The organism is Porphyromonas crevioricanis, from assembly GCF_900167225.1.
Lineage (GTDB): Bacteria > Bacteroidota > Bacteroidia > Bacteroidales > Porphyromonadaceae > Porphyromonas > Porphyromonas crevioricanis.
The window spans coordinates 1-115,343 of the sequence record NZ_FUXH01000005.1 but is presented as its reverse complement, the minus strand read 5'-3'; the positions used below and the strand labels follow the sequence as shown (position 1 = coordinate 115,343).

Genomic DNA, 115,343 nt, shown 5'->3' with positions numbered 1-115,343 from the left:
GCTTGCCTCTCATAACATCCTTAACCCGGCCAATGGTGCCCCTATCACAGTGCCTTCTCAGGATATGGTATTGGGGCTCTATTATATCACCAAGCTCAGACCCGGAGCCAAAGGGGCCGGCCTCACTTTCTACGGACCTGAAGAGGCCACGATAGCCTACAATGAGGGCAAAGTTGATTTACATGCTCCGGTGAAAGTCCTCGTGGAAGATCGAGTAGACGGTGCTCTTGTGACTCGTATGGTCGAGACTTCTGTTGGCCGTTTGATGGTGAATGAGCTTGTTCCCGAGGAAGTTGGGTACATCAATGAACTGCTGGGTAAGAAAGCTTTGCGAGATATCATTGGTTTAGTAATCAAGATCTGTGGTGTGGCCCGAACAGCTCAGTTCCTGGATGATATCAAGAACCTTGGTTATTACATGGCATTCAAGGGAGGATTGTCTTTCAATCTTGGAGACGTGATTATTCCACAGGAGAAGCAAAAGTTGATCGATGAAGGCTATGAAAAAGTGGCCGAAACGATGAACAACTACTCTATGGGGTTCATCACAAACAATGAGCGCTACAACCAGATTATCGATACTTGGACACATATCAATGCTAAGTTGTCTAATGTGCTGATCGATCATCTGGCCAAGGATAACGAAGGCTTCAACTCGGTGTTCATGATGATGGACTCCGGGGCGCGTGGTTCTAAGGAACAGATTCGTCAGCTATCCGGTATGCGCGGCCTGATGGCTAAGCCTCAAAAGAGTGGTGTAGAAGGTGGGCAGATTATCGAGAACCCGATTCTTTCGAACTTCAAGGAGGGACTATCGGTATTGGAATACTTTATCTCTACTCACGGAGCGCGTAAAGGTTTGGCGGATACAGCTCTTAAGACAGCTGACGCCGGTTATCTGACACGTCGTTTGGTCGATGTCTCTCATGATGTGATTATATCTGAGGAGGATTGCGGTACTCTTCGTGGATTAGTCACTGGAGAGCTGCGTAAGAACGAAGAGGTTGTTGCTTCTCTCTACGATCGTATACTCGGTCGTGTATCGGTGCATGATGTTGTACATCCGAATACCGGGGAAATCCTTGTTCATTCTGGAGAGGAAATTCGTGAGCAGCAGGCTCAGCTGATTCAGGATTCGCCCATTGAGACCGTTGAGATTCGCTCTGTACTTACTTGTGAATCTAAACAAGGAGTTTGTGCCAAGTGCTATGGTCGTAATTTGGCTACAAACAAGATGGTGCAGCGAGGAGAAGTTGTCGGCGTGATTGCTGCTCAGTCTATTGGAGAGCCAGGTACACAGCTTACTCTTCGTACTTTCCACGTTGGGGGTATCGCTTCTAATATCGCTACGGAAAACAGCATGATTTCTAAGTTTGATGCTGTACTTGATTTTGAGGAACTACGAATCGTGGATGTTGAAGACTCTGATAAGCCTTATTCAGTGGTTGTGAGTCGAATGACAGAGATGCGTCAGGTGGATCCCAATACTGGTATTGTGTTGGCGACACACAATGTTCCCTATGGAGCTAAGCTCTACAAACAGAAGGGCGATAGTGTGAAGAAGGGCGATGTGATATTTGAATGGGACCCCTTCAATGCTGTTATTGTCTCTGAGTCTGATGGTAAACTGGAGTTTGAGAACTTCGAGGAGAATGTTACCTACAAAGTGGAATCTGACGATACAACAGGACTTCGAGAGAAGATCGTTATCGAATCGAAGGATAAAACAAAAGCTCCGTCAGTAACGGTTATCGATGCTAATGGCAATCCTCAGCGCACTTATAACCTTCCGCTTGGTGCACACGTAGTCAAAGATCCTGGCACCATGGTTAAAGTAGGGGAGACATTGGTGAAAATCCCACGAGCCATAGGCAAGTCAGGGGACATCACCGGAGGTTTGCCTCGTGTGACAGAGTTATTTGAAGCACGTAATCCAAGCAACCCGGCTGTCGTCTCTGAGATCGATGGTGAGGTTACTTTTGGTCGTATTAAGCGAGGTAATCGTGAGATCACGGTGACTAGCAAACTCGGAGAGGTGAAGAAATACCTTGTGCCTCTATCCAAGCAGATTTTGGTGCAGAGTAACGACTTCGTGCGTTCCGGTACCCCTCTTTCTGATGGTGCCATCACTCCGGCTGATATTTTGGCCATCAAAGGTCCGACGGCTGTACAAGAGTACATCGTTAATGAAGTGCAGGATGTTTACCGTTTGCAGGGTGTAAAGATCAATGACAAGCACTTCGAGGTGATCGTTCGCCAGATGATGCGTAAGGTAGAGATCATGGATCCGGGAGATACTCGTTTCTTGGAGCGCCAGATCGTGGATAAGCAGGAGGTTATGGAAGAAAATGACCGCATTTGGGATAAGAAGATTGTTGAAGATGCCGGAGACTCCCAGAACTTCAAACCGGGGCAGATCGTAACTTTGCGCAAATTGAGAGATGAAAATTCAATGCTCAAACGCAAGGATTTGCGTCCGGTGGTAACCAGAGATGCTAAGCCAGCTACTTCTAACCAAATCCTGCAAGGTATTACTCGGGCTGCGTTGCAGACAACCAGCTTTATGAGTGCTGCTTCTTTCCAGGAGACAACCAAGGTGCTTAATGAGGCTGCGATCAACGGAAAGTCCGATACGCTTGAAGGTCTTAAAGAGAATGTGATCTGCGGTCATCTCATACCTGCCGGAACTAGTCTGCGCGCTTACGACAAGCTGATCGTGATGCATAAGGATGATTACGAGAAGGTGCAAGCCGAGAGCAAGTTGCTTACTACTCTTCCTGAGAAAACCGAGCGAGAAGCAGAGGCTGTAGAGGCTTGATACATTTAGAGAGCTAAGTTCTCTTTCTCTTTCTGATTCATAAGAAGTTGGCCAATGGAATAAACATCCATTGGCCAACTTCTTTTTTTTGAGAATGAAAATGCATTAAAACAAGCCATTGTATGGACCACAACGATCTTTTGATTGTTCTCTCTTTCTTGAGACCATTGGAGACCATTGCGCAATAGAAAGTCGGTAGCCTTGTTCTTTCAGACCGTGTTTTGCTATTTGAGGTCGTGTTTTTCAGCTGTGATATTCTCCTCCTTTACCCCGATCTTGTGGAAAATCGCCACAAGGTCGGGGATTTTGTGCTTATTTGGCACTTTGAAGCACAATAAGCCTTGGCATACGCTTGAGATTGTACGCCATGGCTTCAAGGATACTCTGTGTATGTGTCTTGTCTAACCCTCGGTAGCGGCATCTTCCCCGAGAACCACCGGAGACCATTGCATAGCACTCTGTGCCTTTGTTCGTGAGTTGTAGTAAAAACAGATGAGACAGTTGAATATGAAAACAGGTAGCAAGAAGCACTCTTCTTACTGCCTGTTTCTTATGGCGGATTATTGTACCACCGAAAACCTGTTGTATACTCCGCCTTTGTTGTGCGATGACAGTTCCAAGTTTACACTAAGGAGGGGCTGTCAGTCTTGTGCCAACGCTGTCCAAAATTGATCTTCTTCGTCAATTCTCTCAGAAAAAAGCCACACCTCCTTTATCAAGTCATTATCAAAGCGAAAGAGATCTACTCCTTTCATTTCTATCGAATGTCCACTTGCAGATACCATAAAACCAATAGACGCTACAACTAAGTCTCCATTTTCCGTTATGTAATCCACGTGGTTGATGGCGAAAGTACCATTGCTCAATTGAGCCATTCTTCCCAAATGAGCGAAAACACTCTGTTTCCCGTTGTAAATGCCTGACAGTGTACCTTCTCCCGGCTGATGCCATATCAAATTATCGGAAAGTAATGCTCCTACTGTTTCAAAATCACCCTGTGCTAAAGCAGTGTAAAATTGGCTCACTTTTTCAGTTTTCTTTTCCATAGATCTGTGTTTTACTTATTGAAATCACTGTAAAGTAATGCCGATGCTTTATAATATACAAGTACATACAATATTGTATGATACATACTATATTGATAGATTTGCTGATTATCAGTAGTAAAAGACTTTATTATGGAAAGAAAAATTTCGGACAACGAATGTCCTGTGCGGAAGTCAATGCAGATTTTCGCTGGAAAGTGGACTCTGCTCATCATTTTCCAAATCAATCGAAGGATAATCCGTTACGGAGAGCTCAAACGAGCGATTCCCGGCATAAGTGAGAAGATGCTTATTGATGAACTGAAATTTCTTTGCAGCAAAGGATTGGTCAAAAAGAAACACTATCCGGAGGTTCCTCCCAAAGTGGAGTACTCTCTCACACCATTAGGCGAAAAAGTATTGCCTATTATTGATGAGATCGCCAGATTTGGAATGGAGAATTTGTGAGCCATAAGTTCCTCTACAAATAGACCTTGTTTGGGAGAGTGTAGCGTTCCCGTGAGTGCTATATAACATTTTGCTTGCTAGCGCATATTGCTTGGAGACAAACCAAAGACAATTGAATTGTCATACTGTTAAACAGGAAAATGAGACTGCATCAAGATTCAATTTTGGCTCGGTCTCTTTCCCTGACTCGGGTATAATGAATCTTTCCATCCCTTGCAATCTATATCTATAATTCCTAATCAAGAACGGGAGAGAATAAAGAGAGGCTAGGGACTCGATGTCGTATAAAGTTTATAGGTACATAGATAATAAAGACAGAAAATGAACTGGGATGATGCAGGCAATGCGAGTAAGACTACAAGAGAGAGTGGATAAAAAGAAAATGACTCAAGCTCGTATATTGATCGGATATAATCGTTCCAAATTCGAGTGTAACTCTGCACACAATAGGATTGTTCTTTCTGCGTGTAGTCAGCTCATTGCTTCTGTATACAATTGGGTTGTTCCCTCCGTGTGTAATCAGCTTATTGCCTCTGTATACAACAGGGTTGTTCCTTCTGTATGTAATCAGATCATTCCCTTTCCACGGAGATAAAAACAACAATGAGTGCACAAAGCCTTGAGAGAGTAATCAACTGATATTGCGGTAATCTTCGTCTGTGTGCCTATTGAGATACTGCAGATGCTCTCGAATGAGGGAGTTTTTTTGTAAAGACAGTTTGGGGTCTTCTGAGATAACTTCTTCGGCTACATGACGAGCCAACGCAACTAACTGTGCATCTGTAGCCGGGTTGGCTATTTTCAGTGTCAGTTCACGCCCACTTTGTCGAGTCCCCTCTATTTCACCGAAACCTCTTTGGCGCATATCCTCCTCAGCAACTACAAAACCATCGTTCGTTTCACACATTACCTCAATTCGTTTCTTTGCGTCGGATCCCGATTTTGTGTCAGTGATCAGGATGCAATAGCTCTGCTCTGCCCCACGCCCCACACGTCCTCTTAATTGGTGCAGCTGAGAGAGACCAAAACGCCCGGCGTCCTCGATAATCATTACCGTGGCATTGGGAACATTCACTCCTACCTCTATGACGGTTGTAGCCAAGAGTATTCGCTTTTTTCCCGAGACAAAAGCAGCCATGGCAGCTGCCTTATCACGTGCATTCATTTTTCCATGTACCCAGCCGACTTTTTCTGAGCCGAAGACAGCTGAGTAGAGTTCGTAGCCCTCTTCCAAATTTTTGTAGTCATCTTTCTCGCTCCCCTCTATCATGGGAAAAACGACATAGGCTTGTCTGCCCGCCTGAAGCTGACGATGCAGAAAATCGAAAACGGTATGTATATCGTTGCTGTAGCGGTGGAGGGTGAGTATCGGTTTGCGGCCGGGAGGCAACTCATCGATTACGGAGACATCCAAATCGCCATAGAGAGTCATTGCCAGAGTACGAGGAATAGGGGTAGCAGACATGATGAGGACATGAGGAAGTCGCTCTAAGTTCTTGATCCAGAGCTTGGCTCTTTGTTCAACTCCAAAGCGATGTTGCTCATCAATCACAGCCAATCCCAATCGCTTAAATCGGACAGTTGGCTCAAGCAAGGCGTGGGTGCCGACAACGATGGGAGCCTCTCCGGATAGCAATCGAGGAAGTAATTTCTGTCGTTGAGTCTTGGTTGTAGAGCCGGTGAGCAGGGCAACTTCTATCCCCAGAGGGCTGAGTAATTCGCTGAGTCCTTCGTAGTGTTGTTGTGCGAGAATTTCAGTAGGAGCCATCATGGCTGTCTGACAACCATTGTCCAATGCCAGTAACATGGAAAGCAGGGCAACCATCGTTTTCCCACTGCCCACATCTCCCTGTACCAATCGATTCATTTGGTGCCCACTAAGGGTATCTCGACGTATTTCCCTGAGCACGCGTTTTTGTGCATTCGTCAGTTCAAAAGGAAGATGTTCGTGATAGAAGGTGTTGAATAGATTTCCCACTTGCTCGAATACTTCCCCTTGAAACACTGTCTTGCGTTTGTGTTTCCTGCCTACGAGTTTGAGTTGCAGGTAAAAGAGCTCCTCGAATTTGAGCCGAGCGCGGGCATATTCCAGATCACGGCTATTGCGAGGAAAATGCGCCAGAGTGATAGCCTCGGTATAGGGCATTAGCCCATACCGTTTTATAAGGTCTTCCGGTAAAGTCTCTTCTAAATGCCCTTTCACCGATTTGAGTAGAAGAAAAACCAGCTCCTGTATCTTTCGAGAGTGCAGTCCGGCTCTTTTCATGGCATCGGTGGTGTTATACATAGGCATCAAACCTCCGGTAATACGCTCTGCCGAACTTTCTCTGTCTATTTCTGGATGGGCAATGTTGAATCCATGCCGATAGAGAACCGGCTTCCCGAAAATGATGTATTGTGCACCGGCCGGGTAGAGCTGTTCTATATAGCGATAGCCCTTGAACCAAACCAGCTCTATGGAACCGTATTCGTCTGAAAAAATGGCTGTGAGTCGTCGTTGTCGGCCATTGCCAACTTCTTCGTAACGACGGATATAGCCTCGCAGCTGCACATAAGGCATCTCTGCGTGAATCTCTCTTGTGGTATAGAAGCGTGAGCGGTCTACATAGCGGTAAGGGAAATACTGCAGCAGATCGAGTTTGTTCTCCACTTCGATCTCTTTTTTCAGCACTTCGGCACGTTTGGGGCCGACCCCTGGCAGATAAGCTATGTCTTGCTTCAGCAGGTCATTCATTACTACGGAGGAACTACTCACACTAAGTCCCGAAACAAAGGTAGAGACTATTGTGAGACCTTGGCCCTTTTCATTGTCCATAAGTACGTTCCCTCCATTAGAAAGGGAGAAGTACAACACAAGCCACACAGCCGGAACACCGTCCGCTGTGAGGCAGTCAGAAAAGGCTTAAGTAAAAAAGAGCAGCTTCAGCGAATGACGATAAGCTCTATTTCCCCATGGGCATCCAGGGCTTTGTCTTGTGCCAAGCCGATACTTGTAGATGGTATGCCGGAAGACTCCAAGGCTTGCTTGATTTTATCCATCCGTATTGGGATGAGAAGATCTGCAGGCTTGTAGCTTGCCCGAATGACGATATAACCATATTGCCCGCGTTTAAATCCATCAGATAGGCAGGCTATTTCCGTCAGTACTTCGGGAGACAGATTTCTGTTTTTGTCCTGAAAAGGGACATCCATAGACCATTGATGGTATTTTGCAGATTCGGTCAGATCAAGAGGTTGTACCGGCAAATCACGTTTGAGTCGATTGATGACAGATTGCAGCTTTTCCGGTTGAGCCAAGGTGGTTGCTACGGAAGCTGTATCGTTTTTCAACTCAACAAGAGATAAGACTTTGGATACGAAAGGAGAGAGCTTTTGTGCCTCTATCAGGTAGATATTCTCAGCAGCGATAGGGTAGGTGTTTTCTCCCTGCCGAAGTTGGGCGAAGCTGGCTGTACAAGCCAAGCATAGAGCCAACAGTGTAAGTATTATTCTTCTATTCATCTCTGCGACAAAGGTATAAATCATTTCGAGATAGATGCTACATGGGTTTATTCCACCATCTCTCTATGTCCGTTCGAGGATTGAGTACGGGACTGACAAAATGATAGTTGTACTCAACCTGATAGGATAGTGGCTTGTTATAGCATCACAGTCCCCAAAAGTAAATATCCGAATGCGGGCAACCTTTTTCGGATATGTGCTGTGTCTCTTTCTCCTTCTTGGAATAGAGAAGATGGTGGAAATCAGGATTTAGCACATCTGAGTCAGTTACAGCAGAATAAATATAGAAGTCGTATTAGCGACCCTTGAGGTATGAAAACATCTTGTCCATTCTCCAGTAGTATTCACCCGGCAGAGGGCTTATTGCCTATTTTGTGGGTGGCATGGGGATTGTTGTATATCCAGCCGGGCTTGGTGTTGCTTATTGGTTTTGCTCTGTGCTTTGCTTTGGGCTTACGTTATGCCTTCATGCGCAAACCACTCTGTATGCATACGGCTCTTTTGGGGCCTGCCTTGGCTGTGTTGTTGTCTCTGGCAGTATCCATATTGTGGGAGATAGAGCATAAATCCCACTTACAGCTCGTGTGGCTATCGACTTTTGTTGCTTATTCTCTGATCGAACGATTGTCCGTTTTTCTATACAGGAGAGTCTCGGCAAAAAGTCGTCGGAAGGAGAAGCATAAGGACCAGTCGCAACGCTTGTACATCGCATCCGAGCAGCTCTTGTGCCATTGCTTGCTCTGTCTGTCTTATTTGCCGGCTATCTTGTTGAACTCAATATGGAATGGAGAAGAAACATCGTCGGATCCGGTACTGTATGTAGCCCCGATTGCTACCCTCCTTATCATAGGCTATGAGCTGACTCGCCATTGGCTGTTGCGTAGCCGTTTACATCAGGAAGAATGGCTGCCTTTGCTCAATAGTATGGGTATTCGGGTGGGTCTTACAGCTCGTTCCTCCCTTCATCGGTTCGAAAATCCTCAGCTCTACTACTTGCCCACTGTGAGGGTATTGACGGTTTGTAATGATATGATTTATCTGGAGAGCCGTAAACCGACTGATATTTGTCCGGTGGGAGGATACGACACGCCTTTTCAGAACTTTCTGTCCGATGGGGTAGAGCCGAGTGATTTGGCCGCCTCGATGGTGTACAATCGTTTTTGTGGAATACATCGTCCCCAACCTAAGTGTTTGTTGCACTATAGTTTGGATGGGCAAGAGTGTGGGCGATACATATACCTTTTCATACAACAGATAGAGGCTCCCGATCTTTTACTTTGTCACCAAAGCCCCTGCGAAGGCAAATGGTGGCCTATAGATCAGATAGAGCAACATCTGAATACCCGGACGATTGCTCCCTGTCTCAAAAGTGAATTGCCCTATATATGCCATACTGTGCGTTTGGCCGAACAACTTCGTCAAGCACATGTCGAGAAGCAGTCTCAGCCGGCTTCTTCTTCCAGTCCTAAAATTCTCTTATGATGAATAATCATACGACAAACACCTCCACAGATAGTCGTCCCGGTACTGTCTATCTTATTCCCGTCCCTCTTTCGGAAGGTCCCCTTGATCACGTCTTACCGGCCTATAATGTAGAGTTGCTGGCGCATATACGTCACTTCGTTGTGGAGAATGTGCGTTCGGCCAGACGTTTTCTCAAACTTGCAGACCGCAGTATAGATATTGATAGCCTTCATTTCTATGAATTGAATAAGCACAGTTCTCCCGAAGACGTCGGGAGCTATTTGCATCCATTGGAAGAAGGCGAAGATGTAGGTATGATCAGTGAGGCCGGTTGTCCGGCTGTAGCAGACCCGGGAGCCTTGCTGGTAGCTGCTGCACATAGGGCCGGTTATAGGGTTTGTCCTCTGATTGGGCCATCAAGTATTCTTTTGGCTTTGATGAGCTCCGGATTCAATGGGCAGAGCTTTTCTTTCCATGGCTACTTGCCTATAGATGAGCGAGAGCGACGACAGGCTCTGCAACAGTTGGAGCAAGCTGTAGATCGCCATGGATCCGCACAGATATTTATCGAGACTCCGTACCGCAATGAAAAACTCGTAGACGACCTTTGCCGTTGCTGCAAACCTTCGACCTTACTGTGCATAGCTTCCGATATAACCGGCAGCCGGCAAATGATTAAGACTCAAAGCTTGGGTAAGTGGAAAAAGCATAAACCCGAGTTACACAAAATACCCACCATATTTATATTAGGTAAATGATACATCTTCCTCCGTTACCCAAAGGCTTTGCAGCCGATATGCAGGAGTTGCTCGGTGAAGAAGAATCCCAGCAATTGCTGCATGCCATAGAACAACCGCCTACGATAGCCATACGTATGCACCCATACAAAGCCACAACAGGCTTGATACAGTGTGCTCTTCCTTTTTCTGAGGTCTACAATAGCCCTTACAAAAGAATCCCTTGGTATTCTCCTTGGGGTGTGTATTTGCCGGAGCGACCTTCTTTTACGGCCGATCCTCTCTTTCACGGAGCTGCTTATTATGTTCAGGAGCCCTCTTCCATGGCTTTATCACTTATTCGCCCTCTGCTGGGAACGGCTCCGATTACTGCTCTCGACCTATGTGCTGCTCCGGGTGGTAAGGCGACTCTTCTGGCGGATATTTTACCGACAGGCTCCACACTGGTAGCTAATGAAGTGGTATGGAGCCGTGCTGGTATTTTGGCAGAGAATATGCGTAAGTGGGGTTATTCGCATACTATTTGTTCCGCTGCGGAACCTTCTGTTCTGAGCCGATCGGGCGTTTCTTTCGATCTTATTCTTGTCGATGCTCCCTGTTCGGGTGAGGGTATGTTTCGCAAAGATCCTGATTCTCGTCTCGAATGGTCTCGAGAGCGGGTAGCTCAATCGGCCAAGAGAGCCCGAGAAATTTTGGATGAAGCTTGGAAGATGCTCAAGCCCGGTGGCTTGTTGGTTTATTCGACTTGTACCTACAATAGACAGGAAAACGAAGAGAATGTTGCATATCTGCTCAATGAGCTGGGGGCTAAGCCGGTAGAGCTGGATACCTCGCACATTGCCGAGATGGAGGCTGCAAGGAGAGGGATATCGGGCTATTCGTCTGCTACGACAACTTTCCGCTTTATGCCACATCGTACTGAGGGAGAAGGAATTTTTATGGCTCTTGTGCGCAAAGAAGATCAAGATGTTTCTATGGCTCACCGGAAGAGCAAAAGAAACGACAAGCAGCACAAAGGCTTGGAGGATATCCCTCTGCATATACGACAATGGCTTACTCATCACGAAGATTTTGTATTCCGGAACATGGCGGATGGCTTTATCCATGCTATTCCAAAACCGATAATCCCTATATTAGAGCAATTGGAGTCTGCCAACATTAGGCTTATTATGGCTGGGATAGATTTTGCCGAACTCAAGGGGCGCAATTATGCCCCGGCTCCGGCATTGGCTTTCTCTATAGATCTTGATTTTGAAGCCTTCGATCGTGTAGATCTTTGCCGAGAAGAAGCGCAGCACTATCTGCAGAGACAGGCTATTTCCTTGCATCCGGAAGCTAATAAGGGCTATCTGTTGATTACCTATGCCGGTCTGCCATTGGGGTTTGTCAAGAATGTGGGCAATAGAGCCAATAACCTTTATCCGCATGAATGGCGCATCCGTATGGATCTGAGCAATGCATCCGACTGAAGACTGTACAATGCTCTCTCTTGATGAGCTGGTGAGGAAAGTGTCGATTGGAGAGACCCGTCTCTCTCCGGCCATAAGCTAAGGCGGTAGTCCTTCGGTCAGGGTATTGCGGGGAAAAAATACTTACACTACCTTTGCGGTGCATTTCGGGGTTCCTGTCAAGCAGACCCGAGAAGCTTTGGGCTTGTCTCATGGTGTAATGGTAGCACAACAGGTTTTGGTTCTGTTTGTCAAGGTTCGAATCCTTGTGAGACAACTTTAGAAGGGGCGGTGACGCCCCTTTTTTTTGTATTCTCACCTTTGGACTTATCATACGATATAGTGGTTGCTGCATTCTTTAGTATCATATCGTTGCACAAAACTACATGGGATCAGTATTTATTATTATATAGTGCAAAATATATATGTGTATACATTAAAAAGAGTTTATCTCAAAATAGCCAAGATCGACTGCCATACTACGCAAAAAGAAATCTCTGGGGAGAGAGCGAAATTTCTCTCCTCAGAGAATTTTCGTTCTCTCCTGTGTTAGCAAAATTTCTCTCAGGAGAGAATTTGACCCTCTCAGAATGCCCTGTTCATCGGTGTTTTAGGAGGGGATAAAAAGGTCTCCCAAACGCCTTTTTTCTATTGGTTTTCTCAATATGATGTTTTACTTCTGTTTACAGTATTCCCTGCTACGATATAGGATTGAAACTGTTGCATAGCACAACACTCACTGCGTTATTTTCGATATTCAAGCTTGGTCATATACCATTAAGTATTTCTCTATGTCTCAGTCTTGATACCTTGCTATTACTGCATTCTGCGAAGTAGACAAGAAGACGAGTCTTAATTGCTGTTTTGGAGCCCTTGCGAAAGACTCAAATTTGAGGTATATCTCGGTTGGCAGTAATGGACAGCTATTTTCTTTCCCTATATTTAAGGAGAGATGCAAGCAGCTCCGGGTTTGAACTCTTTTTCCGGAGAAAAAGCTCTGGTTACAAGGCTTGCGATTTGCTATCTTTGTCCCCGATGAAAAATATTAGAAACTTCTGCATCATAGCTCACATCGACCATGGCAAAAGTACCTTGGCCGACCGTCTGCTCGAAATAACGCAAACCGTGAGTGGCAAAGACCTGCAAGATCAGGTCTTGGACAATATGGATCTGGAACGCGAACGTGGTATCACGATCAAGAGCCATGCCATACAGATGAACTATAGCTACAAAGGCGAGCAATTTGTGCTGAACCTGATCGATACTCCGGGACACGTGGATTTCTCCTACGAAGTTTCTCGTTCCATCGCTGCCTGCGAAGGAGCTCTCCTTATCGTTGATGCTGCGCAAGGTATTCAAGCCCAAACAATCTCCAATCTCTATATGGCTCTGGAGCACGATTTGGAGATTATCCCTATCGTCAATAAGTGCGACTTGCCCAGCGCAATGCCCGATGAAGTGGAGGATCAAATCATAGATCTTTTGGGCTGTGACAGGGCAGACATTATTCGGGCCAGTGGAAAGACCGGATTGGGGGTGGATGAGATTTTGTCCGCCATAGTCGAGAGGATACCTGCTCCGGTAGGTGATCCCAATGGGCCCTTGCAGTGTCTGATTTTCGACTCTGTATTCAATTCTTTTCGTGGGATTATTGCCTATTTTAAGGTCGTGAACGGAAGTATAAGCAAGGGTGATCGTGTGAAATTTATGGCGACTGAGTGTGAGTATGATGCCGACGAAGTGGGCGTTCTCAAGCTCGGTATGTCCCCTCGCAATACGGTAAACTGTGGAGATGTGGGATACATCATATCTGGGATCAAGACAAGCAAAGAGGTGAAGGTGGGCGATACGATTACACATATCAATCGGCCTGCTCCCGAAGCGATTGCCGGCTTTGAAGAAGTTAAGCCAATGGTTTTTGCCGGGGTCTATCCTATCGAAACAGAAGACTTTGAGAACTTGCGAGCTTCGCTTGAGAAGCTCCAACTCAACGATGCTTCTCTCACTTTTCAGCCCGAGAGCTCAGCAGCTTTGGGCTTTGGCTTCCGCTGTGGCTTCCTCGGCCTGCTACATATGGAGATTATTCAGGAGCGTTTGGATCGCGAATTTGGCATGAATGTGATCACCACTGTGCCCAACGTATCCTACAAAGTCTACGACAAGAAAGGAAGCTGTACCGAGGTGCATAACCCCAGTGGATTGCCGGATCCAACGCTTATCGACCATATAGAAGAGCCGTATATACGAGCTTCGGTCATTACCAATACCGCTTTCATCGGGCCGATCATGACTCTTTGTCTTGGCAAGCGGGGGATTCTTATCAAGCAGGAGTATATACACGGAGATCGTGTGGAGCTGATCTATGACTTGCCCCTCGGGGAAATAGTGATCGACTTCTACGATAAACTCAAAAGTATTTCCAAGGGTTACGCTTCTTTTGATTATCACATATCGGATTTCCGCCCCTCTAAGTTGGTCAAACTGGACATTCTGCTCAACGGAGAAACCGTGGATGCTCTCTCTACACTCACTCACTTCGACAATGCTCAAAGTTTCGGGAGGCGGATGTGCGAGAAACTGAAAGAGCTGATCCCCCGGCAACAGTTCGACATTGCTATTCAGGCAGCTATCGGAGCTAAGATTATAGCCCGAGAGACCGTGAAAGCTGTTCGCAAGGATGTGACGGCCAAGTGTTATGGAGGAGATATCTCTCGTAAACGTAAGCTCTTGGAGAAGCAGAAAGAAGGGAAAAAGCGGATGAAGCAAATCGGCTCCGTAGAAGTTCCGCAGAAAGCATTCTTGGCTGTTTTGAAATTAGACTGAAAGCGCAAAAATTACCATCACTCCATACCGATATGCCGGCAACTAAGGGGAAGAAATCCAAACTACAAGATCCGGTGGTTATAGCTAACCCCATAGAGGGGCGCATACCACCGCAGGCAATAGAGCTGGAAGAAGCTGTTTTGGGAGCTATATTGCTGGAGAAGGATGCTTACTCATCGGTAAGTGACCTGCTCAAACCTTCTACTTTCTACCTGAAGATACATCAGTTGATCTACGAGGCGATCGTGAGTTTGGCATCCAAACAGAAGCCTATAGACCTGCTTACTGTGACCGAAGAGCTACGGCGTACGGAGAAGCTCGACGAGGTAGGAGGTCCCAGCTATATTGCTTCCCTTACTCTGCGTGTGGCCGGTTCGGCCAATCTGGAGTATCATGCTGCTATCTTGGCTCAGAAGTCCATGAGCCGGCAGTTGATCAGCTTTTCCAGCAAGGTGCTGAAGAATGCTTTTGATGATATTGAGGACATAGAAGATCAAATGCAATCGGCCGAAGCCGAGCTGTTTGAGATCTCACAGCGTAACCTCAAGGAAGAGGTGCGCCAAATAAATCCGATCATCAAGCAGGCCTTGGACGAAATAAGTATTGCAGCCAACCAGACAAGTGGTATCAGTGGTATCACATCGGGCTTCCCGGCTATCGACAAGATGACCTCCGGATGGCAACGCTCGGATCTTGTCATCATTGCTGCACGCCCTGCCATGGGGAAAACGGCTTTTGTCCTCTCAATGGCCAGAAACATAGCTGTGGACTACAATATCCCGGTTGCGGTGTTCAACCTCGAAATGAGTTCGGTGCAGTTGGTAAAGCGTCTGATCAGCAATGTCTGTGAAATACCGGGCGACAAAATCAAAAGTGGTCGTCTGGAAAAATACGAATGGGCACAGTTGGACAAGAAACTACAAGTCCTTACCGATAAACCGCTTTTCATAGATGAGACCCCTTCTCTGTCTATCTTTGAGTTGCGCACAAAAGCCCGACGTCTGGTGCGAGAGCACGGTGTGCAGATTATCATTATCGACTACCTGCAGTTGATGAATGCATCAGGGATGAATGTGGGTAACCGAGAGCAGGAAGTGAGTATGATCTCTCGCTCTCTCAAGGTATTGGCCAAGGAACTCAAGATACCGATCATAGCTCTTTCGCAGCTTAATCGTGGTGTAGAGACCCGGCAAGGGGATTTCAATAGTAAACGCCCTCAACTTTCGGACTTGCGTGAATCAGGGGCGATTGAACAAGATGCCGATATCGTTTGCTTTATCCACAGACCCGAGTACTATAAGATATTTCAGGATCCGGATGGCAACTCTCTGATCGGCTTGGCGGAATTTATCATTGCCAAGCATCGAAATGGTCCCATAGGGGATGTGCGTATTCGTTTCCGGGCTGAGTTTGCCAAATTCCTCCCCCTGGAAGCCGAGCTTTCTACCATACGAGAGTCTGCGGCTGGCCGAACAGACGAAGAAGCGCAAGATCCACTTGCCGTTATGGGTACAACTCCCCTGCAATCTCAAGATGACTTTCTGAGTGGAACTCCACTCACGGACTTGCCGTACTAAGCCGATAGGGCGGTTTTCCCTTCTCTTTCCGAAGTAGAGAACTTCTCTCTCCTTAAAACATTTTGGCAGGGTAGAGTATTTAGCTATTGAGAACTTATGAATTAAACCTAATCAACATAGAAATTATGAGAGCACACAGACCACTCAATTTTAGTTTCGCCGAAAAGCCGGTGAATTGCCCTGCTTGTGGCAAAAATTCCGTTGTAGATGTTGTATATGCTCCAATGGATGAAGCCACGGCCGAGGCTGTACGCCAAGGAAAACTTATTCAGGGGAACGAGGATCCCTCTGCCCCTCACCCTTGTTGGGGGTGTACTTCTTGCGGTACTGTTTTTTTCTGTGAAGAGTGATTTTATATCGGTTTTTGGGGAACTGAAATAGAGAACCCTTTGCATGGATCCAAAAAGGCAATTAAAACTTGTCTTTTTGTCGCCCTTGCAGAATGAGGTAATCCTGAGGGCATCGAGACCAGAGTGCAGAGAACTACTTGTGGTATATGATCAAGCCTGAATATCGATAATAATGTAACGAATGTCGTGTTATACAACAGAGTCAGAGATTTCGGACCATACAAAAAAGGGCTGCCCATAGACCGGGCAGCCCTTTTTGCTTTATTGTGCGTTCCTTGTCTCTGATCAGAAAGAGTAGAGAGAACTAATTGATTCGTGACTGCAAACGCGCTTGATACTCTCAGCGATCATAGCCGCACAAGAGAGGACTTTGACTTTCTCGCATTTCTGAGAGTAGGGGATAGAGTCCGTAAATATCATTTCCATGATTCTGGACTGATCCAGACGCATAGAGGCCGGGTCGCTCATCACTGCATGACTTGCTATGGCACGAACCGAATTGGCTCCATGCTCCATCATCAAATCCGCTGCTTTGGTAATAGTGCCGGCTGTGTCTACAATATCATCCACAAGCAATACATCCTTTCCCTTTACATCCCCAATAATACGCATTTCTGCAACCTCGTTGGCTTTGATGCGACTCTTGTGGCAAATCACCATCGGTACACCCAAATGGCGAGCGTAGCTGTTGGCGCGCTTGGTGCCACCTACGTCCGGAGTAGCAATGACAAGGTTTTGCAGAGGCAGATTGTTGTGTATATAGTCGAGGAAAAGAGCCGATGCGTACAAATGATCCACTGGTACGTTAAAGAATCCTTGGATCTGATCGGCATGCAAATCCATAGTTATCAGGCGGGTTATGCCGGCCGCACTGAGCATGTCGGCAATCAGCTTGGCTCCGATAGATACACGAGGTTTGTCTTTTCTGTCCTGACGTGCCCAACCGAAGTAGGGAATTACGGCTGTGATATAGTGTGCGGAGGCACGCTTGGCGGCATCTACCATCAGCAATAACTCCATCAGATTGTCAGCCGAAGGGTAGGTACTCTGTACCAGAAAAACATCCTTACCACGGATACTTTCTTCGTACCACACTGCGAACTCTCCGTCGGCGAAGTGTTCGATTGTCATCTTGCCCAAAGGGCAGCCCAGACTTGTACAAATCTTCTCGGCCAGGTACCTGGACTTGGAGCCGGAAAAGACAGCGTAATTGTTTTGTTCCATTGTTGTATTATCGGATCTATTTGGATGCAAGATTGGTCTGACAAAGGTAGCAAATTATAAGGATGCTCGGGAAATGCTTCGGGGCAAAAAATGATATTTGTAATTGTGGCAAAATAGCCTGTGGATGGTGTCCTTTATATATCTTTGGAGGATATTTGGTGAAAATAAATATGTGATACAATGAGAAAATATATAATGATTCGCTTGTTGCTATTGTTTGTCCCCGGTTTGATGATCGGCTGCACAACTCGATCTGCGACAACGATAATTGGATCAGCTGCTACAGTAAACGACAATGCTGTCGTTAAGGAGCAAAAAGGAAATGAGCGCAAAGTAGTGATCCTTTCGCTCGATGGCTTTCGTGCCGATTATCTCGACAAGGCACGAACCCCTAATCTCGATTCGATTGCTTCAGTCGGAGTTTCGGGAAGGCTCAGACCTAGCTTCCCCACACTCACATTCCCTAATCATTATAGTATGGTGACCGGGCTTTATCCCAATCATCATGGTTTAGTGGCAAATAGTTTTTTTGACAAAAAGTTGGGTCGCTACAGTATTGGAGATCGTCAGTCCGTAGAACGTGGCGATTTCTATCATGGAGAGCCGATATGGGCAACCGCGGGACGACAAGGGATACGCTCGGCCTCATTCTTTTGGGTAGGCAGCGAAGCGGCTATTGGAGGAAAACGGCCAGACTACTGGATGCAATACAATAGCAAAATCAGCCCACTGACGCGCATAGACTCTGTAATACATTGGCTCAGTATGCCACAAGAGACAGCCCCCGGCATTATTTTGTGGTATATAGAGGAGCCGGACTATACCGGTCACACCTATTCTCCCGATAGCAGGCAGGCAATCGAGAAAGTAGAGCAGATGGACAAGGTTGTCGGAGAGATGTTGGCTCGCTTACGCAAGCTGCCCAATCGAGATCAGATCGATTTCCTCATTGTCTCGGATCATGGTATGGCTACCTATACCCCTGAGCAGTCCATAAATCTAGCTCAATGGCTCGATGAAAAAGACTTTGAATACATAGTAGATGGCGTACCGGCAATCCTGTACCCTCTGCCGGGTAAGGTCGATAAGGTGATGAAGCAGCTTGAACAGGTGCCTCATGTCAAAGTTTATCGCAAAGCAGACATTCCCGATCGGCTGCACTACGGTTCCAATCCTCGCATTGGGGAGATTGTGTTGATACCGGATATCGGTACCTATATTTATTTCAGTACTAACCCAACCTTCGTTACAGGAGGGGCGCACGGGTATGACAATGCTCATCCCGAGATGTTAGCCCTGTTCGCAGCATTCGGTCCGGACTTCCCCAATGCCCATCGCATAGAGCAACCCATACCTAATATCACGATTTACCCTCTGCTATGCCGATTGCTGGGCATAACCCCGGCACCACATGATGCAAAGGAGCAAGATGTAGAGCGTATATTGCAGCCCTAAACAACGACCGACGATGATCACAGCTGACAAACTTAGAGCTGACCATATTGTCAATTACTTGCTATATATGTGGCAGGTAGAGGACTTGATAAGAGCTTGTGACTTGGATATGGATAAGCTGGAGTGCTCTCTTCTGAGTCGCTATAGCATCGAGGGAGAGGAAGCTAAGGAGGTCAAACGTCGCTATGCCGAACTGCTCGATATGATGCTAGGTGAAGGCCTTCGCCAAGAAGGACACCTTAATATTCTGCGTATTGTATTGATGCAGCTGGAGGATTTGCACCGAAATCTATTGGCTGATCCTAAGGAGCAGTTGTACACAAGTCTGTACTATCAGGTTCTCCCCTACATTGTAGGATTGAGGGAGAAGTCCGATGGGAAAGAATGTGGTGAAATCGAAACTCTGTTGGAGGGAATTTACGGCTATTATCTGCTAAAGCTCCAAGGTAAGCCCGTTACCAAAGAAACAACAGAGGCCTTAAGTAGGGTTGGAAACTTTCTGACCCTGCTCTCAGAGCGATACAAGACAAAAGACGAAAACGACTAATGATCGGACAAACCGATCTCTTGAAAGAATGCTTCATGTAATAGCTACCGGAGGGAAAGGACAGTTGGGCCTTGCGCTTGCGGCAGAGGCGGCCGGGCGTGAGAACTTATGCTTTGTAAACCCCGGCCGAGATGTGCTGGATATCAATCAGGATTCGGAGAGTCTGCAAAGGGGGATAGAGAGCCTGCTGTCCAACTCCTCTTTTGACCAACGAAACGACAAATTGATATTCATCAATTGTGCAGCCTACACAGCTGTAGATAAAGCCGAAGAGGATAGAGAAGAGGCTTTTGCTCTCAATGCTTTTGCTCCCCTCAAGCTGGCTTCTTTCATTGCTGATTTAGATTATGCCGGAATGATACAGATCAGTAGTGACTACGTGTTTGATGGAGAGAAGAATCGCCCCTATACCGAACAGGATCTCCCGGCTCCCCGATCTGTATATGGAGCCAGCAAACTTGAGGGCGAGAAGGGTGTGGCGGCCCTTGCTTCTGTCGGGCGTGCTCTTGTTGTGCGAACCTCATGGCTCTACTCTCCCTATCGCTCCAATTTTGTTCTCAATATGCTGCGTCTTGCCAGCGAGCGAGACGAATTGGGAGTAGTAGTCGATCAGATAGGTTCGCCTACCTATGCTCCGCACTTGGCCAAGAGCTTATTGGATATAGCCATGGTGTTCAACCGAGATGTTAAATTCCGAGTTCCCCTTTTGCATCACAGTGATTTGGGAGTAGCTTCTTGGTATGACTTGGCCGCTTATGCACTGTCTTTCCGTCCATCCCCTCAGCACCCCTGTATTCTTCGACCTATCAGTACAGAGGAGTATCCTACGGCTGCCATCCGACCTGCATACAGCGTCTTGTCGAACAGCCTGCTGTATGATGCATACGGGATCAGACCTTCTCATTGGACTTTGGGCGTGCGAGAGCTTCTTTGTGAACGGTCATAAATCAATCCCTCCAGACAATAGAAATCACCCGAGATGAAAATAGCGATCATAGGAATAGGATATGTAGGCCTGGTGAGCGGAGCTTGCTTTGCCGAGCTTGGTGCGGAAGTCTACTGTGTGGATGTAGACGGAGAAAAGATAGAGAAACTGAGGCAAGGTGTTGTGCCCATCTACGAGGCTCGGCTCGAGGCTATTGTCAAACGTAATCTCGAGGCCGGACGCCTTCATTTCGATACGGAGCTTGATCGCGTACTCCCTTATGTGGAGATTGTATTTATAGCTGTGGGGACTCCTCCGGATGAAGACGGGGCAGCCGATTTGAGATATGTGCTGCAAGTTGCGCGCAACATTGGGCGAGCTATGGATAGCTACAAACTTATCGTTTGCAAAAGTACGGTGCCGGTGGGTACCTCCTATTTGGTCAGAGATGCTGTTTCTCATGAATTAGCTGAACGCCAGATGGATATAGCATTCGATGTGGCCTCTAATCCCGAATTTCTGAAAGAAGGAAATGCTGTGGAGGACTTTATGCGTCCGGATCGTGTGGTTGTGGGTGTCGATAGCGAAAGAGCGAAAGAACTGCTTACCTACCTCTACAAACCGATGTTGCTAAATAATTTCCGTGTACTCTTCATGGATATTTCCTCAGCAGAAATGACCAAGTATGCGGCCAATGCCATGCTGGCTACCCGTATCAGCTTCATGAATGATATTGCCAACCTGTGTGAGAGAGTAGGTGCGGATGTCAATATGGTGCGTATGGGGATCGGTAGCGATTCTCGTATTGGTAGTAAATTCCTCTATCCCGGCTGTGGCTACGGAGGTTCTTGTTTCCCGAAAGATGTCAAGGCTCTCATCGAGACAGCCAGAAAGAATGGCTACAGGATGCAGGTGTTGGAGGCGGTAGAGGCTGTAAACAAGGAGCAAAAGAGTGTCCTCTTCGATAAGTTCTTGGCTTATTTTGATGGAGATATTACTGGGCGCAAGGTTGCCGTATGGGGATTGAGCTTCAAGCCCGGAACGGACGACATGAGAGAAGCAACCTCATTAGTCCTGATAGAGGCCCTTTTGGCTGCCGGGTGCATTGTGTCTGTATATGACCCGATTGCAATGGATGAAGCAAGACGCAGATTGGGCGACAAAGTCCGCTATGCTATGGACAAATATGATGCGCTTATAGGAGCCGATGCGCTTTTTCATGTCACTGAATGGAAGGAGTTCCGAATGCCTTCGTGGGAGGTTGTGCGCCGGAGTATGCATACGCCCTTAGTGATTGATGGGCGAAATGTGTACGATATCCCTCGCATATACGATATTATTTACAGAGGGATTGGGGTCAAGTAGGACAGAGACGATGAAGAGGAGGGCTGTTGCACTATTATAATATGTATGCTGTTCCATTCTTTTTTTTCTCCAGAGGGGGTTGCTCCTTTTCAGAGTTTCTCTTTTTGTGAGCTCGAATACTTGAATTTCTGAGATATGAACAGCATGATTTTGCGATACTAAAACTTATTGTACCTTTGTACCCGATATTAAGAATATTACTTATCTCATTTAATTAGAAACAACATGAAGAAAATTGTAGCGGTTGCAGCTATAGCTGCAGCTATGACTCTCGCTTCTTGTGGCGGTAAGACCAATACTACTACATCTGAAGACTCTGCTCGCATTGCAGACTCTATTGCTCAAGTTGAAGCTCAGAAGCAGGCTGAAGAAAATATGATGGTTGCAGCTGACTCTGCTGCTGAAGCAATGGAAGGTGCTGCTGAGCAAGTAAAGGAAGTAGCTCAGGAAGCTTCTAAGGAAGTTGCAGACGCTGCTAAAAAGCTCTAAACTTAGCAAACTTCTAAGCATACCGGACCTCCGAAAGAAGTCTGGCGGAGGGGGTGGGCCTAATGTCTGTCCCCCCACTTTTTTTGTCGCTTGTATCAGGGGACAAAGCTGAAGAAAGCTGATAATCCAGGCAGATAATAGCTCTCAAAGAGCTTCTCTCAGATGGAACCCGGTAGGGAGGTCTCAGTCTATTCGGATTATCTATATTCGGAGGAAGGGTAAGAAAAATCGGAGACTACCCACTGCAAAGTGGGCAGTCTCTGTTTTGCATTATCCGGTTGCAAAAGAAGTTTATCGAAATATAAGAAAACAAGTGTATCAGGGTTGAGGTTTGCATTTTGCGAATCCTTGGTCCGGAAACAAAGAAAAAACAATGGCATACACCTATATGACACAAGACGGCTACGACAAGTTGGTGGCCGAAATCAACGAACTGGAGAGTGTGCAACGTCCGGAGATCTCTCGACAGATAGCCGAAGCAAGAGACAAGGGGGACTTGTCTGAAAATGCCGAATATGATGCGGCCAAGGAAGCACAAGGTATATTAGAAAGCAAAATAAGCCAGCTCAAAGGTCTGTTGGCTAACGCCCGTATTATAGACGAAAGTCTCGTAGGGACGGATACTGTGCAGATACTCAATCGGGTCACGATCAAGAATCTCAAGAATGGGGCTACTATGACTTATACGCTGGTGTCTGACTCGGAAGCCAATATCAAAGAGGGAAAGATGTCTGTAAACACCCCCATCGCTCGAGGTCTTATGGGAAAGAAAGTGGGAGATAAGGCTGAAATCACTGTACCAGGAGGTATACAGACCTTTGAAATCGTGGAGATCGCAATCTAAACAAATCTCTTTCCTTATATTTGTTTTCATTAGAAGTCCAATGGATCTAAAGAAATACAATGGCAACAATCTTCAGTAAGATCATCAATGGTGAGATTCCATCGCATAAAATAGCCGAAACCGACGATTATTACGCTTTTTTGGATATCAATCCTTTGGCTATGGGGCACACTTTGGTTGTCCCCAAGCGAGAAGTGGATTATATATTCGATCTTGATGATGAGTATTTGGCTGCAATGACAGTTTTTGCCAAACGTGTAGCAAAGGCTGTCAAGGAGGCAATTTCTTGCAAAAAGATCGGAGTAGCTGTGATTGGACTGGAAGTACCGCATGCACATATTCATTTGGTACCGATGCAGCAAGAGTCCGATATCCATTTCGGAAAAGAAAAGCTCAATCCTACGCAGGAAGAGCTGGCTAAAGTAGCCGAATTGATTCGTCAAGCCTATCGGTAAGACCAGTGTCTCGCTTCTTCTCTTCGGTACGTTGCTGTGAACAGCTATGGGTATCGTTGCTGTTTTTGGCGGTGACGTGGGGTCTTTCAGCCTGTGCCAGTAAAGCATCTCCCGAAGGAGGACCTTTTGATCAGGATCCTCCCAAGCTCCTTCTGGCTACACCACTACCTAACAGTGTACAGGTAGAGGGTAAGCGAATTAGGCTACAGTTCGACGAAATAGTGCAGGTGAAAAGTCCCCTCACCAAGGTGACACTTTCGCCCCCTCAAGCCGAACCGCCAAAAATCAAAGTATCGGGACGAAATGTTACTATTGAACTTCAGGAAGATCTCCTCCCTAATACAACCTATGCGATCGACTTCTCCGATGCCGTTGCCGATATACACGAGAATACTCCGATAGAGGGATTTGTGTACTCATTCTCTACCGGAGATCACTTGGATAACGGTCGGTTGAGTGGAGTAGTCGTGGATGCTCGCACATTAGAGCCTATGGAGGGCTTGAAGGTTGGGGTGCATGTCGATCGTGGGGACTCGGCCATTATTACCAAGCCCTTCTACCGAGTGTCAACGACTCGTAGTGATGGCCATTTCTCTCTACTTCATTTGCCGGATTCTTGCTATCGTATTTATGCCCTTCAGGATATAGACCGAAACTATATGCTTTCTCCCAATGGAGAGGGTTTAGCCTTTGATAAGCAAATTCACTGCGCAGTTCAGGATTTGCCCAGAGAGGAGGTGGTTGACAGCGTGTTGTCGGATACTATCCATAAGGAAATGTCCGATTCCTTGCCTGCTAATCCTGCCTCTCTTGTATCGAAGGAGAGGCAAGTTTCACAAGCTGAGGTTGTGGCTACTGCCGCACTCGATTCTGTTTCCCTGATAAGCTCTACTCAGGGGCAGTCTCTTTCTTCCGAATCATTGCAGGATAGTATTCTTTTGAATGGAGCAGACACAGCTCTTCTGGCTGTACCTGGCAATCTTTCACAAGGAAGTTTACCGCCCTCTTCTTCTCGGGAGATCATATTGCGATTTTTTCGCCCTGTGCAAGATGCTCAGAAGCTACTCAAGTCCGAACGTCCGGATTCGGCGGTTTTTGTACTGAATTTTGCTATCCCGGTTGATCAAATGCCGGAGATTAAATTCCCGGACTCTCTTTCTGTTTCGTCACTTGTGTTGCCGGTCAGTCGGAGGGTTACAGTGGATTCTTTGCCCGACAGTTTATTCAGGGAGCTAAGTCGCCCCACTGTGGAGAGTCGCCCCAGTAGGCCCTATCCATTCTTGGCTGCTATTAGGGAGAATGCTACGACTCTGCGGTACGAGATCCTTTCTCCTGATTTGTCCGCTCGAGATAGCATTCCGCTTGAAGTCTCTTATTCAAGTCTAGATTCCCTTCGTCAGCCTATCGTGCTTACCGATACGTTATTTTTACACAAACAAAAATCGAAAAAAACTCCTATAGCTCAGGACGATAAGAAAGTCAAAGAGGCTACCCCTATTGCCACAAATGAGAAAGAAAGCAAAGCCAAAGAGAAAGAAGATCGGCCTTCTGTAGTACAACAGCCGGCAGACAGTACAGGTCAGATACAAGACAAACGCCCTCGTTTTGAGTTGCAAGTCTTCGGTAGCAAGGGTATTTATTCCAAAACACCGCTGGACACGGTTTCTATTACTTCGCCCCATCCTATTGTAGAGCAGCTTGACAGTCTTATTTGTGTGGAGGTCAAATCAGACAGTATTTGGAGGCCTTTCTTGAACTATCAGATAGAAACATTGCCCGCAAATGAATGTGTATATCGTTTGTCTTCTGATTGGCAGTGGGGGAGTCTGTATCGCTTCTCTATTGATGAGGCTGTATTGCAGGATTACTATGGACAGGTGAATAAAGCCTTCAGCTTTACTCTGGAGCTGGCGAAAGAGCAGGAATACGGCAGTGTAGAGTTGGAGATCTCTCCGGTAGCCGATAATTGCGTGGTAGAGCTCCTCGACAATACTGAGAATGTATTAGCAATGACCAACACCGTCAATGGCAAGGCTGTGTTTCCTTATATCAATGCCGGAGAGTATTACGCGCGCCTCTTTATCGATGCTAATGCGAATGGGCGTTGGGATACCGGCCAATATCCGGATCGATTGCCGGAAGAGGTCTATTACCTTCCCAAGAAACTGCTTGTCAAAGCTCAATGGATCACAAATGAGATTTGGCAGATAAACGAATTACCTCTGGATGAACAAAAGCCGGAGGAGCTTCGCAAGACTAAACCACAGGAAGAAAAGAAAGATCTTAACGAGGAGTATTGGAAACGTATGGAGAAGCGGAATTTCAAGCGTCCTGACGACAAGTCGATTCGTGGATTTTGATAAGTGATTTCTCCGATCACAGCACTTTCTGCTTTTCCCTGTCTATCGGAGGCCCCCCCCCTCCATTTTTTTGCTACCGATTATTATGGACTATCAGTTGAGGAAACTTCGTACTAAATAGGTTGTTCTTCTAATTCCCTTATCTCGCCTGTCATATGTATGAGAAAGCCTGTTGATATACCTACATATGTCTTGTGAAATGGGTTTTAGTAGCTATTTATAGCTTCTTTTTAGGCCTTTTGTTTGCTTTTGTGATTTTGTTTCCTACCTTTGTGTCGATGGGGTTATAGTACGATACTATACAAATAAACCTGATCGTATTAACGAAAAACAATGAGATATGAAAAGAACAATTACTTCTCTTTTTTTAGCTGTGGCCTCCTTGGGGGTGGCCTCTGCCCAGGTACCAGAATCTGCTTCGTTACCAGCAAATGAAGGAAAGGAGATGTTTCTCTCGGGAATTTATAGCTCAGATCAACTCAAGGATTTCTCTTATCGTTTTGTCTATGACAAAGAAAACCGATTCGTTGCCAGAGATCTATTCAAGTACGAAGACCTTAGAATGCATACTGATTCGCTCTATTACGATGATCATGGCAACATTGTACGTTTAGACATCTACAAGGTATTGGTAGAGAAGCCGACCGAAGATCCTGCAACGTGGTACCAAGAACCGACTGTAGTGGATACTCGTTTCGTGTATACCTACAATGAGAAGAACCAGATGACTCATCGCACAGTCTATATGCTCGATCTTACCAAACCTTTCAACGTAATGGACTTCTTCTATAGAGAAGATGGATTGCTTGATCGCTGGGAAGAAACAACTACGGCTAACCAAATGATAAGGTATGAATACAATGATAAAAAGCTCCTAATCAAGGAAACGCTTTATGGATTGTCCGGAAGTGGAGCAGATAGAGTAGAGACAGCTAGAGCCTCAATTGACTATACTTATGATGCAAATGACAACTTGCTTAAGGCTGAGTATAGGTCTGTTATGGACAATTGGGCTACTGTCTTTAAAGAAGATATATATAAATACGAAGATGATAATTTGATCTCATTTGTGGGGGTCAATCAAGGAGGGAGACGAGTTTTTGATAGAGTCTTCGAGTATGACAAGAGTATAGATGGAACAAAGGTTTTCTATCCGCAGCTACCTTTTACCGAGATATCTCGTGTTGTGTTGCGTGGGCTAAAAAATTGTCGAACCAAGGAGACTTACTATTCTCTCTCAGGAGGATCGGCTGAGAAGGAATTAGACTATACCTATACTTACTCATTCCCTGCTTCTACCAAAGAGGTAAGTCGCGAAGTTAAAGTAAAGGTGTATCCCAATCCTGCAACAGATCTAATTGGGATTGAAGCTTCTGATATACAAAAGATTAAACTTTTTACTCTGAACGGAGAGCAAGTACGTAGCTTGGCTGTGGATGCCGATGTAGTTCGGATGGGAGTATCTTCCCTCCCCAGAGGTGTTTATCTCTTGCAGGTACAGACAGGAGTTGCGACTACTGTGCAAAAGGTGGTACTTCGCTAAACAAAAACACTCTTATGCTTATTAAATAGAGATGGAGGGAGAGGGTGTGTCGTAGTTCAGTTTACGGCATGCCCTCTTTGGGGTTTGTCGAAGAAGTCTAGGACAGCAGAGCTACAAAGCTGTTGATAAAATATGCATAACTTGGCCTGGTAGGTCGGATATACAAGCCGGTTTACTTGCTCAGATAGACCTCCATCCATTATTTGACTAAATCAGTATTACAAAGATGAACACTAATTCTTTTACTAGTACTAGTCGAATTAGACTTTTAGGGGCCGTACTACTTATGAGCCTCTTTGCTTTTGCTTCTATGAAAGCAGAAGCTTCTATGAAGCCTTCTCAACTTGGCTCAAAAGTAGAGCTCCGGGATGGCAATACGCAAACTCCGGCCATTTCATTTCGCACTACTACTCGTGTCGGATATCCCATCACGCTGATGTTTGAAGCAGAGGGCGAGGTGAAAGCTGATGGATTGAAAGAAGCGATAGTAGCCGATGGTAAGGAACAGATTTACACGTTGCTAAGTCCGGAAGTAAAGATCTATGGCAATATCCGGTCTTTCTCTTGTGTCGAGGACAAGGTTGTATCCCTTGATGTGAGCAACTGCCCTTCTCTTGAGGTGCTCTACTGCTCGGATAACCGAATTGAAAAGCTGGATCTGAAGAACAATAAGAAACTGACCAATCTGGGCTGTGGATACAATTCCTTGAATGTCCTCAATCTGAGTAATAATGTAGACTTGAAGGAGCTGAAGTGTCAGGGGAACTACATTGCCAACTTGGATGTGACTAAAAATAAGGAGTTGAGAGTACTCGACTGTAGTAGCAACTACTATCTGTATATGCTCGACCTGAAGAATAACCCTGAACTTACCAGTCTGAACATCAAAGACAATAAGTTCAATGCTATAGATCTGAAGGCAAATACAAAGCTTTTGGAGTTCAATTGTGAGAGCAACCTCCTGAAGGAGATAGACCTCAAGGCCAATGTCGCTCTAAAATCTTTTTCGTGTGCTCGCAATGAAGATCTTAAGAAAATAGATGTCAAGGCAAATAAGGATCTGGAGATTCTCGATTGTTTCAATACCAGGATAAGTTCTCTTGATCTTTCGGAGAATAAGAATTTGCGTTATCTCTCCTGCTCAGCTACATCTATCGAAACTATTGATCTGAAACAAAATACCGAACTGACAGACTTGAGTTGCTCCATCAAGAACCTCAAGAATCTAGATTTGTCGAAGAACACTCTGCTGAAAAGACTCAATTGCAAGAATGGACAATTGGAGTCTCTCCTCCTGTCTCAAAACCCTAAATTGGAGCATCTGGAGTGCACTAATAACAGGCTTGCAAGCTTGGATGTGTCTATGCTCAAAGAGCTTACTTATCTCGATTTTAGTGGTAATAATTTGAGTGAAATAGATTTGACTCAGAATGCAAAGCTCGATACTCTTAAGTGCAGTGAGAATCAGCTGACGAAGCTCAGTCTGGCTGAAAATCCGGATGTGCGATTACTTATTTGCTACAGCAATAAGATTAAAGGGAATGAAATGACTTCCCTTATCGAATCTCTCCCCATAGCCAAAGTGGGTGAATGGAATCGCATAGAGGTCATTGATACAAAAGATGAGAAAGAAGAGAACTACTGTTCCATGAGTGATGTGGCAAAAGCAACTACTTCCGGATGGAAAGTATTTGATTATGAACGTTTTGCAAATGGGGGAAAAGGAATTCCTTTCCGTGGTAATGATGCTCCGGCGATAGGTGAGGGCATGATCAAGATCACAACTGCAAAAGAAGTTGGGCAGAAGATTAATCTCACTATACAAGGAATAGGCACTATTGCGATAGAGGGTGTTAAAGAGGAAGCTCAATACGACAAGTGGGAGCATGAATATACGCTGGAGAAACAAGAGATCACGATCAAAGGGATTGTTACTCGACTTGTTTGCGACGACAATGCCATAAAGATGATAGACCTGTCCGAGGCTCCCGATATAGAAGAGTTGTCTTGCTCAAAAAATCGAATCTCCAAATTGGATTTGTCAAACAATAGAAATCTGGTCAGTCTGAAATTCACAAATAATGCTGCCACTGATCTGATTTTGGCCTACAACGAAGCTCTTGAGTACATAGATTGTAGTGACAATAACCTTGTTTCTCTCAATTTGACCCAAGCAGCAAAGCTCAAAGTCCTCAAAGCCAAGAATAATTTGTTGGCGGGCTTGAATGTGAGCTTCTGTCCCGATTTGGAAGTGTTGGATTGCTCCAGCTATGATAGCCATACTATGAGTCCTCTGGATTTGAGCCATAATCCCAACCTGCGTTGGCTCGACTGCAGTGAGACCGGGCTTACCGAACTAAATGTGTCGAAAAACTCTTTGCTCGAATATTTGGCTTGTCATACGAATAAGCTTGATGAGCTGGACTTGTCCAATAAACCGGTTCTGGATTCATTGATTTGCTATTTCAATAACCTGTCTCAGTTGGATGTATCTACTTGCGGTAAGTTATATTTCATGGATTGCTCCGGGAATAAGCTGACGAACCTTGATGTGTTGCAAAATATCTGTTTGGGCGAGCTGCGTTGCTCTAATAAGGGACTCAATAGCCTCAATTTGAGTGGTAACCCTGGTCTCATCGTTTTGAGCTGCAAAAATTCTCCTCTCAAGACTTTGGATTTGAGCAAGACTCCATGGATTCGTTCCTTGGATTGTACGAATACCGGGATCGATAAACTCGATGTCAAGCACCTGAAAGACCTCTCCGAGCTTGTCTGCAAACGCAATTCGATCTCCGAACTGGACTTGAGTGGAAACCTCAAATTAGATACACTTGATTGCTACAGCAATAAACTCTCTGCTTTGGATTTGTCTGCCAACAAAGCTGTCAAATATATTCGCTGCTATGAGAATCAGATTGAGGGAAGTCAAATGAGCAAGTTGATTGCCTCTCTTCCTAATCGGGCGAGTGCAGATAATGCCCGTATCATGCTCATTGATACGGAAAGCCAAGAGGAGAAGAACGTTTGCTATATCGAGGACGTAACCGCTGCAAAGAAGAAAGCTTGGCGAGTACTCGACTACAAGAACTTCGCAAATAATGGAGAAGGTGTAGACTATGAAGGTTCGGAAAAAGCCGTGTGTGTGCACCCTTCCGTCCAAGTTCGTCTCTTCCCCAATCCTGCAAAAGATTTCTTGTGGATAGAGGCTTCTGCCGAAGAGAATGTATATCTCTACAGTCTATCAGGCCAGCTCTTATTCTCTGCTGTGACCGACAGTGATGGTAGAGTTCAGTTGAACCTGACCTCTCTTTCTGCCGGACTTTATGTAATAAAAGTTGGAAAGACAGCTGTACAAGTAGTTGTGGAGTAATTCCGACAGAATAACCAGCTGAATAAAAAAGGTGTGCGGATCGAGAGATCGCACACCTTTTTTTGTTTCTACCAGATCAGTCTTCGGATCCGGATTTGAATCTTGCAGCAACCTTAAATAATGTAACAACTTTTATTGGAGATAAGCCTTGAAAGTGACATTTTGAATGTGGCAATACATGAGAACATTTAATTGCTACATTTGCTGGACGCTCTTGGCTGATCTCCTGATCGTGTCTTGTGTATTGGAAAGGGTTTAGAGAAGAGAGCAGCGAGGGCATAGTGTTTTTCTGCGGTGGCGGGAAGTAATAGATATACAATGGTATGAAAAAAAGAAAATGGTTGGTCGTAGGAACGACGACTGCATTATGGGCTATGCTTTGCCTGTCTATGGAGGCACAAACAGCCTTCACGTTGGATAGTTGCTATAGATTGGCACGAGATCGCAACAGAGAGATTGCTATCGCCAAGCACGAGATAGAGGCAGCCAAATACAAAGAGAAAGAGGTGAGTGTGAACTTTTTCCCTCAGGTGTCTCTCTATGGCGCTGCTGTGAGCTTTGGTGATGATTTACAACCCATCAACTATGATAAGTTGCTGGGGCCATTATCCCCCTTTGTCCCTCCTTTTATCAAAAACAAAACGAAAATCGGTATGTCAGATCTTCGTTTTGGGGCAGTTTCGGCTGTTCAACCCCTATTTATGGGAGGCAAGATCGTGGCCGGACGTCGTATGGCCAATGAGGCTACCAAGCTCAAGCAATCTACGCTAGAGATGAAAGAGCGTGATGTCTACGATGCTGTGGATGAGGCTTATTGGCAGGTGGTGGGATTGAGCAGTAAATTAAGACTTGGTAAGGCTTACCTCAAACTTATCAAAGATGCTTCTGCCGATGTGCATATTTTGGTGGAGCAGGGAATAGCGACCAAGGCAGATGCCCTGTCGGTGAGAGTGAAGCAGAGTGAAGCAGAGGTAATGCTGACTCGTATAGAAAATGGTTTGCAACTGAGCCGCATGCTTTTGGCTCAACGCTGTGGATTAGATCCGGAAAATCCTATCTATACAACGGATGAGCAAAATGGAGCTTTGGCCGATGGCTTAGAATTATATCGTTCTGCGGAGGATACAGACATTGCCTCTGTGGTAGAGAACAGGGTTGAGGTACGCAGTTTGAAAACGGCTGAGAAGATCTTTTCTCTTGAGCGCAGAATGGTATTGGCCGATATGTTGCCACATATCGCCTTGGTCGGTGGTTATTCCGTTTCTTCTCCCAATTATTGGTCTAATCCTGACAGAGTTTTTGGTGGTACTTATCATATCGGATTGGCTTTGACTATGCCATTGACGGGGCTTGTCAGTGGTACATTCAAGTATGGTAATGCAAATGAACGCTTGCTTATCCGCAAGTTGGAGACGGATGATGCTCGCACCAAAATTAATCTGCAAATCAACCAAACACGGCTGAACCTAACCCAAGCTCACAAGCAACTCAAGAAGGCCCAAGACAATGCCGACAATTCTAAAGAGAACTTGCGCATGGCTACTATCGGCTACAAAGAGGGGGTAATACCAGTCATCAATCTTACTCAGGCGCAAACAGCTTGGATACAAGCCGAAGATGCTCTCATCGAGGCACAGATAGGGGTACGTGTGGCATATACTAAATATCAGAGAGCGATCGGTGTGATGCCCATGGAAAATTGACTATTCCCACTTATCAGTAATAATTTTCAGCCTAAACATAAGCATATAAACAAGGTAATATGGAAACACAAAACGGACAAGTAGCAGGCGACAAGCAGAAGTTCAATATCAATAATATGCTACTTGCTTTTATTATAGTGATCGTTGTCATAGTCGTAATAGCTCTGGTGGGGATTCTCTTCCTCAAACCCAAGGCTGCTCCCATTGTAGGGCAGGTAGAGGTAGAAGAGGTGCGTGTATCTGGTAAGGTTCCCGGCCGCATTGTGACCTACTATGTGGAGGAAGGGCAACAGGTGAAAGCCGGAGATACACTTGTGCGTATTCATACGCCGGAAGTGGAGGCCAAATTGGCTCAGGCCAAAGCAGCTCAGCAGGCAGCAGAGGCGCAAAGACAAAAGGCAATGGTGGGAGCCAGAGAGGAGACCAAAAGGGCTGCTTTCGAGATGTGGCAGAAAGCCAAAGCTGGATTAGAGATCGCTCAGAAGAGTTATGAAAGAGTGAAAAAACTCTATGAACAGGACGTGATACCGGCACAGAAATACGATGAAGTAAGTGCTCAACTGCAGGCTATGCAGGCTACAGAGCGGGCGGCTAAAAGTCAATATGATATGGCTGTGAACGGTGCCCAACGAGAGGATAAGATGGCTGCCGCAGCTCTTGTAGACAGAGCCGGCGGAGCAATCCAGGAGGTTGATTCTTACCTGAAAGAAGGAGCCTTGCTCGCTCCTCTGGATGGGGTTGTAAGTGAGATTTTTCCACACAGAGGAGAGTTGGTAGGTAGTGGAGCCCCGATTATGAATATATACGATCCCGGAAAGAAGAAAGTCGTGTTCTCCATCCGTGAAGATTTGCTTGGAGACAAACGTATTGGTGTGGAAATCAAAGGCCATGTGCCTGCTTTGCAGGGCAAGGAGCTGTCTCTACGTATCGTAAAAGTAAAAGATATGGGTACCTACGCTGCATGGAAAGCGGCCAAGCCTTCTGAGCAAATAGACTTGCGTACTTTCGAGCTCACTGCTGTGCCTACGGATGAGGGCATTGCTAAAGACTTGCTACCGGGTATGTCTGTTGTTCTTCACTGAGATTCTACGGGCTATGCTCAAGCGTTTGCGTATCATATGGGAGGTGCAGCGTAGGGAATTCCGGCGCATGGGAGCCACGTCGGTCTATTTCTTCTGTATGCTGTTGGTACCTGTTTTGTCGATGCTTTTTTTTCTGCACCTGATGTCTGCGGGTTTACCAAAGGGCTTGCCCGTAGCTGTGGTTGATCAAGACAATTCGGTTGCATCCCGTAGTCTTATTGTCAATCTCAGTTCTCAGCAACAGACCGATGTGCAGATGCGTACCTATTCGTTTGAAGAGGCACGTATGGCCATGCAACATGGGAAAATCTATGGTATCTACCTAATCCCCAAGAATTTTAGTCGAGACGTGATCAACGGCCGTCGGCCACAAGTCTCATACTATTTCAATGCGAGCTATTTGATGGCGGGGAGTCTCACTTTCAAGGATATGAAGATGATGAGTGAGCTGGTCAATGGGAAAGTCATCCTGACATTGGCGGAAGCTCATGGAATACCGACAGAAGTGGCAATAGCCAAGATTCAGCCCATAAAAGTGGAGGCTCATATTTTGGGGAATGAGTGGTTGAATTATTCCATTTACCTCAATAATGCTATTCTGCCTGGCATTCTCCAGTTGATGATTTTCCTGATTACAGCCTATTCCATAGGGGTCGAGATCAAGTATCGCAGTTCACACGAGTGGTTGCGTATCTCCAGAGGTTCTATTTCTCTGGGTTTGTTCGGTAAGCTATCGGTGCATTTCGTTGTCTATTTTGCTGTTGGGCTATTGTTGCTTTCTGTTTTGTATGGCTATGTTGGCTTCCCTTTGCAAGGAGGTTGGTGGCCTATGATTGTGGCGATGACAGTCTTTATTATCGCTTCCCAAGCTATGGGTATTTTCTTTATTTCCATCTTACCTACACTCCGCTTGGGGCTGAGCTTCTCTACCTTGGTTGGGATGCTTAGCTTCTCTATTGCAGGATTTTCTTTTCCTCTCTCGGCGATGCCTCCGGCTATACAGTCTTTGGCTTATCTCTTCCCGTTGCGTCATTACTTTTTGATTTATGTCGATCAGGCTCTGAATGGGATTCCTCTCTATTATACACTCCCGTCATACATCGCCCTGTTGGCTTTTGCTTTTTTGCCGATGTTGGTCATGAAACGGCTTAAGCGAGCACTGATCGAATTCAAATATATTCCCTGAAAACTATTGTCATGCGCAGGAAACTATTCGATTTCCGGGAGGGACTCTCCGATATATACTATATCTGGCGGACTGAGTTCCTTTCCATCTTCAAGGATAGAGGAGTGATTATTCTCTTCTTCTTGGTCCCATTGCTCTATCCGTTGTTATATGCCTATCTCTACAATGAAGAGGTGGTATATGAGTCGAAAATGGTGATCGTAGACCAAGACAACAGCGACTTGTCCAGGGCTTATATCCGTATGATCGATGCCTCTGCCGGAGTGCAAGTGGTGGGTGTGACTACGAATGTCAATGAAGCCCGCCAATCCTTGTGGAACAAGGAAGCCTATGCCATAGTTCGTATTCCCAAGGGGTTTCGGAAAGATATTTATCAAGGAAAACAAACTCGGGTCACTTTTTTTAGCGACTTGTCCAGTGTCTTGTATTACAAGAATTTTATGCTCACGCTCAATCAGGCTGCTTTGGATTTGGGGCGTGCATATCGATTAAACCATGACATAGACAAGACCGGTCAGCCCGCTCTGATTCAGGTACAGCCCGTCGTGAATGAGGATGTCTCTTTTTTTAATCCGGCTGGAGGTTATGCCTCTTTCTTGCTCCCTGTTATCCTGATCCTGATTATCCAGCAAACGATGGTTATGGGAGTATCTATGTTGGCAGCCACGAAGAGGGAGCGAAGTCTTCACCGTGAGCTTATCCCCCTGATAAGCGACCGACATTATCGTGGTCCGATGCGTATTGTATTTGGCAAGAGTGTGGCCTATATAATGGTTTATGCTGTTGTTTGTGTTTGGGTCTTGCTGGCCGTGCCTGCGATATTCGATTTACCTCGTATGGCTCATCTCGGGGAGTTGGCTCTTTTTATCTTACCTTTCCTGCTGGCTTGTGTTTTCTTTTCTCTCTTCGTCTCTTGCTTTATTTTCAACCGAGAGGATTCTATGCTTTTAATCGCCTTTACTTCTGTTATTTTTGTATTCCTTTCGGGAGTCACATGGCCGGAGACAGCGATGCCCGAGATTTGGCGTTGGGTATCCTTCCTCATTCCTTCCACTCCCGGAGCCAGAGGTATGGTTGCTCTTAATACAATGGGAGGAGGATTGGAGGTCGTCTCTAATTATCATACGATATTGTGGATGCAAGCTGGAGGGTATCTTCTATTCTCTTCCTTGGGCTATGCCTATCTTTTGCGCAAACAGGAGAAAAAACTCAAGGATTTGGATAGAGAGATATAGACAAAGAATTAGGGACAAAGCTTGTTTGGAGGATTGTTATTCAAACCTCAGAGGCTTTGCTCAGGGTTTTGCGGTGTGCAAAAAGCCGATGAGGGGAATACCCTCATCGGCTCTTTTTGTTTTGATCGGGATTGATCAAGAGTGTACGGTAAATTAGCCAGAGATTAAAGTTTTCATGGGCAACATCATAAACAGCAGAGATCCTTAGGCCAATGTTTTTTTAGTACATACTCATAATTCAACCTGCCCCATAGCCTTATCCATTGCGGTAGCGTATCTCTATGATTAGACGGTATGGAGTTGTTGATTTCCATGTCTCTGATTCTACTTCTCAAGGAGAGGTATGAAATGCTTTCATGCAAATGATTTTTATCTGTTGTTTTTTATTGTGTTGTTTGTGTAAATAGATGAGAGGCCTTTTTGTCTTGAAAAGAGACCTCAATTGCCTTGATTTTTCTCTCATTTTTGATTTCCATGGGTTCTACTTTTTAGCGACACAGGAGGAAGCGAAAATTCTCTCCTGAGAGAATTTTTGCTAACACAGGAGAGAATAAAATTTTTCACAGGAGAGAATTTTGACCCTCTCAGAATGCCGATGAATAGGGCATTTTGGAAAGTGAGTTCAGAGGGTTTGAAAGGGAGAATGTTGAGCCGGATATTTGTGGGATTTTTCCTCGATTTTTCTCGTTTTGAGTGAAGAGGGGATTTTACAAAACATGTGTGTTTAGAGTTAGTGTTGCAGCCTCTATTTGATGAAACCCAAGCGATGCTTCCCGAAGGATTGATTTACCCCTCGGTTGACTTATTCGTTGGGTCTATGTATTGTGCTCTGAAGGGGAGGACTACTACCGCACGCTGTCATGTTAGGATCGTGGCTCCTCTTTCTTGGGTAGGATGCCATCCAATTGCAGGTCATTGGCAAGACGGGTGAGCATACTTTTTCTCTCTGTTTGGTCTAATGCTCTTCGCAGGTCGAACAGCTGTCCGCGAATGTTTTTCAGCAGGGTGATCGCTTTTATTCGTCCCTCCAATTCGTCTCCCTGCTGAGAAAGGGCTCTTTTGGCTCCTTCTATTGTAAGTCCTTGTTCTCGGATCAGAATACGCAGCGTCATGAGACGGTCTATGTCTTCTTGGCGATACAGGCGTGTACCTCTGCGAGAGGTTCTCGGTCGAAGTTCGGGGAGCTGACTTTCCCAGTGGCGTATGGTGCTCACCGGCTCATTGAGCTGATGAGCCACTTCTCCTATGCTGTAGTAAAACTTGCGTTGACTCATATTCATCCTCCATCCTTCTTCCCTTTTGTTTTTGCCTAATGTGCAAAAACTCGGCCGTGATTGCTTCTCACTCGATCACCGTCCCCAATAGGGTTGCACTACTGGCACTGTTGATACGCACTTGTACATATTGGCCCACACGATGCCCGGCTTTGTCGAAGATGACCACCTTGTTTTGCTGCGTGCGACCGAAGAGTTGTTCCCGGCTACGTTTGCTAAATCCTTCGATAAGGACCTCGAATGTTTTTCCGATGTCTCTCCGGTTACTTTCTTCGCTTAGTTTGTTTTGCAGGTCTATCATTTCGCTCAGGCGACGACCTTTCACCTCTTCCGGCACATCGTCCGGCAGGTGTTTGGCTGCGAAGGTCCCGGGACGTTCGCTGTACTTGAACATAAATGCTGAGTCGTAGCCTACTTCTCTCATCAAAGAGAGTGTTTCTTGGAAGTCCTCTTCTGTTTCGGAATGAAATCCACAGAATAGATCCGTACTAATGGCACAATCCGGCATGATGCGTCTGATGGCGGCCACGCGGTCGAGGTACCACTCTCTCGTGTAGCAACGTTTCATGGCCGTTAATATCTTGTTGCTCCCACTCTGTGCTGGTAGGTGGATGTGTCTGCATATATTGGGATAAGCTGCCATGACCTCAATCACATCATCGCCCATATCTCTCGGATGGGGTGAGGTGAAGCGGATACGCATCTGAGGGGCTTCTTCGGCAACCAGCTTGAGTAGTCCGGCAAAGGAGATCTCTTCTCCTTGTGGGTTTCGATAGGAGTAGGAATTGACATTTTGCCCCAGTAGGGTAACTTCTCGGAAGTTTTTCTCCCTCAAGTCTCGCACTTCGGCGAGGATACTGTCTACTTCGCGACTACGCTCTCGTCCTCTGGTATAGGGCACGATGCAATAGGAGCAAAAATTGTTGCATCCACGCATGATAGATACGAAGCCGGAGATGTGTACACCACCTATCTTCAGGGGGATCACATCCTTGTATGTCTCCTGCTTAGATAGCTCCACATTGATAGCTTTTTCTCCTTTTTCGACTGCTGCAATAAGGTTGGGTAAGTCCAGATAACTGTCCGGCCCGGCCACCAAATCGACTCCGTGCTTTTCGATGAGCTCTTGTTGTACGCGTTCGGCCATACATCCCAGCACTCCGATGGCAATGGCTTTGTGCAGCTTTCGGCGCAGAGCTTGCAGTTGTTCGATGCGGTGAATGACTCGCTGTTCGGCGTTATCTCGTACCGAGCAGGTATTGATAAGTATGGCATCGGCTTCTTCCGGGTGCTCTACCTGAGCATAGCCGGCCATCTGCATGATAGAAGCAACAACTTCGCTGTCGGCCACATTCATTTGACAGCCGTAAGTCTCGATGTATAGGTATTTGGTGGAGTCTATTCGGGTGGTATCGCTCATCGCTGGTATTTATTGATCGCCAAAGGGCAGGAAGAAACACTTTAATTGTGTATTTTTGGGTACTCAAAAGTAGTACAAACTAATGGATATTCCGGTTCAATAGAGCTGTATGGCGGTCTCTCTCTCCTTGTTGGCTGTCTGCCGGTTTGTCGGATCGGAATGGCTTGTATGTCAGTTACTCACACCAAATAAATTGCATTACATATGGCATTAAGATTTATCACGGCCGAGGAGGCCGCCAGCTTTGTGCAGCACAACGACAATGTCGGTTTCGGGGGGTTTACTCCTGCCGGATGTCCCAAGGTCGTTCCTCATGCTATAGCCGAGCGAGCTCGCAGAGAGCATGAGGCCGGTAGAGAGTTTAAGATCGGAGTATTCACCGGAGCCAGTACCGGTGATCGTTTGGATGGTGAATTGGCACGTGCCGAGGCTGTGAAGTTCCGCACACCCTATCAGTCCAATAAGGATTTGCGCAATCAGATTAACGCTCGTGAGGTAAGCTATTTCGATATTCATCTTTCTCATCTGGCGCAGGAATTGCGTTACGGCTTCTATGGCCCGATCGATGTAGCTATTGTGGAAGCTGCCGACGTCACGGAAGATGGGCGTATCGTACCCACCACGGGGGTAGGCCTCTTGCCTACTGTTTGCCGATTGGCAGAGCGCATTATTGTAGAGCTCAACGATAAGCATCCGAAAGAGATCTGCGGTATCCACGACATAGCAGAGCCGTTGGATCCTCCACATCGCAAGGATATGCCTGTTTATAAGCCCAGCGACAGAGTGGGGAAACCTTATGTGCAGGTGGATCCAGCCAAGATTGTAGGGGTTGTACGAACGAGCGAGCCGAATGACGATAGTGGCTTTACGCCCTTGGATGATGTGACTTTGGCTATTGGTAACAATGTGGCCAAATTCCTTGTGCAAGAGATGAAATCCGGACGTATACCAGCTGACTTTCTCCCCCTGCAGAGTGGAGTGGGGAATGTGGCCAATGCAGTCCTCGGTGCTTTAGGTGACAACGAGGAGATCCCTGCATTTGAGGTTTATACAGAAGTGATTCAGGATGCGGTGATTGGTCTGATGAAGAAAGGCCGGGTGAAGTTCGCCAGTGGCTGCTCTCTCTCAGTTAGCCGGGAGGTGATCCGTGATATATACAGTCAGTTGGATTTCTTTAAGGATAAGATCCTGCTCCGCCCCAATGAATATTCCAATAACCCGGAGATTGTGCGTAGGCTGGGTGTTATCACAATCAACACTGCTCTCGAAGCCGACATTTTTGGTAATGTCAATTCTACCCATGTGACCGGAACCAAGATGATGAATGGTTTGGGAGGCTCCGGAGACTTTACTCGCAATGGGTATATCTCTATTTTTACCACTCCTTCCACGGCTAAGGGAGGGAAAATCTCGGCCTTTGTACCAATGGTTTCGCATGCAGACCATAATGAGCATTCGGTAAAGGTGATTATTAGCGAATATGGTATTGCAGATCTTCGAGGAAAGTCTCCTATAGAGCGAGCTCGTACGATAATAGACAACTGTGTACATCCCGATTATCGTCCGCTGCTCAATGAATATCTCGATAGAGGGATTGCCGGGCATACTCCGCAGGATCTTACAGCCTGCTTTGCTTTCCACCGGGCATTGATCGAGAAGGGCGATATGCGCTTGACTGACTGGAAGGAATATCCTCAGAAATAAACCGCAAGAGTAGTCGAAAAGAGTTGGGCCGATCCTACCAAAAAGAGATGGGCCCAACTCTTCTGTAAGTAGCTAAAGGAAGAATTAGGAGATGAAGAAAGAGAATTCTTTGTTCGATTATTGGTTGGGCTGCTGGATGCAGTATGCCAACTTTAGGGGGAGAGCCGGACGGAAGGAGTTTTGGAGTTTTATGCTGTTTCAGTTTCTGATCTTCTTTGTTTTGGATTTTGTGCGCATCGTGAATGGCACGGGCTTTGCTCTCTTTTCGGTCTTGTTTGGATCTATTCTTGGAGGAAGCATCCCCTCCGGTATGAATCTTGTTGTCGAGGTTCTCTTTGCTCTGTTCTCCCTTCTGTTTTTTCTGTTTTCTCTCTTGCCTACAATGGCAGTGTTGGCACGACGGCTACACGATACAGGCAGGAGTGGCTGGTGGGGGCCTTTGTTCTTCTTGTCGATTGTCTCCAATGTCACGTTCTTTGCCATATTAATCAATTCTTGGGGACGGAAAGGAGGTATACCTTTTTTCTTGCTTAGCTTCGTTAATCTGTTGCTGGCCGCCCTTTTGTTTGCATGGACTATTAGCAGAGGAGATTTGGCCGAAAATAAATATGGGCCAAGTACCAGAAGATTGATCTTCTCTCTTGATGAGGAGACAGAGGAAGACAAATCAGACGTTTAGGTTCCCCTCACTTATTCCTGAATCGCTGGGTGCAAGAGAGAAGTGTCGAAAAAGGAGAGTTTTTTGATTTATCCTCTTCTCGAGGAGGGCTCTTTGTCTTAGCTGATTGACCAGTGCAAGCCAAAGCTTTACCGGCTTTGTTTAGCTCTTATTGTGTAGAAATGGAAGAAAATACTACAACTAAATTCGGTTTCCTAAATCTGGCGGTTTTTGTACTTTCCGTCTATGTTCTTGGTGTACTGATTATTGATACAACTTTTGAACTGCCACAAGAGACATCCCGGCTTTTGAATTACATTGATGTCGCCATTTGTATTTTCTTTTTCTTTGATTTCTGTGTAAGGCTCTGTCAGGCAGATGATAAATGGAAGTTCATGCGTTGGGACAGGATTGATTTGGTTTCGGGTATTCCGATGATAGACTTTTTGAGATTTGGGAGAATATTCAGATTGATCCGGCTATTCTGAATTTTAAGAGCATTCCGTACCACAAAGGATTTTGTGACATACGTTTTCAAAAGCAAGGCTCAGGGCACATTTGCTTCGGCTGCGATTTTAGCGATTTTGCTAATGATATTTTCTTCAATAGCTATTCTTCAGGTCGAAAATGCACCGAACAGCAATATACAAACAGCGGAGGATGCTATTTGGTGGTCTTATGTCACCATCACGACAGTCGGTTATGGGGATAAATTCCCTGTAACGACAGAGGGAAGACTTATTGCGATGTTTTTGATGACCGCAGAGGTAGGTCTTTTCGGGACTTTTACCGCCTACATCGCTTCGATATTTGTGTCGGATAAAAAAGAGGAAACGGAGACATAAAAAAAGAAGAGAGTATCCGTGTGTGGGTAATGACTGGCCAAAGAGCTATTTCAGTATTTGTAGTGCAGTCTTTTATGATGCTAATTTTCTGATGTTCGCCACGGAGAGAGGACTGTGTATTATCTTGATATAATGTTACTTTTGCAGGGTGGTGGCGGCCTTTTACTTCCTCTCTTTCCGTAAAACAAAAGTCGTGCAGGCTGTCACTCCTAAAGCAAAGCGATGGACAAGAATACCGAACTCGACAAACGCTACCTGCGAATGGCAGCTATTTGGGCGGAGAACTCCTATTGCGAAAGGCGCAAGGTGGGAGCACTCATAGTGAAAGACAAGCGTATTATTTCCGATGGTTACAATGGTACCCCTTCCGGCTTTGAAAATATTTGCGAAGACGAGAGTGGAGCCACCAAACCCTATGTGCTTCATGCCGAAGCTAATGCCATAACGAAAGTGGCTGGATCGACCAATGACAGTCGCGGGGCTACTATATACATCACGGACTCACCCTGTATAGAGTGTGCAAAACTGATTATTCAGTGTGGAATCAGGCGGGTGGTATATGCCAAGGAATACCGTCTTTCCGATGGTATAGAGCTGCTGCAAAGAGCCGGGATACAAGTCGATTTTCTGCCAATGCCTTAATGTGGAGGAAACACTAAACGGATATGGAGAACATAGATAAAAAGGAGCTTTCCTCCGATGAACAGGCAAATTCTGCAGAGGTAGAGCCAAAGGAAAGAGAAAAGGCAGACTGCAAGCAACCGGCAATGTCTGTAAAGTCTCATCATCTTGGTACGGCGGCCTATATCGTTATTGGATTGTTGGTCGCTCTTTTGGCTATTTATTCAGGTTATTATTTGGGCAAGCATTCCGGTGCGGCGGGCAAATATGCCAAGCTGAATGCTGTGTTGGAGTTGGTGGAGCAGCTTTATGTGGATGAAGTCTCGACCGATTCGATACAGGAAAAAGTAATCCCTCTTGTATTAGAGCAGTTGGATCCGCACAGCTCTTATCTCAGTGCTCAGTTGCAGCAGCAAGAAACCGAGCGATTGGAAGGTTCTTTCAGTGGTATAGGGGTACAATTCAATACAATTACGGATACAGTAGTCGTTGTGCAGGTGATTGCCGGGGGGCCGTCTGCTCGTGCCGGAGTGAAAGCCGGAGACCGCATTTTAGGTGTGTCTGGCTATGATCTGACCAAGCCTCCTTTGGATAGCGACAGTATTCGCAATCACCTCAAAGGTCTGGAAGGGAGTGTTGCTGATTTGTCCATTTTGCGCAATGGCAAGCCGATGCACCTGAAGGTAACACGTGGGCATGTACCGATCAACTCAATAGAATCGCAATACGAGATTGCTCAGGGTATCCTGTATGCCAAATTAAATGGTTGGGGGCGTACCACGCACAAGGAGTTCTTGGCAGCTGTTTCTCCCATGCTTACCAAGGGGCGACTCAAAGGTATAGTGCTGGATTTGCGTGGAAACGGTGGCGGTTATATGGAAGCTGCCGTAAGGATGAGCAATGAGTTTTTGCAGAGAGGGCAGAGTATTCTCTATGTAGAAGGAAAGGCTTATCCCAAAGAGACAGTCTTGGCCGATGGTACGGGATTGCTGAAGCGAGTCCCTTTAATTGTTATGGTCGATGAATTCTCTGCCAGCTCGAGTGAGATTTTTGCTGGAGCAATGCAGGATCAGGATAGAGCTGTGATTGTCGGCCGACGTACCTTTGGTAAAGGCTTTGTGCAGCAGCCGTATGATTTTCCGGACGGATCTGAGGTGCGACTTACTATAGCCCGATATTTTACGCCTTCCGGACGTTGCATACAGAAGCCCTACGAGCCGGGAAATTTGTACGACTATAGCATGGAGGTGCAAAATCGCTATGCGCAAGATGAGTGGGACAAAGAAATCGATCCTCCGCAAGACCCCAGATTGTTGTATCGTACACAAGGAGGGCGCGTGGTCTACGGTGGCGGAGGAATCTCTCCGGATGTCTTCATCCCGAGAGATACGACAGGTTTTACGAGCTATTATTTCCGACTGGTGAATCAGGGAGTACTGCACAAGTTTTCTTTTATCTATGCCGATCGTTACCGGGCTAAGCTCTCTCAATACAAGACTGCTGAGGAGTTGGTCGGTTACCTCAATACACAGGGACTACTCTATCAGGTGGGCAATTTCGCACATCGTGAGGGAATAGCCCTCCGCCCGAATGCCTTGCATAGCTCTGCCGATTTGATTCTTAACCAGACTTATGCTTTGATAGCTGAGCATATCCTTAGCAGAAAAGCCATGTGGATGATATTCAACGAACGAGACAATGGCATACTTCGCTGTGTGGAGATGATAGAGAAGGAGCAGGCTTTTCCTCTCAGTCTTAATGGACGAGAAGATCGAAAGGAAGAGGTAGAGAAAACCCCTTCTAAGGAATAGGAAAGGAAGTAACGAAGGAAATAGAAATGACCAAGCAGGAGATAAGAAAAGAGTTGCGTCGCAGAGCCAAGGAGGAGTTGAATGCAGAGCATGTGCAATGGGCTTCTCAAGTGGTGGTCGATTTGATAGAGACCTTACCGGAGTTTTCCGAAGAGAGGCGTGTGGGGCTTTATCACGCGCTGCCGGACGAGCCGAATCTTGCATCCCTTTTGGATCGGTATAGCAGCCGCATGGCTCTTTACTTACCCAGGGTGGAGGGCGATGATATTGCCTATTACAGGTATCGTGGGCCGGAAGATTTGCGGATAGGAGCTTTTGGAATAGAAGAGCCCAAGGCAGATCCCTCGGAAGCCTTGCCTCCGGAGAAATTGGACTTGATACTTGTGCCAGCTACGGCTTTTGATGACAATGGCTTCCGCTTGGGGCGTGGTAAGGGCTTTTATGATCGTTTCCTGCCCAAAGCTCCCAATGCTTGTCGTGTGGGGGTGACTTATGCCCTGATGGATACTCCCCAATTACCCACAGATCCGTGGGATACGGCCATGGATGTTGTCGTGAGCCCTCACGGGGTACGTCGCTGCAAGTGAGGTCAGCGTATATTGCGTCCTACAAAGACCAGTAGAATCAGGAGATTGAGTATGAGCAAACCTCCACCCATCCATATGACTTGCAGTTTGGGCCCCTCCAATACCAGTGTGCAGATACTTGCTGCAATTATAATGGCCAGGATTAGTCCTAATACAATGTAGGAGAAGATTGATTTAGCCTTAGAGTGTTGCTTGTCTTTCATGTGTGCAAAGCTATGGTTTATTTCTCTATCCGTGCTTATTTCAAGAAGACCCGTCGTCACTTCTATCTCCTTTTATTTCTCGTCTTTTTTCACTCGACATGGATGTTGGCTTCGGAGACTGACAGCTCTTGCATCTATCGTCCTAAGCTCATAGCTCCACGTGTGTATCGGCTTATGCCACAGGCGAAATCTACGGCTTATGGGGCTTATCGCTGCATAGACAGTTTGGACGCAAGGTTCGCCGAAAAATTCGGGATCTCGAGTGAGATTGAGGATGAGCGTGGCAGTACTCGTCAGAAGTTTCTCGATGCGGGGATGGCTGCTCTCTTTGGATACAATTTCCAGCTTGACTCTTGTTGGATGTTAGGAGTGGACGGGCTGGGGTTTGCTTTTCCAGAAGTCAATAGCACTGACGGCATATGGTGTGGTTATGAACTGATTGCTGCTTACAAACCTCGTGCAGGCTATGCTTTGCATGCCAGAGGGAATGCCTACTATACCACCGGGCGAAAAAAAGTGGTTTGGCATAGCTATTTGGGCTTGCACTACACCCCGGAGAGAGATGGAATGCTTTTCTTGGGGTTGGGGCAGAGCAGTGGAGGATACAATCTCCTGAATGGTCATCAGTCTTATTTGCTCGATTATATAGAGCCTGCACTTGGTAATGAGCCGACACGGACTTATGAGAGAGACTGGCTACTGTTGAGAAACGAAATAGAGTTGAATCATTGGTTGGGGATAGACTTTACCTCCACTTTTGAACACCGCAGGCCGATTGTCGATTCTGCCTGGTACGGTTCTCATCGTGCTTTTTGTACGGAGTTAAGATTGCGTTTTCATCCTTTAGCCAATGTCCAAATCTCGCCAGCCGGACGGGCTGCTTATATTTCTCCCCTCGGGTATAGGATCCCCGAATTGTCTGTTGCCTATCGGCGAGCTTGGCCCTTGGGAGGAGACCTTCCTTCTTCCGATTACAGCCGATTGGAAGTGATGCTTCGCGGTACCTATGATATAGACTCTCGGCAGTATATGCATTATGCGTTAGGAGCGGGAGCTTATATAGGCAAGATGTGGCGGAGTGAGCAGGATTTGAAATACGTTTCTACAGCCAATACCGTTGGTTTTTCCCAAATGTCTTATCGTTTTCAGACAATAACCCCTGCCCGCAATTTGGGAGAGAGATGGCTGTCGATTTATCTGAATTATGAGACTTCTATCTTTCCCTTAGCAAAGGCAATGGGGAGGAAGGGGTTCCCACTGGATGAAGCTATCCATTTCAAAGCTATTGTTTCTCGATACGAGGAGCCTCCTCTGTTGCAAGAAGAGCATTTGCGTTATTTGGGTAAGAGAGAGACATCCGTTTGGACGGAATATGGCTATAGTCTCGGGATCGGAGATTTGATGCGTGTCGGTTTCTTCTTGGGGTTTGATAGGCACAGATATTCCTCTCTTGCATTTCGAGTGTCTGTTCCTCTTTTGCAGCTTTATCGTTTTTGGGGAGAGCGAGACTGACAGGTCGGAAATTACTTTTTCCTTTTTCTTTTTTGATAGAAACTTCTTGGAGGGAGATAGCTCCGGAGCCTTGAGCTGTCTATTCCTTTTCCCTATTGACTAACAATGGGCTGTGACAAAACTTTTGTTTGTCACAGCCCATTCTAATGTGTTGCTTATAAGTCGTTTACTGCGGAAGGACAGGAAGCAAGACCTTGCTTTCATGTACTGTCACAAAACGCCAAATAGTCGTTTGTTTCACATATTCGATAGCATGAAGTTGCACCATCTTTCATATCACAGTTGAAAAATCGTGTACAAATCCATGTGGATTGATTTTTACAAATATTCCGTGTACGCTCAAAGAGAGTCGAACTTTGACATAGATTTCTCTTTCAATTCGTCCACTATTTTTGCGTAAAGCTTCATCGCTTCAAAATTAGAGTGTCCAGTCCACCTCATATCACTTCAACCGGGATGCCTAATTGAAGAGCTGTGACAACGAAGGTGCGCCGTCCGACGTGTGTAGTCAATAGATACCACTTGGGATATACCTCTTCATGCCGCTGGTTGCCCTTGAAGTAAACTATTCGTGTAGGTTCGTCAAGCCCGACAACCTGCCCCAATGTTTTGAGGTGGGCGTTCATCTTCTCATTCGAGATAACGGGCAATACCTTATCATCTGTGAAATTACAATCTCTATACTTATCAATTATCGCCTGAGAATGCTTGTTTAGTTCAATCCTGAGCCCATCAACAGTCTTCTTTGTTACCACATGAACAACCCCTTTCTTTACATCAGAACGTTTTAGCTTAGCAACATCGGAATACCTAAGCCCCGTGAAGCATTGAAATAAGAATACATCCCGTACACGTTCAAGGGCTTCCTGCATTCGCTGAAACTCAAAATCTTGAAGAAGTTTCAGTTCCTCTCGTGAGAGGTAGATGATTTCTTTTGAATCAACAGAAATACCCTTCAGCTTTGGCTTGAATGTATTGTGCAAATTACCGTTGTAATACCCTTTTTGAGCCGCCCATCTTAAGAACCACCGCAAGAATGAAAGCTGTTTCGATATGGTTGTGTTTCGAAAGTCTTTTTTTATTGCAGTAGTTAATAAGATTTTGCAGTTTTTCCTCTGTCAGAGAGGGGAAAGATATGTTTGGGGCAAACGATTTGAGGCGATGTCGTAATGTTCGGAACTTTTGAAATGTTGATGGGGTCCACTGGTTTTGTTCACCAACTTGCCTTGTGAACATATCGAACACATGCTAGAAATCAAGTTTGCCACTTTCGTCGATCAACATCTAACTAACGAATTTCTAATTTTCCACGACCAAGTAACAGCCATTGCGGAGAAATCCCGAAATCCTCACATATGTATGCAAGTGCATCAATATCGATTTCTTTATAATGCATTTCGTCGATAGGTTTGCCGAAATCACCCTTGATACGATAGTACTTTACAAGGTTCAAGTTGTGAGCCTCACAAAAAGACTTCAAGCCAGTTGTTCTCCCCAGTGCCTTGGCCATTGCGATCGCATCAAAGAAGCGTTTTTGTATTTCGATCACTTGCGGGTTGATGGATTTCTTCATCGCTTCTCTTTGAATGTTACATCTATTATCTCGTTGAGGTTCTCTTGTCTATTTAACCGACATACAAAGCATCACTCTGTATATTCCGAATATGTCCGCCATTGACACATCAAATGGGGCATATCGTTCATCCGGGTTGATTGACACACATTTCACGTGGCCCTCCTTCTGAGATGGTACAAGTATTTTTATGACTGTGCCATTGCAGGTATCTAACACGTATACCTTTCCCCACTCGAGAAAGGCTTTCTCATTGATCTTCTTTATGAGAATCTGAGCTCCGGAGGGGTATTCAGGAGCCATACTATCACCTGAAACAGTGACTGCAAAATCAGCTCCCTTTATTGGCGAAATCACACGCTCACAATTACGATCCTTGACAGACACAACAAAGTCATTAAGGCTGCCGGCTTGTGCTGATATTGGGAGCAATGGGACAAAGCAAATATCACTTGCGACTTCTGTCGTGTTTGAAGAGGCATCATCTCCATCGTCTTTGAGTAGCATTTCGCCTTCACCGGTTAGGAGCCAATCGCCAGAAACATCATTGAAGGTACTAATTAAAGATGCAACAAACTGTTCGGTCAAGTTGCGCTTATTATTACGCAATTCTGATATATAACTCTTATCCACATCCAATTTTATGGATAAATCTGTTGCATTGTATATTCTCCCATCGTTTTTTAACCTATCAAAAAGATATCTAAATCTCTGGTTTTTAGATGTTTCTACAACTTAACCTAGTGCATTGGTCCTAATTGTTCCCATGTCGCATACAATAAAACGTTGCACATACAGCTGATTGTTGTCTCTTTGCGCCGTGATACTTACCTAAGTATCGCAAAGGTAACAAATGCATATAGCAAACGAAGAATACATGGGAAAGACAAAATTCAGGTCGTACTACGACAAACTGCCAGACAAGAAAGTAGAGCCTCCCAAAAACCTCTTTCTCCAGAGGATTTTATCTGAATACGGAAAATGGTTGCAATGCAAGATGTTCTCGGAGAAGATAGATACACTAACGTCGAACTGACGTTATACAGATGTATTCGAACCAACTATCTAACAAAGGATTATGGGAATACAAGCGAATTTTGATATGAGTGCTATACGTGCTTACGCCTACAGCAAACATGATGAGCTTATGGAGGCCTTAATGGAAGCAATGAAAACGGCTTGTATTAAAATGGTCAAGCGAGCAAAACAGACTAATACGTATAAGGATCAAACCCACAAGTTACGTTCATCTATCGGATGTGTATTATACCACAATGGATTGGAAGTCTTCAATTATTTTGAGGACACTGGAGGTGAAATGGGGATAGACGGGGTTAATCAGGGGTTGGCTTTTGCTCGTAAAAAAGCAGGGGAAGAAGCTGGTCATGCTATGGTTGCTGTTGTTGTCGCAGGAGCTGAATATGCACGCTATGTTGAACATAAAGGGTTCGATGTGCTAACGGGTAGTTCATACGAGTTTGAGGCCGATATGGGAAATGAAATACGAGAAGTAATGGGCGCATTCAAAAAGCACGTAGAAAATGGTTTGAGATGAAAGGAGAAGAAGACAGCAAAGAACGCAAGCGTCAAAAGGAGCAGGATAAGTTGTTGCGGTTGTTGCAACAACTTATCTATCAAAACTACTTGATCTCATTCAAGCTTAAAGCTGTGAAAAATGCTATTGAGCAAGGCAGCGATGGCTTCTTCTTTGCTCACAACCATACGGCGAACAAGCAGATAGAGAAGATGCTCTCTACAATGGCGAGGCAAATGAATGTGTTGCTACTTAACGGTATTAAGCGAGAATGGAAATGTGGTGAAGAGAACTTTTGGGATAGGGTGAAACTTTCATTGTCAAAAACGGCACAGCAAAGGAAGTTGAACGACCATATTCGAGAACAAGCCACGAAAAGCGCACGAGATAAAACAGCGGAAGCCTTTTACAATGAGAAAAGGCACGGGTTTACTATTTCGGAGCGTGTTTGGAACTTATCACGGAATGCAAAAAAGGAAATTGAAATTGTCTTGCAAAACGGCATTAAAGAGGGTAAGAGTGCCGCCGAAATATCCAAGTCACTAAAAGGATATTTGAATGAACCTGAGCGTCTTTTTCGCCGTGTGAAAAATAAGGAAACGGGCGAATTAGAACTAAGTAAGGCGGCTCAAAAATACCATCCCGGGCAGGGTGTCTATCGCAGTGCCTACAAAAATGCTATGCGATTGGCACGAACGGAGATAAAGGCAGCTTATCACGAAGCACAATGGAATGCGGCACAAAACAACTCCTTGATTGTTGGGTGGCAAATCGTTTTGTCAAACAATCACACAACTTTGATAAAGGGAAAACCTGTACCATTCAAGGATATTTGCGATGAACTTGTTGGAGAATATCCTAAGTCATTCAAGTTTAAGGGCTGGCATCCTCAATGCAGATGTCAAATGTTGCCTATACTAGCAAAGCAGGAGGAACGAAATGACCTTTACCGAAAGATATTTGACGGGAAACGAGGAGAATGGAAACCCGATGAGGTAAAGTGTGTCCCTCAGGCGTTCAATGAATGGGTACAGGTTAATCAAGAGCGAGCCAAAGGATGGGCAAATATGCCACACTTCATCCGTGACAATCAAAAGTTTGTGCAGAGTAAGTTTGATGTAGATATCTACACAGACCAGGAAAAGAAATTCACACACGCACGCAAAACGAAAGAGGCAATGCAGCGTGTATTGGCAGAACTTTCGGCATTGTATCCAGATGTTCCTAACACAGAACTTGCCGCAATTCATCATTACACACGAAATGGCGGAAATTATCGACAATTAAACAAGCAGATGGAGAAAGGAATGCTTACAGTCTTCAACTGATAGCACAGGGGCTTGAGAAAGTCCCAATTTATCAAGGATCGGTGTATCGTGGTATGATTATCAAGCATAAGGAGTTTGAACGGGTGTTTGGTGGTGGCGTTGGAGTATTGTGAAACAAAATCGCTTTGTATCTTCAAGCAAGGATATGAATGTGGCTAAAAGATTTGCAGGATTTAGGGCACTGGGCAAGAAAGGGGTGCAACTTATGATAACGATTGTGAGCAAAAATGGGCGTGATATTTCCCAAATATCGGAATTTAATGGTAGCTTCGCTTCTGAAAATCAACAAGAAGTGTTATTTACCAGTAACACGGCATTTCGCATAGATAACTTAGAGGATAAGGGCGATGTGGTATGGCTAAATATGAGTGAATTATGAGCAATGCAGAAATAAAGGATGTGCGATTGGCTCGCTATGAGGCTACGGGGTTTTACTACATCGATGATGATAGCGAGGATGAGGCGAGCGATGCCCTTGCGGAGCGATATTTGGAGTATTTTTTCTTTTTTGATGATGGGGGGGGGAGTTTGTGTGGTATTTGCCCGAGGCAGAGCTTGATAATTTTGTGTTTGACCACAGCAACCACAGCCTGATGCGACGATACAAAGAGGTGAGTGAGGGGGAATTTCGGCATCGTAGTGCCGAGAGTCAAGCCGAATTTTACCGCCCTTGGCTTTGCCGAGAATACGGCATCGAGAATGTTCATTATCCAAAGTAGAGACAGAGAAGTAGCTTTGCAGCTGAAAATCAACAAGAAGTGTTATTTACTAACAACACCACTTTCCGAATTGACGAGGTAATAGATGGAACTGGAATAATACGAGTGCATATGACAGAGTTATAATAGATTATTTTCGAAGCGGAACACAGAAAAAATGCAACTATGAGCTACAAGATTACTTAATGGGAGAAAATAAGGTTTGATCAAGATGCAGGAATGTGGATGTATGGCATTGACTACCTGTTTAGTGATGGCTCTGTCGGGTCGTGCTTGTATTATGTTTCTCCAAAAGACGATAATAGTTTTAATGCTGAAACCAGCACCAAAGTACATAAGAAACTCGCAGAAAGCGAAAAAGAACACCACGAGTTTAGGCAGAAATGGGAAGAAGCAAAACAACGATGGAATGCCCTAACCCCCGAACAGCAAGAGGAAGAGCGAAAAAAGACGGAGGCTTATGATGAACGCATACTTGCTGAATCGGGATACTTCGATGAAGAAGACGACGAGGAGAATGAAAAGGGCAGGTCTATCACAATGTAGGCCCGCCCTTTTTGAATCGTTGCACACAATATTTTAATTATCTCATTAGCCCCTTTGATGCCCCCTTTTGAATTGCTTCATTATGTTTCCCCTCAAAAATCAAATTTCCAATATTGCAATATTTAGGCATTACAGAAGAAACCAATACATTTTCAACTTCAAATTTCTTTGGTTCGTCTTTCTCTTTGTGTTCGAATAATTTCTTTAGCCAGCTCATAGAATATCGTGCAAATTTCGGGTGGGGGATTATTTCTCGCTATTATCTTCATCTTTGACAATCCTTGTCAAGTCTTTGTCAAAGTAGAATATGCGGTGTGCGATTATTTTGTTACCGCTTGCGTTCTTTGCCCTGAAAGAGTGTGTTATTTGCCAACCTATAAATTCAGGTGTAAAAAGAGAATCTAATTCTTCACATCTCCTAATATGAAACATTGCACTATCCAACAGTAACATTGCTTCTGTTGCATATCGTGCTTGTTCTTGATATAACCCAAATTTACTATATAGCTTAGCGTCTTCTCCCTTTTCAAATCCCTTTTCTTTTAGTTTCTCAGCCAATGAAAGAGAAGTTTGGAATTCTTCGAGGTCTTTAACTTGCGAAAAGGTAGAATCGAGTGTGCCGAATTGAACACTTTCATAGCTACTAAAATCGTGAAGCGACACCTCTAATCGTTTCTTGACAAGAAGCTCGGCTTGCTTTTGTGGGGTCTTCTTGCATCCCGAGAATGCTACAACCAGCCCGACAAGGGCGATCATTGTAATTAGTAATTTCTTCATTGCTGTTTGTTTTTTGGTTTGTCTAACTTCTTCATTTTCCGATAGCCTGATTTGAGTTCTTTCTTTATATCGGGCAATGTTCTTTCTTGCGGTAGCCTTTCGGGGTCATTCACCATTACACTATCCCCATTCTGAAAGGAGATAGGACTACTGTTGAATTGGAAGATTTGTACTTCGGTAGCTTGTAACATAGCTGTAAACAAATAAAAGGTGTAGACCTTTCCCGTTGTTACAGGTTACCGAGGTCCTTTGCACGCCATTAAGCAATGCAACGGGGGTATTCACGCCAATATCTATTTCTTTGCCGATGCGACTATATAAAAATAGCCCTCAACCTACGTTTGAGAGCCTATAAGTCGCTCTCGATTACTTTGAACACCGCAAAGGTGGTGCAATGTTTTTGGATTGTGCAAATTGGGGTTATTTCTCTGTCTGTTCCTGTTCTTCTTGAGAGCCAAATTCAAGGATCTTCTTAAGCGCATAGCCTTTATTAAGGATTTCTTTTACGTCTGACAAGTGAGTTGAGATGTTACACAGAATATGGAGGGAAGTGCCACTCAAAAAAGCAACAGCGCCACCTATAAGTATTGCTGGATTACTTCCTTCGATTGCGGCGATAATACTAATTAACGCCGCAATAATTGAGAGCCATGCAACCACACGCAAAGTGCTCTCCCAAGCTGTGCTTTTATTTGCTTCGATTTCTTGTTCTTTCCGTTGAAGCTCTTTTAGTTTTTCTACTTGTTTCATATTCTTTGTTTTTTGGGGAGTGAAAAGCCCATAACTTTCTACTTTTGATTTGTACGAGTACAAATGCCCATGGATTATGCAAGTGCAGTATACTTCATGAAATTACTCCCTCGTGTATGTGCGTTTTCCTCCACTTATAGTTCCCATATCAGTTGAAAGAACACTTCCAGAGACCTTACCACTGATAGTTTTTTCTCCAATCGTCCAAGAGACAGAATTTCCCTTGAAAGAGTACGTTCCTTCTTCTACATCAACACCAGAGAACATTCTTGTTTTTCTCACCCTTATTTCTTGGCATTTGCTATCGGTAAGAAACTCAATGGATGTGGTACAGGTCCCTCCATAAATCATTTCTGCAATATCATCAGGAGCTGTCCATTTTGTTCCCTTGAACAGGTTTGTAGGTTCATCCTTTGAACATCCCGAGAACGCTACCAGCCCTACAAGGGCGATCATTGTAATTAGTAATTTCTTCATTGCTGTTTAGAGTTTTGAATTTGCTTTATATCTTGATCTAACTGCTTAATATCATTAAAGTGTTCTATTTCGCGTTGTCTGATTTTATAAGCTTCGTATTCCTTTGTTGCTTTGGAGACGGCTAATTTATGAGAGATTTTTCCAGCATGTTCAAGTATATTTTTCTCATTCATAGTTAAAATAAGGCGAAGTTTTTGTGCCCAATCTCGCATATACATAGGCTTTTCAGCAATAGCCTGCATTTCTGCATAAGCAAGAAATTGCTCCACAATAAGTTTAAGCTGGCGCATCTCCTCTTCATTCAGGTAGTTCTTGCTCGTTAAAGCATCGTTTTTTGTTACTCTACCTTGTTTTTCTGTTGATGTAAGCCCCATCATAGGGACTTGGGCATTGGAGCGATAGTAAATAAGTTCTGCAGCTGTTTGCCCACTTATTGCCCAAAGAAGCTTATTTTGCACCTCCTTGTAAAAAGAAATGGTCATTTCATCTCTCGGATCATAGTCTATGCTTGTAGCGTAGATATCCTTGATTTGCTGATAGAATATTCGTTCTGATAGGCGTATCTCCCTAATCCTGTCAAGTAATTCTTTGAAGTAGTTGTAACTTGAACCGCTCTTTAGCCTCTCATCATCCAAAGTAAATCCCTTGATAATATACTCTCGTAGGCGTTGTGTCGCCCAAATGCGGAACTGTGTGCCTTGTAGGCTTTTTACTCGATAGCCCACAGAGATGATGACATCAAGATTGTAGTGGTCTACTTGATATACTTTGCCATCAGAGGCAGTTGTTGCAAAATTTGCAACAACTGATGAGGGGTATAACTCTTCCTCTTCGAATATGTTCTTGATGTGTCGAGAAATCGTAGACTTGTCACGACAAAATAGTGTCGCCATTTGGTCTGTTGATAGCCATACTGTATCATTCTCAAAACGAACATCAACCTTTATTTTACCATCTTGAGACTGGTAAATAAGGATGCTCCCAGTATCGTGATCGTTATCCATACTTCTGTTTGAATTGAGTTATTATATCCTGCATCTCTGTTGGTAGATAACCCCACGCCTTGTCTTGTATATGTTGAGGAATACGGTAATAGGCTTCTGCAATGCTACCTGTAATTGTGGCTGACATAATAGCATTCTTCTGCGTTGCAAAGTTACTTATTAAATGAATGATACCCCTGATGAGCTGTACATCACTCATCAGGGGAGCTTTTTTTAGATGGCTTTCATATTAATGTTGATTAGGTTTTCTGCAACAGATATCTTCACAAACTCTTGAATTGCATCCTCCATATCACAATAGGCATTCAGCATCTTGTTATTGATCAATCTCTCTGCTTCTGCCTCTCCATAGATGCCCTCAATAACGCTACTGACTTCTCCATAGACTCGCTGTATCATCCGGATGCAAGCAATAAGGCGCGCCGTGTTATCGCTGATAGGCAAGCTCTTGATTTCTTCTACCATTGATTTCATTGCGCACCCCCTTTCTTTGACATTAGTTGATGTAGGAACCGACGCCCACGCTCTGTCCACACTGTGCAAATGTTCGTCCCTTGCGAGCCGTCTTGGCGTGTGTAGGAGAATGTGCGTGTCTTCGTGTAGTTTTGACCGCAATACTTTGCAGCTAACAACCATTGACCGCTTTGGCGTATCATTATACCATAACTTTTCAGCAGCTTGTGCAGTTTCAGCCGTACGCAAGTCAAGTTCCTTTGCCATCTGAGTACTCGTGTAGGTGTTTACAGAGTTCAATACATTATCTGCATACTCAACCTTCGGGGCTTGAGCTTTGAGTTGCTCACTCTGAATCGAGATCGTTTCTTGAGCGGCTTCGAGTTGTTGTTCCGCTAACTGCAAGCGGTTGTGCAGGATTTCTTGTGAGCGTGCTAAAATGTAGTCATCGCTTTTGAGCATCATTTCACGCTTGTTAAACTCGTTGATGAACATTTCTTTGAACTCACCCGCTTTTTTGCCGTTGTAACCCATTACCAAGAATGAAAAGCCATCCTTGGTGATTTCATACATCTTGTGGTTTTGTCCTGTCTTTTGGTTTTCAAAGGTAGCCTCGCCAAAATTGGCGACCCTAAAACTTTCTGAACAAGAGAGACTTTCAATGTCTCTACATACTTTGCTGTGTTCTTTCCCGAACACCTGCGCAACGATTAGACTTGTCGTTACGTCTCGCCCTTGTGAGCTGTGAATTACTAAATTTTCCATCTGTAACCATTTTAGACGGTTGTAGGCATAGGAAAAAGCGGCTACCATTTTGCGCTGGTTACAGATGGTATCTCCACTCCGAGAGCTTTGATTATCTTACGCAAAAGGCAACCGCCTATATCTTTCAGATGGGCAATAAAAAAGCCCACTTTTGATGTGAGCAACTTAACCGCTTGCTCTGCGAAGTAGGTACAACTACCATCTGTAACCGCTGCAAGGGTAGGTGTTAGATTTGACACGGCAAAATGAAATAAGGATTTTTTCTTCTTTGCATCAAAAAAAGTCTCTAAAGGTTGCTTTATATGGAAACTTTTATTACCTTCGCAGTATGAAAAGGAAGATAAGAACATACGGTGGCTACTTCGAGGCGTTTATGGCAGAGCTTGAAGATAAAGTACGAGAGAAAATTGAGTACGGATTGCTCTTGCTTAAAACTCAAGACCGTGTTTCTACTAAGTTTGTAAAGGCTGTTCGTGACGGCTTATTTGAGCTACGTACAGAGTACAATAGCAATATCTATCGTGTGTTCTTCATTTTCGATGAGGGTCAAATAGTGGTGTTGTTTAATGGCTTTCAGAAGAAGACACAGAAGACGCCAAATAACGAAATAGAAAGGGCATTAAAAATAAAGGAGGCATATTATGCAGACAAATAACCATCAAATTTCAGATTACGACTTGGTATTGGATGCCAAGTATGGTAAAGAGGGAAGCCCCGAGAGGCTTAAACATGAAGAAGAAGCCAAGGCATTCTATGCTGCACAACTACTTCTTCAAGCACGCAAGGAAGCCAAAGTTACACAAAGCGAGCTTGCACGGCGTGTGGGTACTACGAAGTCCTATATCTCTAAAATAGAGAATGGGGTGATAGAACCGGGCGTGGGGTTGTTCTTCCGTTTGGTGAATGCACTCGGCTTGCGTATTGACATCACCAGCCCGATAGGATTTTAATATGGAAGCAAGACAACAAATAAGAGGGAGCAGAAACGCTCCCTCTTCGTTTTTTTATTGCTTCGTGTAAACGAGTTCTCCAAATATCAGTTTGTTTCCATCAATCCTCCCCGATTGTGTTTCCGTCTTATTTGTTTCTCGGTTGATGGCGGTAAAGTGTATGAATGGCGGATTGTACACATATGTTCCGTTGTCGTGGTCTTCCTCGTGATACGTTCCGTTTTGATAGACGTAATCAAAGGTGAAAGTTCTTAAAGCGAATTTGATGGTTTTGATGCCGTCTGTTTCGTTTTTCCACACAGTACCATCTAGTGAGTAATCATTCTCTTTGTCATCCTTTGAACATCCCGAGAACGCTACCAGCCCGACAAGGGCGATCATTGTAATTAGTAATTTCTTCATTGCTGTTTTGTTTTATGAGTTATTTCACTACTAAAAAGTCTTTGTAATATGATAAATGCCAACCCGAGTACGTTAAGTGTTGTTGTTCCTAACACCGTCATTAAAACAGCGTCAGACAACCCTATACAGCACCTGCGATTGAAGATAAGAACAAGCAACACCGAAGCAAGCCAAACGGAGTCAACGATGATAACCCACCACGAAAGCCGACACCTCCAATTCGTATCACTTGCGTATCTCTTATTTTTCAGTTGATGCTCTTGCTCTTTGAGCGACTTAACGTCATTATTGCTTGTTGAAGCCGTAGATGGAGGCAATACCGACTCCGATAAGACAAACACATCGTTATCCCAATCCACCTTTACGACTCCGATTTTACAGAAATAATACTGTTAAAATAACCTTTGATTAAATGATCCGGGATTACATCGCCCCACTTAAAGCCATTTCTATTAGTTGTTTGGTACCAGGGGCTTCCATCACTATGTGACCACTCCGACAATTGCCCTGCATTCCAACCTCCGAAATGATTAAACACAAAATCGACAACCTTGTTGAGCTTTGTGTCTTTTAGAATCTTCTTTCGTTCTTCCTTTACAATATCATCTGCTGAGATAAGCGACAACTCTTGCTTAAGGAGTTTATTTCTTGTCGTTGGAAAGACAGGACCATAAGGCCAAGCTTGAGGATGCTCATTAAGTAATCGTTCGCCATAGATCCTCAAGTATGCACCATAGATGATATACAGGAGCTTCTGTACCTTAGTCATATTGATGGAGATTCTCCTATCATTTGCCAAGGCTATGATATAGGTTGCTATATCGGTACTCTTGTAGATGAATGTATCTTTTATTTCAACGCTTGTCTGATGCAACCGTAAAGGGAGGAAATGATATGGATCAAACATTCAATAAAGTGGCCTCCGACATAGATGCGGCTTTTGCAAAAATAGATGCGGCTGTTGGACTGCATAGAAGCCAAATCAAAAAGCTTGAAGAAGAATACAAGCAAATAGGACTTGCGCAAGGTACGTCTATTGATGCTAATAAAGGAGGATATCAAACAGATAGACAACAAGCTATTGCAGGAGAGATGAGGGTGCGCAGACAGCTGATAAAAGAGGCTGAAGATGCTGCGGATGAGCTCAGAAAGCATGAAGTCATCTTAGAGAATGTCAGGAAAAAGACAGAAGAAAGTGCAAAGGCATATCAGACTTTGCAGTCTCGTATTAGGGAATTGAAAGAGGAAATGGCAAGGCTTGTCAGCCAAGGCATTGACCAGCAAAGCGAAGCCTACAAATCTCTTGCTAACGAACTTGGACAATTAAAAAAAAGTTCAGACGGATATTGCTCAACAAGGGAAAATTCTATCGAGCGATCAAGCAGGTTTTCAAGGGGTTCTACAGGGTCTTTCGGGACTTGCTGGAGGGCTTTCTGCAGCAATAGGGGCTGTGTCATTGTTTGCAGGAGAAAATGAAGACCTGCAAAAGGTTATGACCAAAGTGCAGTCTGTGATAGCTATCACAATAGGATTGGAGCAGGTTTCACAAGCCCTCAATAAGAATGGAGCCTTCATTCTTCACACAGTTAGGAAGGTTAAGGAATTGCTAACTGCAGCTGAACTGAAGTTTGCTACAGCTCTTGGTATATCTAACGTTGCAGCGCAAGCATTGATGGCCACACTGACCCTCGGGCTATCGGTTGCTATAACAGGCGCAATAGTACTCATCGACAGGATTATCACCAAAAACAGAGAAGCCAAAGAGGCTCAAGAGGAGTTTTCAAATGCAGTTGTTGAGGGTGCATATAAACCAATAGCCAAGATTGAGCAGCTGTCTCAATCGTACAGAGCACTTGGTGACGACATGAAAGCTAAAGAGAAGTTCATCAAAGACAACAAAAAAGCCTTCGAAGAGCTTGGCGTATCCATTCGTTCTGTATCGGACGCCGAAAACCTGTTGATCAACAACAAAGAAGCATTCATATCGGCACAAATAGCTAAAGCGAAGGCAGCTGTGTACTTCAAAGAAGCCGAGGAAGAAGTGAAAAATCTAATTAAGCTTGAGAGAGAATTAGAAAAACTAAAACCGACGAAAGAACAATCTATACCAAGAGGTATGCATATGGTGACAGTGACGGTGGCAAACCCGGAGTATGAAAAGAAAAAAAAGGAAGTAGAAAAAGCCAATAGTAAGCTGCGTGAACTGTTCGATCTTTCGGCAAAGGAGGAGAAGAATGCATTTATTAAACTTAAAAATGCGAGTATTGGGGCTATTAACGATTATGATGAAGGTACCGTCCGTGCTATTAATCAGGCAATACAATCAAAAGAAGAAGAACTCAATAATTTAATCCCTCAATCTGATGAGTGGAAGCAAAAACTCAAGGAAATTGAAGACTTGCGAAAGCTAATTGAAAATCCCACCAAAGAGAGTGCACCAAAGGGCAACTTGAAGGACCCTTTTATTGAGAAACTTAAAAAGCGGAAAGAGGAATATGAGCATTTCAATAAGGCTATAAACTCAACCAACGAAGGTGTACGCAAGGAGGCGGTTAGCAAGTTTTCCGATCTCCAAGCTCTAATAAGCGTCCGAGCAGCTATGTAAGTTATTGGGCGGTGGTAGCAAGAGGTCGAAAGGGCGATAAAGGAGACAAGGGAGATGCAGGTCTGCAAGGCTTGCAAGGGCCTAAAGGTGACAGAGGTATTCCGGGGACTCCGGGTGCGAATGGGAAATCGTCTTATACGCACATTGCCTATGCCGACACGCTGAGCGGAGGAGGTTTTTCACAAAACCCGAGTGGAAAAAAATACATAGGAACATACACAGACTTTGTGCAGGCCGATAGCTCCGACCCTGGGAGATACAAATGGTCGCTAATCAAAGTACGATGACGCAGGCTATTTTTCTGTGTCTGAACCTCAAAGCTCTGTGTGGTGGCAGTCGTCCGCTAGACAAGAATTTGCATCTGACGGAACGTGGGCAATGTCGGACTGGACAGAGCCTGTGCGAATCACAGGCAAAGACGGGAAAGAAGGAGATAAGGGCGATAAAGGAGATAGCCCGGTGAGTGTGTTTAGGGGGGGATACAAATCTGGCATCACATATTATGGCAATCCAACTCGTCGAGATATTGTGAAGTGTAGCGGAACGTACTACATCGCCAAGGTAGATGCAGGCTCGTTCAGTGGCGTTACTCCGAGCTGCACAAGCAGCAAGTGGGATGATTTCGGAGCGCAATTTTCTTCTGTTGCAACAGGACTTCTACTCGCAGAAAATGCGAGCATCGGGGATTGGTTCTTGAGTGGCGGAAAAGTAGAAAGGAGATACAACTGCAACGTAGCAAGCTTGATTCCGTCTCGTTGTCCGCACATAAAGAGAGTGCGTTCGACGGGATGACAGAAGCAATAAGGAAGAGCCAAAGACGTGCAAGCGTTACGGAAATAGAGTTCTATCATAGTGACAGTGTGCTCTACGAAGTGTCGATAGATAATACAGCCCTCGACGTATCTCACATAAGGGGGCAGCCCATCAAGTCGATACGGCAAACAACCGTCGAAGAGTTGGTGGAGAACAAGGAAAAAGAATCTGAAAGCTCAACGAATAAGGAGGCGAGAGAAAAGGCTGTCATACGCAAAGAAACGAAGTCCGGGCAGAAGAGGACAGGAACGAAAGGGTTCCCACGCCGAGGATACATTTACGCCACTTTGTTTGCCATAGCTTCCATATACTTATTTCACAAGCCAATCAGGAGCCTAATTAAAAAGCTTCTGAAAAGAAAAAGGAAAATACCTTGACAGGCAGGTATAAGATATAAAACAAATGCCCTGAATGTTGTGTTCGGGGCATTTGATTTGTATGTGCATCCGTGTACATTGTTTGTAACTCCTTGAAAACCAAGGTTTATTGCGGAGGGACAGGGATTCGAACCCTGGGTGCCCGAAGACACAACGGTTTTCGAGACCGCCCCGATCGACCACTCCGGCATCCCTCCGAATTTGATTGTATTTGCAAATTTAGAGCAAACAGTACAACTCTCAAAATGTTATTTACCCAGCAAGTCCGGGCGTAGTCTTCGAGTTCGTTCTTCTGCTTGTTGTATGCGCCAGTTGGCAATGTTTGCTTCGTGTCCGCTAAGCAGAATATCGGGGACTTTCCAACCCTTGTATTCTGCCGGTCTGGTATAGATAGGAGGAGCGAGTAGATTGTCCTGAAAAGTGTCTGAGAGAGCACTACCAGCATCCCCAAGTACTCCGGGTATAAGACGTACGATTGCATCTGTCATGATTGCAGCCGGCAACTCTCCTCCTGTGAGTACGTAGTCGCCAATGGAAAACTCTCTGGTGATGAGGTGTTCTCTGATTCTGTAGTCGATCCCTTTGTAGTGCCCACAGAGAAAAATCAGATTATTCTTTAGGCTCAATTCGTTGGCCACGCCTTGAGTGAAGCGTTCGCCATCGGGGGAGGTGAAAATGATTTCATCGTATTCCCGCTCTGCTTTCAGAGCCGATATACAGCGGTCAATCGGTTCTATTTGCATCACCATGCCCGGCTCTCCTCCAAAGGGGTAGTCGTCCACTCGTCGCCACTTATTCGTAGAGTAGTCGCGTAGTTGATGGATGTGCAGATCCAGCAACCCTTTGTTTCTGGCGCGACCAATAATAGAGCAACTGAGTGTTTGCTCTATCATCTCGGGGAGTACGGTGAGAATATCTATACGCACGATGTCGGGTATTGTTGATGGAGGAAGGGTTTAGCCTTTTGGAGTGTATTGCTCCAGTACGATTAGCCCTCGCGAAGAGTTATCCTTGTATACTGATGGCAGGGTACTTGATCCGAAGGACAAGCGAATCCCTTGTTTGGTGTTTGTGTAGCTGAGAACAAGTCCGGCCGGATTGGAGGGAACTTCCTTGTTTGGCTCATAGCCGGCTTCTTGCAAAATGCCTTGCCAATGAGGGTTTATCTTAGGTTTTTGCTCTGTATCCAAAGTGTATAGGAGGGAAATGTCAGAGAGGTATATCTCACTTTGTAAGAGCTTTTTGTCCGAATCGAGTAGATAGGCTCTGGACAAAAGAGGAGCTTCCTTTGCTGTATCGAAAATGATGGTTTGCTCCGAAATTCCCAGAAAAACAGATCCCAAAGCTGTTTCATAGGAGTAGATCTCCGTTGGAGAGGCTCCCCATTGCGTGCAAGCTACAGGAATTTGGCGCAAGAGACGAATCCTTTTTTGTATCGGCTCCATACCAATCACAGCTGACAGCCTGCCTTCCAGCAGTTTGGAATCAAGAGAGAGACGACAATTCTTTTCGCTGTTCACAAAGAAGAAAGGCAGTTTGGCTGTTGTTTCCGGACTGAATCCGGCTTTGCGTAGTAGAAGTTCGAGATGAGGATTTGGCATTGTGCGCAAGCGGTCTTCAGAGACTTGCAGTACCAGACTGTAAGGGACGGCCAGCAGCCGTGACCTGACTAAACTGTCTCCTTCCATGCTGTACACACGATAAGGTACCTGTTGGTCGGAGGTGGTGAAGCTCAGATCCGAAGGAGATCCGAAGATATCTATGGTAGAAGCTGTCCCTCCGTTGTCTTTCTCCGCCTGTATCAGAACATCTGCTTTGGCTCCCCATTTATCGTAGAGAAAAGGCAGAGAGCTGAATGTCTTAGTCTCGATAGAGGGATAGGGAGTGGGGTTCGGTTGGGGTATTTCCTCTTGCTTACCCTTGCAGCCTGCAAGCAAAAACAGGAGGAGCAGGGCTGCTGTGATTTGGAGTTTCTTTTCCATAGTTCCGAGAAGTTGAGTTGTCGCTGGTTCGGGTCAATAACCTTCTAAATTTCTCTCTTAGAGATGATCAGTTCTTATTTACCGGAAGACTTACCTTCTTCCGGACCGTTGTAGACGATTACTTTAGCTTTGGACGAATAGCTGTTGATACGAGCTGTTATCTCCGTTTCCCCAGCTTTATGCGCCGTGATAAGGCCTTCTTTGGGGTTAGCAAACGATGCGATCTTCTCATCGGCAGAGCTCCATTTGATTTCCCCATCATAGACGGAGGGAACTACTTTGGCCTGAAACATTGCTTGTTTGTTCACATTGATTCGCAGGACCTCGGGGGAGACTTGTATCCCCGATGCCGGCACATCATAGCCGACCGTTAGGTGAAGTTCTCCTTTGGGGCCATCGGCTGCCGTGGCCGAGATAGTCGCTTCTCCATCGCTCATAGCCAATACTTCTCCTGTCGGGAAGACAACCGCTACAGCTTCGTTGCTGCTCTGCCAATACAGAGGATCTTTTTGTCTGCAAGGAGGGTCTATGTGCACTCTGGGCATGAATTTCTTGCCCGCAGCAATGGTTGTATCAGAGGGAGCAAGGGAGACGAGCTCGACCTTTGCCTCCTCTGTTGTCCCCCCACATCCGGCCAGTAGTGCGATAGCAGATGCAGATAGTACAACCTGGTACAAAAAGGCGTTTCTTACTTTGATCATAGTGAATAATGGGTTCTAATGTTCGCTTTTGTCGGATAAGGCTTCGTGACAGGGAGATTTACTTCTCCCGCATGAAGATATTGATAGGGATGCCACTGAAGTCCCAGTGTTCTCGGATCTTGTTTTCCAAAAAGCGTTTGTATGGCTCCTTGACCCATTGTGGCAGGTTGCAGTAGAAGACAAAGGTCGGAACGGCAGTCGGCAGCTGTGCTACGTACTTGATCTTGATGTATTTGCCTTTCCATGCTGGTGGAGGGGTTGCCTCAATTATGGGCAGCATGATCTCGTTTAACTTATGAGTCGGGACACGGGTCGAACGTCTTTTGTACACATCTCCCGCAGTCTCCAATACCCTGAATATGCGTTGTTTTTCGAGAACGGAAATGAAGATGATGGGAAAATCGACAAAAGGGGCAAAGCGTGCCTGTATGGCCTCTTTGAAAGTCCGTATGGCTCCATTGCTTTTGTCTTCTACCAAGTCCCACTTGTTTACACACACCACAAGTCCCTTGTTGTTGCGCCGTATCACCCCGAATATATTCACATCTTGGCTCTCCACTCCTCTCGTGGCATCGAGCATCAGTATGCATACATCGGAGTTTTCTATGGCACGTATGGAGCGTATTACGCTGTAGTATTCGAGATCTTCGTTTACCTTCCCCTTTTTTCGGATGCCTGCTGTATCTACCAGATAGATGTTTTGCCCGAATTTGTTGTATCGGGTGTAGATAGAGTCTCTTGTCGTCCCGGCAATGTCGGTGACAATATGCCTATCCTCTCCCATAAAGGCATTTATCAGAGAGCTTTTCCCGGCATTGGGGCGGCCGACTACTGCCACTCTGGGCAGCTCTTCTTCCGGCCGTGAATTTTCTTCTTTCGGTAGCAGCTCTATGATCTTGTCCAAGAGTTCACCTGTGCCTGATCCGTTGATCGCAGCAATGGGGTAGGGATCTCCCAAACCCAAACTGTAGAACACAGAGGCTTGCGCATGCAGAGCAAAGTTGTCTGCCTTATTGGCAACCAATATCACCGGTTTGCGACTTCGCCTGAGGATTGTAGCTACTTCGCTGTCCAAAGAAGGATCGGCCACTTCTACGTCTACGACAAGGAGAACCACATCGGCTTCGTCCACGGCTATGCTTACCTGAGAGTTGATACGATCCTCGAATATATCCTCCGAGCCGACTACCCAGCCCCCAGTATCTACGAGAGAGAACTCTCGATCTTGCCATACCACTTTGCCGTATTGTCTGTCGCGAGTTGTCCCCGCAACCTCCGTGACGATGGCTTGCCTGGTTTCTGTAAGGCGATTGAAAAGAGTGGATTTGCCCACATTGGGGCGGCCGACAATGGCTACTAATTTGCTCATGATATGCTGATTAGTCGTTTTGTTGGTAGCCGAAGGTATGGAGCTTCTTTTCGTCGTTGCGCCAGTCCTTTTCTACTTTGACATACAGTTCCAAGAAGATCTTTTTGTCGAAGAATCGTTCCAGATCTTTCCGTGCCGTACTGCCCAGTTTTTTGATTGCAGCACCTTTGTGCCCGATGATAATTCCCTTTTGAGACTCACGCTCCACGACGATGATTGCACGGATACGTATCAAGTCCCTTTCTTCGCGAAACTCCTCTACTTCGACCTCTACCGCATAGGGAACCTCCTGTTGGTAGTAAAGCAAAATCTTCTCCCGAATGATCTCTGTCACAAAGAAGCGTGCCGGTCTGTCGGTGAGAGCGTCTTTGTCGAAATAAGGAGGAGAGAGGGGGATGAGGGATTCTATACGCTGTTTCAGTGGCTGAATATTGAATTTATTGGTGGCGGAGATAGGGAGTATTTCTGCCTGAGGCAAAAGGGTATGCCACTGCTCTACCAGCTGCTCCAGTTTGTCTTGAGTGGTGAGGTCTATTTTGTTGATAACCAGTATTACCGGGCATTTAGCTTTGGCTACCAAGGAGAGAAACTCGCTGTTCTTCTCATATTTCTCTATCACATCGGTTACGTATACCAACACATCCGCATCGCTCAAGGCAGATCGGCTATAGGCCAACATAGACTCTTGGAGCTTGTAGTTGGGTTTGAGTACCCCGGGAGTGTCGCTGTATACGATCTGCATCTCTTCAGTATTGACGATACCGAGGATGCGATGTCGTGTTGTCTGCGATTTGGATGTGACAATGGAGAGTCGCTCGCCTACCAGCAGGTTGGTGAGAGTGGATTTTCCCACATTGGGATTGCCAACGACGTTGACAAAGCCCGAGCGATGCCCGGGCTTGACGGAATGCCGGAGCGAGTCCGGCATATTGTCGTTTTGTATGGTCTCTTGGTTTTCTGTCATCGGTTCTTATTTGGGATCGTATGCCCATTTGAGGTAGACGGCTGCCCACGTAAACCCGGCTCCGAAAGAAGTGAGTATGAGGGTGTCTCCCTTATGTAATTGCTTTTCCCACTCCCACAGACAGATGGGTATGGTGGCGGAGCTGGTATTGCCGTATTTCTCTATGTTGATCATCACTTTTTCTTGTGGCACCTCCATCATGCGTGTCACGGCATCGATGATGCGCAAATTGGCCTGATGAGGAACAACCCAGTCTATATCAGCATGGGTGAGTTTGTTGCGTCGCATCACTTCCAAACAGGCTCTGGACATATTTACCACAGCGTGTTTGAAGACCACAGCTCCTTCCTGATATACGTAGTGTTCTCTGTTGTCTACAGTCTCGTGCGTAGGGGGCTTGGCCGAGCCTCCAGCTTTCATGATCAGGTTGGTTTTCCCTACACCATTGCTATGCAATACTGAGTCGATTACTCCCAAGTCTTCTTCTGTTGGTTCGAGCAAGGCGCACCCGGCACCGTCACCGAAGAGGGGTAGCGTAGTGCGGTCAGTCTTATCTATTACCGCAGTCATCTTCTCTGTTGCAGCGATAACCAATCTTTTGTATCGCCCGGAGCGGATATAGTTGGCCCCGGTCTCCAGAGCATAGAGCCAGCTGGGGCAGGCACTTTGCAGGTCGAATGCAAAAGCGTTGGTGCAGCCACACTCGTGCGCCACGATACTTGCCGAGGGCGGAAAGTGATAATCCGGAGTATTGGTGGCTAAGATCAGCCCGTCTACGCTTTTGGGATCTATGTCATTTTTTTCGAGCATACCACGTACGGCCTGAATAGCCAGATAGCTGGCTCCTTTGTCGGGATCGGTGAGCACGCGTCTTTCCTTGATCCCTACGCGGGTCATAATCCATTCGTCCGAAGTATCTACAAGCTTTTCGATATCGGCATTTGTGAGCTTGTCTTCGGGTAGATAAGCTCCGACAGCTGTGATGGCAGCATTGATCGTTTTCATATAATATACGTGTCTAAGGTACGTGTGGTACAAACCTCCGCTAAGGTAAAAAAAAGCCCCGACCACCCCAAATGGGGAAGCCGGGGATTGGTATTTGTCTCATCGACAGGGTCAAGACCCTTCGTTTAGACAGTTTCTTCTACCTTCTCGATGGCCAACTTACCACGGTAGTAACCGCAGTCGTTGCATACGGTGTGATAGATGTGCCAGGCGCCACAGTTAGGGCATTTTGCCAATGTCGGCATCTGGGCATGGTCGTGCGAACGGCGTTTGCCCTGTCGCATTTTCGACTGTCTTCTTTTGGGATGTGCCATAGTTTTATGTTTTAATTGTTAATCAGTCTGAAATGTTTTGCAGGCTCCTGAGTACTTCCCAGCGAGTATCGCAAGTAGCACCCTCTTCATTTGGTTGCCCCCCTCTGCTTGCTTCCATTTGTCCGAGGCGACGCAGCATCTCCGGATCGCATTCGTCTTCGGGATGCATGCGTTGCAGGGGGAGGGATAGCTCTATGTATTCGTAGAGCAGCCAGCCGAAGTCCAGCACTGCTTCTGTCATCGGCAGTACCAAGACCTCTTCGCTCTCCTCCTCGTAGTGATCGCCGAGCTTGACTACCAAATGGGCTGTCGTATTGACAGGCCAAGTCAGGTCGCCAAGGCAGCGGTCGCAACTGATGAGGACTTCTCCACAGAGGTGAAAATGGAAGTCAAAGAGTCCCGCTGTTTTCCGCATCTGAATGTGCGCCTCCACTCGGCCGGAGCGAATCTCTGCCATGTCGGGGGATGCAAAGTAGGCATCATCCAGCAATAACCGTTCTTCGTAGGAATCTTGCTGTATCGACTTTAGATCTATACTGTATCTCGATCGTTGCCTCATTCGTTTTTGCGTAAAATCAGGGGCAAAGGTAGTTATATCGAACCAATAACACAAGGGTGTTTTGCGCTTTTTACGTATTGCACATCCCGGTATTAAGTGCAACATGATGGATAAACGAAGACCGGCCAGAGACTCTCCCAACCGGTCTACTCAAAAGCATGTTTGAGCCTGTTGTGCGAAGCCAAATCTTCTATAGCCCCTTCGCATGGGCTCCAAAATGGCAAGCTTAGTTGCCTTATTGACTTAGCAGAATGCGGTTATTGCTACCTCCGTTGTAGTCATAGACTACCCAGTTCTTTGCCTTGATTGTGGCAATATCGCTTTTCGGATAATGGTTTTGCTCATTGAAATCTTGGCTGTCTATCACAATCAACAGCCCTGCATTTTTTTTGTCCTCCCTGTTTGCTAATCCTACCACAAGTTGGCTCATGGCTTTTCCTCGTATTTGATTGGAGTGGCAGCACAGCCATGTCAGTTTTGTATTCTTGCTTACATCCAAGCTTGTCAGGGAGTTGGAGGAGCAGCGCAATTCTGCAAGCTCAGCATTCTTGCTTACATCCAAGCTCGTCAGGGAGTTGGAGGAGCAGTCCAATTCCGAAAGCCTTGCGTTCTTGCTTACATCCAAGCTCGTCAGGGAGTTGGAGGAACAGTCCAATTCCGCAAGCCTTGCGTTCTTGCTTACATCCAGGCTTGTCAGAGAGTTGGACTGGCAGGATAGCCACATCAGTTCTGTATTTCTGCTTACATCCAGACTTGTTAGGGAATTGGCCTGGCAGGACAGTGTTGTGAGTTTTGTATTCCTGCTTACATCCAAACTTGTCAGGAAGTTGGAGGAGCAGTCCAATATTGTGAGTTTTGTATTCTTGCTTACATCCAAGCTCATTAGTTGGTTGGAGAGACAGAACAACGACTCAAGTTCTGTATTCTTGCTTATATCCAAGCTCGTCAGGGAGTTGAAGTGGCAGGACAATCCTGTAAGCTCTGTATTCTTGCTTACATCCAAGCTCGTCAGGAAGTTGGAGTGGCAGGACAATCTTGTAAGCTCTGTATTCTTGCTTACATCCAAGTTCGTCAGGGAGTTGGAGGAGCAGTCCAATGTTGCAAGCTTCGTGTTCTTGCTTATGTCCAAGCTCGTTAGGGAGTTGGAGGAGCAGTCCAATTCTGCAAGCTTTGTGTTTTTGCTTATATCCAGGCTCGTCAGGGAGTTGGAATAGCAGTCCAATTTTGTAAGCTCTGTGTTCTTGCTTACATCCAAGCTCGTCAGAGAGTCCGGATAGCAATACAGCTCTGTAACCTCTCCGTGTATGGAAATGCTTGTTTGAGTCAGGGTGTATTGTTTATATTTCCCAAATACCGGTTCCTCTTTCACGCCATCAATGCGGATGGGTGCTTTGCCTCTGATGACTAATGTGATTTTTTCTCCAACCTGCTTGCTTGTGGTCATTGTTATGACCGGATCTTCATGTGCCAAAACTTGCGGAATACTCGAGGAAAAGCCTCCCAATGGGAATAAAATAAGTGCAAGTAGTGCGCCCAAAAAACTACTCTTTTTCATGACAAGTCTCTTTCCTTATATATCGAATATTTATCCTTCTTTCTTTTCGCCTTCCTTATATCGGATAAGGAAAGACTGCGTTCTGATACTCCCGGAACTGTGATGCGATATAATGCTGAAGCAAATTTAGGAAGAAGTATTCGAAGAGAGTTCTATACGAGAGTTTCTTTCTATGTTGCGCATTCCGGTATCGAGCGCAACACAACAACAGATAAGCAAAGACCGGTCGGGGGCTCCTAACCGGTCTTCTCAAAAGTTTATTTTGCGTCGCACTTACACTTGGAAAGTGCACTTAGTATTCTTATGTCAAATTAGCTTATATAGCGAGTCTATTTGTATTTGAATGGCAGTGATTAAAATAATTGTTTTTTTGTAGTGTTATTTCTCACAATGCTTTATCCTAAAAATTATAACCGATACTAAAGGTTATATTCATCGGATTTAGTCTTTGTTGTGTTGTAGAATAGGAGATAAGTCCTCCATCTTCAAGAACAGCCTGCTTTTGTGCCTCAAGCGAGAAGTTGAGGTGTTCGTTTGCAGCATAGTCCAATGCAAGTAAGAAACCTCCCATAATTTTCTTAAATCCAAAGACCTGCTTCTCGAATCCCCTATTATCCTTGAAGGATACTGTTTTGAACATATCCACGTACAGGGTTTTGTCCGACAGATTCGTTTCTACTTTCTTATTACCCCATAGCCCGAAATCGAAGAAACAACCGGCGCGGAGAGTAAGAGCCGAACGATCCTCAAGATTAAATCTGACACCGGCGGAAAGAGGTAAGTTCAGGAAAGTCCCACGGAAAGAAACATTGTTTGTGGGGTCGCTGGTTACTGTTGTTGTTGGGATTTGCACTTCTGCGCCTACCGATGATAGAGCCAATTCGCCTTGGAGCACAGGTTGGATTGTATTCTCCGGCATAAATGCATAGGCATAAGAAGCTCCTAAGCGAGCCGACACGCCGGCCACGGACTTAACATCTTTGTTGGGGAAGCTATAAACACCGACCCCTGCTTTGAAACCTACAATTGACTGTGCTGAAAGGGTGCATGCACCGAGGAACGACAATAATAATGCCGTCAATTTAAGTTTAATTGGTTTGTTCATAAAAAAACTTTTTTGATCCATTCGAAAACAAAGGGATCTCTGCCATGTGCATTGACTAAAAATTTGTGCGAAGGTAGAAAAAATATTCGACGTCATGACAATGATATTCAATCGTTTCCTCTTTTTTTCTCATTTGATATTGTTGTACGGACCCAACAGGGCAAGAAAATCCGATTTTGCAATTGTCCGGGGAAAGCTCCCTTTTTTATGTTGTTGGAGTGTGTATGTTTTTAAAATTTTGGTCGTAGCAAAAAAAGGAAAAAGAGAGGGGAAACAGGCTGTGTACAGGGGCGAATAGTTCCCCCTCTTACGCCTCTTATATGGCCCTCTCAAAATGCCGATGAATAGGGCGTTCTGGAGGGGTCGATTTTTTCTCCTCAGAGAAATTTTGCTAACACAGGAGAGAGCAAATTTTTTCTCAGGAGAGAATTTTCGTTCTCTCCCGTGTCAGCAAAAAACATCTCCTATGGGTATCAAAAAGGAGAGGAAAAAAACGGTCGAAACAGCCCTGATTTGAGCAGAAATAGCGGCATGGAAAGAAAATAAATCAACACGGAAATAAACAAAACAACACACCTTGGGAGGAGCATATTTCTGAAACTTGAGAAGCCTCGAAAACGTAGAAGTTGCACTTAGTTTATCGGGCGAAAAGCGGTACCTTAGCGCAAGTTTTTAATACCAATCTGATAAAATCATTATTCAAGAAACCAGTATTATGGCAACTCAATCCAAAATTGTACAGTGCGTGCCTAATTTCAGTGAAGGGCGTAACAAGGAAAACATCGAGAAGATTGTCAATCCTTTCCGCACACGTCAGGGTGTGAAATTGCTCAACTACAGCAACGACGAAGACCACAACCGTTTGGTAGTGACTGTTATCGGTGATCCCGAAGCAGTGACAGAATCTCTCTACGAAGCTATTGAGCAGGCTGTACAGTTGATCGACCTGAACAAGCATCAGGGACAACACCCCCGCATGGGAGCCGTAGACGTAGTGCCTTTTATCCCTATCCGCAATATGGATATGGACGAGGCTATCGCTTTGTCTAAGGAAGTGGGTGCAGAGATCGGCAAACGCTTCGGTATCCCCGTGTTCTTGTATGAAAAGTCTGCAACCGCTCCTCATCGTGAAAACCTTGCCAAGGTACGTAAGGGAGAATTTGAAGGAATGGCAGAGAAAATACACGAACCCGAATGGTTGCCTGATTTCGGTCCTGCCGATCGTCATGCTACAGCAGGTACCGTAGCCGTGGGTGCGCGTATGCCGTTGGTTGCTTACAACGTAAACCTGAATACCTCGGATGTTGCTATTGCCGATGCAATTGCCAAGAAAGTACGTCACATCGGTGGCGGTCTGCGTTTCTGCAAGGCCATGGGCGTGGAGCTGACGGATCGCAATATCGCTCAGGTATCTATGAACTTGACCGACTACAGCAAGACAGCTATCTATCGTGCACACGAGTTGGTGCGTATCGAAGCTCGTCGCTATGGTGTAGAGATCGTAGGTGCTGAGATCATAGGCCTTGTACCCATGATGGCGCTGGTAGATGCAGCTGCTTACTACCTCGGTCTAGAAGATTTCTCTATCGAGCAGGTGCTTGAATATCGTATGCTGGAGTAGTCTATTCTTCGGCTATATACAAACAGAGAGGGAGCACTACCGATCGGTACTGCTCCCTCTCTGTTTATGTGAGTTTAGCTTCTTTCCTCTTAGAGGTTTTTGCCGGAAAGGGCATTGTCTATGCGCATGATCTGATATTCGTAGTGTGCACGCAGAGCCTTATCTGTTGCGTTCTTACGTGTTGTGTAGATACGACGAATTTCTTTGAGTTGCTTCATCCAGAGCGGAGCTATCACGTGGGTTGGTATGGGGCGATAGGCAATGGTGATACGAGCAAAAGACTGTGCCATATCGTTTGCGTTGGCTCCCTGTCTGTAGCCAAGAGCGCAGGGGAGTTGCTCTTCTTTGAAAAACTTAGTTGCCAAAAGCTCTTCTTCGTCTTGCAACCTGTTTGATCCAGACTTTTCTTCCTTCACCAGACCAGAGGCTTTCAGCATCATTCCGATGGCCAGGGCTTCTATATCTATATCGGCTGAGCTGAGTTTCTTGCCTTTGATAGAGGGTTCAAAGAGCACTTTTACGGCATCGTCTGTATAGTCGCTCAGGGCATAGCTGTTTTCTTCACCCGACAATTCACTTTGATAGATACGCATAAGAGCCGAAGGGTTGAAGAAGGCTCGTACAATAGAAGCTCGTAGAGACGGGTGTACGTAATATTCACCATTGGTAAACACTGCTTGTTGCTCTGGAGTGATCAGCCAAGTGTGGAAAGTACGTGCTTCGCGTGCAAGCCATTTCATTGCCTGCAATTGTTGGCTGCGAGGTACATAGGTGTAGGCTGTTTGTTGGTCTCCCTGTCGGTTCTCATTGAATATGATACCGCCTATATAGGGCTTTACGTGGCTGATGTGTCGGAAGTATTGACCTATGATTTCTCCGTAGATCTCATGTATGTCGTCGTATCTCTTGTCTCGTTCCATGAGCCATTCGGCAGCATTTTTGCTGATGATCTTCAGGTTGCTGATGGAGAGATCTCCGGCTTTTAGGTGATCATTACCCAAGTCCTCCATTTGATCAGTCGGGTCTATGGTGTGGGGGAATTGCTGGGCTCCGAAGGTGTACATCGGGTCATCGGCCTTCTCCATAATCCATTTGTTGAGTGTCGGACGCTCATCCTCAGCTGTTTGAGCTTCGGGGATTAGGCGATAGCCCCACCGGATGGCATGTATGTCGTAAACGCCAAGGACGGGAGGGGTGAGGGATACTCCACGCTCCAAGTCTCCGGGTTGGGCCACAAAGTTGTTGCGAGCATAGTCCATAATACTGGGGGTCGTACCATACTTCTGAGTAAATCCGGGGTTGCGCAGGCTGTCGATAGGAAAACTGTAGCTGGCTCCCATATTGTGCATTAGCCCAAGCGTATGCCCTACTTCGTGCGAGGTCACATAGCGTAAGCTCTTGCGCATCACCTCGTCGTCGAAAACCGGTTTGCGTACCTGTGGGTCTACGGCTGCGGTTTGGGCAAATCTCCATCTGTGCACAAGACTGATAACATTGTGATACCAAATTACATCGGCACAGATGATTTGTCCGGATCTGGGGTCTACATAGCTCGGCCCCATTGCATTGGCTGTTGAGGTCGTTGCATATTTGATACAGCTGTATCGAATATCATCGGGATCGAAGTCTGGATCGTCTTTGGGATAATCCTTTGCTTGGATTGCATTCTTGAAGCCAGCTGCTTCGAATGCGATGTTCCAATCTTCTACGCCCTGTTTTACTATCGAACGCCATTTGTCGGGGAAGGCAGAGTCTACATAGAATATGATAGGTTTGATAGGCTCCACCAGTTCTCCTCGGAAGTAGGCAGCCGAGTCTTTGGGTTGCAGATCCCAACGATGGATAAGAGCATATTTTTCTACCTTATCTCTGTCGGTCGTAAAATGCTCTCGGAAAGAGCGGAAGAAACCGACCCGGTTATCCTGCAGGCGCATGCGCACTGGTTTTTTCGGCAGAAGCAGAATGGAGCGGTTCATCTGCAAGGTATAAGGCTGTCCCAACGGTTTGATTTGATAGGTCAGTAAACTCTTGATCTCGATATTTTGAGGGAAGACCTTTACCCCCATCATGTTGCTGGCAGATTTGGATAGCGATCCTTGTATATATCTGCTTTGCATGGCCGGAGGGGCTGTGACGAGCGGAGACAGGCTCTTTTCATCGGAGGTGAAAAACTCGGTTACTTCGATCAACACATTCCCATCCTTGGTATCGACGATGGGGAAAGCTTTGAGGATTGGATCGAGGAAATTGCGCTTGTAGCTGGGCTCTATCGCATCCCCCTGGCGTACCGTGCTGAGGTATTGAGAGCGATGCAAGTATACATTGGTATTGTCTTTGCTGAACCGGATCAGAAAAGGATTGATATTCATTTGCCCGGCCACCACTTCATTGGTTTTGCTGGTAGCTGCTACACGGCTTGCCAGGAGATACTCTCTGGAAAAAGCCGAATCGGGAAGGGCGAAGTAGAGCTTGTTTTTCTTGGTAAAGTAGACAGAGAAGGGGCCTTCTTGTTTCTTTGCATCTGCAATAGCCTGATCGAATTTTGAAGGAGCTTTGACTTCCTTTTTTGCCTTTGCCCGAGCTGCCTTGGATCGGCTTCGACACGAGGTCATAGGCAAGGCCATGGCTGCACACAGAGCAATCATGGCCAACATCTTTACTTTCTTCATAAATGTATTTTTAATGAGTGGTTGTTTTTTCAGAATTCAATGGGAGTCACCGAACCAAATCCCGGCAAATGCTCGAATGCCTGCTCAAGAGTGAAATCTCCGACGGCAGCCCGGGCGCAGTTGATGATCCCTCCATGACAGAACACAAGGATTGACTCATATCCTTTGGCTTTCTGTTCTCGTAGAAAATCGATCACTCGGTTTTGCTGATCCGTGAGAGACTCTCCTCCCGGTACTCGGTCGTGGAGATAACGGTGGAAAAAATGAGCTACATCGTGCTCGTATATGATCTGATTCCATGGCCGAGTCTCCCATTCTCCGAAGTTGAACTCTTTGAGACGGTCATCTTGTATTGCATCGGGATAGCCACAGTAGTCGGCCAACTTTCTGGCACGTTTGAGAGGACTGGTGAAAACGGCCGAAAAAGATCGGTCGCTGATCAGTTTCTTAGTCACTTCGGCTTCCTGCTCAAAACTTTCTCGCACATCCACGTCCGTTGCACCGTAGCAAACCACGTTCCCATCGAGTAAAACAGATGTGTGCCTTACTAGATATACTTTCATTTCTTTTGTTTTCTGATTTTGCGATTTAGTTCGGCGTAGGGACTCTCCCGGTTCTCGGTTTCAAGCCGCTCTTTGTATTTGTGCCTGCGCTTATTCTCCGGATTGTTTTTGCTTTTGGAGCGAAGAGATGCACTTTTGGGGGAGATGTATGTCCTCTCTGCCTTTTGTTTTGTGTTTTTGTGGGAAGGTTTTTCGATGGCTTTTCGGTAGGCTTCTGCGGCCGAAAGCTCTTGGATCAGTTCGGCTACGGGCAGCTCTACATCATCCAGCAGTACGGTGTCTTTCTCACAAACCTTGTCGGAGAGAGAGGCTCGTTTCCCGTTGATGTAGATGCGTCCTTCCGTAATGTAGGCTTCGGCCTCCCGGCGAGAACCTAATCCGGATTCGCTGATTAGCTTGTTTATTCGGATCTGCATATATCGAGACAAATAGTTTTTCTATGATGGTGGTTGTATGAGGCTTCTCACCCGATTGGCGTAGACAGCGAGGTCGGATTGTTGAGAGGAGCCTCTACGATAGAGCTCACTCTTTCTACAATAGTTGTCACAGGTAACTCAAGGCAGGCATAATTGCGACCACGGCAAGGGCGGTTCCCGAATATGGAGCAAGGGCTGCACTCCAGGTCGAGAGAGAGGGCATCCTCGGCCGACTGTCCGTAACCCAGAAATCCAGCATAGCGATGAGTGGCACACCAGACAGATACAACTCTGCAACCCACCAAAGAAGCAAAGTGCATATTGGCACTGTCCATCGACAGCATACAGCGCAGTGTTTGCATCAGGGCAATTTCATCGGTCAAGGTCAATTTCCCGGCCATGGAGTAGGTGTGAGGGTACCGGTTGGCCCAGACTTCAAGGGTTTCGGCCTCTTTCCCTCTACCTCCGAAGAGACATATTTCCAGATTTCCTCTTGAGCTGAGTGTTTCTACAACCTGCTCCATCTTCTCTATCGGGTAGGTCTTGCTTTTGTGAGCAGCGAAAGGTGCGATGCCGATCCGTATATATGGGCTTTGCTCGACCGGCAACAACCCGGCTCGTCTTTGTGCTTCAAGCAAATCGGCTGTCGGCAATGCAATCGGAGGCGAAGTAGGCTCTGTATCAAACTCAAAGCGCAGGCCGGCTGCCCTGAAGACGGCTGCATATCGCTCTATCATTGATCCGATGGGTTTCTTGCGCTTTAGCGGTGGCATGGCCACGAGCATGGCTCTTTTGTTTCGTGGCTTATGCAGGTGCACCGAACTCACCCCTCTGAATTTGAGATAAGTCCTCAAAACTCGAGAGCGAAGAACATTGTGCAGGTCTATTACCTTGTCGAATCGCTCATCCGAGAGCCTTGATGCAAATTGCAGTAGCCCCCCCAGCCGTTTTTCGTCGTGTTTGGTGTCTATCCCCATGGCCTCGACATTGGGTGGGGCATTCAACAGCAAAGAGGTGAGTACTGGCATTGTCAGCAGAGTGAAGCTGTGCTCTGGATTGGCGCGAGCTACCGCATAGAGAACCGGTATGCTCATGGCTACATCTCCAAATGCCGAAAGGCGAATCACCAGATAGCGCATTGCTGCAAGTCGATTTGCTTGGGAAGAAAAGATCAGGCCTTGGCCTTATCCAGAAGTACAGGATTTAGATTGGGATCATTGTACATCTTCATCTGTTTGTAGACTTTCATGTACTTGCGCCCAGCCTCTATATCGGCCAATAGTTGATCTATGGCTCCGGAGAGATCTATGTCCTGCTCCATGAGGACAGCCAATTTCTGGCGACAGCTCTTTCTGGTCTCTTCCGAAGTGTCGGTGCGTTGAGTAGCCAGACGCATGTTGTAGATCTTTAGCTTGAGTATCGACAGTCTGTCTATCGCCCAAGCCGGGCTCTCGGTGTTGATCGTTGCATCAGCCTGCGGGCATACATCTCTGTATTTGGTGAGGAAGTAGGAGTCTATAAGCTCTACCAGATCGGTTCGATCTTGGTTACTCCTGTCTATACGACGCTTGATTTGTAGTGCAAGAGCAGGGTCTATGTCCGGATCTCGAATGATGTCTTCGAGATGCCACTGGATGTTGTCGATAAGATTTTTGCGATACAGATCGTGCTCTATCGTTTGTTCCGGATAGGGATTGGGGTAAGTGGCGTCTATATCTCCCTTAGCTTCGTAGGCCATAATGGCCTCATCGAATATTCGGGCAGCCAACTGACTGAAATTCTCCATGAGGATTATACTATAAGCGTAAATATTATGCCCAAAGGTAGTCATAATAGAGGAGTCCTGATTGCGTGGCTATTTCCCTCGCTGTAAAACCCTTTCTTCGCCAAGCCGATTTCCCTTTTTGTACAATAGGGTCATTTTCTGTCGCAGAACCTTCAAGAAGCCGAGGCTCTCGCGTATATTTGTGTCAAAAGGATTCTCCTCCTTGTTTCGGAGGCAGAGAGATTGTGTATTTGTATTTTATAACTCTTTAGTCGGGGGAATGTGAAAGTTTTGGTTATATTTGCCACATCGCTTGCTGAAAACAAGAAAATAACCAATACATCTAAACTTACACGAATTATGAAGAAAATCTTCTCTCTTTTGGTTTTGGCAGTTGCCGCTTTGACTGCTACCAATGCCCAGGATTATGGATTTCCCAAGGATGACCATGACCACAATCATGAAAACGTTATTTTCGTTGGGGGAGCTTTTACCTACTGGAACAACAATGACCAGAAAGCAACTTTCTTTCAGTTTGAACCGGAGTTTGGCGTCCTCTTCAATGATACTTGGGGAGCCGGTATAATGCTCGGATACGAATACAACAAGTCTCGTCATAAAGAAAGTGGCGAAGACCATATCGAGCGTGCATTCAGTGTTTCTCCTTTCGTACGCTACTACTACATGCACAGAGGTCCATTCAACTTGTATATAGATGGAGGTGTAGGTTTCAATTACTCTAAGGAAGAACACGAGACTGTCAAGGGTTTTGAGGTCGGTCTTCGTCCCGGAGCTTGTATTGACTTGACCAAAGGGCTGTGTCTTTGCATGCACCTTGGCTTCATAGGTTATCGTAAAGACTATTTCTCCGGCCATCATGATGGCATTGGCGGACATGGTCATGGAGGCCCGGCTTTTGGACAAAATGGATTCGGCTTGCGCTTTGCTCCTGAGGAGGTTTCCATAGGTCTCGAATTGGAATTCTAAGTAAGACTCAGCACGATAGTTGATTGAGGCAAAATAAAAAGCCCTGCAAACCAAGTCGGTTTGCAGGGCTTTCGTTTTTCAGACCTCAATGGTCTTTGTTGATAAGAGACTGTTGCCTTGCACAACAGTCTTTTTATTGATTACTTTTCTCGCCCAGACGCTCATTGACAAGCCGTTCGGCCAGACGTACAGCTTCTACACAGGGGAATTTGAGTTCAGCTTTCAGTTCTCTGCAAGTTGTCCCACCGGCTTCTTTCTTGAAATCGTCTTTTACTGACGGTAACTGATGCTTTTTCATCAATTCTTCGGCTGCATAGAGGGCTCCACAAAGCCCACCTTCTGCCCGTCCTCCTCCACAAGGACGGTAATGTAGCTCTATTTCGTCATCGGAGAGAGCGATGTGGTCTTGAAATTGTTTGAGTACGGATTGGCAACAGTTCCAGTTGTTCGGTTTGTTGTGGAAGAAATCTTCTGCGTGAGTTTTCATAAATGTGTGTCTTCGTAGGTTATGAGTGATAAGTATGTATTTAATTCTTTTTTGATCGCTTGCGAATTGTTTTGTAGATAGGTACCAACACAAGTACACCCGATATGACAAGGCTTAGCACGAGAGGCCCATCTATTTCGGCGTGAGCGAGTATGTACATAACAATCAAAACCCACAAAAGGATGATACAAACCATCTGAAGTTTGCTGAGGGGTTTGCGTGTTCGCATGGCAAAAGGGAGGGTTAGCCGGCAAAGGATGTAATCAAGTATAGAGTCAAAGCCAAGAGTGCAAGAAATAGGATTGTACTCAGCAGCAAAGCCCAAAGGCGAAACTCCAAATTCTTTTTTCTGAAGAAGGGCAATTTGTCGGCCAAACTTGCTATTGTGCCGATGTCGCTTTCTGTCTCATCAGGCAGACTGTAACCCTCTTCCTCCAGTATTTGCAAGGCTTTCTCCACGTCAAGCTCGGCGATCTCTACCCTATAACCGCCGATGTCTACCATGGGGGATAGCATCCTGTTACTAAACTCATTGCGCAGATAGGCTCTCACGCCATGCCGAGACAGAAGTGATAGCAGGTATTCGGCTTCTTCAAACTCCTGATAGCTGGCCAATAAGAGCATGCGCTCCTCTGCCGGCGGAGAAGGAAGAGAAGGATTAGTGGGTTTCATTCAGGCTTCGCATTGTTTAGATACAGGGGAGAATGTGATATACTTGTTGAACAGGAAATTGAGTATTGTGTACAGCAGCATCCCTATTACATGATTGTAGTAGGAGTCGTAGGTCGTGTGTCTGTTGAGAACAAAGACGGCTGCGTACTGTATCAGGTAGCAGATTAGAAAAGCCAGTAGGAATATCAGGAAGTCTCTCGTCCAGCTGTGTTCACTGGAGAAAGTCCACTTCCTGTTCCATACAAAGCTATTGATGATACCGGCCGTATAGCCCAATAGATTGGCTATCCAATCGGGGCTATCGGCTTTTTTTAGCAGAACCCATATTACGATGGCTGTGATGAGCGTATTGGAAACGCCGATCAGCCCGTACTTAATGAGTTGGATCAAGGTTTTTCTCCTTAGCATATTTGGCCAAAGTTTCTTTGATTACCTGTGGAGTGATGGGCTGGGAGTTGGTAACCATAAAGCTGTCTCCCAAGAAATTTCCATAGAGGTTGCACTCAAGGATAAATCCCACAAAAATCTCTTTGATAGGGGATTGTATGGGTAGGAGGAAAGAAATTTGGATGTAATTGTATCCAACGGAGATATCCTCCACTTCGCCTCCATATTGCTCCATTCGGTATTGTAGCTCTTTGGTGAATAGCTCCACCTGAAAAGGCTCGAACTCTTGCAGATGTACGGTGTGGAAAAGCCCCATGAAGCGCATTAGATCGCCACGGCCGCCCAACCCGCTGGCTACGGCTATCTGTCGTTCATCGACCAAGTCGCTCATCATAGCCACTCTGCATTCGAGTTTGGCCATCATGGCCCACTGCCTTAGCTCTCCTTCGGGAGCAATTTTCAGAAAGTCTTCGATTACCCGATAGGCTTCTACTCTGCCCGACATTGCCAGTCGAGAGAGTGCCATACGGCGTGTCGAGAGAGGTTTGTCTTGATCGAAGATGAGCTTCTCGGCATCCATGGTCGGATAGTTGTGCGGATTTCCTTCTCCCTTGGTCATCCTCAGTGCAATAGATTGTTTGAAGTACTCGGCCTGCAAGGGCAGCGGTACAGGTTCTTCCAGCTGATGTATTTGCCCGCCAAGTCTGCTTATGTCGTCCATAGGAACTTTCGTGCTATAATGTTTCTACAAAGATAATGAGAGCTGTTTATATCGGCTTTCTCCGTTCTTGAGAGCCTTTGACTCGATTGGGATTGGCCTTTACGAAGTCGCTCCAACTCTTGGTTGCCGAGGTCTGTTTTTGCAGCGGATTGGAGGTGAGGAAGAAGTGGCAAAGAGCTGTAGCCAAAGCATCTGTGGCATCCATCTCTTTTAGCATTGATTCTTCGGGGATGTGTAAGAAACGCTGCAACATACCGGCTACCTGCTCTTTGGAGGCGTGTCCATTCCCGGTGATCGCCTCTTTGATACGCATAGGTACATATTCGGTGATCGGGATATCTCTGGTAAGGGCTGCTGCCATTGCAACGCCCTGAGCGCGTCCGAGCTTTAGCATGGACTGCACGTTTTTGCCAAAAAAAGGGGCTTCGATAGCAAGTTCGTCAGGTAGATAGGCATCTATCAGACCTGTTACCCTATCGAAAATACGTTTTAGCCTGATGTAGTGATTGTCGTATCTATTGAGCTTGATCACACCCATTGTGATCATCTCGGCCCGTTGTCCCTGTACCCTCAGCAGTCCGTAGCCCATAACCACCGTACCCGGGTCTATGCCTAAGATGATACGCTCCGCTGGCATTCCTTAGTCGATCGTTTCGGGTTGAATTTCTTCGAGTAGCGAATCGAAACTCAATAATCTATTGTCGAAAACCTCAGATATGGCTTTGATTGATTCGGCCAAGGTAGGGGAAGCCATGACTTGCTCTTTCGTTTCTCTATCGGGGAAGATGAATTGCAAGCTGCAATTACATACATTCTCGTCATAAATCGGATCTGTGAGGCGGTAGGCATATAGTTCTACTTCTGCAAAGGCCGCTCTCAGTTGTGGCAACGTGGTCTTGCTAAGGTGTGCCTCCAATTCCTTGCTCTGCTCTCGAGGAATTGCAAAGTTGATATTATATAAGTGTCGCATACTTGTGAATTTCCTTGTTTGAGGGGGACTGTTGTATGGGTTGTAAAAAGGCTGTTTCAGTAGACTTTGTATTCTATTTGTATCCTACTAATGGTCTGATTGGTATTCTATACGCAAATGTATGTATATCCAAGAAATGTTCTATATTTGCGGTCGCAAGGGGGGGTATTAGCTCATCTGGTAGAGCGCAACACTGGCAGTGTTGAGGTGAGCGGTTCGAGTCCGCTATACTCCACGAAAGAGTTTGGGTGCAGGTCGCAGCATGCGGTTTGCACCCTTTTTTTTATACCTGAATTGGAGCCAGACTCTTCTGTATAAAATTCTTCTTTGGCTCCTTGAAATGATTGCACGATCTCTGCTAAAAAAAGTCCCCAGGATAGTTCTCCGAGAGGCAACTTTTATTTGTTTTCTTTTGTTTGGTTGTGCGTTATTGTGTTTTCTTTTGCTGTGCTTTTCCTACTCAAATTGGGGCTATTTTGATCGTTTTTTTCCTCTCTTTTTTGATGCTCATGGGAGACGTTTTTTGCTGACACGGGAGAAAAGGAAATTTCTCTCCTGAGAAAAAAATTGCTCTCTCCTGTGTTAGCAAAATTTCTCTCAGGAGAAAATTTGACCCTGCTGAAATACCCTATTCATCGCTGTTCTGGAAGCCTCACACAAGAGGGGTAAAAGAGAGCTAATCTTCTGTGTACAGTCTGTTTTTTTCTCTCTCTTCTCGGCTTTTATTGCAATCTGAATTTTACAAAATATATCTATTTCAACTACAAGAATGTAGGAGCTTCTTGATAACCCTTGAAGAATGCGTGAGCCCAAAACCTCCGCACACGAAACTCTTTTGATTCGTTATGTCTGGTACGTCATAGAGGAAGTCTGTGCGAAGGTCTCTGTAAGCAAAGAAAAAGCCTGCGACAAGGAGAGGAAAGTTCTCTTGTGTCGCAGGCTTCTTTATTTAGTGCAAACTTATTCGCCTAAGTAGATCTTTCCAGTGTATCGCAAGCCTTGTGTGTCGGTCACGATGTAGAGATATAGCCCTGTGGGAAGGGAGGAGAGATCGACAGAGGTCTTGTCCTCCATATTGCCGACCCATACTTGTTCAGCTTTCATATTGTACAGAGCCAATGTCTTTAGGTTTGTCTTTTCCCATCGTAGAAGATTGTCCTTAGCAACAAAAGCCCATTCCTTGGGCAAGAAAGGATTATTTGTCAGACCTTCGACATTTAGCATCTGGTCTGCTCGGAAGCAATCTTTTGCTGTGACATTCTCTTGAGGAAGGATTAGGTTGTCGTACAAGTCCTGTTGTGGACGAGGGTCGTGATAGACAACTTGGTCATCCTGCAGGAAACAAAGCAGAGAGGCTCTATGATAGATATTAAAAAGATGTTGCCCCGGAGCTTTTTCTTTGAGCATAGAAGCTGATGTGGGTATGAGCCGAACATAAGTAAATCCGAAGCCTTCCATAGCTCCTATTCCATCTACCCATTTAACACCGAAAGAGGAGTTGTTTTTGAAGGAAATTGTTCGTCTCCACCTCCCTGCGATATACTCATAATTATAGTCCTTGAATTGAGGTCTTGTTGCATCATTTCCCCATACTCGATCGTATGCCGTTTGTGGTTTTTCGTACAGGTTGAAATCATATAGGATACGCTCTTGATCGGGATTAGGAAGAGACCCTGTGTCTGAATTGTCTCCTTTTTCTATGAAATTGAAAGGAGCTACATTCCCTGCCCAATGCCAACCTCCAAATTCCCAGAATGTGTTGGGATAGGTCTCCGGATCAGAAAGCCCTTGTGGTATACGTAAGTAAACAACCCCCTTGTCTTGACGAATAGCCCCCCAGTAGTTTGTTTCGTTCGCGATAAATCTATCGTCTTTGGTACAATAGACTTTTTTGTAGTTCAACTGATTGATTGTCGTATCTCCATTTATAAATATATAGGAAAAGAAGAGCCCTTCGGGGGACTTTGCTCCCTCAGAAGGTATGACGTGCTTACTCATTTGGCAGCTGTTCACCCAAATCGTACCATCACGGAGAGGAAATTCCATGATTTGGTAATTTTCATCTGTTGGCTTCTCGCCCATTTCTTCTTGTGCCCTAGTTGTCACAGGCACAACGAGTAGTGCAATAAGCACTGCTAATAGTATTCGTGTTGTTTTCATAAGAAGGATGATTTATTGATTTCTAACTCAGTTGAGGAGTAATGTTGTAGAAACTCTCTGTCTGAAAACAAAAAAAACATGGCTAAAATCAACCAATGCTGTTATTGATAGGTTTGCTCTTATCTTGTTGTCTTTTGATACGGCTTTGCGCTTAGACTAACAATTCTACTCACGCTTGTAAGTCTCTCATTTGGCATTGCTGTCAGATATCCCCTGATGTCAAAGTTAGTAAAATAACAACTACCCGCCAATTTGTTTTCGGTAGATACTTATTTCGGTATCGAGCCTAACTAAGCAGATTGCTTTAGTCCGGCATAGTTCATTTTATTGTATACCTTTGTGGCGATGGTGTTCCCTAATTAGGCTTTTGTCGGATTGGGATTAAAAGGGAATCGGGTGAAAATCCCGGGCAGACCCGCTGCTGTAAGTTGCGTTTGAGCCGCAGGCATTATGCCACTGTAGGAGGATTCTTTGTCTCGTATGGGAAGGCGCTTGTTTTGGTGAAGCAACGAAGCCAGAAGACCTGCATCGTCTGTTTCTGCGGCTTCGAGGTTAAGCTAAGGATATGCGTCCTGTATATCCTCTCAAAATCCCCCCGAGGAAGATCGTCCCGCTCGCAGACGGGAGACTCTGTGTTCTCGACCTGCCATAGTCGAGTCGCTTAGTGGATTTCGGAAAGCCTCTGTCTGTGCATGCTGTGGGATGAGCTCCATGGTCGTTGTCAGGCAAGAGGCTTTCTCTTTTTAGAGAAGAGACATGAGGTAGTTTGCACAATAAGTCTCGTAGCGTGATTTTCGGAGGATAATTGCCTCCTACCTGTTGCCACAAAATTTCTCCTCCCATGCAAACTCTCAGAATAGAGGGACTTGCGCAAAAGATCGTTGTATCGTATATGACCAAGCCCGAATGTCGAAAATAACGCAGCAAGAGCCGCGTTGTGCAACGGTCTCTAAAAGATTGCTTGCTATCTTTGCAGTTGTAAGTAATAAATAATGTGTACACAAGGCAGGCTTGACTGACTCCTGCTTGTGTGTCGATGGGGTTTTACCACGGAAAAGAGCGTATGACAAAGAAATTCAAGCGTACACTGATCACCACGGCCTTGCCTTATGCCAATGGCCCTGTTCATATCGGACACTTGGCCGGAGTATATGTACCGGCAGATATCTATGCGCGTTACCTCCGATTGCGAGGGAGCGAAGTACTTTTGATAGGAGGGTCGGATGAGCATGGAGTCCCCATTGCTCTGAAAGCCAAAGCCGAAGGGGTAAGTCCCCAACAAGTGGTAGATCGCTACCATACCCTCATCAAAGAGAGCTTCGAGCGATTTGGTATTGGTTTCGATGTCTACGGTCGCACCACCAGTGATACGCACCGTCGTACAGCGGGTGAGTTTTTCCGAAAACTCTATGAGAAAGGAGAGTTTGTAGAGCAGACTACAGAGCAGTATTACGACCCCGAGGCAAAGCAGTTCTTGGCCGATCGTTATATCACGGGTACCTGCCCACACTGTGGAAACGAGCGGGCTTATGGTGATCAGTGTGAGGCTTGTGGTACATCGCTCAATGCTACTGATTTGGTGAACCCCAAAAGTGCCATTAGTGGTTCGGTACCGGAGTTGCGCAGTACCAAACACTGGTATTTGCCTTTGGACAAACATGAGTCATTCCTCAAAAAATGGATCCTGGAGGATCATCGAGAATGGAGAAGTAATGTCTATGGTCAGTGTAAGAGTTGGATAGACATGGGACTGCAGCCAAGAGCTGTGAGTCGCGATTTGGATTGGGGAATACCGGTGCCTGTGGAAGGAGCCGAAGGTAAAGTTTTGTATGTCTGGTTCGATGCCCCTATCGGCTATATTTCCAATACCAAAGATTTGCGTCCTGATGATTGGGAAACCTGGTGGAAAGATCCGGAGACCAGGCTGCTGCACTTCATAGGGAAAGACAATATCGTATTCCACTGTATTGTTTTCCCCGCTATGTTGAAAGCCGAAGGCTCCTATATCTTGCCGGAGAATGTTCCTGCCAACGAGTTCCTCAATTTGGAGGGAGATAAGATCTCTACCAGTCGAAATTGGGCTGTTTGGTTGCATGAGTATCTGGATGAATTTCCCGGCAAGCAGGATGTTCTGCGCTATGTCCTTACTGCCAATGCTCCGGAGACTAAGGACAATGATTTCACATGGAGCGATTTCCAGGCTCGTAACAACAATGAGTTGGTTTCCGTTTTGGGCAACTTTGTAAACCGTGCATTGGTCTTGACACAGAAATACTATGATGGAGTGGTGCCGGCTGCTGGTTCGCTTGATGATTATGACCGGGAGACATTGGCAGAAGTTCGCAGGCTCAAGGAAGAGATAGAGCAACGGTTAGATGCTTTCCATTTGCGTGATGCCCAAAGAGAAGCCATGAATATGGCTCGTGTGGGGAATAAATATCTGGCTGATACCGAGCCTTGGAAATTGATCAAGACCGATCCGGAGCGTGTTGCCACGATTATGTATGTAGCCATACAGATCACGGCCAATCTGCGGATTGCTTTTGCTCCATTCTTGCCCTTTAGTGCGGATAAGATTGGAGAAATGCTTGCAATGCCGATTGATAGACTTGATTGGGATCTTCTGGGTCGGGAAGACTTGATCCCGGCCGGTCATTGCCTGGGGAAGGCAGAATTACTTTTTGAGAAAATAGAAGATGCCGTGATAGAGGCCCAGTTACAGAAACTGGCTGCAACCAAGGAGAGCAACAATTTGGCTGCTTGGCAACCCAAGCCGATAGCTGCGGAATGCAGTTTTGACGACTTCCTTAAGTTGGACATAAGGGTTGGTACCGTGTTGGAGTGTACCAAGGTTCCCAAAGCAGATAAGTTGTTGCAGTTCCGTATCGATGATGGTTTAGGAGGGCGGACTATCGTATCGGGTATCGCCCAATATTATCAACCGGAGGATTTGGTTGGCAAACAGGTCTGTTTTATAGCTAATTTCCCACCCCGCAAATTGCGAGGTATCATGTCGGAAGGAATGATTCTGTCGGCAGAATATCCCGATGGAAAGCTGCGAGTGATTGGACCTACGGAGCCTATAGAGCCAGGCTGTACGGTCGGCTAAAACGAATTTTGATCCTCTCTTTTGCTGCAAATGTCCGGCTTATCTCACATACCGCAGTTTGATCCTCGTCGCATCTATCTCTTTCTGAGAGAAGAGATAGACCAAGCCGTGAGCGAGGTGTTGGATAGTGGTACTTATATAGGAGGGGAGGCAGTTGGTCATTTCGAGCAGCAGTTAGCCTCTTTTGTAGGAGAAGGGAAGGAATACCGAGCTGTTTCTTGTGCCAATGGTACTGATGCTTTGGCTTTAGCTCTCAGCCTTTCCCGTTTGAAGCCCGGTGACGAAGTATTGATGCCTTCGCATACCTACGTTGCAGCGGCAGAAATGGCGGTAAGCCAGGGGCTGATACCTGTATGGGTAGATGTAGAAAAGGAGGGATACAATGTGGATCCCGATCCGGAGCATTTGGAGGCTTGTATGAGCAGGCGAACCAAGGCAATGGTAGCCGTGAACATATATGGTATGCCTGCTGCCTGGCCTCGTCTGAAAGACTTCTGCCACAACCATGGCTTGTTGTTGATAGAGGATAATGCACAAGGCTTGGGAGGAAGTCTTGATGGTAAAGCCTTAGGAAGTTGGGGTGATGTCTCTACGCTTAGCTTTTTCCCGACCAAACCTCTCGGTTGTATGGGAGACGGAGGGGCTGTGCTCGGACCTTCATCAGACGATATGCAGCGTATCGCCATGCTGGCTCGGCATGGGCAGCAGGGAAAGTATAACTATATAGAACCTGGGCGTAATAGTCGCTTGGATGCTTTGCAAGCGGCAATCCTGAGTGTCAAGTTGCGGTATTTGTCTCAGATGCAGCATTTCGTACGGGTGATTGCTCGGAGCTATGCCGAGGCTTTATCGGACATAGAAGGTTTGCTGTTACCCCAGTGCAGCTTGCTCCCGAATGCCCAGCCTTCGTGGCACTTGTTCACGATACGAGTCTTAGGAGGTCAAAGAGATGCTCTTCGAGCGTTCTTGTCTGACCGGAGAATTGCTGCAGGCCTTTATTACCCCGCTCCACTACACCGAGTGCCGTGTTACGCTCGGATAGCTTCGCCCCATAGTTCTCCTTGTATCGAGACAGATCGCCTGAGCGAAGAAATACTATCGCTTCCTATTTTCCCCTTGATGAGAGAAGAGGAGTGCGAGCGTGTGGTAGATGCTGTGCGTAGCTTTTTTATGATCAATAGATAAGGAAGAATTAACTCGGATTTGTGATAGAGTTATGAATCAAAATATGGAGCCTGATTGCAGAGGGATTGTGCGTTTTGCCATCGTAGGCTGTGGCCACATTGGCAAGCGGCATCTCGAAATGGTCAGTAGAGATCCCCGAGGGTGCGTTGTCGCTCTTTGTGATGTGAGAGATCGGGCAGAGCTGAATCTACCCGAAGAAGCTGCTCAGCTGCCTTTCTTTCAGTCTATTGAGGAACTCCTTTCATCGGGTTTGGATATAGATGTGGTATCTATATGTACACCTAATGGTCTGCATGGACATATGGGTTGTTTGGCTTTGTCTGCAGGTTATCATGTCCTTATTGAGAAGCCTATTGTGCTCGACCTGCATGAGGGTGAGCTTTTGCGAGAAGCTGCTACCCAAAGCAAACGGCGGATATTCGGGGTCCTGCAGAATAGATATACTCCCTCTTCTATATGGCTTAAAAACTTGATAGGGAGCGGCCGTTTGGGTAAGGTGTATGATGTGCGAATGGATTGTTTGTGGAACCGGGATGAGCGTTACTATCTTCCTCGCAACTGGCATGGTACAGCCGATATGGATGGCGGGACATTATTTACCCAGTACTCCCATTTCGTCGATTTACTCACTTGGTGGTTTGGTCCAATTGATAAGTTGCGCTTTGCCGATTTTGCCAATTACAGCCATGGCAATCTGATTGATTTTGAAGATAGCGGAGAAGTAGCATTTGATTTTGTTTCCGGAGCTAAGGGGAGACTTAGCTATTCGACAGCTGTCTATGGGCGGAATATGGAGATAGCCCTCACGGTATTGTCGGAGAAGGGTTGCATCCGTCTTGGAGGGGCTTTCCTGAATGAGATACAGCACTGCGAAGTGGCCGGTTATCAGGTGCCCAAAATGCCGGTTTCCGCACCAGGCAACCAATATGGCGGATATTCGGGTAGTGCGCAGAATCATCATTTGGTGATTCGGCATGTGGTAGCCTCTCTATTGGGAGAGGAAGCCGAGGTTGTGGGCCTGGAGGATGGTTTGGGAGTTGTGCGTACGATACAGCAGATTTATGATCATCCAGCTTATAGGTCATACAGTAAGAAATCAGGTAAATAATTTAGGAAGTTGAATATGAGTAGATTTATTTTGTTTTGTCGCTCCCTTATCGCTGCTTGGGGTGTCTTTTGCTGTGTCTTTTTGTCAGCTTGCTCCGGAGAGCGTACTACAGAAATACGCATCATACATACAACCGATATACACGGCAATTATTTCTCTTTCGACTTCTTGGCCGACTCAGCCGGCACCGGCTCCATGTCTCGATTGTCCTCCTTTCTCAAGGAAGCCAGAAAACAAAATCCCAGCCTGCTTTTGATTGATGGGGGGGATATCCTTCAAGGGACACCGGCAGCCTATTATTCCAATTATGCCGATACCCTGCCTGTAAACTTGGCTGCACAAACGATGAATTATTTGCGTTTTGATGCTTCCGTAGTGGGGAACCATGATATAGAGACCGGGCACGAGGTGTATGATTCGTGGATTAAGGATTGCAAGTTTCCCGTGTTGGCTGCTAATATGATAGATATTGAGACGGACAAGCCTTATTTGCCTCCTTATACGATCAAAGACATAGACGGAATTCGTGTCGCTATCTTGGGCTTTGTAACCCCTGCGATACCGGAGTGGTTACCTCAAGATCTTTGGCGAGGAGTTGGGTTTGAGGATATACTGATTTCCGCTCAGCAGTGGGTGCCGTATGTGATAGAGCATGAGAAGCCTGATATTCTCATCGGCTTGTTGCACTCCGGTTTGAAAAATACCAATAGACACTATATCGAGAACGCCGGAGAGTTGTTGGCCAAGGAAGTCTCGGGGTTTGATGCCTTGTTTATCGGTCACGATCACCGCAAGTTCAATGGGCAGCTACGTACTTCTCGTGGAGATTCGGTGCATGTCTGCAACCCTGCCAGCCATCTGGATTTCGCTTCGGACTTGACTATTCGTGTTACCCGCAAAGGGAATAAGATTGTAGCTAAGGATATTTCGTCCAGGTTGGTAGACTTGAACCAATATGAGCCGGATCCGGCTTTTGAAAGGGCTTTTTCCGAGCAACAACAGGCTGTACGTAAATGGGCAAATCGACAGGTAGGAGTGCTGGAGACTCCACTTGATATTCGTGGCTCTCTATTCGGTCCTACTCCCTTCCTTAGCCTGATACATCGTGTGCAGCTGGATGCTACAGGAGCCGACATTTCTTTTGCTTCTCCATTGGATTTGCATACTTATATCCCGGCTGGCCCTCTGCGTGTGCGAGATTTATTCTCCCTCTATCGATTTGAAAACTTCCTCTATGTTATGGAACTTACCGGTTCCGAAGTGAAGGACTATCTGGAGTTTTCTTATGGTAAATGGGCTAATCACATGAAAGGACCGAAAGACCATTTGCTCCTCTTCCGGACAGGGATTACTCCGCAGGATAAGTTCAAGACATTGCATGAGATTTTTAACTACAGCTCTGCTGCCGGGATCGATTATACAGTGGATGTCTCGAAGCCTGCTGGAGATAGAGTGAAGATCTTAAAAATGAGTAATGGACAACCGTTTGACTACTCCAAAGTATACCGTGTGGCTCTTGATTCGTTCAGAGGAGGTGGAGGAGGAGATTTGCTTACCGAAGGTTGTCAAATTCGTTTTGAGGAATTAGCCAGGCGTATTGTTGAAGAGAAAGACGATATTCGCAGCTATGTGCACAAATATATTGTAGACAAGGGCAGTATCGAAGTGCAGAATAATGCCAATTGGCGATTTGTGCCTGAAATCTGGGTACGAGAAGCGATTGAGCGTGATACTAAAATCATGTTCCCATGAGTATTTGGCTACTATTGGCCACAGTAGCCTTCGGTTCGGTAGTAGGTTGGATCCTGAGTGAAGGCAGACCGAGAGATCGCTTTGGGAACCCTATTTACAAACCTATTCGGGTAGATATAGACCAAACAAGAAAGCTCCGGCTGACAGCTGCTCCGGAAGGGGCCAAGCCTGCTGTGATGATTATAGACACTGAAACAACTGGTTTGCCTCCAGAAGAGGGAGGACTTGACCCTTCGCTCAAACGTATTGCCGTCATCCAACTGGCATGGATCCTCTTGGATGCAGAAGGTCGAAAAATAGAGGAGCACTGCTTTTTACTTTCTCAGCCTGAAGAGGAAATCCCTTACGAGGCTGAGGCTATTCATCATATTTCTACTGAGCAGATGAGAACGGAAGGAGAGTCGCCCGCCGAGGTGTATGGCTTGTTGCTGGAGCGACTCGAAGCCCGCCCGTTGCTGGTGGCTCATAATGCTGCTTATCACTTGGCTGTGTTAGTTCGAGATATGCAATGCCATGCTTGTGATCCCTCCCCCTTGCTTGAAGCCGACTCCTATTGCACTATGGAGTCCGGGATTGATGCCGCTCATATTATCGGAGCAGCAGGACAATGGAAATACCCAAAACTCGGAGAACTTTTCGGTGTGCTTTATTATGGAAAGCCTCGGCTTGAGCTGAAGTATAGCAATAAGGCACTAGCCGATGTTCGCATGGTTGCTGCCGTTTATAAGCGATTGACAGGCATCTGATATTTTTCTTTTTGAGTGCTATTTCGTTGATTTTCAATTTGCTATCCCATCTCTTTTTGTGATATAATTCGCTGTCGAGATTCGGATGTCCGAAATTTTGAGAGGAATAAATACACTATCTTTGTGAATAGATGGGAAAATTAGGTCATTCCGAAGCCGATTTGCTTGAGCGTTTGCGCAAGCCCGATACTAAGCGCGCTGCATTCGCTGAGGTGGTCGAGAGTTATTCTGAGCGGATTTATTGGCAAGTACGTCGTATGGTGCACAACCACGATGATGCCGATGATATGGTGCAGAATACTTTCTTGAAAGCCTGGGCCGGAATAGATGATTTTCGGGGAGATGCACTACTCTCCACTTGGCTCTATCGGATTGCCATGTATGAATGTCTGGCTTTCCTCAAGAAAAACAAGCTAGGCTCTCATTCCGAAGTTGATGTGACAGATGAGAATGCTTTCCTGCTTGAGCAGGCCTTGACCGACCCTTATTTCGATGGAGACGAAGCTGAAGCTCTGTTTGCTGCGGCAATTGCTGCTTTGCCCGATAAACAACGCTTGGTTTTCACTTTGCGATATTACGAGGATATGCCGTACAGTGAGATTAGCCGGGTTACCGGTACCAGTGAGGGAGCTTTGAAAGCATCCTATCACCACGCCAGCCGAAAAATAGAATCCTTTTTGCGCAGTCAGCATTAAACTTTGAGACTCTTCTGTCTCTATAGCTGTATATGGCACAGACTTACGTAGCCTCCGGACCTCGGTCGTGGCTTCGTTTTTTTAGTATGACTTATGAATAGCCCGAAAGAAATATCAAAATGGCCGGATCCTCTCCGAAGTAGAGAGCATTATTTCGTTCCGCAGGATTACTTCGATAATCTCAACGAACGGATAATGTCTCGTATCGAGAAGGAGTGTGCTCAAGAGCGAGTGCAGAAGCCGAATCTTCGGCTATGGTCTTACCTTAGGCCGGTGCTTTATATGGCAGCCTCTTTCCTAATCGTGATCGCCGGTTTCAAGCTCCTTGAGTGGCAGACGGGACGCGTAAAGAGTTTGCCGATAGCAGAGCAACCGGTTACCCAAAACGATTTGTCTATAGAGACAGAAGCTTATTACGACTTTTTGACCGAAGACGACTATTTGGCACGAGCCTATCTGCCGGAGGATGCTTTTTAACCCCATTAGGAGCAACTGATGTCAAGATCGATCACTCACATAGTATTACCCGATTTTATCCTTGTAGAAATTTGATGCGAAAGATACTCTTACCACTATATTTGGGCTTGCAGCTTCTTTGGCTGTGTTGTCCGGATTCCCTTTCAGCGCAGGAAACATCGAGAGGAAGATGCCCTGCGGGTCCATGGTATAAGAAGGCCTGTATCGAGTATGAGACCTTTGTGCTCAAAGAGCTCCAACTGACCGATGATGAAACTCGGGCATTCTTGCCTTTGATGAGGGTTTATGACAGGAGACGTGTGGATTGTATGCGTTCAGCACTTCGTTTGCGCAGAGAGATAGAAACCAAGGTTAATCCTACCGATCGAGAGATTGATGATTTGCTGGATCAACTCTACGAGGCCAAATTATCTTCCATTGAGATACAGAAGGAGTATTACGACAAATTGAAGGGGGTGATTCCCCGGCAAAAAATACTCAAGCTATCAAGGCTGAGTCGCAAGTTCGTTTCAACAAAACTAATGAGTGACGACCATTAGAGTCAGGTTTTCTTTAGGATTTATCTGCCCTTTCCTTGTTTGCGAGGAGAGGGCATTTTTTTGAGCCGAGCTCCCTCCCCCTCAAAAAAACAGACCTCTTGCATACCGCACACCAATAGCGTTACATACTCGTGATTTTTTGGCCTTTGTCTTTTGTATATTTGCTCACCGAGGGCGTATAGTCGCTCCAAGTCAATAATAAAAACAAAGACAAGTATGGTGAAACTCACTAAGCTACAGTGGCTTGTTTGCTTCCTTTTGGCATCTATCTTGGGTGTTCAGGCTCAGACGGACAAGCCTGTTGTTACAATTCGCACGCAGTTGGAGTTTGGCTCTGCTATCACTCTTTACCCCAAAACAGAGAGCTATGACATTCCAATTAGTATCGATTTTGGAGATGGTCAATTAGAAACCAAAAACATTGATCCGAATGCTTCCGGATACTTCTCGAAGTTTGAGGGTACCGTAAAAGGCGAGGAAATTAAGATTTATGCTCCTTTGACCAAACTGGAGGCCGATGAGTTGAAAATTACTTCTATCAAACTTCTTCAGCAGGATAAGCTCAAATATTTGTCTCTCAAGAAGAATCTGATCACCAAGGATCAATTGGATTTGGTGGGTGCTCCCAGTTTAGAGACATTGGATTTGAGCTATAACAAGATGTCTTCTTTCGATTTCAGACCTTTCACAGCCCTGAAAGTTCTCAATATTTCTCACAACGAGTCCGTAGGGAATATCTTGGTAGAAGGGCTTGAGAAAATAGAGACGATCGATCTCTCTTATTGCGATGTAAGTGTATTCTATCCGGTACGCCTGCCTAATCTGAGAAGCCTCGATCTAAATCATAATGCCTTGATGGAACTAGAGTTGGGGGACAACTATCCCATGTTGAGTTCTTTGAATGTTTCAAAGAATGAGCTCACAACTTTGAACCTCTCGAAGTGTACAGAATTAGCGCAGCTCAATTGTGACTCCAATGCCATGGCTACTCTCGATGTTTCTGCCAATGTGAAACTTGTCAGACTTAATTGTGCGGTGAACAAGCTGAAGTCTCTTAATGTCTCTCACAATACGGAGCTTACCGGTTTGTCTTGCGGGTTTAATGATGGGATCAGTGCACTTGATATTTCCAGCCTTGGTAAACTCTCCGATTTGAGTTGCGAGAGCAACAAGATCGATTTCTTGGATTTGTCCAACGCAACATATCTCAAGAGACTTAATGCTTCGGGCAACGAGCTTGCCTTTCTTGATTTCGATGCCAATGGCGGTAGCCTGCAGTTCGTTGATGTCAGAGACAACAAGAATATGACTGCATGCTCTATCAACTTCATGTTTATGACTCTCCCTGTGCATAACGGCAGGGCATGGAGTGCCAACCTGCTTATCAAGGGTTGTCCTGGGGCAGAACAATCGGATCCCTCAAAGATCGAGATGCAGAGCGAAGATACCCCTTGGATTTTAGACGTAAGGGGCGATCAGTCGGCTACTTGCGATCAGGTACCTATAAAAATTATCGAGTCGAAAAATGGCACGATGTCTCTGACTCAATCCACCAACAAGTATGGGCAAGAGTATAGGCCGATAACGGACAAGGCCTATATTGGTCGTTTGATCAAAGCCGAAATCAAGGCCAATGAGGGTTATGAATTTGCAGGTATCAAGGTCAATGATAAATTGTTTAGACACAATCGGTTTGTGATTAGTGAGGCCAATTCTACTATTGAACCAGTATTTTTGCTCCCATCCATACTTACACTCAAAGCCAAGAAGGGGCATGATCTATCCATTGCCTTTACTGTTCCGGAAGGTTCCGATGGCTTGACTATCGACTGGGGAGACGGAGTAAGGATGCCTTACAACATTTCCTCAACGAGTTTGACCCGTCTGGATCACAAGGCTCTGGGCGAAACGATCAAGATCGAGGGAGAGATCAAGCATGCGATGTTGGATAGCTATCCCCAGGTAGGCGATTTTGATAACGACCTTCAGGGAATTGAAATACAAAGCCAGTCGAAGCTCGAAATACTCGAGTTATTTATGAATCCGGGGATCAAGAAATTAGACCTCAGAGGATGCCCCAATCTTCAGGAATTGAATTGTGAGTTCTGTGGGATTGAGACATTGGATGTATCCAATCTTGTAGAGCTAAAAACTCTCCGCTGTAGCGGCAATGAGTTGCGCAGTTTGGATGTGAAGAATTTGGTTAATCTCGAAGATTTGGGTATCAAGAAGAATCATATTTCGGAGATGGACCTGACTGCTAGTACAAAACTAAGAAAACTGGAGGTGCATACAAACCAACTATCCGATATAAAAGGCTTGGATAAGCTGACGGAGCTTGAGATGTTCAATGCTTCTTTCAATAATCTCTCCAATATAGATGTCTCCAAAAACGGCAAATTGACCGCTCTCTATCTATCCGGTAACCAGCTCGAGAAGCTCGATTTGACCAATAATACAAGTCTTGTGTCTCTCCATTTTGATAGGAATAAGATTAAGCATCTTGATCTTTCCAAAAATATCAATCTCGGAGCTATCCATTGTGAAAGCAATGGGATGACAGCTTGTGAATTGAATGACTTCTATTTTACTCTCCCACAGCACAAAGCTATCCCCGACTATCAGCAGAACTTTACCCTCTTTGTTAAGGAGGCCGAGAGTGATTCGCACAATCAAGCCGAGAAGGCAGCCTCTCTCATTGCTTCTCTCAAGGGTTGGAAAGTAAATTATGAAGGTGATGGCACGGGGTGCAATGAGGCCTACATCCAGATCCTACCTGCTGAAAATGGAGCTTTGTCTCTCCTGAAAAGTGACGGAGGAGAAGTGAAGTCTGGAGATAAGGTGAAAGTCGATACTCCTCTGACGATCAAAGCTGTTGCTAACGAGGGTTTCCACGTGAAGCATGTTCGTGCCAACGGAAAGAATATCGAGGATCTTACTATTCCCTATGTCCTGAAAGGTTTCACGGTCTTCCAGCTCATTACTCAGCAGGGAACGGCTGTTTGGGTGCCTGTTGAAGAAAATATCTTTGGCATATCCAATCATACAATCCTTGTGAATTGTAAGGCTCAAGCCGTTAGTCTGTACGACCTTATGGGGAACACTATCTATAAGGGTGGTAAGGAGGACAGCTACCGAATCGAAGTCGAACCGGGCGCATACATCCTTCAGATTACAAACAATCAGAATAACATGCGGGCTTACAAGGTTATTGTAGAGTGACCGAATATGCTATTGAGAGGTTTGGAGTAGTCTTTCCTTTCAGTCGCTAATGAAGAGCGAGACCGTGTCGGAGTATCGATCACGGTCTCGCTCTTTTGGATTGAGCTTTTTGGAGACTTTCGAATGAATGTTCTTGAATGGCATTTGAAACTCGTCATTTTGTTGACTTTGCAGAATACTGTACTTAATGCATTGTTGCAAAATCGTATAACGATCCCTTTGCCATAGAGAGGAGGTTAGTTAGCGGAGAGGCGGAGATATGGCACGAAGAGAATGCTTTTTCTGCATCGGAATGCGGTATGTATGTCTTCGTGGGCAGAATGGAATCTCGATGATAGTAATGTAGACCAAAGTTTGTACATTTGTAGATAATCACATAGATAGTGTAGTACATGTTTCTCGACCATTGGTTTTTGGTTTTTGGCTTTTTTTGTCACCGTTGTGCTGTCTCTTGTGTGCAGATTGAGGAGTCTCTCGGTTGTGCAGATCGAGACAATGGCTTTGCCATACAAAAAGCTGATATATACAGAGACCGGATAGAGTGAAACTATTGAATATTCATACAATCCATATTATAATTCTAAACCAGTAATCAAACAAAAATTTATGGCAAAGAATCACCCCAAAGGGCTTATCGTTTTGGCCCTTGCCAATATGGGCGAACGCTTCGGCTATTACACCATGCTGGCCATTTTAGCGCTGTACATGCAGGCTAAGTTCGGATTCTCATCCGCAACGACTAGCTTGATCTATGGCACATTCCTCGCTTTGGTGTATTTCCTACCGGTTTTCGGAGGTATTGTGGCTGATAAGTGGTTGGGCTACGGCAAGACCATCCTTATCGGTATCACTATCATGTTTGCCGGGTATCTGCTTTTGGGTATTCCATTCGGTACCGACTCTGTTGGTATCCTGTTCATGTCCTTGTCGTTGATATTGATTTCGGCCGGTACGGGACTTTTCAAAGGGAATTTGCAGGCTTTGGTAGGTAAGCTGTACGACAATCCTTTGTACAGCAAGAACCGAGATATGGCTTTCTCTATTTTCTACATGTTTATCAACATTGGTGCTTTCTTTGCTCCGAGTATGGGAAATACCATTACCAATAGCGTATTGGCAAAGGAGAATTTTTATTACGATGCCTCCATACCCAGAAACTATGTGGCATTGAATGACAAAGTGGTCGATGCCGATCAATTCGTGGCTGAGTATGCTCGCAAACACCCTCACTACAGTGGTTGGGCTGCTGACAAGCAGGACGAGGCAATTGCCAAGGCTAAGAAAAAAGCCGGGGTGATGTTTGCCGAAGATGAGGCAAAGGTCCTCTTCAACCTCAAGTTGGCAGGTCTGCATCAGTATACCAAGGCTGGCAAGATCTCCGATCCGGCTTTGATGGTGACTTCCAGTGACTACGAAATTATAAACAGCCGGGATGCTGCCGATGCTGCCAAGAAAGAACAAATATTGGCTCGTGTGGCAGCAGCAGAAGTGACAGATCCTGTTCTTTTAGCTTCCACTGACTCAAAGGGCTTTGAGCGTGATTTCGGTAATAAATATGTGACAGAGTTGCTCTCTACTTCGTACAGTTGGGCTTTCTTTGTTGCTTGCGGTAGCTTAATCATCTCTATTCTTATCTTCTTCGTTTTCCGCTCTACATGGAAGTCTGCCGATGTCACAGCCAAGCAAGCCAAGGCTGCAGCTGCCAAGGGCGAACACTCAGCCGTAGAGATGTCTCCGAAAGAGGTAAAAGAGCGTCTTTTGGCTCTTGGTCTGGTGTTCCTCGTTGTTATCTTCTTCTGGATGGCTTTCCACCAGAATGGCCTTACCATGACCTTCTTTGCTCGTGACTATACCGAAAGCAAGGTGTCACCTAACCAATTCATGGCCTTCTCTCTGGTGATGCTCATTCCTTTTATTTGCTTCATGTACGGAGTTTATCTTTCAAGTTTTGGTTTGTTGGGAGGAAAGCGCAACGCCAAGACCGGTCTTATCCTCATTGTGCTGGGTATTGCCGGACTTGTCGGTGGTTACTTCTTAGACATTGCTTCTATCACTGAGGCTACCAAGAGTATTACTCCGCAAATCTTCCAGCAGTTCAATCCATTCTTTATCATCCTGCTCACACCTGTGACGGTAGGCTTTTTCACCTACCTGTCTCGTCGTGATAGAGAGCCTTCTGCTCCTCGCAAGATCGGTATTGGTATGCTGTTGGCCGCTGTCGGCTTCCTCGTATTGCTGGTTGGCTCTATCGGTTTGCCTGCACCCAGTGACATTGAGGGTACCAGCAGCATATTGGTAAGCCCCAATGTACTGATCGGTACATATTTCGTACTTACTCTGGCTGAACTTTTCCTTAGCCCGATGGGTCTGTCGTTTGTGTCCAAGGTGGCTCCTCCTCAGTATGCAGGTTTGATGCAAGGTGGTTGGTTGGCCGCCACAGCTGTGGGTAACTTGCTTGTAGGTGTGATGGGATCTTTCTGGGAAAAAATGTCGTTGGTAGCTTTCTGGGGCGTTCTGATCGCTTGCTGCTTGCTCTCTGCTGCATTCATTTTCTCTGTAATGAAGCGTCTGGAGCGTGTGACAGCTTAAGGGAAATCGTCTTATAATTTCAATACCCGAGAGGAGGGTGTGTCCATAATCCAATTTATGGCACACCCTCTTTTTATGTATTAGATATTCAAGATATAACAACGTGTTTTTCTGTTTAGCCTTGTGAATTTTTGTCCTCTTTCTGAGCTGCTTTTATACTCGGATTGCGGTCCTTCGGAGTGGGTTTTCCTGCTCTTTTTTTGATGTCCATAGGAGCTGTTTTTTGCTGACACGGGAGAGAGCGAAAATTCTCTCCTGTGAGAGCAAAATTTTTCTCCTGTGAGAGCAAATTTTTTCTCAGGAGAGAAATTTGACCTCTCCAAAACGCTCTATTCATCGGTGTTCTGGAAGGTCTTTCAGAACGCATAAAAGGCTACCCATTTATCTGTATGCATAGCCTCTTTTTCCCTCTCTTTTTCCTCTTTTTTTCTGCGATCGAATATTTACAAAACATGTTGGTTTCGAGAGCGTAAAATAGGAGCTTTCACCCAAACAATTGCAGATCGAAGCTCCCTGCCATGTTGGGCCCGTGTGGGCAAGAGTAAGCCAAAGTAAATATGACTATTAGCAGCTTTATGTAACGCTGTACTTGCGGCATCGCTATGGATATTGATGGTATTACTTCCCATCCCTGATGACACTTCTTTTATTTATGGAAAGCCTCCCTTATTTAGGTGATTCTTGGATAACAACTCTTTTATGCTGATTTGATGAAATCAACCTGATTAGGCTGATTTGTCAATCTTATGTGCTACTTTTGTGGCAGAATAATGTATAATCCTCAGAGGTTGCTACATGAAAATAAAAGGAGTTATTACTGGAGATATTGTTTCTTCCTCATCCATTCAGCTGGAATGGAGAGAGAAGCTATTACTCACTATGCAGGAAATAGCTGAGGACTTGAAAGAGGTCTCGGATTTGCAGATAGAGTTTTTTCGGGGAGACAGTTTTCAGCTTTTGGTGGAACAACCAGAAAAAACATTGCTGGTGGCCATCCTTTTTCGAGCAGGCTTGGTAAGTCGCACACCTCAGGAGAGTAAGAGACGCTGGGATGCCCGTGTGTCTATAGGTATAGGAGAGGTTAGTTTCCTATCAGACAATATCTTAGTCTCGGATGGAGAAGCCTTTCATTTCTCCGGAAGGGAAATGGATGACATCAAGAAAAAGAGACTTACTTTGCGTACGAGGTGGGAGCATATCAATGAAGAGCTATCGGTCAGTACAGCTTTTGCCGATGACATTATTTCGGGATGGACGCAAGCCCAAGCAGAGGTAATCTACCTCGTATTATTGCATGATATTACTCAGAAAGAAATCGCTTCTCGGATTGACAAATCCCCTCAAACAATAAGTAAACTTTTGGGTACTGCCAAGGAAAACTTGATCAAGAAATACTTGGAGCGTTATCAGAAACTAATCCTTAAAGAGATCAATAAATGAACATGATAGTACTATTACGACTGCTTTTCGCCCATGTCCTTGCCGATTTTGCATTGCAGTCGGACAAACTATCCAAGGGGAAAAGTGCGGGAGGACGTAAAGGTTTTGACTACCTTCTGCTGCACAGCTTTATTCATGCTGTATTAGCCTACCTATTCGTGGCACAGTGGACGAATTACCTGCTCCCTCTTATCATCTTCTTTACCCATTTCGGAATGGATTGGTTCAAAGCCACGAAAATGAGACAGACTATAACAGCTTTCCTCTTGGATCAGGTGGTACACGTTGCCGTGATCCTTGTCTTATGGCTTGTGTTCTTTGCCGAAGGATTTACCCTCTCTCAACTTCCCATGGAGTGGAATACGCCCAAAGTATGGCTCATTGCCATCGCATATCTGCTTGTTCTGCAGCCATCCTCCATTCTTTTGGGACTGTTTATTGCGAAATGGACGCCACAGGAGTTGAAGGATAAATCTCTTCCGAATGCAGGGAAGTGGATTGGATATTTGGAACGTTTGCTCATCCTGACTTTTATCCTGACTGAGAGTATAGAAGGGGTAGGTTTCCTTTTGGCTGCAAAGTCTATTTTCAGATTTGGGGAGTTGAACAAGGCCCGTGAAATACGAACGACAGAATATGTTCTGATAGGCACATTGGTAAGTTTTGGTATCGCCATTATGCTTGGTTCGGCTGTTTTGATGCTGCAATAGGGCTAAGCTAGCTCCTCATGTTTCACTCCATATATAGTATTATCTTTGCGCCGAGCTATCTAGATCGTGCAAGGAACTGTATGTCACTGCAAAGTGAGAGGATGCAGTCTAAGAAAAGCACGAAGAGTTATTGATAGCCAGGTAATTGAATCAAAACGAAAAGAAGATTTAGGATGAAGACAATATCCAACAATTTGTTTGTAGCCTGCAAGTATGAACTCTTTGCAGGTGAGCAGGAAGAGCGTCAGCTTGTGGAGCAGGCAACAGCCGAGAAGCCCATGGCTTATATCCATGGCATGGGGCTGATGCTGGAGGCTTTCGAGAAGAAAATGCAGAACCTGAAAGTGGGAGACAAGTTCGATTTCGAGTTGAGCCCGGAGGAAGCCTACGGAATGACCAATAAGGAATACATCATTGATTTGCCCAAGAAAATCTTTCAGAATGATAAGGAAGAATTTGATGCTGAAAACGTATTCCCGGGTAACACCTTGCCTATGAATGACAGCGAAGGGAATATGCTCGTGGGCAAAGTGGTCGAAGTAAAGGATGATGTAGTGGTAATGGATTTCAATCATCCGTTGGCCAATAATTACCTGCACTTCGTAGGAGAGGTCTTGGAGGTACGAGAGGCTACAGCCGAAGACAATGCACAGTTCTTCAATAATCATGGTGGTTGCAGCTGTGGTTGCGGTGACGAACATGAGTCAAGTTGTGGCTGCGGAGAAGAAGGTGGCTCCTGTGGCGGAGGTTGTGGCGGTGGCTGTAGTTGTGGTTGCTGATACTTTATCTATATAGGAGATACACATACTTGAATTTAGAGCGACAGTCTCACAAACTGGGCTTTTGCCGGTTCGTGAGACTGTCGCTTTATTAGTCGGTTGATATTGTGTACCTTTGCCGAGCTATTGTCGGCCGGAGGCTGAGCTCCTGGTCGATAATGCTTGGATATTTTGTATTTGGAATACAACAAGTAGGAGAATATATGAATGTAAATATTAAGTACACGGATGATGTACAAGCCGTACTGACAGTAGAGTTGGCCCAGCAGGATTATGAGGCCGAGGTAGAGAAGTCACTTCGCTCTCACAGGTCTAAGGTAGATATGCCGGGATTTAGGAAAGGCCATGTACCTCTGAGCTTGGTAAAGAAGAGATTCGGTCTTGCTGTTAAGATCGAGGAGATCAACAGAAAAGTCGGAGAGGCCATGTACAACTATATTCGCGAAGAGAAGATACATGTTCTCGGAGAGCCGATGATCAAACAAGAATATTCGGATCAGGATATGGAAGGCCTGCAGGATTTCAAGTTTGATTTCGATGTTGCCATTGCTCCGAAGTTGGATATAAACTTGGGCAAGGAAGATAAGATCGTCTTCTATAATATCTCTGTTTCCGATGCCGATATAGACGAGCAAGTTCAGCATATACGCGAGCAGAATAAGGTTTCTGTCGATGCTGATTCTTACGAGGAGGGAGACATCGTTAAGGGACGCCTCACACAGTTGGAAAATGGACAGCCCAAAGACGGTGGTATAGAGAAAGAAAATGCCGTCTTGTTCCCTCAGTTTATGAAAGATGAGACTGAGAAAGCCAAGTTTGCCTCAGTGAAGCGCAACACGGTGCTCACACTCGATTTGTACAAGGCTTATGAAGGAAACGCCTTCGAGCTTTCTTCTCTCTTGGGCATCGACCGCAAAGAAGTAGAGCGGTGTAAAGATGTCGAGTTTGCTTTTGAGATTGCATCTATCTCACGGAAGAAAGATCCCGAATTCAACGAAGAGTTCTTCAAGACCGTATTCGCTGAACAGGAAGATGTGACAGACGAAGCCTCTATGCGCAATTGGATTCGCACCGATATGGAGCGTCAGTTGAGAGAGGAAGGGGATTATAAGTTCCAGGTAGACATGTATAAATATCTGGCAGATAAGAATCAATCTGCTGTTTATCCTCTGGACTTACTCAAACGCTGGTATGCCAATCAGAAGCGCGATGAGAAAAAGACAAGCGAGGACGCAAGTGCCGAAGTAGACAAGATGCTCCCAGCCCTCACAGAAAGTCTTCTGAGAGATAAGTTGGCTGAGAAGTATGATGTCAAGCCGAGCAAAGATGAGCTTATGGCCCTTGCTCGCAAGATCACGCAGGCACGCTTTGCCCAATATGGCTTGTCGAGAGCTCCGCAGGATTTGATAGACAAGTATGCTGCCGAAATGTTGCAAAACAGAGAGCAGAGTGAGCACGTATATCTCCGAGCTACGGATATGCTTTTGGCACGCCGTATCCAATCCGAGGTGACACTGGATGAAAAGACATTGAGCCAAGACGAATACAAAGACTTGGTTGCTAAAGAAAATATAGAAGATAGCGCAGAGGCATAATAGACTTCTTAGGAGTCGGGTTTTATCTGGAAAGAAGGGAAAACCTATCTTTGCGCCACTTTTGAGATAAAAGTCTGATATCCCTCCGTGTGATGGGAGATTAGGTAAAGCTAATTTTGAGTAACACAAAAAACAGACAAGAATGAAAGAATTTAACCTGAAAGCCAATCCTCGTACGGATCTTGGTAAGAAAGCCTCCAAGGCTCTTCGTGTGAGCAATGAAATTCCTGCCGTACTTTACGGGGAGGGAGAAGTGCAGCATTTGGTAATTACGCAGGAGGCTGTACGCAAGTTGGTTTATAGCCCGGAGATCTTTTTGATCAATCTGGATGTAAATGGCCAGTCTTGCAAGTGTATCATGAAGGATATTCAGTTCCACCCGGTAAACGACCGTATTTTGCACATGGATTTGCTTCGTGTGTCTGAGAACAAGCCTGTGGTTATGGAAGTGCCGGTGGTACTCAAGGGACACTCTGTCGGTGTGAAAGCCGGTGGTAAGCTCCAGCTCGATATGCGTCGTCTGCGTGTAAAAGCTGTTTATTCGTCTATTCCTGAAAATTTGGTTATCGATGTTACCAAATTGGGTCTCGGCAAGACAATCCAAGTTGGAGAGCTTGCTTTTGAAGGCTTGGAGTTGATGAATGCGAAGAACGCAGTTGTATGTGCAGTGAAACTCACTCGTGCAGCGCAAGGTGCAGCTCGTGCCGCCATGATGGAGGCTACTGATGAGGAAGAAGAAGCTACGGAAGAGTAATTTTTTCTGACCTGACAGATCTCCTTGTCCTCTCTCTTCGAGAAGATGAGGATGAAGATTTGCCCAAGGAAATGTTTTTGGAGGCTGTCTATGAAAAGTGTATTGCTTTTCGAGGGCAGCCTCGTTCTTTTTTTTGATTTTGATAGAAAAGACAAGATCCATTTGTCGATAAGATGAAGTATTTGATAGTAGGACTTGGAAATATCGGGGCCGAATACTGTGGTACCAGACATAATATTGGCTTTCGCATGGTGAACGCTATTGCTGAGACGGTTGGCGCATTATTTAAGGAGGAGCGTTATGGGGCGATAGCTCGCATGAGGATAAAAAATGCCGAATTGATATTGCTGAAGCCGAATACCTATATGAATCTGAGTGGCAATGCCGTCCGATATTGGGCGCAGCAAGAGAAGATCCCCATAGAGCGGATATTGATATTGCTTGATGATTTGGCCTTGCCTTTCGGAAAATTGAGATTGAAGGCCTCCGGAAGTGATGCCGGGCACAATGGCCTGAAAAATATAGCTCAGTTATTGGGTACGCAGGCTTATCCCAGATTGCGCTTTGGGATTGGCAATGACTACCCTCGAGGAGGGCAAATCGATTATGTCCTCGGGCAATTTTCCGAGGGAGAGCTTACCGAGATGAACCCGGCTTTGGATAAGGTTGTGGAGATTGTCCGTAGCTTTTGCCTTGAGGGTATAGATCGGGCAATGAACCGGTACAATTAAGTTGGTATTTATCAGCCCCTTTGGCCTCTTTGTCAAGTCTCTTTTGCAGACTCATCGGACCGGGTTTGACTCGATGAAAGAGAACGGAATAAATAGCTAAATTTGTACCGCAATAAATAGAAGTATCGCACTACACATGAATATTTCATACAACCGTCTTCGGCGGTATATCGATATAGATTTAAGTCCTAACGAACTTTCCGAGATTCTTACTTCCATCGGTCTTGAAGTGTCCGGTGTCAATCAGGTCGAATCGATCCCCGGAGGCCTCAAGGGCTTGGTCGTGGGGCATGTCTTGACTTGTGAGCCTCATCCCGATAGTACTCACTTGCATGTGACCTCGGTGGATGTAGGTCTGGATACCCCCTTGCAGATCGTTTGCGGAGCTCCTAATGTAGCTGCCGGTTTGTACGTTGTTGTGGCCACTATCGGTACGATATTGGGGCAAGATCAGGCCAATCCATTTCTGATCAAGAAGTCTCGCCTGCGTGGAGTGGATAGCTTTGGGATGATCTGTTCGGAGAGCGAAATAGGTGTTGGGAAGTCCTGTTCCGGAATAATTTCTCTACCGGCAGAGGAGGTATACCCCGGTATGCCTGCTGCAGAGTTCTATAGGGTGGAGACAGATTATGTGATTGAGGTGGATATTACTCCCAACAGGGTAGATGCCACTTCGCACTACGGAGTAGCAAGGGATTTGGCTGCTTATCTTACTGCTCATACGGGTAAGGTTGTGCGTGCTCAATACCCGGAGTTGCCGGAGTTGATCATCCCCGAAAAACCTACTGTTCCGGTTGAGATAGCCTGTCCGGCGGAGCTATGCCCACGTTTTGAGATGCTGAGAATAGATGGCGTACGGGTGGGAGAGAGTCCTACTTGGTTGGCAAATACAATTCGGGCAATAGGGCTCAAGCCGATCAATAATATCGTGGATATTTCCAATTTCGTTTTGCACGAGTTGGGACAGCCTTTGCATTGCTATGATGCCGATATGGTAGACGGAGGTGTTGTTGTGCGTTTGGCCCAGGAGGGAGAGAGCTTTGTTACTCTCGATGGGGTAGAGCGCAAGCTTACCGCCGACGATATTATCATAGCTTCCGGCCGAGACGAGCCTCTGTGTATTGCCGGAGTGCTTGGTGGCTTGGAGTCAGGTACTACCGAGCGCACAGCCTCTGTGCTAATTGAGGCGGCCAACTTCCATCCAACGAGCGTTCGCAAGACAGCCCGTCGCTTGGGCATCAATTCGGATGCCTCTTTCCGCTTCGAGCGAGGTTTGGATGCCAATAATACGCACCGAGCTTTGCTGAGAGCCGCAGCTTTGATTCAGGAGATAGCCGGAGGACAGATAACCTCGGCTGTAACCGATATATATTCCGTGAAGCAGGAACCTCACAAGGTTGCATTGAGCCTTAGTTGGCTGGATCGTCTGATCGGAAAGAAGATCCCTCAGCCGGAGGTTGAGACCATCTTGGAAGCATTGGAGATCCGTATCGCGGATAGGCAGGGAGACACACTACAGCTCGAAGTCCCTCGCTATCGCACAGATGTGACAAGAGATGTCGATGTAGCCGAGGAGATCCTACGCATCTATGGCTACAACAATGTGGAGCTGGACGGACGGATGACAATCTCCATTGGTGACGAATCGCAGGAAGATCGGCAACACAATTTGTCTACTATTCTTTCTGAGCAGCTTGTAGGTGCCGGATTTAATGAGATCCTCTGCAATTCGCTCACTTCTTCATCTTTTTATCACAACTTACATTCTTGTCCCGAATCTCATTTGGTGAGATTGATAAATCCGCTTAGCAATGAGTTGGATGTTATGCGCTCCACCTTGCTTTTCGGGGGGTTGCAGTCTCTCTCTCGCAACGAGCATCGCAAGGCTAACCGCTTCTATTACTTCGAGTGGGGCAATGTTTACAGCTTTGTCCCGAGTGATAAGTCCGAGTCTTCGGCAGATGTTTTGTCGAGCTATCAGCAAGAGACCCGTTTGGCTCTGTGGATTGCCGGACAGCGAGTAAGTGGCTCTTGGGCACATCCCGATGAGGCTTCATCAGTGTCTGAAATCAAGGCACATGTGATGAACATACTCAAGCGTTCGGCCGTGGATACAGAGCAGTTGGAGTTGAGAGAAGGCGGTTCAGACCTCTACAAGGTCAGTATGGATATTTACGCCTCTAATACCTATCTGGGTACTTGGGGGATTATCTCTCCTTCCGTGACAAAAGCCATGGATATTCCTTTTGAGGTTTATTATGCAGAGCTTTCTTGGCAAGCTATTTTTGAGTTAGGCAGTCGTCGGGCCGGATTCGAGGCTCACTCTTTGCCTAAGTATCCCGAAGTGAAGCGAGATTTGGCTTTGTTGATAGATAAAGAGGTGAGCTTTGCTCGGATACAGGAGGTTGCACGCAATACCGAGCGAAAGCTACTCAGGCGAGTGGAGCTATTCGATGTCTATGAAGGTAAGCACCTGCCCGAGGGAAAGAAGAGTTATGCTGTAAGTTTCTATCTCAGGGATGACAATAGGACGATGAGTGAGAAGCAGATCGAGTCCATAATGAACAAGCTGATTCAGGCCATGGATAAGCAATTAGGGGCCAGTCTGAGATGAGCTGCGACAGTAATAAAAATACAACGATATAGCATTTCGAAATAATAGATATGGGAAGAGCATTTGAATACCGTAAGGCGAGAAAGATGAAACGCTGGGGCAATATGGCCAGAGTGTTTACTAAGCTGGGAAAGGAAATCACAATTGCAGCTAAAGACGGAGGACCGGACCCGGATACCAATCCGCGTCTTCGCGTGTTGATCCAGACGGCAAAAAAGGAGAACATGCCCAAGGACAACGTAGAGCGAGCTATCAAGAAAGCAACGGAGAAAGACTTTACGGATTACAAGGAGATCAATTACGAAGGCTATGGCCCACACGGTATCGCTATTTTCGTAGAGACTGCAACAGACAACAATACACGTACGGTAGCCAATATCCGTAGCTACTTCAATAAGCATGGAGGTAGTCTCGGCACGAGCGGTAGCTTGGAGTTCCTCTTCGATCATAAGTGTATATTCCATATCACCAGACCTGAGAATGTAGATCTGGAGAGCTTGGAATTAGAGCTTATTGACTTCGGTGTAAATGAGCTGGAGGAGGATGAGGAAGAAAATGAAATCATCCTTTATGGTGACTTCGCAGATAATAGCACAATACAGAAATACCTTGAAGAGAATGGTTACGAGATCAAGTCGGCCGAGTTTGTTCGTATGCCGAAAGACACCAAAGCTGTTACCGATGAGCAAAGGGAGCAGGTGGATAAATTGATCGAAAGAATCGAGGAAGACGAAGATGTGCAGAACGTATTCACCAATATGGAGTAAAGCTCCATACAGAGCTATTCACGGGTTGCCCTTTTCTGCTCTGTTTAGCAGAGGAGTAAATAAATAGAGTATTGTACAGCCCGAAAACTCACACCAATGCCCTCGGAGTAGACATTGTAGTCTGCAAAGGGGCATTGTTGTTTAATCAAATGACTTTTTATGCATCTTCCCTGTCCGCTTTATCCGCTTCGTTTTGAGCCTTATCTCAAGGAGGTTCTTTGGGGAGGGCAGAGACTGCCCAGGTTCAAAGGCCTTGATGCAACTGACCCGGCAGCTCTCTATGGGGAGTCTTGGGAGGTTGCCCAGTTGCCTGCGCATTGTTCAGTGGTGGCAGAAGGTTCTCTGAAAGGCTATCGGCTTGATAGATTGATAAGTCTCTACGGTCCTGTTTTTATGGGAGGGAAAGTCTACGCACAATACCCCGGTTCCTTCCCTCTGTTGATAAAGTACATTGATGCACAGCAGGACTTATCTATCCAAGTGCACCCGGATGATCGATTGGCGCAGCAGTTGCATGGCCCATCGGCAAAAGGGAAGACAGAGATGTGGTATATCATTGATGCTGCTCCCGGAGCCTCTCTTTACTGTGGATTGAAATCTCCCATCACGGAACAAGAGTACAGGAGACGAATTGCCGAAGGAACAATAGAGGAGGTTTTGATCCGGCATGAAGTAAAAGCAGGAGATGTTTTCTTCCTTCCTCCCGGACGTATCCATTCTATCGGGAAAGGGTGTTTATTGGCGGAGATCCAGCAAAGCTCCGATTTGACTTACCGCATATATGATTTTATGCGCAAAGACAAGGATGGCAATTATAGAGAATTGCATACGGATTATGCTGCTAAGGCAATCGATTATTCTATCCCAACGTCAGGTTATCAGCTTGAATATGAGATTTTTGAAGGGCGTTTTCGGTCACCTTTGGTTAGCTGTGAATACTTCTCTGTTGCGTTGCTGTCAATGACGCAAGGATGCCAAACCGTAGACCTTTCTTTTCGCGATAGTTTTACGATCTTGCAGTGTGTCGAAGGAGAAGGAGTATTGAGGGATCTGCAAGGCTATTCCACAAACTTGTATCGTGGGGATACTCTCCTTTTGCCGGCTCAGATTCGAGGGTTTGTATTAGAGACACAAGGGGGGCTCAAATTGCTCGATACTTACGTCCCATAATTGCTTCTGTTAAGCTCTTCAGGGGCTTATGCCATGACGGAGAGGAGAAGATTCGTCTGGGGATTAACGTAATGAGAGAAGCCTTTTCCGGGTAGGCTGGTCTAATCGCTCTATTGCATAGCGGAGTGTGGTGCGAGGCATGAACGAACCCCATTGTTCTATAAAGGAAATCATTTGATCCACATCTTTCTTTCCGACTTCTCGCAGGGCCCAACCCATGGCTTTGTGTATAAGGTGGTGAGGGTGGCTTAGATTTTCTTGTACAACGTGGAGAGTCGGAGCTATGATGCCTTGCCGGATTAGGCCCAGAGTAGAAACGATGCCGATACGCTTGATCCAAAGATTCGAGTTGGCAGACAAAGAATATATCTCTGTATAATCTTGCCCTTTCTTGTGGGCATAGTCTCCGATAAGATATGGGGCTGAGAGATCGACCAGATCCCAATTGTTTATCCCGGGGAAGTGCTGTACATAGGTCTGATGCAGGAGTTCTCTTTCTTCCGGGAGTTTGCTTTTTCTGTACATCCCGGTAAGCCCAATGACTGCAATAAGTCGCAAATCATGTATAGGGTGGGATAGTAGTTCCGAGATGAGAGATTCGGAGAAAGGCCCAAGTATCTGCTCCGATTTTCGCAGTTGTGGTAAAGTGAGAGGTAACACCTGATCTCCAAAGCCGTATTCTCCGGGTTTGATCCCCAATACTCGCTCTACAAAATATTTTTTCTCTTCCGGTTGGCGCATCGGGCGCAAGTAGTCGGCTATGTCTTCAGCCGAAGCAGAGAGAGCCCGTTGAGAGGCGTTGCGCTGGATAAGCATGGCCGCATAGTTGCAAGCTGAGAGGAGTTTCAGTCGATGTTCTGCGGCATATCTCACTGCTAAATCCACCAGTTCCCTGCCCAAGCCCCCTCCTCTGTGTTTCGGGTCGACCACTGTGTGGAGTACTTTTAGAAAGTTATCGGCTATACATACCACTTCTATATATCCCCCTTCTTGTCCTGATGGAGTTTTTACAGTCAGACGAAAAGGTGTGTTTGCGAATATTCTGTGTTGCTGATAGCGACTTTGGTAGAGCATATTGTGGAAGATTTGAGTGGATAAAAGACCTCCGTTTGATTCGTATAGTAGAATAGGCTCTTTTCCTTTGTCTGAGAAGAGAACCTATGGAACATTATTAGTTCTGCTCCAAGGGAAGAGCTGAGGCAATACTCCTTTTTGCTGCTTCTGCAGCTGCAACAAAGGCTTGTGGTTTCTCACCAAAATCGGATACCTTCATCTCTGGATGGATTGTAAGCTTCAGAAGGGTAGGGCGGGGGAGAACTTTCCCTATTGGAAGGGTTTTATATGAGCCTTCGATTGAGACAGGGAGGAGTGGTATATCCAATTCGTCTGCCATCAGAATAGCCCCTTTTTTGAATCGCCCCATTCGCCCGTTGGTCGTGCGGCTGCCTTCAGGAAATATGAAAATGGATGTGTTTTCGCTCAATACCTTTTTTGCCTGCCGCATGGTATATTGTATGGAGCTGGGTTTGCGGTCGTCCACAAAGATGAACCCAGCATATCGGCAGGCCAATCCGACAAATGGAATTTTGCGGATGCCGTCTTTCATCACCCAGCGGAAAGGGATACCCAAGTGTCCGTACATCATGAAGATATCGAATGCTCCCTGATGATTTGCTACTACTACATAGTTCTGTTTCGGACGAATATGTTCCCTTCCTTGTACTTTTATTCGGCAGCCGGAGAGGATGATTGCCACTTTGGACCATATCATGCCTGGATAATAGGCAAATATCCTTCGTCCGCCCAAACTGCAACCAATGACTGTGACTAAGGTGCAGAGGATTGTGCATACTGTGAAGAGCGGAAAAGCTATTAGGCAGAAATAGAGGAGGTATAATATTCGTAGCATATCGGTATGGAGAGGCTTCGGAGAATGCAACAAAGAGGAGAGGGAGCTGTTTTTACTGCTTTAGGAATTGCTTTCGTCTAAGTTTAAAATCTTTACCCAGATATTTTTCTCTCACAATTTCGTTCTCGGCCAATTCTTCAGCCGTCCCTTGGAATAAGACTTTCCCCTCGAAAAGCAAATAAGCTCTATCGGTGATGCTGAGTGTTTCATAAACATTGTGGTCAGTGATGAGTATCCCGATATTTTTGTTTTTCAGTCCGGCTACAATATGCTGTATATCCTGCACTGCGATTGGGTCTACTCCGGCAAAAGGCTCATCAAGCATGATAAATTTGGGGTCGATTGCCAGACAACGAGCTATCTCTGCACGTCGTCTTTCTCCCCCGGATAATCTGTTCCCATGGTTCTTTCTCACTTTCTCCAAGTGGAATTCCGCAATCAAACTTTCCAACTTTTCGCGTTGCTCCTGAGGGCTTTTGTTTGTCATTTCGAGAACAGCTCTGATGTTGTCCTCGACAGAGAGCTTGCGAAAAATAGATGCTTCCTGTGCCAGGTAACCAATTCCGGCTTGGGCTCGCTTGTATACCGGATATTGTGTGATATCGGTATCATTGAGGAATATTCGCCCTTCATTCGGAACCACCAGGCCGGTCGTCATATAAAATGTAGTTGTCTTGCCGGCCCCATTTGGCCCCAATACCCCTACAATTTCTCCCTGATGCAACTCGATAGATACATGATTGACCACCGTCCGATTGCGGTAACGCTTCACCAAATTCTCAGTGCGAAGCACAAGCGAGGTTTCTGCTTGCTGAGCTGCTGTATCCGAGCTATCCGGATCCAAGAGAGTATTTGTTTGTGTGTCTTCGGGGGAGAGCAGATTGTCTCCGACTTCATCCACTGAGGAGTTGTCCTTTGGGGAATCAAGAGTTGTATTGTCTTCCATAAGAGGGCTTTGTTGAATCACAAATATAGGCAACTTTCAGCTCTCATGCGGAGTTTATCCGACAAGAATGAGGTTATATTTTCGCACAAAATACCTTGTCTATATATCACTTTTCAGCCTCTTCTATCTGACCTTTTTCGAGCTGTTGGTATAGTTTATGATACTCCTCTGCCATGCGTGGAGCCGAGTAGTAGCGAGTGAAGTCCTGCGCTTCTATTTCGTCGAATTGATAGTCAAGAGCTTTTTCTATTGCTAAGGCGCAGGCTTCGACATCGGTTGGCTCAAAGTGTAGAGGTTTGATGGATGGTAATCGCTCTGTTATCTCTTCAAAAGCTGGAATCGCAGAGGATACAACTGTACAACGCATGGCAATTGCTTCTACCACAGTCAAGCCAAAGCCTTCTGTAAGAGATGCCGTAACGTGCATATCCGCTGCACGGAAGTATTCTGGCATATTACTTACCAGACCATCGAAGCGAACACGAACTCCCAAACTCTGTGCCAGAGATCGACATCGTTCCTGCATGATACCACTGCCGAGGAAAATGATAAGGTGATCATCCGATATTCGCTTAGAACTATTGAGCAGCCCCACAGCTCGAATCAGTGTTGGCTGATTTTTCAGAGAAGTGTAGAGACCAACGGCCACCAGAACGGTTGTCGAGTTGGACAATCCCAGTTTCTTGCGGCACTCGGCCTTGGTGTCGACATTTTCCATTTGCCCAAAGCGTTGAGGGTCTATTCCATTGGATACGGTATAAGTGTGTACAGCGGTTCCTAATCTTTTTTTGTAGTAATTGGTTGTCGATTGGGTGATCCCTACGACGGCTTGCATTCGAGATAACTGCGAGAGGAGACGATGCGTCATATAAGAGCCGATCAGTTTCCCCTTTACTATCGGGAAGCTATCACCTGCGATATTGTGTTGAGTGCTTATTCGTCGATACTCCCCATGCAAGTTCGCTGCTACCAAGTCGGGGTGATAGCCATGTGTATGTATCAGATCTATATTTCTTGCTTGGAGTATTTCGTTTATGTGCCGACTCACCTTTTTTGTCCGTAGTTCCAGTTGCCAAAGACTATAGCCAAGGGAGAGTAGTTCGCATCCATGTTCTTTGAAGTGTTGGCGTAGGTTTGCCCCGGAAGGTGCGCTATCTCTCAATTCGATAATTATGGGGAGGTATAGTTTTTTTGGCAGGTATGCTATTATGTTGTATAGTACGTAGACGGGTGCTGCTTCTATTATTCGGTTTATGACAAAAGCGATTGGTTTGGCGGGCTTCATGAGGGCAGAGTAGCTTTAAGAGGCGGTTGTAGCGTATGGGTGCTGCATCTTTGGCGATATTTCTTGGAGTATGATGTGTAGCCCATATAAGACTACTCTGCGAAAGTACAAATTATCGGCCTTGAGGGGGGATGTTGTATTCTGTCATCGTAGGGAACGATTTCTCTTTTTTCTTTCTGCTGATTATTCCTTCTTGCATCTCTTTTGTATCTATATAATTTTCCTAAGAATATTATAATTTCATTTTCTTTTTCTGGTATTTTTTTCTTGAAATTGGGGTATTATTGAGTCTGTTTTTCTCTTGTTTTTTTTGTTCTCTATGGAGCTGTTTTTTTCTAACAGGGGAGCGAGCAAAAATTCTCTCCTGTGAGAGCAAACTTTTTCTCCTGTGTTAGCAAAATTTCTCTGAGGAGAAAAAACCGACCTTTCCAGAACGCTCTATTCATCGGCCTTTTAGGCGGTCATTGTAAAGCCTTTGAGAGGTTTTTTTGTTCACTTGTATTTGGCTGCTTTTTTCAGGTGTTTTTTCTCTTCTTTTTGCGAGCAT

The 115,343-nt window shown here is 45.7% G+C and carries 111 protein-coding genes, 3 tRNA genes, 1 pseudogene and 1 riboswitch (1 of these 116 running past the window's edge); of the genes and pseudogenes, 65 read left to right on the top strand and 50 right to left on the bottom strand.

The features are described from left to right. Positions 1-2,818, top strand: the 3' portion of a protein-coding gene (gene rpoC, locus B5D48_RS04415; RefSeq protein ID WP_023936396.1) for a DNA-directed RNA polymerase subunit beta'. Its footprint begins 1,517 nt before the window's first position; only the last 2,818 of its 4,335 coding nucleotides appear in the window; the start codon falls outside the window, past its left edge; the stop codon is at positions 2,816-2,818. A gap of 312 nt (positions 2,819-3,130) precedes the next feature. On the opposite strand, the pseudogene B5D48_RS09230 reads toward rpoC, so the two are convergent. Together B5D48_RS09230 and B5D48_RS04410 are read right to left on the bottom strand one after the other, a co-directional pair. Next, positions 3,131-3,244 (bottom strand): annotated as a pseudogene (locus B5D48_RS09230) (IS5 family transposase); the annotation flags it as partial. Positions 3,245-3,459: 215 nt separating this feature from the next. Then, the gene (locus tag B5D48_RS04410) at positions 3,460-3,864 is read right to left on the bottom strand and encodes a nuclear transport factor 2 family protein (protein WP_023936403.1); all 405 of its coding nucleotides are present in this window, start codon (positions 3,862-3,864) and stop codon (positions 3,460-3,462) included. 132 nt (positions 3,865-3,996) lie between these two features. On the opposite strand from B5D48_RS04410, the gene B5D48_RS04405 reads away from it, so the two are divergent. Then, positions 3,997-4,311, top strand: a complete 315-nt coding sequence (locus B5D48_RS04405; protein ID WP_036888383.1) for a winged helix-turn-helix transcriptional regulator — start codon at positions 3,997-3,999, stop codon at positions 4,309-4,311. 631 nt (positions 4,312-4,942) lie between these two features. Here the strand turns inward: B5D48_RS04405 and recG are convergent. Both recG and B5D48_RS04390 read right to left on the bottom strand, forming a co-directional pair. Then, complete coding sequence (gene recG / locus B5D48_RS04395) at positions 4,943-7,045, bottom strand: ATP-dependent DNA helicase RecG (protein WP_042120169.1); 2,103 nt, start codon at positions 7,043-7,045, stop codon at positions 4,943-4,945. Between the two features lie 188 nt (positions 7,046-7,233). Further along, the gene (locus B5D48_RS04390) at positions 7,234-7,812 is read right to left on the bottom strand and encodes a hypothetical protein (RefSeq protein WP_143742805.1); all 579 of its coding nucleotides are present in this window, start codon (positions 7,810-7,812) and stop codon (positions 7,234-7,236) included. A 312-nt stretch (positions 7,813-8,124) separates the two neighbouring features. On the opposite strand from B5D48_RS04390, the gene B5D48_RS04385 reads away from it, so the two are divergent. From B5D48_RS04385 to B5D48_RS04355, 7 genes are all read left to right on the top strand, one after another. Beyond that, positions 8,125-9,294 carry a hypothetical protein gene (locus tag B5D48_RS04385; RefSeq protein WP_023936417.1) on the top strand — a complete coding sequence of 390 codons (1,170 nt, stop codon included), beginning with the start codon at positions 8,125-8,127 and terminating at the stop codon, positions 9,292-9,294. Continuing rightward, positions 9,294-10,034, top strand: coding sequence for an SAM-dependent methyltransferase (locus B5D48_RS04380; RefSeq protein ID WP_042120171.1), 741 nt, complete (start codon positions 9,294-9,296; stop codon positions 10,032-10,034). The genes B5D48_RS04385 and B5D48_RS04380 overlap by 1 nt, the downstream gene beginning before the upstream one ends. After that, the gene (locus B5D48_RS04375) at positions 10,031-11,482 is read left to right on the top strand and encodes a methyltransferase RsmF C-terminal domain-like protein (RefSeq protein WP_023936421.1); all 1,452 of its coding nucleotides are present in this window, start codon (positions 10,031-10,033) and stop codon (positions 11,480-11,482) included. The genes B5D48_RS04380 and B5D48_RS04375 overlap by 4 nt, the downstream gene beginning before the upstream one ends. A gap of 185 nt (positions 11,483-11,667) precedes the next feature. After that, a tRNA-Gln gene (locus tag B5D48_RS04370) sits at positions 11,668-11,738 on the top strand. A gap of 758 nt (positions 11,739-12,496) precedes the next feature. Beyond that, positions 12,497-14,284: a translation elongation factor 4 gene (lepA, locus tag B5D48_RS04365; protein ID WP_036888446.1), complete on the top strand. Its 1,788-nt coding sequence runs from the start codon at positions 12,497-12,499 to the stop codon at positions 14,282-14,284. A gap of 32 nt (positions 14,285-14,316) precedes the next feature. After that, the gene (gene dnaB, locus B5D48_RS04360) at positions 14,317-15,861 is read left to right on the top strand and encodes a replicative DNA helicase (protein WP_023936429.1); all 1,545 of its coding nucleotides are present in this window, start codon (positions 14,317-14,319) and stop codon (positions 15,859-15,861) included. A gap of 125 nt (positions 15,862-15,986) precedes the next feature. Then, the gene (locus B5D48_RS04355) at positions 15,987-16,211 is read left to right on the top strand and encodes a hypothetical protein (RefSeq protein ID WP_023936430.1); all 225 of its coding nucleotides are present in this window, start codon (positions 15,987-15,989) and stop codon (positions 16,209-16,211) included. Between the two features lie 285 nt (positions 16,212-16,496). Here the strand turns inward: B5D48_RS04355 and B5D48_RS04350 are convergent, their stop codons facing one another. Then, positions 16,497-17,435 (bottom strand): ribose-phosphate pyrophosphokinase, encoded by a 939-nt coding sequence (locus tag B5D48_RS04350; RefSeq protein ID WP_023936432.1) that lies wholly within the window; start codon positions 17,433-17,435, stop codon positions 16,497-16,499. A 180-nt stretch (positions 17,436-17,615) separates the two neighbouring features. Here B5D48_RS04350 and B5D48_RS04345 point away from each other — a divergent pair, with 180 nt between their 5' ends. From B5D48_RS04345 to B5D48_RS04275, 14 genes are all read left to right on the top strand, one after another. Continuing rightward, positions 17,616-18,890 (top strand): alkaline phosphatase family protein, encoded by a 1,275-nt coding sequence (locus B5D48_RS04345; protein ID WP_078801681.1) that lies wholly within the window; start codon positions 17,616-17,618, stop codon positions 18,888-18,890. A gap of 13 nt (positions 18,891-18,903) precedes the next feature. Next, entirely contained in the window at positions 18,904-19,437 is a 534-nt protein-coding gene (locus B5D48_RS04340; RefSeq protein ID WP_023936437.1) for a DUF4924 family protein, read from the top strand. Between the two features lie 28 nt (positions 19,438-19,465). Then, positions 19,466-20,383, top strand: coding sequence for a dTDP-4-dehydrorhamnose reductase (gene rfbD, locus B5D48_RS04335; protein WP_023936439.1), 918 nt, complete (start codon positions 19,466-19,468; stop codon positions 20,381-20,383). A gap of 33 nt (positions 20,384-20,416) precedes the next feature. Further along, a complete protein-coding gene (locus tag B5D48_RS04330) occupies positions 20,417-21,727 on the top strand; it encodes a UDP-glucose dehydrogenase family protein (protein ID WP_023936441.1) in 1,311 nt (436 codons plus the stop codon). 225 nt (positions 21,728-21,952) lie between these two features. Then, positions 21,953-22,216: a hypothetical protein gene (locus B5D48_RS04325; RefSeq protein ID WP_023936443.1), complete on the top strand. Its 264-nt coding sequence runs from the start codon at positions 21,953-21,955 to the stop codon at positions 22,214-22,216. A gap of 373 nt (positions 22,217-22,589) precedes the next feature. Further along, entirely contained in the window at positions 22,590-23,060 is a 471-nt protein-coding gene (gene greA, locus B5D48_RS04315; protein WP_023936448.1) for a transcription elongation factor GreA, read from the top strand. 59 nt (positions 23,061-23,119) lie between these two features. Beyond that, a complete protein-coding gene (locus B5D48_RS04310) occupies positions 23,120-23,515 on the top strand; it encodes an HIT family protein (protein WP_023936449.1) in 396 nt (131 codons plus the stop codon). A 5-nt stretch (positions 23,516-23,520) separates the two neighbouring features. Continuing rightward, on the top strand, positions 23,521-25,875 hold the full coding sequence (locus tag B5D48_RS04305; protein WP_023936450.1) for an Ig-like domain-containing domain: 2,355 nt from the start codon (positions 23,521-23,523) through the stop codon (positions 25,873-25,875). A 340-nt stretch (positions 25,876-26,215) separates the two neighbouring features. After that, the gene (locus tag B5D48_RS04300; RefSeq protein WP_023936451.1) at positions 26,216-27,418 is read left to right on the top strand and encodes a T9SS type A sorting domain-containing protein; all 1,203 of its coding nucleotides are present in this window, start codon (positions 26,216-26,218) and stop codon (positions 27,416-27,418) included. A gap of 226 nt (positions 27,419-27,644) precedes the next feature. Next, positions 27,645-30,788, top strand: a complete 3,144-nt coding sequence (locus B5D48_RS04295) for a T9SS type A sorting domain-containing protein (protein ID WP_042120167.1) — start codon at positions 27,645-27,647, stop codon at positions 30,786-30,788. 323 nt (positions 30,789-31,111) lie between these two features. Beyond that, positions 31,112-32,491: a TolC family protein gene (locus B5D48_RS04290; protein ID WP_023936454.1), complete on the top strand. Its 1,380-nt coding sequence runs from the start codon at positions 31,112-31,114 to the stop codon at positions 32,489-32,491. Positions 32,492-32,550: 59 nt separating this feature from the next. Next, positions 32,551-33,573, top strand: a complete 1,023-nt coding sequence (locus B5D48_RS04285) for an HlyD family secretion protein (protein ID WP_023936455.1) — start codon at positions 32,551-32,553, stop codon at positions 33,571-33,573. A 13-nt stretch (positions 33,574-33,586) separates the two neighbouring features. Then, on the top strand, positions 33,587-34,759 hold the full coding sequence (locus tag B5D48_RS04280; RefSeq protein ID WP_036888391.1) for an ABC transporter permease: 1,173 nt from the start codon (positions 33,587-33,589) through the stop codon (positions 34,757-34,759). 11 nt (positions 34,760-34,770) lie between these two features. Further along, positions 34,771-35,994: an ABC transporter permease gene (locus tag B5D48_RS04275; protein ID WP_023936459.1), complete on the top strand. Its 1,224-nt coding sequence runs from the start codon at positions 34,771-34,773 to the stop codon at positions 35,992-35,994. An 863-nt stretch (positions 35,995-36,857) separates the two neighbouring features. On the opposite strand, the gene B5D48_RS04270 is transcribed toward B5D48_RS04275, so the two are convergent. Together B5D48_RS04270 and miaB are read right to left on the bottom strand one after the other, a co-directional pair. Continuing rightward, positions 36,858-37,274 (bottom strand): MerR family transcriptional regulator, encoded by a 417-nt coding sequence (locus tag B5D48_RS04270; RefSeq protein ID WP_023936080.1) that lies wholly within the window; start codon positions 37,272-37,274, stop codon positions 36,858-36,860. A gap of 61 nt (positions 37,275-37,335) precedes the next feature. Continuing rightward, positions 37,336-38,688: a tRNA (N6-isopentenyl adenosine(37)-C2)-methylthiotransferase MiaB gene (miaB, locus tag B5D48_RS04265; RefSeq protein ID WP_023936078.1), complete on the bottom strand. Its 1,353-nt coding sequence runs from the start codon at positions 38,686-38,688 to the stop codon at positions 37,336-37,338. 204 nt (positions 38,689-38,892) lie between these two features. Between miaB and B5D48_RS04260 the strand changes: the two genes are divergently transcribed. The 7 genes from B5D48_RS04260 to B5D48_RS04235 all read left to right on the top strand — a co-directional run bounded on the left by B5D48_RS04260 (position 38,893) and on the right by B5D48_RS04235 (position 44,914). Further along, complete coding sequence (locus B5D48_RS04260) at positions 38,893-40,392, top strand: butyryl-CoA:acetate CoA transferase (protein ID WP_023936074.1); 1,500 nt, start codon at positions 38,893-38,895, stop codon at positions 40,390-40,392. A 91-nt stretch (positions 40,393-40,483) separates the two neighbouring features. Beyond that, positions 40,484-41,071 carry a DUF805 domain-containing protein gene (locus B5D48_RS04255; RefSeq protein WP_023936072.1) on the top strand — a complete coding sequence of 196 codons (588 nt, stop codon included), beginning with the start codon at positions 40,484-40,486 and terminating at the stop codon, positions 41,069-41,071. Positions 41,072-41,232: 161 nt separating this feature from the next. Next, the gene (locus B5D48_RS09225; protein WP_234985400.1) at positions 41,233-41,538 is read left to right on the top strand and encodes a hypothetical protein; all 306 of its coding nucleotides are present in this window, start codon (positions 41,233-41,235) and stop codon (positions 41,536-41,538) included. Then, positions 41,539-41,895, top strand: coding sequence for a potassium channel family protein (locus B5D48_RS09220; RefSeq protein WP_262501278.1), 357 nt, complete (start codon positions 41,539-41,541; stop codon positions 41,893-41,895). 222 nt (positions 41,896-42,117) lie between these two features. Next, positions 42,118-42,537 (top strand): deoxycytidylate deaminase, encoded by a 420-nt coding sequence (locus tag B5D48_RS04245; protein ID WP_023936067.1) that lies wholly within the window; start codon positions 42,118-42,120, stop codon positions 42,535-42,537. A gap of 23 nt (positions 42,538-42,560) precedes the next feature. After that, on the top strand, positions 42,561-44,327 hold the full coding sequence (locus B5D48_RS04240) for a S41 family peptidase (RefSeq protein WP_023936065.1): 1,767 nt from the start codon (positions 42,561-42,563) through the stop codon (positions 44,325-44,327). 26 nt (positions 44,328-44,353) lie between these two features. Next, positions 44,354-44,914, top strand: a complete 561-nt coding sequence (locus B5D48_RS04235; RefSeq protein WP_023936062.1) for a 5-formyltetrahydrofolate cyclo-ligase — start codon at positions 44,354-44,356, stop codon at positions 44,912-44,914. A gap of 2 nt (positions 44,915-44,916) precedes the next feature. Here the strand turns inward: B5D48_RS04235 and B5D48_RS04230 are convergent, their stop codons facing one another. After that, on the bottom strand, positions 44,917-45,117 hold the full coding sequence (locus B5D48_RS04230) for a hypothetical protein (protein ID WP_023936060.1): 201 nt from the start codon (positions 45,115-45,117) through the stop codon (positions 44,917-44,919). 12 nt (positions 45,118-45,129) lie between these two features. Here B5D48_RS04230 and B5D48_RS04225 point away from each other — a divergent pair, with 12 nt between their 5' ends. After that, a complete protein-coding gene (locus B5D48_RS04225) occupies positions 45,130-46,629 on the top strand; it encodes a DUF5686 family protein (RefSeq protein ID WP_036890234.1) in 1,500 nt (499 codons plus the stop codon). Positions 46,630-47,066: 437 nt separating this feature from the next. Here the strand turns inward: B5D48_RS04225 and B5D48_RS04220 are convergent, their stop codons facing one another. From B5D48_RS04220 to B5D48_RS04210, 4 genes are read right to left on the bottom strand one after another with little or no spacing between them, the layout of a single operon-like run. Then, positions 47,067-47,612, bottom strand: a complete 546-nt coding sequence (locus tag B5D48_RS04220; protein ID WP_023936056.1) for a site-specific integrase — start codon at positions 47,610-47,612, stop codon at positions 47,067-47,069. Position 47,613: 1 nt separating this feature from the next. Further along, positions 47,614-47,865, bottom strand: coding sequence for a phage integrase SAM-like domain-containing protein (locus tag B5D48_RS09365; protein WP_158441708.1), 252 nt, complete (start codon positions 47,863-47,865; stop codon positions 47,614-47,616). A gap of 52 nt (positions 47,866-47,917) precedes the next feature. After that, complete coding sequence (locus tag B5D48_RS04215; RefSeq protein ID WP_023936052.1) at positions 47,918-48,202, bottom strand: hypothetical protein; 285 nt, start codon at positions 48,200-48,202, stop codon at positions 47,918-47,920. 48 nt (positions 48,203-48,250) lie between these two features. Further along, positions 48,251-48,835 carry a S24 family peptidase gene (locus B5D48_RS04210; RefSeq protein ID WP_234985399.1) on the bottom strand — a complete coding sequence of 195 codons (585 nt, stop codon included), beginning with the start codon at positions 48,833-48,835 and terminating at the stop codon, positions 48,251-48,253. A gap of 469 nt (positions 48,836-49,304) precedes the next feature. Between B5D48_RS04210 and B5D48_RS04205 the strand changes: the two genes are divergently transcribed. The 5 genes from B5D48_RS04205 to B5D48_RS04185 all read left to right on the top strand — a co-directional run bounded on the left by B5D48_RS04205 (position 49,305) and on the right by B5D48_RS04185 (position 52,329). After that, a complete protein-coding gene (locus B5D48_RS04205) occupies positions 49,305-49,757 on the top strand; it encodes an HK97 gp10 family phage protein (protein WP_158441707.1) in 453 nt (150 codons plus the stop codon). Next, the gene (locus B5D48_RS04200) at positions 49,754-51,064 is read left to right on the top strand and encodes a hypothetical protein (protein ID WP_023936045.1); all 1,311 of its coding nucleotides are present in this window, start codon (positions 49,754-49,756) and stop codon (positions 51,062-51,064) included. The genes B5D48_RS04205 and B5D48_RS04200 overlap by 4 nt, the downstream gene beginning before the upstream one ends. A 151-nt stretch (positions 51,065-51,215) precedes the next feature. After that, the gene (locus B5D48_RS04195) at positions 51,216-51,443 is read left to right on the top strand and encodes a hypothetical protein (protein WP_143742804.1); all 228 of its coding nucleotides are present in this window, start codon (positions 51,216-51,218) and stop codon (positions 51,441-51,443) included. Further along, the gene (locus B5D48_RS04190; protein ID WP_023936043.1) at positions 51,440-51,658 is read left to right on the top strand and encodes a hypothetical protein; all 219 of its coding nucleotides are present in this window, start codon (positions 51,440-51,442) and stop codon (positions 51,656-51,658) included. Before B5D48_RS04195 ends, B5D48_RS04190 begins: the two co-directional genes overlap by 4 nt. Positions 51,659-52,002: 344 nt before the next feature. Then, entirely contained in the window at positions 52,003-52,329 is a 327-nt protein-coding gene (locus tag B5D48_RS04185; protein WP_042120122.1) for a hypothetical protein, read from the top strand. Between the two features lie 37 nt (positions 52,330-52,366). Here the strand turns inward: B5D48_RS04185 and B5D48_RS04180 are convergent, their stop codons facing one another. The 9 genes from B5D48_RS04180 to B5D48_RS09215 all read right to left on the bottom strand — a co-directional run bounded on the left by B5D48_RS04180 (position 52,367) and on the right by B5D48_RS09215 (position 56,794). Next, a complete protein-coding gene (locus tag B5D48_RS04180; protein WP_023936040.1) occupies positions 52,367-52,546 on the bottom strand; it encodes a hypothetical protein in 180 nt (59 codons plus the stop codon). 29 nt (positions 52,547-52,575) lie between these two features. Continuing rightward, a complete protein-coding gene (locus B5D48_RS04175) occupies positions 52,576-53,106 on the bottom strand; it encodes a hypothetical protein (RefSeq protein ID WP_023936039.1) in 531 nt (176 codons plus the stop codon). Then, on the bottom strand, positions 53,103-53,297 hold the full coding sequence (locus B5D48_RS04170) for a hypothetical protein (RefSeq protein ID WP_023936038.1): 195 nt from the start codon (positions 53,295-53,297) through the stop codon (positions 53,103-53,105). Before B5D48_RS04170 ends, B5D48_RS04175 begins: the two co-directional genes overlap by 4 nt. 229 nt (positions 53,298-53,526) lie before the next feature. After that, positions 53,527-53,856: a hypothetical protein gene (locus tag B5D48_RS04165; RefSeq protein WP_023936037.1), complete on the bottom strand. Its 330-nt coding sequence runs from the start codon at positions 53,854-53,856 to the stop codon at positions 53,527-53,529. Positions 53,857-53,958: 102 nt separating this feature from the next. Beyond that, positions 53,959-54,333, bottom strand: coding sequence for a hypothetical protein (locus B5D48_RS04160; RefSeq protein WP_023936036.1), 375 nt, complete (start codon positions 54,331-54,333; stop codon positions 53,959-53,961). Then, the gene (locus tag B5D48_RS04155) at positions 54,330-55,337 is read right to left on the bottom strand and encodes a virulence RhuM family protein (RefSeq protein ID WP_023936034.1); all 1,008 of its coding nucleotides are present in this window, start codon (positions 55,335-55,337) and stop codon (positions 54,330-54,332) included. The genes B5D48_RS04160 and B5D48_RS04155 overlap by 4 nt, the downstream gene beginning before the upstream one ends. Then, a complete protein-coding gene (locus tag B5D48_RS04150; protein WP_023936032.1) occupies positions 55,330-55,536 on the bottom strand; it encodes a hypothetical protein in 207 nt (68 codons plus the stop codon). Before B5D48_RS04150 ends, B5D48_RS04155 begins: the two co-directional genes overlap by 8 nt. 14 nt (positions 55,537-55,550) lie before the next feature. Next, positions 55,551-56,555 carry a Rha family transcriptional regulator gene (locus tag B5D48_RS09385; RefSeq protein WP_158441706.1) on the bottom strand — a complete coding sequence of 335 codons (1,005 nt, stop codon included), beginning with the start codon at positions 56,553-56,555 and terminating at the stop codon, positions 55,551-55,553. Between the two features lie 41 nt (positions 56,556-56,596). Next, positions 56,597-56,794, bottom strand: coding sequence for a hypothetical protein (locus B5D48_RS09215; RefSeq protein WP_042120121.1), 198 nt, complete (start codon positions 56,792-56,794; stop codon positions 56,597-56,599). An 89-nt stretch (positions 56,795-56,883) separates the two neighbouring features. Between B5D48_RS09215 and B5D48_RS04135 the strand changes: the two genes are divergently transcribed. Both B5D48_RS04135 and B5D48_RS04130 read left to right on the top strand, forming a co-directional pair. Continuing rightward, entirely contained in the window at positions 56,884-57,210 is a 327-nt protein-coding gene (locus tag B5D48_RS04135) for a type II toxin-antitoxin system RelE/ParE family toxin (protein ID WP_042120120.1), read from the top strand. Then, positions 57,197-57,505 (top strand): helix-turn-helix domain-containing protein, encoded by a 309-nt coding sequence (locus B5D48_RS04130; RefSeq protein WP_023936025.1) that lies wholly within the window; start codon positions 57,197-57,199, stop codon positions 57,503-57,505. Before B5D48_RS04135 ends, B5D48_RS04130 begins: the two co-directional genes overlap by 14 nt. Before the next feature lie 54 nt (positions 57,506-57,559). On the opposite strand, the gene B5D48_RS04125 is transcribed toward B5D48_RS04130, so the two are convergent. Both B5D48_RS04125 and B5D48_RS04115 read right to left on the bottom strand, forming a co-directional pair. After that, entirely contained in the window at positions 57,560-57,907 is a 348-nt protein-coding gene (locus tag B5D48_RS04125; RefSeq protein WP_042120119.1) for a hypothetical protein, read from the bottom strand. Between the two features lie 361 nt (positions 57,908-58,268). Further along, positions 58,269-58,676, bottom strand: a complete 408-nt coding sequence (locus B5D48_RS04115) for a Panacea domain-containing protein (protein WP_158441705.1) — start codon at positions 58,674-58,676, stop codon at positions 58,269-58,271. Positions 58,677-58,747: 71 nt separating this feature from the next. Here B5D48_RS04115 and B5D48_RS04110 point away from each other — a divergent pair, with 71 nt between their 5' ends. From B5D48_RS04110 to B5D48_RS04090, 5 genes are all read left to right on the top strand, one after another. Then, on the top strand, positions 58,748-59,383 hold the full coding sequence (locus B5D48_RS04110) for a hypothetical protein (protein WP_158441704.1): 636 nt from the start codon (positions 58,748-58,750) through the stop codon (positions 59,381-59,383). 34 nt (positions 59,384-59,417) lie between these two features. Further along, complete coding sequence (locus tag B5D48_RS04105) at positions 59,418-60,512, top strand: hypothetical protein (protein WP_143742803.1); 1,095 nt, start codon at positions 59,418-59,420, stop codon at positions 60,510-60,512. An 11-nt stretch (positions 60,513-60,523) separates the two neighbouring features. Then, complete coding sequence (locus B5D48_RS04100; RefSeq protein WP_023936018.1) at positions 60,524-60,799, top strand: collagen-like triple helix repeat-containing protein; 276 nt, start codon at positions 60,524-60,526, stop codon at positions 60,797-60,799. A gap of 91 nt (positions 60,800-60,890) precedes the next feature. Further along, positions 60,891-61,304 carry a hypothetical protein gene (locus B5D48_RS04095; protein ID WP_023936016.1) on the top strand — a complete coding sequence of 138 codons (414 nt, stop codon included), beginning with the start codon at positions 60,891-60,893 and terminating at the stop codon, positions 61,302-61,304. Next, positions 61,301-61,702 (top strand): hypothetical protein, encoded by a 402-nt coding sequence (locus B5D48_RS04090; protein ID WP_023936014.1) that lies wholly within the window; start codon positions 61,301-61,303, stop codon positions 61,700-61,702. The genes B5D48_RS04095 and B5D48_RS04090 overlap by 4 nt, the downstream gene beginning before the upstream one ends. Positions 61,703-61,814: 112 nt before the next feature. Here B5D48_RS04090 and B5D48_RS04085 read toward each other — a convergent pair. The 11 genes from B5D48_RS04085 to B5D48_RS04035 all read right to left on the bottom strand — a co-directional run bounded on the left by B5D48_RS04085 (position 61,815) and on the right by B5D48_RS04035 (position 71,256). Then, positions 61,815-61,899 (bottom strand) — tRNA-Ser (locus tag B5D48_RS04085). A 51-nt stretch (positions 61,900-61,950) separates the two neighbouring features. Then, complete coding sequence (gene trmD, locus B5D48_RS04080; protein WP_023936011.1) at positions 61,951-62,628, bottom strand: tRNA (guanosine(37)-N1)-methyltransferase TrmD; 678 nt, start codon at positions 62,626-62,628, stop codon at positions 61,951-61,953. Positions 62,629-62,658: 30 nt separating this feature from the next. Then, positions 62,659-63,684 (bottom strand): hypothetical protein, encoded by a 1,026-nt coding sequence (locus B5D48_RS04075; RefSeq protein ID WP_023936009.1) that lies wholly within the window; start codon positions 63,682-63,684, stop codon positions 62,659-62,661. Between the two features lie 74 nt (positions 63,685-63,758). Next, a complete protein-coding gene (locus tag B5D48_RS04070; RefSeq protein ID WP_023936006.1) occupies positions 63,759-64,385 on the bottom strand; it encodes an Ig-like domain-containing protein in 627 nt (208 codons plus the stop codon). 58 nt (positions 64,386-64,443) lie between these two features. Continuing rightward, a complete protein-coding gene (gene der / locus B5D48_RS04065; protein WP_023936004.1) occupies positions 64,444-65,754 on the bottom strand; it encodes a ribosome biogenesis GTPase Der in 1,311 nt (436 codons plus the stop codon). A 10-nt stretch (positions 65,755-65,764) separates the two neighbouring features. Continuing rightward, positions 65,765-66,682 (bottom strand): GTPase Era, encoded by a 918-nt coding sequence (gene era / locus B5D48_RS04060; RefSeq protein ID WP_036888461.1) that lies wholly within the window; start codon positions 66,680-66,682, stop codon positions 65,765-65,767. Positions 66,683-66,724: 42 nt separating this feature from the next. After that, positions 66,725-67,723 (bottom strand): beta-ketoacyl-ACP synthase III, encoded by a 999-nt coding sequence (locus B5D48_RS04055; protein ID WP_023936000.1) that lies wholly within the window; start codon positions 67,721-67,723, stop codon positions 66,725-66,727. A gap of 125 nt (positions 67,724-67,848) precedes the next feature. Further along, positions 67,849-68,037, bottom strand: a complete 189-nt coding sequence (gene rpmF, locus B5D48_RS04050) for a 50S ribosomal protein L32 (protein WP_023940526.1) — start codon at positions 68,035-68,037, stop codon at positions 67,849-67,851. Between the two features lie 22 nt (positions 68,038-68,059). Beyond that, positions 68,060-68,596 (bottom strand): YceD family protein, encoded by a 537-nt coding sequence (locus B5D48_RS04045; protein ID WP_036888415.1) that lies wholly within the window; start codon positions 68,594-68,596, stop codon positions 68,060-68,062. 235 nt (positions 68,597-68,831) lie between these two features. Next, positions 68,832-70,151 (bottom strand): leucine-rich repeat domain-containing protein, encoded by a 1,320-nt coding sequence (locus B5D48_RS04040; RefSeq protein ID WP_023935994.1) that lies wholly within the window; start codon positions 70,149-70,151, stop codon positions 68,832-68,834. Positions 70,152-70,551: 400 nt separating this feature from the next. Continuing rightward, on the bottom strand, positions 70,552-71,256 hold the full coding sequence (locus B5D48_RS04035; protein WP_158441703.1) for a porin family protein: 705 nt from the start codon (positions 71,254-71,256) through the stop codon (positions 70,552-70,554). A gap of 715 nt (positions 71,257-71,971) precedes the next feature. Between B5D48_RS04035 and ftcD the strand changes: the two genes are divergently transcribed. Beyond that, complete coding sequence (gene ftcD, locus B5D48_RS04025) at positions 71,972-72,877, top strand: glutamate formimidoyltransferase (protein ID WP_023935986.1); 906 nt, start codon at positions 71,972-71,974, stop codon at positions 72,875-72,877. Positions 72,878-72,966: 89 nt separating this feature from the next. Here the strand turns inward: ftcD and B5D48_RS04020 are convergent, their stop codons facing one another. The 5 genes from B5D48_RS04020 to B5D48_RS04000 are packed head-to-tail and all read right to left on the bottom strand — an operon-like array spanning position 72,967 to position 78,311. Then, entirely contained in the window at positions 72,967-75,546 is a 2,580-nt protein-coding gene (locus B5D48_RS04020; RefSeq protein ID WP_023939569.1) for a zinc-dependent metalloprotease, read from the bottom strand. Between the two features lie 29 nt (positions 75,547-75,575). Beyond that, positions 75,576-76,109: an alpha-ribazole phosphatase family protein gene (cobC, locus tag B5D48_RS04015; RefSeq protein WP_023939568.1), complete on the bottom strand. Its 534-nt coding sequence runs from the start codon at positions 76,107-76,109 to the stop codon at positions 75,576-75,578. After that, positions 76,106-76,525, bottom strand: coding sequence for a S4 domain-containing protein (locus B5D48_RS04010; protein ID WP_036888418.1), 420 nt, complete (start codon positions 76,523-76,525; stop codon positions 76,106-76,108). The genes cobC and B5D48_RS04010 overlap by 4 nt, the downstream gene beginning before the upstream one ends. A 47-nt stretch (positions 76,526-76,572) precedes the next feature. Beyond that, entirely contained in the window at positions 76,573-77,664 is a 1,092-nt protein-coding gene (locus tag B5D48_RS04005) for a glycosyltransferase family 9 protein (protein WP_023935978.1), read from the bottom strand. Positions 77,665-77,696: 32 nt separating this feature from the next. After that, a complete protein-coding gene (locus B5D48_RS04000; RefSeq protein WP_023935976.1) occupies positions 77,697-78,311 on the bottom strand; it encodes a DUF4254 domain-containing protein in 615 nt (204 codons plus the stop codon). 339 nt (positions 78,312-78,650) lie between these two features. On the opposite strand from B5D48_RS04000, the gene B5D48_RS03995 reads away from it, so the two are divergent. Next, positions 78,651-79,277, top strand: a complete 627-nt coding sequence (locus B5D48_RS03995) for a hypothetical protein (RefSeq protein WP_023935974.1) — start codon at positions 78,651-78,653, stop codon at positions 79,275-79,277. Between the two features lie 133 nt (positions 79,278-79,410). Here the strand turns inward: B5D48_RS03995 and B5D48_RS03990 are convergent, their stop codons facing one another. The 6 genes from B5D48_RS03990 to B5D48_RS03965 all read right to left on the bottom strand — a co-directional run bounded on the left by B5D48_RS03990 (position 79,411) and on the right by B5D48_RS03965 (position 82,514). Then, complete coding sequence (locus tag B5D48_RS03990; RefSeq protein WP_023935970.1) at positions 79,411-79,764, bottom strand: C-GCAxxG-C-C family (seleno)protein; 354 nt, start codon at positions 79,762-79,764, stop codon at positions 79,411-79,413. Between the two features lie 243 nt (positions 79,765-80,007). Next, the gene (locus B5D48_RS03980) at positions 80,008-80,436 is read right to left on the bottom strand and encodes a putative signal transducing protein (protein WP_023935966.1); all 429 of its coding nucleotides are present in this window, start codon (positions 80,434-80,436) and stop codon (positions 80,008-80,010) included. Next, positions 80,437-80,844 (bottom strand): GtrA family protein, encoded by a 408-nt coding sequence (locus B5D48_RS03975; protein ID WP_036888420.1) that lies wholly within the window; start codon positions 80,842-80,844, stop codon positions 80,437-80,439. It abuts the gene before it with no gap. Continuing rightward, positions 80,810-81,544 (bottom strand): hypothetical protein, encoded by a 735-nt coding sequence (locus B5D48_RS09030; RefSeq protein WP_023935963.1) that lies wholly within the window; start codon positions 81,542-81,544, stop codon positions 80,810-80,812. Before B5D48_RS09030 ends, B5D48_RS03975 begins: the two co-directional genes overlap by 35 nt. Positions 81,545-81,590: 46 nt before the next feature. Further along, positions 81,591-82,181, bottom strand: coding sequence for a crossover junction endodeoxyribonuclease RuvC (ruvC, locus tag B5D48_RS03970; RefSeq protein ID WP_023935962.1), 591 nt, complete (start codon positions 82,179-82,181; stop codon positions 81,591-81,593). 3 nt (positions 82,182-82,184) lie between these two features. Beyond that, entirely contained in the window at positions 82,185-82,514 is a 330-nt protein-coding gene (locus tag B5D48_RS03965) for a hypothetical protein (protein ID WP_023935961.1), read from the bottom strand. Positions 82,515-82,676: 162 nt separating this feature from the next. On the opposite strand from B5D48_RS03965, the gene B5D48_RS03960 reads away from it, so the two are divergent. Then, positions 82,677-82,749 (top strand) — tRNA-Ala (locus tag B5D48_RS03960). Positions 82,750-83,474: 725 nt separating this feature from the next. On the opposite strand, the gene B5D48_RS03955 is transcribed toward B5D48_RS03960, so the two are convergent. Next, positions 83,475-84,674, bottom strand: coding sequence for a T9SS type A sorting domain-containing protein (locus B5D48_RS03955; protein WP_023935957.1), 1,200 nt, complete (start codon positions 84,672-84,674; stop codon positions 83,475-83,477). Between the two features lie 331 nt (positions 84,675-85,005). After that, a riboswitch (cobalamin riboswitch) is annotated at positions 85,006-85,219 on the top strand. 491 nt (positions 85,220-85,710) lie between these two features. On the opposite strand from B5D48_RS03955, the gene metG reads away from it, so the two are divergent. The 19 genes from metG (at position 85,711) to B5D48_RS03850 (ending at position 110,656) form a co-directional block, all read left to right on the top strand. Next, positions 85,711-87,783, top strand: a complete 2,073-nt coding sequence (gene metG, locus B5D48_RS03945; protein ID WP_143742801.1) for a methionine--tRNA ligase — start codon at positions 85,711-85,713, stop codon at positions 87,781-87,783. Positions 87,784-87,813: 30 nt separating this feature from the next. Next, positions 87,814-88,968, top strand: a complete 1,155-nt coding sequence (locus tag B5D48_RS03940) for a DegT/DnrJ/EryC1/StrS family aminotransferase (protein ID WP_023935951.1) — start codon at positions 87,814-87,816, stop codon at positions 88,966-88,968. A gap of 31 nt (positions 88,969-88,999) precedes the next feature. Then, positions 89,000-90,076: a Gfo/Idh/MocA family protein gene (locus tag B5D48_RS03935; RefSeq protein WP_023935949.1), complete on the top strand. Its 1,077-nt coding sequence runs from the start codon at positions 89,000-89,002 to the stop codon at positions 90,074-90,076. A 15-nt stretch (positions 90,077-90,091) separates the two neighbouring features. Further along, positions 90,092-91,828, top strand: a complete 1,737-nt coding sequence (locus B5D48_RS03930) for a bifunctional metallophosphatase/5'-nucleotidase (RefSeq protein WP_023935948.1) — start codon at positions 90,092-90,094, stop codon at positions 91,826-91,828. Further along, positions 91,825-92,574 (top strand): 3'-5' exonuclease, encoded by a 750-nt coding sequence (locus B5D48_RS03925; RefSeq protein WP_023935946.1) that lies wholly within the window; start codon positions 91,825-91,827, stop codon positions 92,572-92,574. The genes B5D48_RS03930 and B5D48_RS03925 overlap by 4 nt, the downstream gene beginning before the upstream one ends. Before the next feature lie 131 nt (positions 92,575-92,705). Continuing rightward, positions 92,706-93,269: an RNA polymerase sigma factor gene (locus tag B5D48_RS03920; RefSeq protein WP_023935944.1), complete on the top strand. Its 564-nt coding sequence runs from the start codon at positions 92,706-92,708 to the stop codon at positions 93,267-93,269. Positions 93,270-93,362: 93 nt separating this feature from the next. After that, complete coding sequence (locus B5D48_RS03915) at positions 93,363-93,746, top strand: hypothetical protein (RefSeq protein ID WP_023935942.1); 384 nt, start codon at positions 93,363-93,365, stop codon at positions 93,744-93,746. A gap of 71 nt (positions 93,747-93,817) precedes the next feature. Continuing rightward, entirely contained in the window at positions 93,818-94,285 is a 468-nt protein-coding gene (locus tag B5D48_RS03910; protein ID WP_143742800.1) for a hypothetical protein, read from the top strand. Positions 94,286-94,501: 216 nt separating this feature from the next. Beyond that, positions 94,502-97,507, top strand: a complete 3,006-nt coding sequence (locus tag B5D48_RS03905) for a leucine-rich repeat domain-containing protein (protein ID WP_023935934.1) — start codon at positions 94,502-94,504, stop codon at positions 97,505-97,507. A 606-nt stretch (positions 97,508-98,113) separates the two neighbouring features. Further along, entirely contained in the window at positions 98,114-100,096 is a 1,983-nt protein-coding gene (locus tag B5D48_RS03900; protein ID WP_023935928.1) for a peptide MFS transporter, read from the top strand. A gap of 795 nt (positions 100,097-100,891) precedes the next feature. Then, positions 100,892-101,536 (top strand): MarR family transcriptional regulator, encoded by a 645-nt coding sequence (locus B5D48_RS03890; RefSeq protein WP_023935924.1) that lies wholly within the window; start codon positions 100,892-100,894, stop codon positions 101,534-101,536. Between the two features lie 2 nt (positions 101,537-101,538). Next, positions 101,539-102,246: a DUF3307 domain-containing protein gene (locus B5D48_RS03885; protein ID WP_234703629.1), complete on the top strand. Its 708-nt coding sequence runs from the start codon at positions 101,539-101,541 to the stop codon at positions 102,244-102,246. A 173-nt stretch (positions 102,247-102,419) separates the two neighbouring features. Next, entirely contained in the window at positions 102,420-103,025 is a 606-nt protein-coding gene (locus B5D48_RS03880; RefSeq protein ID WP_023935920.1) for an FKBP-type peptidyl-prolyl cis-trans isomerase, read from the top strand. Between the two features lie 203 nt (positions 103,026-103,228). After that, on the top strand, positions 103,229-104,620 hold the full coding sequence (tig, locus tag B5D48_RS03875; RefSeq protein ID WP_023935917.1) for a trigger factor: 1,392 nt from the start codon (positions 103,229-103,231) through the stop codon (positions 104,618-104,620). A gap of 142 nt (positions 104,621-104,762) precedes the next feature. Next, a complete protein-coding gene (locus tag B5D48_RS03870; RefSeq protein ID WP_023935915.1) occupies positions 104,763-105,374 on the top strand; it encodes a 50S ribosomal protein L25/general stress protein Ctc in 612 nt (203 codons plus the stop codon). Between the two features lie 173 nt (positions 105,375-105,547). After that, entirely contained in the window at positions 105,548-106,105 is a 558-nt protein-coding gene (gene pth / locus B5D48_RS03865) for an aminoacyl-tRNA hydrolase (protein WP_023935911.1), read from the top strand. A gap of 136 nt (positions 106,106-106,241) precedes the next feature. Beyond that, a complete protein-coding gene (gene pheT, locus B5D48_RS03860) occupies positions 106,242-108,719 on the top strand; it encodes a phenylalanine--tRNA ligase subunit beta (RefSeq protein WP_023935909.1) in 2,478 nt (825 codons plus the stop codon). A 50-nt stretch (positions 108,720-108,769) separates the two neighbouring features. Beyond that, positions 108,770-109,486, top strand: coding sequence for a YebC/PmpR family DNA-binding transcriptional regulator (locus B5D48_RS03855; RefSeq protein ID WP_023935907.1), 717 nt, complete (start codon positions 108,770-108,772; stop codon positions 109,484-109,486). Between the two features lie 159 nt (positions 109,487-109,645). Next, positions 109,646-110,656, top strand: coding sequence for a type I phosphomannose isomerase catalytic subunit (locus B5D48_RS03850; RefSeq protein WP_023935903.1), 1,011 nt, complete (start codon positions 109,646-109,648; stop codon positions 110,654-110,656). 63 nt (positions 110,657-110,719) lie between these two features. On the opposite strand, the gene B5D48_RS03845 is transcribed toward B5D48_RS03850, so the two are convergent. From B5D48_RS03845 to B5D48_RS03830, 4 genes are all read right to left on the bottom strand, one after another. Next, positions 110,720-111,730, bottom strand: coding sequence for a GNAT family N-acetyltransferase (locus tag B5D48_RS03845; RefSeq protein WP_023935901.1), 1,011 nt, complete (start codon positions 111,728-111,730; stop codon positions 110,720-110,722). A 97-nt stretch (positions 111,731-111,827) separates the two neighbouring features. Beyond that, entirely contained in the window at positions 111,828-112,565 is a 738-nt protein-coding gene (locus B5D48_RS03840) for a lysophospholipid acyltransferase family protein (RefSeq protein ID WP_036888481.1), read from the bottom strand. A gap of 52 nt (positions 112,566-112,617) precedes the next feature. Beyond that, the gene (gene lptB, locus B5D48_RS03835) at positions 112,618-113,511 is read right to left on the bottom strand and encodes an LPS export ABC transporter ATP-binding protein (protein WP_023935897.1); all 894 of its coding nucleotides are present in this window, start codon (positions 113,509-113,511) and stop codon (positions 112,618-112,620) included. Positions 113,512-113,617: 106 nt separating this feature from the next. Continuing rightward, positions 113,618-114,796, bottom strand: coding sequence for a glycosyltransferase family 4 protein (locus B5D48_RS03830; RefSeq protein ID WP_023935895.1), 1,179 nt, complete (start codon positions 114,794-114,796; stop codon positions 113,618-113,620). Positions 114,797-115,343: the final 547 nt, after the last annotated feature.

Coding starts and splice junctions, on each gene's coding strand:
- B5D48_RS04410 (WP_023936403.1), bottom strand. CDS start 3,864: ATGGAAAAGAAAACTGAAAAAGTGAGCCAATTTTACACTGCTTTAGCA.
- B5D48_RS04405 (WP_036888383.1), top strand. CDS start 3,997: ATGGAAAGAAAAATTTCGGACAACGAATGTCCTGTGCGGAAGTCAATG.
- recG (WP_042120169.1), bottom strand. CDS start 7,045: ATGAATGACCTGCTGAAGCAAGACATAGCTTATCTGCCAGGGGTCGGC.
- B5D48_RS04390 (WP_143742805.1), bottom strand. CDS start 7,812: ATGAATAGAAGAATAATACTTACACTGTTGGCTCTATGCTTGGCTTGT.
- B5D48_RS04385 (WP_023936417.1), top strand. CDS start 8,125: ATGAAAACATCTTGTCCATTCTCCAGTAGTATTCACCCGGCAGAGGGC.
- B5D48_RS04380 (WP_042120171.1), top strand. CDS start 9,294: ATGAATAATCATACGACAAACACCTCCACAGATAGTCGTCCCGGTACT.
- B5D48_RS04375 (WP_023936421.1), top strand. CDS start 10,031: ATGATACATCTTCCTCCGTTACCCAAAGGCTTTGCAGCCGATATGCAG.
- lepA (WP_036888446.1), top strand. CDS start 12,497: ATGAAAAATATTAGAAACTTCTGCATCATAGCTCACATCGACCATGGC.
- dnaB (WP_023936429.1), top strand. CDS start 14,317: ATGCCGGCAACTAAGGGGAAGAAATCCAAACTACAAGATCCGGTGGTT.
- B5D48_RS04355 (WP_023936430.1), top strand. CDS start 15,987: ATGAGAGCACACAGACCACTCAATTTTAGTTTCGCCGAAAAGCCGGTG.
- B5D48_RS04350 (WP_023936432.1), bottom strand. CDS start 17,435: ATGGAACAAAACAATTACGCTGTCTTTTCCGGCTCCAAGTCCAGGTAC.
- B5D48_RS04345 (WP_078801681.1), top strand. CDS start 17,616: ATGAGAAAATATATAATGATTCGCTTGTTGCTATTGTTTGTCCCCGGT.
- B5D48_RS04340 (WP_023936437.1), top strand. CDS start 18,904: ATGATCACAGCTGACAAACTTAGAGCTGACCATATTGTCAATTACTTG.
- rfbD (WP_023936439.1), top strand. CDS start 19,466: ATGCTTCATGTAATAGCTACCGGAGGGAAAGGACAGTTGGGCCTTGCG.
- B5D48_RS04330 (WP_023936441.1), top strand. CDS start 20,417: ATGAAAATAGCGATCATAGGAATAGGATATGTAGGCCTGGTGAGCGGA.
- B5D48_RS04325 (WP_023936443.1), top strand. CDS start 21,953: ATGAAGAAAATTGTAGCGGTTGCAGCTATAGCTGCAGCTATGACTCTC.
- greA (WP_023936448.1), top strand. CDS start 22,590: ATGGCATACACCTATATGACACAAGACGGCTACGACAAGTTGGTGGCC.
- B5D48_RS04310 (WP_023936449.1), top strand. CDS start 23,120: ATGGCAACAATCTTCAGTAAGATCATCAATGGTGAGATTCCATCGCAT.
- B5D48_RS04300 (WP_023936451.1), top strand. CDS start 26,216: ATGAAAAGAACAATTACTTCTCTTTTTTTAGCTGTGGCCTCCTTGGGG.
- B5D48_RS04295 (WP_042120167.1), top strand. CDS start 27,645: ATGAACACTAATTCTTTTACTAGTACTAGTCGAATTAGACTTTTAGGG.
- B5D48_RS04290 (WP_023936454.1), top strand. CDS start 31,112: ATGAAAAAAAGAAAATGGTTGGTCGTAGGAACGACGACTGCATTATGG.
- B5D48_RS04285 (WP_023936455.1), top strand. CDS start 32,551: ATGGAAACACAAAACGGACAAGTAGCAGGCGACAAGCAGAAGTTCAAT.
- B5D48_RS04280 (WP_036888391.1), top strand. CDS start 33,587: ATGCTCAAGCGTTTGCGTATCATATGGGAGGTGCAGCGTAGGGAATTC.
- B5D48_RS04275 (WP_023936459.1), top strand. CDS start 34,771: ATGCGCAGGAAACTATTCGATTTCCGGGAGGGACTCTCCGATATATAC.
- B5D48_RS04270 (WP_023936080.1), bottom strand. CDS start 37,274: ATGAATATGAGTCAACGCAAGTTTTACTACAGCATAGGAGAAGTGGCT.
- miaB (WP_023936078.1), bottom strand. CDS start 38,688: ATGAGCGATACCACCCGAATAGACTCCACCAAATACCTATACATCGAG.
- B5D48_RS04260 (WP_023936074.1), top strand. CDS start 38,893: ATGGCATTAAGATTTATCACGGCCGAGGAGGCCGCCAGCTTTGTGCAG.
- B5D48_RS04255 (WP_023936072.1), top strand. CDS start 40,484: ATGAAGAAAGAGAATTCTTTGTTCGATTATTGGTTGGGCTGCTGGATG.
- B5D48_RS09225 (WP_234985400.1), top strand. CDS start 41,233: ATGGAAGAAAATACTACAACTAAATTCGGTTTCCTAAATCTGGCGGTT.
- B5D48_RS04245 (WP_023936067.1), top strand. CDS start 42,118: ATGGACAAGAATACCGAACTCGACAAACGCTACCTGCGAATGGCAGCT.
- B5D48_RS04240 (WP_023936065.1), top strand. CDS start 42,561: ATGGAGAACATAGATAAAAAGGAGCTTTCCTCCGATGAACAGGCAAAT.
- B5D48_RS04235 (WP_023936062.1), top strand. CDS start 44,354: ATGACCAAGCAGGAGATAAGAAAAGAGTTGCGTCGCAGAGCCAAGGAG.
- B5D48_RS04230 (WP_023936060.1), bottom strand. CDS start 45,117: ATGAAAGACAAGCAACACTCTAAGGCTAAATCAATCTTCTCCTACATT.
- B5D48_RS04225 (WP_036890234.1), top strand. CDS start 45,130: ATGGTTTATTTCTCTATCCGTGCTTATTTCAAGAAGACCCGTCGTCAC.
- B5D48_RS09365 (WP_158441708.1), bottom strand. CDS start 47,865: ATGTTCACAAGGCAAGTTGGTGAACAAAACCAGTGGACCCCATCAACA.
- B5D48_RS04215 (WP_023936052.1), bottom strand. CDS start 48,202: ATGAAGAAATCCATCAACCCGCAAGTGATCGAAATACAAAAACGCTTC.
- B5D48_RS04205 (WP_158441707.1), top strand. CDS start 49,305: ATGAGTGCTATACGTGCTTACGCCTACAGCAAACATGATGAGCTTATG.
- B5D48_RS04200 (WP_023936045.1), top strand. CDS start 49,754: ATGAAAGGAGAAGAAGACAGCAAAGAACGCAAGCGTCAAAAGGAGCAG.
- B5D48_RS04190 (WP_023936043.1), top strand. CDS start 51,440: ATGAGCAATGCAGAAATAAAGGATGTGCGATTGGCTCGCTATGAGGCT.
- B5D48_RS04185 (WP_042120122.1), top strand. CDS start 52,003: ATGTGGATGTATGGCATTGACTACCTGTTTAGTGATGGCTCTGTCGGG.
- B5D48_RS04180 (WP_023936040.1), bottom strand. CDS start 52,546: ATGAGCTGGCTAAAGAAATTATTCGAACACAAAGAGAAAGACGAACCA.
- B5D48_RS04175 (WP_023936039.1), bottom strand. CDS start 53,106: ATGAAGAAATTACTAATTACAATGATCGCCCTTGTCGGGCTGGTTGTA.
- B5D48_RS04170 (WP_023936038.1), bottom strand. CDS start 53,297: ATGTTACAAGCTACCGAAGTACAAATCTTCCAATTCAACAGTAGTCCT.
- B5D48_RS04165 (WP_023936037.1), bottom strand. CDS start 53,856: ATGAAACAAGTAGAAAAACTAAAAGAGCTTCAACGGAAAGAACAAGAA.
- B5D48_RS04160 (WP_023936036.1), bottom strand. CDS start 54,333: ATGAAGAAATTACTAATTACAATGATCGCCCTTGTAGGGCTGGTAGCG.
- B5D48_RS04155 (WP_023936034.1), bottom strand. CDS start 55,337: ATGGATAACGATCACGATACTGGGAGCATCCTTATTTACCAGTCTCAA.
- B5D48_RS04150 (WP_023936032.1), bottom strand. CDS start 55,536: ATGAGTGATGTACAGCTCATCAGGGGTATCATTCATTTAATAAGTAAC.
- B5D48_RS09385 (WP_158441706.1), bottom strand. CDS start 56,555: ATGGAAAATTTAGTAATTCACAGCTCACAAGGGCGAGACGTAACGACA.
- B5D48_RS04135 (WP_042120120.1), top strand. CDS start 56,884: ATGAAAAGGAAGATAAGAACATACGGTGGCTACTTCGAGGCGTTTATG.
- B5D48_RS04130 (WP_023936025.1), top strand. CDS start 57,197: ATGCAGACAAATAACCATCAAATTTCAGATTACGACTTGGTATTGGAT.
- B5D48_RS04125 (WP_042120119.1), bottom strand. CDS start 57,907: ATGAAGAAATTACTAATTACAATGATCGCCCTTGTCGGGCTGGTAGCG.
- B5D48_RS04115 (WP_158441705.1), bottom strand. CDS start 58,676: ATGACTAAGGTACAGAAGCTCCTGTATATCATCTATGGTGCATACTTG.
- B5D48_RS04110 (WP_158441704.1), top strand. CDS start 58,748: ATGTATCTTTTATTTCAACGCTTGTCTGATGCAACCGTAAAGGGAGGA.
- B5D48_RS04095 (WP_023936016.1), top strand. CDS start 60,891: ATGTCGGACTGGACAGAGCCTGTGCGAATCACAGGCAAAGACGGGAAA.
- B5D48_RS04090 (WP_023936014.1), top strand. CDS start 61,301: ATGACAGAAGCAATAAGGAAGAGCCAAAGACGTGCAAGCGTTACGGAA.
- B5D48_RS04075 (WP_023936009.1), bottom strand. CDS start 63,684: ATGGAAAAGAAACTCCAAATCACAGCAGCCCTGCTCCTCCTGTTTTTG.
- B5D48_RS04070 (WP_023936006.1), bottom strand. CDS start 64,385: ATGATCAAAGTAAGAAACGCCTTTTTGTACCAGGTTGTACTATCTGCA.
- der (WP_023936004.1), bottom strand. CDS start 65,754: ATGAGCAAATTAGTAGCCATTGTCGGCCGCCCCAATGTGGGCAAATCC.
- era (WP_036888461.1), bottom strand. CDS start 66,682: ATGCCGGACTCGCTCCGGCATTCCGTCAAGCCCGGGCATCGCTCGGGC.
- B5D48_RS04055 (WP_023936000.1), bottom strand. CDS start 67,723: ATGAAAACGATCAATGCTGCCATCACAGCTGTCGGAGCTTATCTACCC.
- rpmF (WP_023940526.1), bottom strand. CDS start 68,037: ATGGCACATCCCAAAAGAAGACAGTCGAAAATGCGACAGGGCAAACGC.
- B5D48_RS04045 (WP_036888415.1), bottom strand. CDS start 68,596: ATGAGGCAACGATCGAGATACAGTATAGATCTAAAGTCGATACAGCAA.
- B5D48_RS04040 (WP_023935994.1), bottom strand. CDS start 70,151: ATGAAAAAGAGTAGTTTTTTGGGCGCACTACTTGCACTTATTTTATTC.
- B5D48_RS04035 (WP_158441703.1), bottom strand. CDS start 71,256: ATGAACAAACCAATTAAACTTAAATTGACGGCATTATTATTGTCGTTC.
- ftcD (WP_023935986.1), top strand. CDS start 71,972: ATGGCAACTCAATCCAAAATTGTACAGTGCGTGCCTAATTTCAGTGAA.
- B5D48_RS04020 (WP_023939569.1), bottom strand. CDS start 75,546: ATGAAGAAAGTAAAGATGTTGGCCATGATTGCTCTGTGTGCAGCCATG.
- cobC (WP_023939568.1), bottom strand. CDS start 76,109: ATGAAAGTATATCTAGTAAGGCACACATCTGTTTTACTCGATGGGAAC.
- B5D48_RS04010 (WP_036888418.1), bottom strand. CDS start 76,525: ATGCAGATCCGAATAAACAAGCTAATCAGCGAATCCGGATTAGGTTCT.
- B5D48_RS04005 (WP_023935978.1), bottom strand. CDS start 77,664: ATGCGCTATCTGGTGATTCGCCTTTCGGCATTTGGAGATGTAGCCATG.
- B5D48_RS04000 (WP_023935976.1), bottom strand. CDS start 78,311: ATGGAGAATTTCAGTCAGTTGGCTGCCCGAATATTCGATGAGGCCATT.
- B5D48_RS03995 (WP_023935974.1), top strand. CDS start 78,651: ATGAAGAAAATCTTCTCTCTTTTGGTTTTGGCAGTTGCCGCTTTGACT.
- B5D48_RS03990 (WP_023935970.1), bottom strand. CDS start 79,764: ATGAAAACTCACGCAGAAGATTTCTTCCACAACAAACCGAACAACTGG.
- B5D48_RS03980 (WP_023935966.1), bottom strand. CDS start 80,436: ATGAAACCCACTAATCCTTCTCTTCCTTCTCCGCCGGCAGAGGAGCGC.
- B5D48_RS03975 (WP_036888420.1), bottom strand. CDS start 80,844: ATGCTAAGGAGAAAAACCTTGATCCAACTCATTAAGTACGGGCTGATC.
- B5D48_RS09030 (WP_023935963.1), bottom strand. CDS start 81,544: ATGGACGACATAAGCAGACTTGGCGGGCAAATACATCAGCTGGAAGAA.
- ruvC (WP_023935962.1), bottom strand. CDS start 82,181: ATGCCAGCGGAGCGTATCATCTTAGGCATAGACCCGGGTACGGTGGTT.
- B5D48_RS03965 (WP_023935961.1), bottom strand. CDS start 82,514: ATGCGACACTTATATAATATCAACTTTGCAATTCCTCGAGAGCAGAGC.
- B5D48_RS03955 (WP_023935957.1), bottom strand. CDS start 84,674: ATGAAAACAACACGAATACTATTAGCAGTGCTTATTGCACTACTCGTT.
- metG (WP_143742801.1), top strand. CDS start 85,711: ATGGGGTTTTACCACGGAAAAGAGCGTATGACAAAGAAATTCAAGCGT.
- B5D48_RS03940 (WP_023935951.1), top strand. CDS start 87,814: ATGTCCGGCTTATCTCACATACCGCAGTTTGATCCTCGTCGCATCTAT.
- B5D48_RS03935 (WP_023935949.1), top strand. CDS start 89,000: ATGAATCAAAATATGGAGCCTGATTGCAGAGGGATTGTGCGTTTTGCC.
- B5D48_RS03930 (WP_023935948.1), top strand. CDS start 90,092: ATGAGTAGATTTATTTTGTTTTGTCGCTCCCTTATCGCTGCTTGGGGT.
- B5D48_RS03925 (WP_023935946.1), top strand. CDS start 91,825: ATGAGTATTTGGCTACTATTGGCCACAGTAGCCTTCGGTTCGGTAGTA.
- B5D48_RS03920 (WP_023935944.1), top strand. CDS start 92,706: ATGGGAAAATTAGGTCATTCCGAAGCCGATTTGCTTGAGCGTTTGCGC.
- B5D48_RS03915 (WP_023935942.1), top strand. CDS start 93,363: ATGAATAGCCCGAAAGAAATATCAAAATGGCCGGATCCTCTCCGAAGT.
- B5D48_RS03905 (WP_023935934.1), top strand. CDS start 94,502: ATGGTGAAACTCACTAAGCTACAGTGGCTTGTTTGCTTCCTTTTGGCA.
- B5D48_RS03900 (WP_023935928.1), top strand. CDS start 98,114: ATGGCAAAGAATCACCCCAAAGGGCTTATCGTTTTGGCCCTTGCCAAT.
- B5D48_RS03890 (WP_023935924.1), top strand. CDS start 100,892: ATGAAAATAAAAGGAGTTATTACTGGAGATATTGTTTCTTCCTCATCC.
- B5D48_RS03885 (WP_234703629.1), top strand. CDS start 101,539: ATGATAGTACTATTACGACTGCTTTTCGCCCATGTCCTTGCCGATTTT.
- B5D48_RS03880 (WP_023935920.1), top strand. CDS start 102,420: ATGAAGACAATATCCAACAATTTGTTTGTAGCCTGCAAGTATGAACTC.
- tig (WP_023935917.1), top strand. CDS start 103,229: ATGAATGTAAATATTAAGTACACGGATGATGTACAAGCCGTACTGACA.
- B5D48_RS03870 (WP_023935915.1), top strand. CDS start 104,763: ATGAAAGAATTTAACCTGAAAGCCAATCCTCGTACGGATCTTGGTAAG.
- pth (WP_023935911.1), top strand. CDS start 105,548: ATGAAGTATTTGATAGTAGGACTTGGAAATATCGGGGCCGAATACTGT.
- pheT (WP_023935909.1), top strand. CDS start 106,242: ATGAATATTTCATACAACCGTCTTCGGCGGTATATCGATATAGATTTA.
- B5D48_RS03855 (WP_023935907.1), top strand. CDS start 108,770: ATGGGAAGAGCATTTGAATACCGTAAGGCGAGAAAGATGAAACGCTGG.
- B5D48_RS03850 (WP_023935903.1), top strand. CDS start 109,646: ATGCATCTTCCCTGTCCGCTTTATCCGCTTCGTTTTGAGCCTTATCTC.
- B5D48_RS03845 (WP_023935901.1), bottom strand. CDS start 111,730: ATGCTCTACCAAAGTCGCTATCAGCAACACAGAATATTCGCAAACACA.
- B5D48_RS03840 (WP_036888481.1), bottom strand. CDS start 112,565: ATGCTACGAATATTATACCTCCTCTATTTCTGCCTAATAGCTTTTCCG.
- lptB (WP_023935897.1), bottom strand. CDS start 113,511: ATGGAAGACAATACAACTCTTGATTCCCCAAAGGACAACTCCTCAGTG.
- B5D48_RS03830 (WP_023935895.1), bottom strand. CDS start 114,796: ATGAAGCCCGCCAAACCAATCGCTTTTGTCATAAACCGAATAATAGAA.